General features: G+C 69.5%; 111 protein-coding genes (2 of these 111 running past the window's edge). 34 read left to right on the forward strand and 77 right to left on the reverse strand.

From position 1 onward, the window contains the following. From PYV02_RS04270 to PYV02_RS04290, 5 genes are all read left to right on the forward strand, one after another. Window positions 1–226 carry the final stretch of an FMN-binding protein gene (locus PYV02_RS04270; protein WP_275756521.1) on the forward strand. 227 nt of this gene lie to the left of the window's left edge, so the window shows 226 of its 453 coding nt (coding positions 228–453); the start codon falls outside the window, past its left edge; it ends in the stop codon at window positions 224–226. Continuing rightward, window positions 210–1076 carry an FAD:protein FMN transferase gene (locus PYV02_RS04275; RefSeq protein WP_275756522.1) on the forward strand — a complete coding sequence of 289 codons (867 nt, stop codon included), beginning with the start codon at window positions 210–212 and terminating at the stop codon, window positions 1074–1076. The genes PYV02_RS04270 and PYV02_RS04275 overlap by 17 nt, the downstream gene beginning before the upstream one ends. Next, window positions 1073–2581 (forward strand): FAD-dependent oxidoreductase, encoded by a 1509-nt coding sequence (locus tag PYV02_RS04280; protein WP_275756524.1) that lies wholly within the window; start codon window positions 1073–1075, stop codon window positions 2579–2581. Before PYV02_RS04275 ends, PYV02_RS04280 begins: the two co-directional genes overlap by 4 nt. Before the next feature lie 107 nt (window positions 2582–2688). Beyond that, window positions 2689–3261, forward strand: coding sequence for a YdeI/OmpD-associated family protein (locus PYV02_RS04285; protein ID WP_275756526.1), 573 nt, complete (start codon window positions 2689–2691; stop codon window positions 3259–3261). Between the two features lie 122 nt (window positions 3262–3383). Beyond that, entirely contained in the window at window positions 3384–3803 is a 420-nt protein-coding gene (locus PYV02_RS04290) for an Hsp20/alpha crystallin family protein (RefSeq protein WP_275756529.1), read from the forward strand. 63 nt (window positions 3804–3866) lie between these two features. Here PYV02_RS04290 and PYV02_RS04295 read toward each other — a convergent pair whose 3' ends face one another. Further along, a complete protein-coding gene (locus PYV02_RS04295) occupies window positions 3867–5081 on the reverse strand; it encodes an NADP-dependent isocitrate dehydrogenase (protein ID WP_275756531.1) in 1215 nt (404 codons plus the stop codon). Window positions 5082–5191: 110 nt separating this feature from the next. On the opposite strand from PYV02_RS04295, the gene PYV02_RS04300 reads away from it, so the two are divergent. Then, window positions 5192–5644, forward strand: coding sequence for a GNAT family N-acetyltransferase (locus PYV02_RS04300; RefSeq protein ID WP_275756533.1), 453 nt, complete (start codon window positions 5192–5194; stop codon window positions 5642–5644). Then, window positions 5644–5955 carry an MGMT family protein gene (locus PYV02_RS04305; protein ID WP_275756534.1) on the forward strand — a complete coding sequence of 104 codons (312 nt, stop codon included), beginning with the start codon at window positions 5644–5646 and terminating at the stop codon, window positions 5953–5955. The genes PYV02_RS04300 and PYV02_RS04305 overlap by 1 nt, the downstream gene beginning before the upstream one ends. Before the next feature lie 9 nt (window positions 5956–5964). Here PYV02_RS04305 and PYV02_RS04310 read toward each other — a convergent pair whose 3' ends face one another. Continuing rightward, window positions 5965–6243 carry a glutaredoxin family protein gene (locus tag PYV02_RS04310; RefSeq protein ID WP_275756536.1) on the reverse strand — a complete coding sequence of 93 codons (279 nt, stop codon included), beginning with the start codon at window positions 6241–6243 and terminating at the stop codon, window positions 5965–5967. Window positions 6244–6339: 96 nt separating this feature from the next. On the opposite strand from PYV02_RS04310, the gene PYV02_RS04315 reads away from it, so the two are divergent. Genes PYV02_RS04315 through PYV02_RS04330 form a run of 4 tightly spaced genes read left to right on the forward strand, consistent with a single transcriptional unit; the run spans window position 6340 to window position 9659 of the window. After that, window positions 6340–7053 (forward strand): 3-oxoacid CoA-transferase subunit A, encoded by a 714-nt coding sequence (locus PYV02_RS04315; RefSeq protein ID WP_275756538.1) that lies wholly within the window; start codon window positions 6340–6342, stop codon window positions 7051–7053. After that, window positions 7050–7694, forward strand: a complete 645-nt coding sequence (locus PYV02_RS04320; RefSeq protein ID WP_275756540.1) for a 3-oxoacid CoA-transferase subunit B — start codon at window positions 7050–7052, stop codon at window positions 7692–7694. Before PYV02_RS04315 ends, PYV02_RS04320 begins: the two co-directional genes overlap by 4 nt. After that, complete coding sequence (locus tag PYV02_RS04325) at window positions 7691–8860, forward strand: thiolase family protein (RefSeq protein ID WP_275756542.1); 1170 nt, start codon at window positions 7691–7693, stop codon at window positions 8858–8860. Before PYV02_RS04320 ends, PYV02_RS04325 begins: the two co-directional genes overlap by 4 nt. A gap of 10 nt (window positions 8861–8870) precedes the next feature. Continuing rightward, a complete protein-coding gene (locus PYV02_RS04330; RefSeq protein ID WP_275756544.1) occupies window positions 8871–9659 on the forward strand; it encodes an IclR family transcriptional regulator domain-containing protein in 789 nt (262 codons plus the stop codon). Here PYV02_RS04330 and PYV02_RS04335 read toward each other — a convergent pair. The 5 genes from PYV02_RS04335 to PYV02_RS04355 all read right to left on the reverse strand — a co-directional run bounded on the left by PYV02_RS04335 (window position 9656) and on the right by PYV02_RS04355 (window position 13864). Next, entirely contained in the window at window positions 9656–9970 is a 315-nt protein-coding gene (locus PYV02_RS04335; RefSeq protein WP_275756546.1) for a winged helix-turn-helix transcriptional regulator, read from the reverse strand. The two genes, PYV02_RS04330 and PYV02_RS04335, sit on opposite strands and share 4 nt — an antisense overlap. Next, window positions 9967–10371 (reverse strand): VOC family protein, encoded by a 405-nt coding sequence (locus PYV02_RS04340; RefSeq protein ID WP_275756548.1) that lies wholly within the window; start codon window positions 10369–10371, stop codon window positions 9967–9969. Before PYV02_RS04340 ends, PYV02_RS04335 begins: the two co-directional genes overlap by 4 nt. Window positions 10372–10417: 46 nt before the next feature. Beyond that, a complete protein-coding gene (locus tag PYV02_RS04345) occupies window positions 10418–11188 on the reverse strand; it encodes an SDR family NAD(P)-dependent oxidoreductase (RefSeq protein WP_275756550.1) in 771 nt (256 codons plus the stop codon). A gap of 77 nt (window positions 11189–11265) precedes the next feature. Then, window positions 11266–12867: a flavin-containing monooxygenase gene (locus PYV02_RS04350; protein ID WP_275756551.1), complete on the reverse strand. Its 1602-nt coding sequence runs from the start codon at window positions 12865–12867 to the stop codon at window positions 11266–11268. A 70-nt stretch (window positions 12868–12937) separates the two neighbouring features. Further along, complete coding sequence (locus PYV02_RS04355) at window positions 12938–13864, reverse strand: alpha/beta hydrolase (RefSeq protein ID WP_275756553.1); 927 nt, start codon at window positions 13862–13864, stop codon at window positions 12938–12940. A gap of 412 nt (window positions 13865–14276) precedes the next feature. Here PYV02_RS04355 and PYV02_RS04360 point away from each other — a divergent pair, with 412 nt between their 5' ends. The 4 genes from PYV02_RS04360 (at window position 14277) to PYV02_RS04375 (ending at window position 19850) form a co-directional block, all read left to right on the forward strand. Further along, window positions 14277–15425, forward strand: a complete 1149-nt coding sequence (locus PYV02_RS04360) for a substrate-binding domain-containing protein (protein ID WP_275756555.1) — start codon at window positions 14277–14279, stop codon at window positions 15423–15425. 135 nt (window positions 15426–15560) lie between these two features. Further along, window positions 15561–16280, forward strand: coding sequence for an SDR family NAD(P)-dependent oxidoreductase (locus PYV02_RS04365; protein ID WP_275756557.1), 720 nt, complete (start codon window positions 15561–15563; stop codon window positions 16278–16280). 22 nt (window positions 16281–16302) lie between these two features. Further along, window positions 16303–18846, forward strand: coding sequence for an ATP-binding cassette domain-containing protein (locus PYV02_RS04370; RefSeq protein WP_275756559.1), 2544 nt, complete (start codon window positions 16303–16305; stop codon window positions 18844–18846). Then, window positions 18843–19850, forward strand: coding sequence for an ABC transporter permease (locus tag PYV02_RS04375; RefSeq protein WP_275756561.1), 1008 nt, complete (start codon window positions 18843–18845; stop codon window positions 19848–19850). Before PYV02_RS04370 ends, PYV02_RS04375 begins: the two co-directional genes overlap by 4 nt. Before the next feature lie 22 nt (window positions 19851–19872). On the opposite strand, the gene PYV02_RS04380 is transcribed toward PYV02_RS04375, so the two are convergent. Then, complete coding sequence (locus tag PYV02_RS04380; RefSeq protein ID WP_275756563.1) at window positions 19873–21579, reverse strand: sigma-54-dependent Fis family transcriptional regulator; 1707 nt, start codon at window positions 21577–21579, stop codon at window positions 19873–19875. Between the two features lie 229 nt (window positions 21580–21808). On the opposite strand from PYV02_RS04380, the gene PYV02_RS04385 reads away from it, so the two are divergent. Genes PYV02_RS04385 through PYV02_RS04395 form a run of 3 tightly spaced genes read left to right on the forward strand, consistent with a single transcriptional unit; the run spans window position 21809 to window position 25517 of the window. After that, window positions 21809–23302, forward strand: coding sequence for an NAD-dependent succinate-semialdehyde dehydrogenase (locus PYV02_RS04385; RefSeq protein WP_275756565.1), 1494 nt, complete (start codon window positions 21809–21811; stop codon window positions 23300–23302). 2 nt (window positions 23303–23304) lie between these two features. Continuing rightward, window positions 23305–24549 (forward strand): iron-containing alcohol dehydrogenase, encoded by a 1245-nt coding sequence (locus PYV02_RS04390; protein ID WP_275756567.1) that lies wholly within the window; start codon window positions 23305–23307, stop codon window positions 24547–24549. A gap of 44 nt (window positions 24550–24593) precedes the next feature. Further along, the gene (locus PYV02_RS04395) at window positions 24594–25517 is read left to right on the forward strand and encodes a 3-hydroxyacyl-CoA dehydrogenase (protein ID WP_275756569.1); all 924 of its coding nucleotides are present in this window, start codon (window positions 24594–24596) and stop codon (window positions 25515–25517) included. A 2-nt stretch (window positions 25518–25519) separates the two neighbouring features. On the opposite strand, the gene PYV02_RS04400 is transcribed toward PYV02_RS04395, so the two are convergent. The 11 genes from PYV02_RS04400 to sucC form a co-directional block, all read right to left on the reverse strand. After that, the gene (locus PYV02_RS04400; RefSeq protein WP_275756571.1) at window positions 25520–26224 is read right to left on the reverse strand and encodes a GntR family transcriptional regulator; all 705 of its coding nucleotides are present in this window, start codon (window positions 26222–26224) and stop codon (window positions 25520–25522) included. Between the two features lie 59 nt (window positions 26225–26283). Further along, the gene (locus PYV02_RS04405; protein ID WP_275756573.1) at window positions 26284–28089 is read right to left on the reverse strand and encodes an ABC transporter ATP-binding protein; all 1806 of its coding nucleotides are present in this window, start codon (window positions 28087–28089) and stop codon (window positions 26284–26286) included. Further along, complete coding sequence (locus PYV02_RS04410; RefSeq protein WP_275756574.1) at window positions 28086–29882, reverse strand: ABC transporter ATP-binding protein; 1797 nt, start codon at window positions 29880–29882, stop codon at window positions 28086–28088. The genes PYV02_RS04405 and PYV02_RS04410 overlap by 4 nt, the downstream gene beginning before the upstream one ends. 102 nt (window positions 29883–29984) lie before the next feature. Then, a complete protein-coding gene (gene ddaH / locus PYV02_RS04415) occupies window positions 29985–31199 on the reverse strand; it encodes a dimethylargininase (RefSeq protein ID WP_275756577.1) in 1215 nt (404 codons plus the stop codon). A gap of 37 nt (window positions 31200–31236) precedes the next feature. Then, window positions 31237–32868 carry a bifunctional phosphoribosylaminoimidazolecarboxamide formyltransferase/IMP cyclohydrolase gene (purH, locus tag PYV02_RS04420; protein WP_275756579.1) on the reverse strand — a complete coding sequence of 544 codons (1632 nt, stop codon included), beginning with the start codon at window positions 32866–32868 and terminating at the stop codon, window positions 31237–31239. Next, window positions 32868–33455 carry a phosphoribosylglycinamide formyltransferase gene (gene purN / locus PYV02_RS04425; RefSeq protein WP_275756581.1) on the reverse strand — a complete coding sequence of 196 codons (588 nt, stop codon included), beginning with the start codon at window positions 33453–33455 and terminating at the stop codon, window positions 32868–32870. Before purN ends, purH begins: the two co-directional genes overlap by 1 nt. A gap of 9 nt (window positions 33456–33464) precedes the next feature. Continuing rightward, entirely contained in the window at window positions 33465–34673 is a 1209-nt protein-coding gene (locus PYV02_RS04430; RefSeq protein WP_275756583.1) for a cell division protein PerM, read from the reverse strand. A gap of 8 nt (window positions 34674–34681) precedes the next feature. Next, complete coding sequence (locus PYV02_RS04435; protein ID WP_275756585.1) at window positions 34682–35185, reverse strand: hypothetical protein; 504 nt, start codon at window positions 35183–35185, stop codon at window positions 34682–34684. A 38-nt stretch (window positions 35186–35223) separates the two neighbouring features. Further along, entirely contained in the window at window positions 35224–35928 is a 705-nt protein-coding gene (locus tag PYV02_RS04440) for an alpha/beta fold hydrolase (RefSeq protein WP_275756587.1), read from the reverse strand. A gap of 48 nt (window positions 35929–35976) precedes the next feature. Then, on the reverse strand, window positions 35977–36867 hold the full coding sequence (gene sucD, locus PYV02_RS04445; RefSeq protein WP_275756588.1) for a succinate--CoA ligase subunit alpha: 891 nt from the start codon (window positions 36865–36867) through the stop codon (window positions 35977–35979). Between the two features lie 11 nt (window positions 36868–36878). Further along, on the reverse strand, window positions 36879–38042 hold the full coding sequence (gene sucC, locus PYV02_RS04450) for an ADP-forming succinate--CoA ligase subunit beta (protein WP_275756590.1): 1164 nt from the start codon (window positions 38040–38042) through the stop codon (window positions 36879–36881). Between the two features lie 257 nt (window positions 38043–38299). Here sucC and PYV02_RS04455 point away from each other — a divergent pair, with 257 nt between their 5' ends. Further along, entirely contained in the window at window positions 38300–39064 is a 765-nt protein-coding gene (locus PYV02_RS04455) for an oxygenase MpaB family protein (protein ID WP_275756592.1), read from the forward strand. Here the strand turns inward: PYV02_RS04455 and PYV02_RS04460 are convergent. Beyond that, window positions 39039–39980: a linear amide C-N hydrolase gene (locus tag PYV02_RS04460; protein ID WP_275756594.1), complete on the reverse strand. Its 942-nt coding sequence runs from the start codon at window positions 39978–39980 to the stop codon at window positions 39039–39041. The two genes, PYV02_RS04455 and PYV02_RS04460, sit on opposite strands and share 26 nt — an antisense overlap. Before the next feature lie 97 nt (window positions 39981–40077). On the opposite strand from PYV02_RS04460, the gene PYV02_RS04465 reads away from it, so the two are divergent. Then, window positions 40078–41262 (forward strand): MFS transporter, encoded by a 1185-nt coding sequence (locus PYV02_RS04465; protein ID WP_275756596.1) that lies wholly within the window; start codon window positions 40078–40080, stop codon window positions 41260–41262. 9 nt (window positions 41263–41271) lie between these two features. Here PYV02_RS04465 and PYV02_RS04470 read toward each other — a convergent pair whose 3' ends face one another. From PYV02_RS04470 to PYV02_RS04520, 11 genes are all read right to left on the reverse strand, one after another. Next, window positions 41272–42753 (reverse strand): RNB domain-containing ribonuclease, encoded by a 1482-nt coding sequence (locus PYV02_RS04470; RefSeq protein ID WP_338056605.1) that lies wholly within the window; start codon window positions 42751–42753, stop codon window positions 41272–41274. Beyond that, window positions 42740–45088, reverse strand: a complete 2349-nt coding sequence (locus tag PYV02_RS04475; RefSeq protein ID WP_275756598.1) for an ATP-dependent helicase — start codon at window positions 45086–45088, stop codon at window positions 42740–42742. Before PYV02_RS04475 ends, PYV02_RS04470 begins: the two co-directional genes overlap by 14 nt. 32 nt (window positions 45089–45120) lie before the next feature. Continuing rightward, window positions 45121–45624: a hypothetical protein gene (locus tag PYV02_RS04480; RefSeq protein WP_275756600.1), complete on the reverse strand. Its 504-nt coding sequence runs from the start codon at window positions 45622–45624 to the stop codon at window positions 45121–45123. 13 nt (window positions 45625–45637) lie between these two features. Next, entirely contained in the window at window positions 45638–46108 is a 471-nt protein-coding gene (locus tag PYV02_RS04485) for a hypothetical protein (protein WP_275756603.1), read from the reverse strand. After that, window positions 46105–46827 (reverse strand): hypothetical protein, encoded by a 723-nt coding sequence (locus PYV02_RS04490; protein WP_275756605.1) that lies wholly within the window; start codon window positions 46825–46827, stop codon window positions 46105–46107. The genes PYV02_RS04485 and PYV02_RS04490 overlap by 4 nt, the downstream gene beginning before the upstream one ends. A 32-nt stretch (window positions 46828–46859) precedes the next feature. Then, the gene (locus PYV02_RS04495) at window positions 46860–48410 is read right to left on the reverse strand and encodes a S1C family serine protease (RefSeq protein WP_275756606.1); all 1551 of its coding nucleotides are present in this window, start codon (window positions 48408–48410) and stop codon (window positions 46860–46862) included. A 283-nt stretch (window positions 48411–48693) separates the two neighbouring features. Continuing rightward, window positions 48694–49158 (reverse strand): hypothetical protein, encoded by a 465-nt coding sequence (locus tag PYV02_RS04500; RefSeq protein ID WP_275756608.1) that lies wholly within the window; start codon window positions 49156–49158, stop codon window positions 48694–48696. 131 nt (window positions 49159–49289) lie between these two features. Next, a complete protein-coding gene (locus PYV02_RS04505) occupies window positions 49290–49952 on the reverse strand; it encodes a response regulator (protein WP_275756610.1) in 663 nt (220 codons plus the stop codon). Then, window positions 49949–52012, reverse strand: coding sequence for a sensor histidine kinase (locus PYV02_RS04510; protein ID WP_275756612.1), 2064 nt, complete (start codon window positions 52010–52012; stop codon window positions 49949–49951). The genes PYV02_RS04505 and PYV02_RS04510 overlap by 4 nt, the downstream gene beginning before the upstream one ends. Continuing rightward, window positions 52009–54024 (reverse strand): ATP-binding protein, encoded by a 2016-nt coding sequence (locus tag PYV02_RS04515; protein WP_275756614.1) that lies wholly within the window; start codon window positions 54022–54024, stop codon window positions 52009–52011. The genes PYV02_RS04510 and PYV02_RS04515 overlap by 4 nt, the downstream gene beginning before the upstream one ends. A gap of 84 nt (window positions 54025–54108) precedes the next feature. Beyond that, a complete protein-coding gene (locus tag PYV02_RS04520; RefSeq protein WP_275756615.1) occupies window positions 54109–55113 on the reverse strand; it encodes a glycerophosphodiester phosphodiesterase family protein in 1005 nt (334 codons plus the stop codon). 17 nt (window positions 55114–55130) lie between these two features. Here PYV02_RS04520 and PYV02_RS04525 point away from each other — a divergent pair, with 17 nt between their 5' ends. Next, window positions 55131–55640: a hypothetical protein gene (locus PYV02_RS04525; protein ID WP_275756617.1), complete on the forward strand. Its 510-nt coding sequence runs from the start codon at window positions 55131–55133 to the stop codon at window positions 55638–55640. A gap of 47 nt (window positions 55641–55687) precedes the next feature. Next, a complete protein-coding gene (locus PYV02_RS04530; protein WP_275756619.1) occupies window positions 55688–56491 on the forward strand; it encodes a Bax inhibitor-1/YccA family protein in 804 nt (267 codons plus the stop codon). A 51-nt stretch (window positions 56492–56542) separates the two neighbouring features. On the opposite strand, the gene PYV02_RS04535 is transcribed toward PYV02_RS04530, so the two are convergent. Next, window positions 56543–58153, reverse strand: coding sequence for a bifunctional NAD(P)/FAD-dependent oxidoreductase/class I SAM-dependent methyltransferase (locus PYV02_RS04535; RefSeq protein ID WP_275756621.1), 1611 nt, complete (start codon window positions 58151–58153; stop codon window positions 56543–56545). 68 nt (window positions 58154–58221) lie between these two features. On the opposite strand from PYV02_RS04535, the gene PYV02_RS04540 reads away from it, so the two are divergent. Continuing rightward, window positions 58222–58848, forward strand: coding sequence for a helix-turn-helix domain-containing protein (locus PYV02_RS04540; protein WP_275756622.1), 627 nt, complete (start codon window positions 58222–58224; stop codon window positions 58846–58848). Here PYV02_RS04540 and PYV02_RS04545 read toward each other — a convergent pair. The 10 genes from PYV02_RS04545 to PYV02_RS04590 form a co-directional block, all read right to left on the reverse strand. Beyond that, window positions 58845–60425, reverse strand: coding sequence for a GTPase (locus tag PYV02_RS04545; RefSeq protein ID WP_275756624.1), 1581 nt, complete (start codon window positions 60423–60425; stop codon window positions 58845–58847). The two genes, PYV02_RS04540 and PYV02_RS04545, sit on opposite strands and share 4 nt — an antisense overlap. Continuing rightward, entirely contained in the window at window positions 60422–62173 is a 1752-nt protein-coding gene (locus PYV02_RS04550; protein WP_275756626.1) for a dynamin family protein, read from the reverse strand. The genes PYV02_RS04545 and PYV02_RS04550 overlap by 4 nt, the downstream gene beginning before the upstream one ends. 43 nt (window positions 62174–62216) lie before the next feature. Then, complete coding sequence (locus tag PYV02_RS04555; protein ID WP_275756627.1) at window positions 62217–62690, reverse strand: tetratricopeptide repeat protein; 474 nt, start codon at window positions 62688–62690, stop codon at window positions 62217–62219. A 135-nt stretch (window positions 62691–62825) separates the two neighbouring features. Beyond that, on the reverse strand, window positions 62826–64397 hold the full coding sequence (guaA, locus tag PYV02_RS04560; RefSeq protein ID WP_420833593.1) for a glutamine-hydrolyzing GMP synthase: 1572 nt from the start codon (window positions 64395–64397) through the stop codon (window positions 62826–62828). Beyond that, window positions 64394–64822, reverse strand: coding sequence for a DUF3817 domain-containing protein (locus PYV02_RS04565; protein ID WP_275756629.1), 429 nt, complete (start codon window positions 64820–64822; stop codon window positions 64394–64396). Before PYV02_RS04565 ends, guaA begins: the two co-directional genes overlap by 4 nt. Before the next feature lie 4 nt (window positions 64823–64826). Continuing rightward, window positions 64827–65567, reverse strand: a complete 741-nt coding sequence (locus PYV02_RS04570) for an SURF1 family protein (RefSeq protein WP_275756631.1) — start codon at window positions 65565–65567, stop codon at window positions 64827–64829. Then, a complete protein-coding gene (locus PYV02_RS04575) occupies window positions 65564–66934 on the reverse strand; it encodes a cation:proton antiporter (RefSeq protein ID WP_275756633.1) in 1371 nt (456 codons plus the stop codon). Before PYV02_RS04575 ends, PYV02_RS04570 begins: the two co-directional genes overlap by 4 nt. A gap of 3 nt (window positions 66935–66937) precedes the next feature. Further along, a complete protein-coding gene (locus PYV02_RS04580) occupies window positions 66938–67465 on the reverse strand; it encodes a cation:proton antiporter regulatory subunit (protein WP_275756635.1) in 528 nt (175 codons plus the stop codon). A gap of 61 nt (window positions 67466–67526) precedes the next feature. Continuing rightward, entirely contained in the window at window positions 67527–69242 is a 1716-nt protein-coding gene (locus tag PYV02_RS04585) for a glycerol-3-phosphate dehydrogenase/oxidase (RefSeq protein WP_275756637.1), read from the reverse strand. A 2-nt stretch (window positions 69243–69244) separates the two neighbouring features. After that, a complete protein-coding gene (locus tag PYV02_RS04590) occupies window positions 69245–70366 on the reverse strand; it encodes a GuaB3 family IMP dehydrogenase-related protein (protein WP_275756638.1) in 1122 nt (373 codons plus the stop codon). 62 nt (window positions 70367–70428) lie between these two features. Here PYV02_RS04590 and PYV02_RS04595 point away from each other — a divergent pair, with 62 nt between their 5' ends. The 3 genes from PYV02_RS04595 to PYV02_RS04605 are packed head-to-tail and all read left to right on the forward strand — an operon-like array spanning window position 70429 to window position 72883. After that, window positions 70429–71130 (forward strand): TetR/AcrR family transcriptional regulator, encoded by a 702-nt coding sequence (locus tag PYV02_RS04595; RefSeq protein WP_275756640.1) that lies wholly within the window; start codon window positions 70429–70431, stop codon window positions 71128–71130. Window positions 71131–71168: 38 nt separating this feature from the next. Then, window positions 71169–72086: an ABC transporter ATP-binding protein gene (locus PYV02_RS04600; protein WP_275756642.1), complete on the forward strand. Its 918-nt coding sequence runs from the start codon at window positions 71169–71171 to the stop codon at window positions 72084–72086. Then, on the forward strand, window positions 72083–72883 hold the full coding sequence (locus tag PYV02_RS04605; protein WP_275756644.1) for an ABC transporter permease subunit: 801 nt from the start codon (window positions 72083–72085) through the stop codon (window positions 72881–72883). Before PYV02_RS04600 ends, PYV02_RS04605 begins: the two co-directional genes overlap by 4 nt. 170 nt (window positions 72884–73053) lie before the next feature. Here the strand turns inward: PYV02_RS04605 and PYV02_RS04610 are convergent, their stop codons facing one another. Together PYV02_RS04610 and guaB are read right to left on the reverse strand one after the other, a co-directional pair. Then, window positions 73054–73980 carry a hypothetical protein gene (locus PYV02_RS04610; RefSeq protein WP_275756646.1) on the reverse strand — a complete coding sequence of 309 codons (927 nt, stop codon included), beginning with the start codon at window positions 73978–73980 and terminating at the stop codon, window positions 73054–73056. 314 nt (window positions 73981–74294) lie between these two features. Then, window positions 74295–75797, reverse strand: a complete 1503-nt coding sequence (gene guaB / locus PYV02_RS04615) for an IMP dehydrogenase (RefSeq protein ID WP_275756647.1) — start codon at window positions 75795–75797, stop codon at window positions 74295–74297. Between the two features lie 289 nt (window positions 75798–76086). Between guaB and PYV02_RS04620 the strand changes: the two genes are divergently transcribed. The 4 genes from PYV02_RS04620 to PYV02_RS04635 are packed head-to-tail and all read left to right on the forward strand — an operon-like array spanning window position 76087 to window position 80014. Further along, the gene (locus PYV02_RS04620) at window positions 76087–77331 is read left to right on the forward strand and encodes a branched-chain amino acid ABC transporter permease (RefSeq protein ID WP_275756980.1); all 1245 of its coding nucleotides are present in this window, start codon (window positions 76087–76089) and stop codon (window positions 77329–77331) included. Between the two features lie 4 nt (window positions 77332–77335). After that, on the forward strand, window positions 77336–78316 hold the full coding sequence (locus tag PYV02_RS04625; RefSeq protein ID WP_275756649.1) for a branched-chain amino acid ABC transporter permease: 981 nt from the start codon (window positions 77336–77338) through the stop codon (window positions 78314–78316). Between the two features lie 7 nt (window positions 78317–78323). Beyond that, window positions 78324–79277 carry an ABC transporter ATP-binding protein gene (locus tag PYV02_RS04630; protein WP_275756651.1) on the forward strand — a complete coding sequence of 318 codons (954 nt, stop codon included), beginning with the start codon at window positions 78324–78326 and terminating at the stop codon, window positions 79275–79277. Next, window positions 79274–80014 carry an ABC transporter ATP-binding protein gene (locus PYV02_RS04635; protein ID WP_275756653.1) on the forward strand — a complete coding sequence of 247 codons (741 nt, stop codon included), beginning with the start codon at window positions 79274–79276 and terminating at the stop codon, window positions 80012–80014. Before PYV02_RS04630 ends, PYV02_RS04635 begins: the two co-directional genes overlap by 4 nt. 192 nt (window positions 80015–80206) lie before the next feature. Here the strand turns inward: PYV02_RS04635 and PYV02_RS04640 are convergent, their stop codons facing one another. The 5 genes from PYV02_RS04640 to groES all read right to left on the reverse strand — a co-directional run bounded on the left by PYV02_RS04640 (window position 80207) and on the right by groES (window position 85563). Next, window positions 80207–81478: an ABC transporter substrate-binding protein gene (locus PYV02_RS04640; protein ID WP_275756655.1), complete on the reverse strand. Its 1272-nt coding sequence runs from the start codon at window positions 81476–81478 to the stop codon at window positions 80207–80209. A gap of 155 nt (window positions 81479–81633) precedes the next feature. Beyond that, the gene (locus PYV02_RS04645; protein ID WP_275756657.1) at window positions 81634–82854 is read right to left on the reverse strand and encodes an ABC transporter substrate-binding protein; all 1221 of its coding nucleotides are present in this window, start codon (window positions 82852–82854) and stop codon (window positions 81634–81636) included. Window positions 82855–82921: 67 nt separating this feature from the next. Continuing rightward, complete coding sequence (locus tag PYV02_RS04650) at window positions 82922–84178, reverse strand: ABC transporter substrate-binding protein (protein ID WP_275756659.1); 1257 nt, start codon at window positions 84176–84178, stop codon at window positions 82922–82924. Window positions 84179–84244: 66 nt separating this feature from the next. Further along, the gene (gene rarD, locus PYV02_RS04655) at window positions 84245–85183 is read right to left on the reverse strand and encodes an EamA family transporter RarD (protein WP_275756661.1); all 939 of its coding nucleotides are present in this window, start codon (window positions 85181–85183) and stop codon (window positions 84245–84247) included. Window positions 85184–85266: 83 nt separating this feature from the next. Further along, window positions 85267–85563 carry a co-chaperone GroES gene (groES, locus tag PYV02_RS04660; RefSeq protein ID WP_161885443.1) on the reverse strand — a complete coding sequence of 99 codons (297 nt, stop codon included), beginning with the start codon at window positions 85561–85563 and terminating at the stop codon, window positions 85267–85269. 152 nt (window positions 85564–85715) lie between these two features. Between groES and PYV02_RS04665 the strand changes: the two genes are divergently transcribed. Next, entirely contained in the window at window positions 85716–86897 is a 1182-nt protein-coding gene (locus PYV02_RS04665; protein WP_275756666.1) for a THUMP-like domain-containing protein, read from the forward strand. On the opposite strand, the gene PYV02_RS04670 is transcribed toward PYV02_RS04665, so the two are convergent. The 9 genes from PYV02_RS04670 to glmS form a co-directional block, all read right to left on the reverse strand. Further along, a complete protein-coding gene (locus PYV02_RS04670) occupies window positions 86888–87361 on the reverse strand; it encodes a DUF4190 domain-containing protein (protein WP_275756668.1) in 474 nt (157 codons plus the stop codon). The genes PYV02_RS04665 and PYV02_RS04670 overlap by 10 nt on opposite strands. Before the next feature lie 73 nt (window positions 87362–87434). Further along, window positions 87435–87713: a DUF4190 domain-containing protein gene (locus PYV02_RS04675; protein WP_275756670.1), complete on the reverse strand. Its 279-nt coding sequence runs from the start codon at window positions 87711–87713 to the stop codon at window positions 87435–87437. 75 nt (window positions 87714–87788) lie between these two features. Then, window positions 87789–88835 (reverse strand): tRNA (adenosine(37)-N6)-threonylcarbamoyltransferase complex transferase subunit TsaD, encoded by a 1047-nt coding sequence (gene tsaD, locus PYV02_RS04680; protein WP_275756672.1) that lies wholly within the window; start codon window positions 88833–88835, stop codon window positions 87789–87791. Further along, entirely contained in the window at window positions 88832–89311 is a 480-nt protein-coding gene (rimI, locus tag PYV02_RS04685) for a ribosomal protein S18-alanine N-acetyltransferase (RefSeq protein WP_275756674.1), read from the reverse strand. Before rimI ends, tsaD begins: the two co-directional genes overlap by 4 nt. Then, window positions 89308–89907 carry a tRNA (adenosine(37)-N6)-threonylcarbamoyltransferase complex dimerization subunit type 1 TsaB gene (gene tsaB, locus PYV02_RS04690; protein ID WP_275756675.1) on the reverse strand — a complete coding sequence of 200 codons (600 nt, stop codon included), beginning with the start codon at window positions 89905–89907 and terminating at the stop codon, window positions 89308–89310. Before tsaB ends, rimI begins: the two co-directional genes overlap by 4 nt. Further along, a complete protein-coding gene (tsaE, locus tag PYV02_RS04695; RefSeq protein WP_275756678.1) occupies window positions 89891–90361 on the reverse strand; it encodes a tRNA (adenosine(37)-N6)-threonylcarbamoyltransferase complex ATPase subunit type 1 TsaE in 471 nt (156 codons plus the stop codon). The genes tsaB and tsaE overlap by 17 nt, the downstream gene beginning before the upstream one ends. Beyond that, window positions 90358–91425, reverse strand: coding sequence for an alanine racemase (gene alr, locus PYV02_RS04700; RefSeq protein WP_275756680.1), 1068 nt, complete (start codon window positions 91423–91425; stop codon window positions 90358–90360). The genes tsaE and alr overlap by 4 nt, the downstream gene beginning before the upstream one ends. Beyond that, a complete protein-coding gene (locus PYV02_RS04705; protein ID WP_275756682.1) occupies window positions 91425–91796 on the reverse strand; it encodes a holo-ACP synthase in 372 nt (123 codons plus the stop codon). Before PYV02_RS04705 ends, alr begins: the two co-directional genes overlap by 1 nt. A gap of 4 nt (window positions 91797–91800) precedes the next feature. Then, entirely contained in the window at window positions 91801–93651 is a 1851-nt protein-coding gene (glmS, locus tag PYV02_RS04710) for a glutamine--fructose-6-phosphate transaminase (isomerizing) (RefSeq protein WP_275756683.1), read from the reverse strand. Between the two features lie 34 nt (window positions 93652–93685). Here glmS and coaA point away from each other — a divergent pair, with 34 nt between their 5' ends. Together coaA and PYV02_RS04720 are read left to right on the forward strand one after the other, a co-directional pair. Beyond that, complete coding sequence (gene coaA, locus PYV02_RS04715) at window positions 93686–94633, forward strand: type I pantothenate kinase (protein WP_275756685.1); 948 nt, start codon at window positions 93686–93688, stop codon at window positions 94631–94633. Window positions 94634–94732: 99 nt separating this feature from the next. Next, the gene (locus PYV02_RS04720) at window positions 94733–97363 is read left to right on the forward strand and encodes a LuxR family transcriptional regulator (protein WP_275756687.1); all 2631 of its coding nucleotides are present in this window, start codon (window positions 94733–94735) and stop codon (window positions 97361–97363) included. Window positions 97364–97425: 62 nt separating this feature from the next. On the opposite strand, the gene PYV02_RS04725 is transcribed toward PYV02_RS04720, so the two are convergent. The 9 genes from PYV02_RS04725 to truA all read right to left on the reverse strand — a co-directional run bounded on the left by PYV02_RS04725 (window position 97426) and on the right by truA (window position 103834). Continuing rightward, window positions 97426–98247, reverse strand: coding sequence for an Ig-like domain-containing protein (locus PYV02_RS04725; protein WP_275756689.1), 822 nt, complete (start codon window positions 98245–98247; stop codon window positions 97426–97428). Window positions 98248–98287: 40 nt separating this feature from the next. Then, on the reverse strand, window positions 98288–98710 hold the full coding sequence (locus tag PYV02_RS04730; RefSeq protein WP_275756691.1) for a hypothetical protein: 423 nt from the start codon (window positions 98708–98710) through the stop codon (window positions 98288–98290). 1 nt (window position 98711) lies between these two features. Continuing rightward, window positions 98712–99074: a hypothetical protein gene (locus PYV02_RS04735; RefSeq protein WP_275756692.1), complete on the reverse strand. Its 363-nt coding sequence runs from the start codon at window positions 99072–99074 to the stop codon at window positions 98712–98714. 38 nt (window positions 99075–99112) lie between these two features. Beyond that, window positions 99113–99706: a cadherin-like domain-containing protein gene (locus PYV02_RS04740; RefSeq protein WP_275756694.1), complete on the reverse strand. Its 594-nt coding sequence runs from the start codon at window positions 99704–99706 to the stop codon at window positions 99113–99115. A 202-nt stretch (window positions 99707–99908) separates the two neighbouring features. Beyond that, window positions 99909–100262, reverse strand: a complete 354-nt coding sequence (locus tag PYV02_RS04745) for a group I truncated hemoglobin (protein ID WP_275756696.1) — start codon at window positions 100260–100262, stop codon at window positions 99909–99911. Between the two features lie 175 nt (window positions 100263–100437). After that, window positions 100438–101802 carry a phosphoglucosamine mutase gene (glmM, locus tag PYV02_RS04750; protein WP_275756698.1) on the reverse strand — a complete coding sequence of 455 codons (1365 nt, stop codon included), beginning with the start codon at window positions 101800–101802 and terminating at the stop codon, window positions 100438–100440. A 16-nt stretch (window positions 101803–101818) separates the two neighbouring features. After that, window positions 101819–102307 carry a 30S ribosomal protein S9 gene (rpsI, locus tag PYV02_RS04755; RefSeq protein ID WP_275756700.1) on the reverse strand — a complete coding sequence of 163 codons (489 nt, stop codon included), beginning with the start codon at window positions 102305–102307 and terminating at the stop codon, window positions 101819–101821. A 30-nt stretch (window positions 102308–102337) separates the two neighbouring features. Then, window positions 102338–102784 (reverse strand): 50S ribosomal protein L13, encoded by a 447-nt coding sequence (gene rplM, locus PYV02_RS04760; RefSeq protein ID WP_275756702.1) that lies wholly within the window; start codon window positions 102782–102784, stop codon window positions 102338–102340. A gap of 147 nt (window positions 102785–102931) precedes the next feature. After that, complete coding sequence (gene truA, locus PYV02_RS04765; RefSeq protein WP_275756704.1) at window positions 102932–103834, reverse strand: tRNA pseudouridine(38-40) synthase TruA; 903 nt, start codon at window positions 103832–103834, stop codon at window positions 102932–102934. A 70-nt stretch (window positions 103835–103904) separates the two neighbouring features. On the opposite strand from truA, the gene PYV02_RS04770 reads away from it, so the two are divergent. Next, entirely contained in the window at window positions 103905–105746 is a 1842-nt protein-coding gene (locus PYV02_RS04770; RefSeq protein WP_275756706.1) for an acyltransferase family protein, read from the forward strand. Here the strand turns inward: PYV02_RS04770 and PYV02_RS04775 are convergent. The 10 genes from PYV02_RS04775 to rplO all read right to left on the reverse strand — a co-directional run. After that, window positions 105743–106777 (reverse strand): GNAT family N-acetyltransferase, encoded by a 1035-nt coding sequence (locus tag PYV02_RS04775; protein ID WP_275756708.1) that lies wholly within the window; start codon window positions 106775–106777, stop codon window positions 105743–105745. The genes PYV02_RS04770 and PYV02_RS04775 overlap by 4 nt on opposite strands. A 54-nt stretch (window positions 106778–106831) precedes the next feature. Then, window positions 106832–107449, reverse strand: a complete 618-nt coding sequence (rplQ, locus tag PYV02_RS04780; RefSeq protein ID WP_275756710.1) for a 50S ribosomal protein L17 — start codon at window positions 107447–107449, stop codon at window positions 106832–106834. 29 nt (window positions 107450–107478) lie between these two features. Beyond that, the gene (locus PYV02_RS04785) at window positions 107479–108474 is read right to left on the reverse strand and encodes a DNA-directed RNA polymerase subunit alpha (RefSeq protein WP_275756712.1); all 996 of its coding nucleotides are present in this window, start codon (window positions 108472–108474) and stop codon (window positions 107479–107481) included. A gap of 178 nt (window positions 108475–108652) precedes the next feature. Next, window positions 108653–109051, reverse strand: a complete 399-nt coding sequence (gene rpsK, locus PYV02_RS04790; protein ID WP_275756714.1) for a 30S ribosomal protein S11 — start codon at window positions 109049–109051, stop codon at window positions 108653–108655. A 29-nt stretch (window positions 109052–109080) separates the two neighbouring features. Further along, window positions 109081–109461: a 30S ribosomal protein S13 gene (gene rpsM / locus PYV02_RS04795; protein ID WP_275756716.1), complete on the reverse strand. Its 381-nt coding sequence runs from the start codon at window positions 109459–109461 to the stop codon at window positions 109081–109083. A 187-nt stretch (window positions 109462–109648) separates the two neighbouring features. Next, window positions 109649–109765 carry a 50S ribosomal protein L36 gene (gene rpmJ / locus PYV02_RS04800; protein WP_129072182.1) on the reverse strand — a complete coding sequence of 39 codons (117 nt, stop codon included), beginning with the start codon at window positions 109763–109765 and terminating at the stop codon, window positions 109649–109651. 69 nt (window positions 109766–109834) lie between these two features. Next, window positions 109835–110056 carry a translation initiation factor IF-1 gene (infA, locus tag PYV02_RS04805; RefSeq protein ID WP_275756722.1) on the reverse strand — a complete coding sequence of 74 codons (222 nt, stop codon included), beginning with the start codon at window positions 110054–110056 and terminating at the stop codon, window positions 109835–109837. Window positions 110057–110224: 168 nt separating this feature from the next. Further along, entirely contained in the window at window positions 110225–110824 is a 600-nt protein-coding gene (locus tag PYV02_RS04810; RefSeq protein WP_275756724.1) for an adenylate kinase, read from the reverse strand. Continuing rightward, the gene (gene secY, locus PYV02_RS04815) at window positions 110821–112161 is read right to left on the reverse strand and encodes a preprotein translocase subunit SecY (protein ID WP_275756726.1); all 1341 of its coding nucleotides are present in this window, start codon (window positions 112159–112161) and stop codon (window positions 110821–110823) included. Before secY ends, PYV02_RS04810 begins: the two co-directional genes overlap by 4 nt. Window positions 112162–112240: 79 nt before the next feature. After that, window positions 112241–112873, reverse strand: the 3' portion of a protein-coding gene (rplO, locus tag PYV02_RS04820) for a 50S ribosomal protein L15 (RefSeq protein WP_275756728.1). 27 nt of this gene lie beyond the right edge of the window; only the last 633 of its 660 coding nucleotides appear in the window; its start codon lies off the right edge, out of view — the gene reads right to left on this strand; it ends in the stop codon at window positions 112241–112243.

Below are 112873 nucleotides of genomic sequence, written 5' to 3' on the forward strand. Positions count from 1 at the left end.
CACCATCACCCTGGCGGACGACGTGATCACCGACGTGCAGGTGGTCGGGCACGGCGAGAGCCCGGACTCCAAGCACTACCAGGGCGAGTTCATCGGCGGCATCGACGCGATCGTCGTCGGCAAGGACATCGACTCGATCAGCGTGAGCAAGGTCGCCGGCTCCTCGCTGACCAGCGGCGGGTTCAACAAGGCCGTCGAGGCGATCAAGCTTGACGCTGCCGCATAGCTGGCGGTTCGAGGCGATCGGCACCGGGTGGCAGATCGACGCCCCGCAGCCACTCGGCGGGGTGCTCGAGGCCGCGATCCTCGACCGCATCGCCGGGTTCGACCGCACCTACTCCCGGTTCCGCGATGACTCCCTCGTCGCGCGCATCACGACCACCCCCGGTCGACACGTCTTCCCGGATGACGCCGCCGCCCTCTTCGACGTGTACCGCGCGCTCTACGAGGCCACCGATGGTGCAATGAGCCCGCTGGTCGGTGCCGCCCTCGACCGACTCGGCTACGACCGGGCGTACTCGTTGCGCTCCACCGGACCGGCGATCCCCGCACCGGACTGGGATGCGGCGGTGGCCTGGGACGGCACCGCGCTGACCACGCTGCGACCGGTCTCGGTCGACGTCGGCGCGGCCGGCAAGGGATACCTCGTCGACATCGTCGCCGCGATGCTCGTCGCCTCCGGCGTCGAGGAGTTCATCGTGGACGCCAGCGGCGACATCGCGCATCGCGGCGCCGAGCCCATCCGGGTCGGGCTCGAGCACCCGCTCGACACGACCAAGGCGATCGGGGTGGTGTCGATCGGGAACGGTGCGATCTGCGCCTCGGCATCGAACCGACGGGTCTGGGGCGACGGGCTGCACCACGTGCTTGATGCGACCACGGGGCTGCCGACGCGCGGGATCATCGCCACCTGGGCGATGGCGGAGACCGCCCTCGCCGCCGACGCGCTCGCGACCGCGCTGTTCTTCGCCGACCCGGCACGCCTCGCGAAGCGGTTCGAGTTCTCATACGTGCGGATGCACGCGACGGGCCGGGTAGAGTCTTCGCCACACCTTGACGGGGAGTTGTTCACATGAAGCGATGGCTGGACCGCACCACCGGCGCCGTGCCGATGTACAAGCTCGTCGTGATGTCGCTGGTGCTCATCGAGCTCGCCGCGATCGTCTTCGCCGCGCTCGGTCTCGTGCCGCGCGACCCGCTCGCCATCGCGGTGTCCTCGGTCGTCGCGGTGGCGGCGAGCCTGGCCGGCACCTGGGCGGCCTCGCTCGTCGCGCGCGTGAAGCTGCATCTCGAGTCATCCATCATCACCGGCCTGCTCGTCTTCTTCGTGTTGGAGCCGAAGCTCGAGCTCGTGGCGCTCGCCGGTGTCGCGCTCGCCGCGGCCCTCGCCGGTGTCTCGAAGTTCCTCGTCGCGGTGCGGGGGCGCCACGTGTTCAACCCGGCGGCGCTCGGCGCGTTCGTGGTCGGACTCGTCGGGTTGAGCTACCCCGCGTGGTGGGCCGGCACCCCGGCACTGCTGCCGTTCGTCGCCGTCACCGGGTTCCTGGTGCTCTACCGCACCCAGCGCCTGGGCGTCGGGCTGTTCTTCCTCGCACTCACCAGCGTCGTCTTCGGGCTGCGCATCGCCATCGCCGGCGGCACCGTAGGGGACTGGCTCGGGCTCGCCCTGCTCTCCTCGCCCGCGGTGTTCCTGGCGGTGTTCATGCTGAGCGAGCCGCTCACGCTGCCTCCGCGGCGCTGGCAGCAGCTCGTCGTCGCGACCGTCGTCGCGCTGCTGTTCACCATCCCCTTCAACATCGGGCCGCTCTACTCCAGCCCGCTGCTCGCGCTGCTGGTGGGCAACCTCCTCGCGTTCTTCTTCGGTCAGCGCCGCGCCATCCGCATGACCTACCTCGGCAAGACGCAGCTGTCGCCCACGACCTGGGAGCTGTCGTTCCAGCCGTCGCGGGCCGTGCGCTTCGTGCCCGGGCAGTACATGGAGCTCACCATCCCGCACCGCCGGGCCGACTTCCGCGGCAGCCGACGCTACTTCAGCATCTCCTCGGCCCCGAGCGCGACCGCACCCATCACCTTCGCGATCACGGTGCCGAGCAAGTCGTCGAGCTTCAAGCAGGCGCTGCTCGACCTCGAGCCCGGCGCGATCGTGCACGGCACCGGCGTCGGCGGCGACTTCGCGCTGCCCGTCAAGGTGTCCGAACCGCTGCTGCTCGTGGCGGGCGGCATTGGCATCACGCCGTTCGCCTCGCAGCTCGCGCACGCGACCGAACGCGGTGAGCACCGGAATGTCGTGGTCGTCTACGCGACGAGCGCCGCGGGCGAGCCACCGTACGCGTCCCTGCTCGAGCAGTCCGGGGCGCGGGTCGTGCTCTACTCCCCCGAGCCTCCCGACCCGCTGCCGACCGGCTGGACCTACGGCGGTGCGGGCCGGGTGACGGGCGAGCGGCTCGCGGCGGACGTGCCGGATGCCGCCGGGCGTCGCACCTTCATCTCCGGCCCGCCGGCGCTCGTCTCGGAGCTCCGCCACGCCCTGCGCGGCCAGGGCGCCCGCCGCGTGCACACGGACGCGTTCTCCGGCTACTGACGCCCCCACATCCCGCCGAGGGGTCGCAACACGCCGCAGCGCCGGCGGCGTGGGCGGCATGTTGCGACCCCTCGGCAGGTGACGGTGGGGCGCCGTAGCATGACGGCATGGTGTCGTTCGCGGACAAGGCGCTGCTCGATGTGGCGACCGCGCAGGAGTGGGAGCGCTGGATCATCGAGCACGGCACCGATGACGGCGTGCGGCTCAAGCTGCGCAAGCGCACGTCGAGCGCGCCCGGCCTCACCTACGACGAGGCGCTCGACGTCGCGCTCTGCCACGGCTGGATCGACGGCCAGGTCGCGCGATTCGACGACGACTACGTGCTGCAGGCCTTCACGCCGCGCCGTCGCAACAGTCCGTGGTCGCAGCGCAACGTCGGCCACGTCGAGCGCCTCACCGCCGAGGGCCGCATGCGCCCGGCTGGTCAGGCCGAGATCGACCGGGCGAAGGCCGACGGACGATGGGATGCCGCCTACCGCGTCAAGGACGCGCCGGTGCCCGACGACCTGCGCGCCGCCCTCGACGCGAGCCCCGCTGCCGCGGCCTTCTTCGAGACCATCAGCGCCCAGAACCGCTGGGCGATCATCTTCCGTCTCAGCCAGCTCAAGCGCGCCGATTCCCGCGAGCGCAACATCCTCAAGTACGTGGCCATGCTCGAGCGCGGCGAGACGCTGCACTGACCGTCAGCCTTCGGCGAACATCGCCCCGCACCGATGCGCGCGTGCCTACACTCTGATTGTTGAGTCAACCCGACTCAAGTTTTCAGGAGTGGCCGATCACCCGGCCGAAGGAGTTGAACCTCATGGCAACCGCCACCAGCCCGTTCCGCCAGGTCGGTCGCGTCGCGACCTACCAGCCCCAGTTCCGTTCCGGCCCGCGTCTTGCCGCCGTGGACATCTACCGTGCCGACGACGTGTTCACGCTCGCGGTCGACCTGCCCGGTGTCGACGCGAACTCGATCGACGTCGACGTCGACGGCCGCACCCTCACCATCCGCGCGACCCGCACGGCGCCCGCCGTCGAGGGCGCGACCTGGATCTCGCGCGAGCGCTCCACCGGCGCCATCGTGCGGCGCGTGACCCTCGGCGACGGTATCGACACCGAGCACATCTCGGCCGACTACGTCAACGGTGTGCTCACCGTCAGCATCCCGGTCAGCGAGCAGGCCAAGCCGCGCAAGGTCGCCGTCGTCGGCGCCCCCGAGGTGGCCGCCGCGCAGTAGCAGCAGCAACAACGCGAAAGGCCCGGAAGCGCGATCGCTTCCGGGCCTTTCGTCGTGTCTGCGCTACGCCAGTCGCGCCGCGAGCGCCTTGTCGAGCGTGTCGAGGAACTCCTCGGTGGTCTCCCACTGCTGGTCGGGACCTACGAGCAGGGCGAGGTCCTTGGTCATGTGACCGGCCTCGACAGCCTTGATCACGACATCCTCGAGCGTGTCGGCGAACTCGATGAGCGCCGGGTTGCCGTCCAGCTTGCCGCGGTGCTGCAGACCACGGGTCCAGGCGAAGATCGAGGCGATCGGGTTGGTCGAGGTGGGCTTGCCCGCCTGGTGCTGACGGTAGTGACGCGTGACGGTGCCGTGCGCGGCCTCCGCCTCGACGACCTTGCCGTCCGGAGTGGCGAGCACGCTGGTCATGAGGCCGAGCGAGCCGAAGCCCTGCGCCACGGTGTCGGACTGCACGTCGCCGTCGTAGTTCTTGCACGCCCAGACGTAGCCGCCCTCCCACTTCATGGCGGAGGCCACCATGTCGTCGATGAGGCGGTGCTCGTAGGTGAGACCCTTCTCGTCGAACTTCGCCTTGAACTCGGCGTCGAACACCTCCTGGAAGATGTCCTTGAACCGGCCGTCGTAGGCCTTGAGGATGGTGTTCTTGGTCGAGAGGTACACCGGGTAGTTGCGGTCCAGGCCGTAGTTCAGGCTCGCGCGCGCGAAGTCGCGGATCGAGTCATCCAGGTTGTACTGCACCTGGGCGACACCCGAACCGGGCGACTGGTACACCTCGAACTTCAGCGGCTCGGAGCCGTCTTCCGGGGTGAACTCGACCGTGAGCGTGCCCTTGCCCTGGAAGCGGAAATCGGTGGCGCGGTACTGGTCGCCGAACGCGTGGCGGCCGATGATGATCGGCTTGTTCCAGCCGGGCACCAGGCGCGGGATGTTGGAGATGATGATCGGCTCGCGGAAGATCACGCCGCCGAGGATGTTGCGGATGGTGCCGTTCGGGCTCTTCCACATCTGCTTGAGGCCGAACTCCTCGACGCGAGCCTCGTCGGGCGTGATGGTGGCGCACTTGACGCCGACACCGTGCTTCTGGATGGCGTGCGCCGCGTCGATCGTGACCTGGTCGTCGGTCGCGTCGCGGTTCTCGATGCCGAGGTCGTAGTACTCGAGGTCGATGTCGAGGTACGGGTAGATGAGCGTGTCCTTGATCTTCTGCCAGATGATGCGGGTCATCTCATCGCCGTCGAGTTCGACGACGGTTCCCTCTACCTTGATCTTGGACAAACGGAACTCCTTCTAGTCTTTTGGGCCGTGAATCAGCATACTCGCTTCCCCAACTATCTTGATATCGAGATAGTTACGCGTTCGTCACACTCCCGCGTTAGCCTGGTCGCATGGCTGCGTTGAGGCTCGAGGAACTGTCCGCGAAGACGATCGTCGCGGCCAACTCGCTCACACTGCGGCGCGGCCAGGAGCAATTCGTCACGCCGCCGTCATATGCGATCGCCGACGCGGCCCTCAACCCCACCACCTCGTGGCCGCGCGTGGTGCTCGACGGGGATGAGGTGATCGGCTTCATCCGGGGCAACTTCGACCCGGAGGCGCCCGAGGAGCAGTTCCGCAGTTGCGTCTGGCGGGTCAGTGTCGCCGCCGACGCGCAGGGGCGCGGCGTCGGCCGGTTCGCCGTGCACGCCCTCGCGGAGGAGGCCCGCACCCGCGGCTTCGAGCGCCTCACCGCGATCTGGGAGCCGGGCGACGAGGGACCCGAGGAGTTCTTCCTGCGCGTGGGCTTCGCAATCGTCGGCCAGACCGAGTACGGCGAGAACCTCGGCGTACTGACGCTCTAGTGCGACTGCCTGCCGAGGACTTCGTCGGGCGCGTGCTCGAGGTGGTGGCGTCGATTCCACCGGGCTCGGTCATGACCTATGGCGATGTGGCTGCTGCGGTCGGATCGCGCGCCGCGCGCGCCGTGGGCACGGTGATGGCGCACTACGGCTCGGACATGCCGTGGTGGCGCGTCGTGCGGGCGTCCGGGCATCCACCGATCGACCACGAGTCCCGCGCGCTCGAGCACTACCGCGCCGAGGCCACGCCCCTCGTGTGGTCGCGCGAAGGTGCGTACCGCGTCGACCTGCGCGCCGCACGGCACGCGCCGTAGCGGCAGCGCTCAGATCTCGCAGACCTCGGCCGCCGTGCCGGCACCCGGTGCCGGGAAGCCGAGCTTGACGGCGAGTTCATCGTCGGTGGGCTCGACCTGGAAGCTGCCGTCGGCGAAGACGATAACCGGGCTGCGGCTGCCCCCGCTGATCGCGGCCGCGCGCTCGGCATCCTCGGCACTGGCGACGATGTCGTGCCACTGGAACGGCACCTCGAGCGAGTCGAGCAGCGCCTTCGATCGCAGGAAGTCGGTGCAGTCGGGCTTGCCGTACACGATGAGGGAATCCATATGACGATCATATGCACCACCTCTGGCGCGCGCGACGAACAGCGAGTACAGTTCGTTGAACGAACACTTGTGCGCACAACGAACGAGGACGATGCAGTGATCTCGAAGATCGTGCCGAGCCCGGCCGCGGCCGTCGCTGACATCCCCGACGGGGCGACCGTGATGATCGGCGGATTCGGTCGTGCCGGGCAGCCCGTCGAACTCATCGACGCCCTGCGCGAGCACGGCGCCGGCGGGCTGACCGTGATCAACAACAATGCCGGCAACGGCGACACCGGTCTCGCCGCGCTGCTCGCGGCGGGCCAGGTCGCGAAGATGATCTGCTCGTTCCCGCGACAGGTCGACTCGCACGTCTTCGACGCGCTCTATCGCGCGGGCCGGATCGAGCTCGAGCTGGTGCCGCAGGGCACCCTGGCCGAGCGCATCCGCGCCGCAGGAGCCGGCATCGGAGCGTTCTTCACCCCCACCGGCTACGGCACGGAGCTCGCCGAAGGCAAAGAGGTGCGCACCATCGCCGGGCGACCCCAGGTGCTCGAGCATGCACTCCACGCGGACTACGCACTGGTCAGCGCCTGGCGGGGCGACCGCTGGGGCAATCTGGTCTATCGCAAGACGGCGCGCAACTTCGGGCCGATCATGGCCTCGGCGGCACGCACCACCGTCGCGCAGGTCGATCGGGTGGTCGAGCTCGGCGAGCTCGACCCGGAGGCGGTCGTCACCCCCGGCATCCACGTCGCCCGCCTCGTGCCGGTGCCGGAGCGCGCCTGGCTGCGCGACGGCGTCTTCGTGGGCGAGGGACGCGCGTCATGAGCGCCGGACTGAGCCGCAACGAGCTCGCCGCACGGATCGCCCGGGACATCCCCGAGGGCGCGGTCGTGAACCTCGGCATCGGAGCCCCGACGCTGGTGTCCAACTTCCTGCCGCAGGATCTCGAGATCATCCTCCACACCGAGAACGGCATGCTCGGCATGGGCCCGGAGCCCGCGCCGGAACGGATCGACCCGGACCTCATCAACGCCGGCAAGATCCCCGTCACCGAGTTGCTCGGCGCCTCGTACTTCCATCAGGCCGACTCGTTCGGCATGATGCGCGGCGGCCACGTCGACATCTGCGTGCTGGGCGCGTTCCAGGTCTCGGTCGGCGGCGACCTCGCCAACTGGAGCACCGGCGACGCCGATGCGATCCCCGCCGTGGGAGGCGCCATGGACCTGGCGATCGGCGCGCGTCAGGTCTGGGTGATGACCGACCTCACGACCCGCGACGGCGCCCCGAAGATCGTGGCCGAGTGCAGCTACCCACTCACCGGTGTCGCCTGCGTCAGCCGCATCTACACCGAACGCGCCGTACTCGAAGTGACCCCCGACGGCCTGGTGGTCACGGAGCGCTTCGGCGACACCACCCTCGACGACCTCCGCGCCCTGACCGGCCTCGACCTCAAGGAGCAGCCATGACCGGCAGCTATGTCTACGACGCCGTGCGCACCCCGTTCGGCCGCCACGGCAAGTCCCTCGCCGGGGTGCGACCCGACGACCTCGCGGCGCACTCGATGCGAGCCCTGCTGGAGCGGCATCCCGGCCTCGACCCGGCACTCATCGACGATGTGATCCTCGGGGATGCCAACCAGGCCGGCGAGGACAACCGCAACGTCGCGCGCATGGCTTCGCTCCTCGCAGGGCTGCCGACCTCGGTGCCCGGGAGCACGGTCAACCGCCTGTGCGGCTCGAGTGTGGAATCGGTCATCCAGGCCAGTCGTGCGATCGAGGCGGGGGATGCCACGCTCATCCTGGCCGGCGGCGTGGAATCCATGAGCCGCGCGCCCTGGGTCGTGCAGAAGCCAGAGAAGGGCTACCCGGCCGGATCATCCACGATGCACACCACCACCATCGGCTGGCGGATGGTCAATCCCGCGATGCGGCAGGCCTGGACGATCTCCAACGGCGAGAGCGCCGAACTGCTCGCCGGTCGGTACGGCATCAGCCGCGACGAGCAGGACGCCTTCGCGGTGCGCAGCCATCGGCTCGCCGCAGCGGCGTGGGACGCCGGCCTGTGGGGCGAGGTGATCCCGGTTCCCGGCACGGACCTCACGCGCGACGAGGGCATCCGCGCCGACGCGAGCCCGGAGTCGCTCGGCACCCTGAAGCCCTCGTTCCGCCCGGACGGCACCGTGACGGCCGGCAACTCCTCTCCGCTCAACGACGGCGCCTCCATGCTCTTCATCGGCGGCGAGACCACCGCGCTGGATGCCGAACCGCTCGCGCGCATCACCGGACGGGGCGTCGCCGGCAACGACCCCGACATCTTCGGCATCGCGCCCGTCGAGGCCGCCAACCGGGCTCTCGCGGCGGCCGGTCGCAGCTGGGCGGATGTCGATGTCGTCGAGCTCAACGAGGCCTTCGCCGCGCAGTCCCTCGCCTGCCTGCGCCTGTGGCCCGAGCTCGACCCGGAGCGGGTCAACATCCACGGCGGAGCGCTGGCGATCGGGCATCCTCTCGGCGCCTCGGGTGGCCGCATCATCGGTCACCTGGCGCACGAACTCGCGCGCCGCGGCGGCGGCGTCGGCGTGGCCGCGATCTGCATCGGCGTCGGCCAGGGACTCGCGGTGGTGCTCGAGCGCTAGCGTGATCCACATGGACGATCACGACCCGACCGCGCCGTACGTGCAATCACTCGCGCGCGGTCTCGCGGTGATCCGGGCGTTCGATGCTGAGCATCCGAGGATGACCCTCAGCGAACTCGCGGTGCGCACCGAGCTCACCCGGGCCACCGCTCGCCGCTTTCTCCACACCCTCGTCGACCTGGGATACGTCACGACCGACGGCCGCACCTTCCAGCTCACCCCTCGCGTGCTCGAGCTCGGATACAGCTACCTGGCGAGCCTCAGCCTGCCGGAGCTCATGCAGGGCCCGCTCGAGGAGCTCAGTCGGCAGACCGGGGAGTCGACATCCGGATCGGTGCTCGACGGAAGCGACATCGTCTACATCGCACGCGTGCCCGTGCGGCGCATCATGGCGGTGAGCATCACGATCGGTACGCGATTCCCGGCGAGCGCGACCTCGATGGGCCGCGTGCTGCTCGCCGGCCGATCGGATACCTGGCTCGACGAGCATCTGACCTCGAGTCCGGCATTCACCCCGCGCACCCAGACCGACCTCCCCCGGCTGCGGGAGATCATCGCCGAGGTGCGCAGCCAGGGCTGGGCGCTGGTCGATCAGGAGCTCGAGGGCGGCCTGCGGTCGATCGCCGCGCCCGTGCGCGGCGCCGACGGTGAGGTCGTCGCGGCCGTCAACATCGCGACCACGACCTCGACGGTCGGCACCGATCGCATCCTCGGCGAGTTCCTGCCGCGACTGCTCGTGACCGCCCACGCCATCGGCGAATCGATCGTGAGGTCGGGGTCCCGACCGGAGCGCCTCTAGGGCGTGTCGATGGGATGCCGAGGGGTCGCCTCGGCCTGCTCGGCGCCCCAGCGTCCGAGCGCGAGGACCGTCTCCCGCAGGGCGAGCCCGCGATCGGTCAGCGCGTAGGCCCGAGTGTTGTGCCGCAGGGGCAGACGGAACAGCACGCCGGCCGCTTCGAGCTCCCGCAGGCGTGTGGCGAGGATGTTCGTCGGCACTCCGAGATCGCGCTGCAGATCGCCGTAGCGCTGCGGCCCGTCCAACAACCGCGCCACGATGAGCAGGGCCCACCGCGCGCCGATGACGTCGAGGGCGGCGGCGAGATCGCTCACGCGGCGGGATCGACGTCCGGCTTCATCCAGAACGGGGAGTAGTGGTAGCCGTCGGGGTCGTCAAACTGGCGCTGGTACATGAAGGGGTAGTCGTCGGTGTCACCGATCCTCCCGCCGGCGGCGCCGGCGCGCTCGACGAGCTCATCGACCGCCTCGCGGCCGCCGAGATCGAACGAGACCGTGACCTTCGAGGGCGTGTCGGGGCCACCGATCAGCTCCTCGACGCCGCCGACGCTCGCGTACATTTCGCGACTGCCGAGCATCACGTACTGCTCAGGCGCGATCGCGAAGCACGACACGTTGTGGTCGGACATGTCCGCGTTGAGGGTCCAGCCGAGGGCGGTGTAGAAGGCGGTCGCTCGCTCGACGCTCTCGACCGGGCAGGTGATGAAGAGGCTCATGCGTAAACACTTGCAAAATACAAGTGACGCGTCAAGACCCGACCGCTCAGCGCGCCATGAACCCGCCGTCGATCGGCAGGTTGACCCCGGTCACCCACGTCGACTCGTCCGAAGCGAGGTAGAGCACCGCGTACGCGACGTCGATCGGCAGCCCGAGGCGGCGGATGGACTGCGTCGTCGTGTTGACCTTCTCGTACTCCGCGAGGCCGCCGGGGAACGCGTTGGCGATCCCCTCCACGAGCGGGGTGAGCACCGTGCTCGGGTGCACCGAGTTCACACGGATGTTGTACTGGCCGTAGACGGCGGCATCCTGCTTGGTCTGCATCGTGACGGCGCCCTTGGCGACGTGGTAGGCCGTGAACTCGTCGTTGCCGGTGAGCCCGTAGATCGAGCTGAAGTTCACGATCGAACCCGAGCGCTGCGCGATCATGTATGGCAGCGCGTGCTTGGTGGAGAAGAACACACCCTTGACGTCGACGGCGAACAGGGCATCCCACTCCCCCTCGGAGAGCTCGTGGGTGGGCTTGTCGACGCCGATGATGCCGGCGCAGTTCACCAGCACGTCGATCGTGCCGTGCTCGGCGCCGACCGCGGCGTAGACGCGCGCGACATCCTCCTCGTCGGCGACGTTCATGGCGTGGAACTGCGCGCCCCCGCCCGCGGCACGGATGCCATCGACGACACCCTGCCCCAGTTCGGCGTTGAGGTCGGTCGCGATGACGGTCGCGCCCTCGGCGGCGAACAGTTCGGCGGTCGCCGCGCCCATGCCGGATGCGGCGCCGGTGATGACGGCAATCTTGCCGGTGAGTCGGTTCACGAGTGTCTCCTGAGGTTGGAATCGAGTGGAGCGGGGCGCCCGCCGTGTGCTGAAGCGAGCGCCCCGCGGATGGGTGATCAGGCGCGGAAGCTCGCGTACTCCGCTTCCTCGGCCTCACGGCAGAACTGCTGGTAGACCTGGCCGCCGCCCATGTACACCTGGAACTCGTGCGGCTTGCCCGGCACGTTCTGGCCGAAGAACCACGCGTTCGCCTTCTGGCCCTCCGAGTACATGACCGTCGCCTTGCCCGCACGGTCGACCTCGGCGGCCCACCACTCCTCGGACTCCGGTGTGGCCTCGAGCCGCTCGATGCCGTTCCTCGTCGCGTAGTCGATGGCCCGGGCCATCCACTGCGCGCCGAGCTGGATCGGCACGGGCAGGTTGGAGTACGGGGTCTGCGGGCCGAGCGACAGCAGCAGGTTCGGGAAGCCGTGCATCGAGATGCCGAGGTTCGACCGGATGCCGTTCTTCCACTTGTCGCGCAGCACCTGACCGCCGCGCCCGATGATGTCGATGTTGGTCAGCGTGCCGGTCATCGCGTCGAAGCCGGTCGCGCAGATCAGCACGTCGAGCTCGTACTCGGTGTCGCCGACCTTCACGCCCTTGGCGGTGATCTCGGTGATCGGGCTGCTCTTGACGTCGACGAGCTTCACCTGAGGCAGGTTGAACGCGGCGTAGTAACCGAAACCGGTGGGCACGCGCTTGCCGTTGAAGGAGTATCCGCGAGGCGACAGGAGTTCCGCCGTGGCCGGGTCCTTCACGATCTCGCGAATCTTGCTCCGGATGAACTCCGAGGCGAGCTCGCTCGACTCGTGGTTGGTGGCGAGGTCGTTGAAGCACTCGTTGGCGAAGTGGAAGCCGCCCTCGTTCCACTTGCCCTCGAAGATGCGGCGGCGCTCGTCGGCATCCACCTCGAGGGCGCTGTACTGGGCCGGCACCATGTCCACGCCGAACGGGTGGTTCGCGGCGCGCTCCCAGATCTCGTCGTAGGTGGCGCGCACGTGCGCGAGCTGCTCCGGCGTGACCTTGTCGTTGTTGGTCTCGACGATGAAGTTCGGCTCACGCTGGAACACGACGAGCTCACCGCACTCGGGCGCGATCGTGGGAAGGATCTGGATGCCGGAAGCCCCGAGGCCGATGAGGCCCACCCGCTTGCCCTTGAGGTCCACACCCTCGCGCGGCCAGCGCGCGGCGTGCACGAGCGTGCCCTCGAAGCTCTCGAGTCCCGGGATCGCCGGCCAGATCGGCTGGGAGAGCACGCCCATCCCAGAGATCAGGTACTTGGTCGTGATCGTGCCGCCGCCCTCGATGTGCAGCGTCCAGAAATTGCCGGGCTCGTCGTACACCGCCGACTCGATGTAGGTGTTCAGACGGATGTCCTTGCGCAGGTCGAGGCGGTCGGCCACGAAGTTGAGGTAGGCGAGCACCTCCTTGCCCGAGGGGTAGCGCTCGGTCCAGACCCATTCCTCGCGCACCTCCTTGGAGAACGAGAACGAGTAGTAGCTGAACTCGCTGTCGGTGCGCACACCGGGGTAGTTGTTGATCCACCAGGTGCCGCCGATTCCGTCGGCCCCGTCGACGACGAGGGTGCGCTGCCCCTTCTCACGCAAGTGGTGCAGGATGGCGAGCCCGGAGAATCCGGCCCCGATGACGACGCTGTCGTAGTCGGTTGCGGTCATGCTGTCTTTCCTTTCATGGGGATGTCCCGTGGTCACCGCCGCGCTGGGGCAGCGGTGCGAGCGTGCGTGATCAGTGCTGCTGCGCGGCGCGTCCCGCGCGATACCAGTCGGCGATGCGCGCGATCTCCTCGTCGGCGCGCGGGTGACGGCCCGCGAGGAACGGGAACACGTGCTGCATCCCCTCGCCGATCGAGAAGGTCACATCGACCCCGGCGTCGAGGGCGAGCTGGTTGAGCCGCACGCTGTCGCTGAAGAGCGACTCGATGTCGCCCGCCGCGATGTAGAGCCGCGGAAAGCCGGTGAAGTCCTGATAGAGCGGGTTGGCCATGGGGTCGGTGGGGCTCGTCGCGCCCAGGATGTACCGGTCGATGTTGCCCTGCAGCCCCTCCCTCGTGATGAGGAAGTCGGTCGCGTCGTTGGTCTCGATGGTGACGCCGTCGTTCTCCATGTTGAGCCAGGGCGACATCGTGATGACCTGCAGCGGCAGGGGCAGCCCCTGGTTGCGGGCCTCGAACACCATGCTGATCGCGAGGTTGCCGCCGGCGCTGTCACCGATCGGCGTCAGATCCTCGGGACGGTGCCCCGCGGCGAGCAGCGCGCGGTAGACGGCGATCCCGTCATCGATCTGCGCCGGGAACTTGAAGTCCGGCGCGAGCCGGAAGTCGAGCACGAACGCGCTGACGCCGAGGGCCTTCGCGATGTGGCCGGCGAGCTTGCGGTGGCTCGCGGACGAGCCGAGGGCGAATCCACCGCCGTGCATGAAGATCAGCACCTGGCTGCGATCGCAGCCGATCGGCGTCACCAGGATGCCGGGCACACCACCGATCTCGGTGTGCTGATAGGTGACGTTCTCCGGCTCGGCGGTTGCGCGCTGCCAGTCGTCGAAGATGAGCCGCAGCAGCTCGGTCGAGAGCGGGGCATCGCCCAGCAGGGCCAGCTGGTCGATCCAGTGTGCGTAGATCTCCCCGAGCAGATCGGTGGGGGTCGGCGTCGACATGGTGTAGCTCCTCGTGGCTACTCGGTCCCGACGCAGCACTGCGACGGGACGGTTGAGACGGTGGTGGATGGCTCCACGGCACAAGGTTGCATCGTCGATCGGGGCCGAAGAAGGGCCGTCTCAATATGAGTCACCGGGTTCGCAACGTGACTCAGTCGCCCCGATCGAGGGCTGCGAGTATGAGGCTCTCCCAGGGGTTCCGCCCCGGGTCGGATCCCCTTCCGAGGGGACTCGCATGCTCCATCAACACGATGAATCGCCGGTCTCCGGCCCCGTCAAAGCAGACGAGGCAGGTCGAAGAGGACAGCACGGCAGGGGACCACGAATCCCTCGCCCGATGTGACCGGTGAGCCGTCCGGGCGATCGCGCCCCGCGCGACGCCCACCTCCATTCACTAAGAGAGAGAGTTCACATGTACTCAAAGACCAGGATCTCGCTCGTGGCGCTCGCCGCCGCGGGTGCGCTGGCGCTCGCGGCGTGTTCGACCGGCGCCGGAGACGGCGGTTCGGGCGGATCGACCGCACCCGTCAACGAGGTCGGCATCTCGGGTGTCCAGGGCGACATCCTCGACATCTCGGAGTTCTGCGGCGACCAGCCGATCAAGGTCGCGTTCGCCGACGGCTTCGGAGGCAACTCGTGGCGCAAGACCACCCGCGCCATCTTCGAGGCCGAGGCCGCGAAGTGCGAGAACATCACCGACATCATCTACACCGACGCGCAGGCCGACACCCAGAAGGCCATCTCCGACATCAACTCCCTCGTCGCACAGGGCGTCAACGTCATCGTGTCGTTCACGGATGGCGGTGAGGCGCTGCTGCCGACGATCCGCAAGGCGACCGAGGCCGGCGTGAAGTTCGTTCCGATCATCGCGTGCCCGGGAGGCGAACCCGGCGTGGACTACGTCGACTGCGTCTCGGAGAACGTCGATACCTACGGCTACGGACTCGCGCTCTGGACCATCGACCAGATGGGCGGCAAGGGCAACCTCCTCATGACGGGCGGCCAGGCCGGCAACCCGTACTCGCAGGCGGTCTACGACGGCGTGAAGCGTGCCGTCGCGGAGAACCCGGACATCGTGTTCCTCAACGAGCAGCTCGGCGACACCTTCGTCGACACCGGCTGGGAGCCGGGCAAGACGAAGCAGGTCATGGCCGGTCTCATCACGCAGTTCGGCCAGATCGACGGCATCGTCGCGGACTACGGCGGAGGCTCCGTCGGCGGCATCGAGGCCTTCGTCGACGCCGGCAAGCCACTGCCCGTGTGGTCCGCGAACGACTCCAACCAGTTCGCGTGCCTCTGGTACCAGTACAAGGACAGCCAGCCCACCTTCCAGATCGCCACGATGTCGTCCCGCAACTGGGTCGCCATCCCGGCACTGCACAAGGGTCTGGCCGCGTTCAACGGCCTGCCCAACTCTGAGCCGTCCATCTTCAACCTCGAGATCATCGAGGACTCCACGAACCCCGACATGATGCCGGTGTGCGAGGAGGACCTCCCGAACGACGCGATCAACTCCTCCGGGTTGAGCGTCGAGCAGCTGAAGGCGCTCTTCAACGAGTAGCCGACGGCTCTACCACGTGGTGCCGGGCGGCCTCCCAGCCGCCCGGCACCACCGGACGCCACTTCCCATCTCATCAACACCTTCGACGACGAAGTGACCCGGTCACCCGTCGCGATCACGGAACCGGAGCACCACATGAACCGACTGCAGGACAAGATCGCCATCGTCACCGGCGCCGGCCGCGGCATCGGGCGCTCGATCGCCGAGCTGTTCGCCGCCCAGGGCGCAACCGTCATCGCCACCAGCCAGCACCCGCACAGCGACTTCGCCCCGGGCATCGAGTTCCATCAGCAGGATGTCGCGGACGCCGCGGGCTGGGACACGCTCGTCGCCGGCGTGATCGATCGGCACGGTCGAGTCGACGTGCTCGTGAACAACGCCGGGATCATCGCCTACGAGACGCTCGACGTCTTGACCATGGAGGACTGGAACCGGGTCATCGCGGTCAATCAGACCGGCGTCTGGCTCGGAATGCGCGCGGTCATGCCCTCGATGCTCGCCCACGGCAACGGTTCGATCATCAACGTCTCCTCGATCTGGGGCAACGCCGCCGTCGCCGGCGCGCACGCCTATCACGCCACCAAGGGCGCCGTGCGCAACATGTCCAAGAACGCGGCGATCACCTACGCGACGCAAGGCGTTCGCGTGAACTCCATCCATCCCGGCTTCATCGCCACTCCCCTGACCGATGCGCAGGCCCCCGAGGTCAACGAGTTCGTGGTCGGGATGACCCCGATGGGTCGCGCCGGGCGACCGGAGGAGATCGCCCACGGCGCAGTGTTCCTCGCCAGCGACGAGTCCAGCTTCGTGACCGGAGCGGAACTCGTCATCGACGGCGGATACCTCGCCCAGTAGCCAATCCGACAAAGGATCCCCAGTGAGCAAGAACAGCACCGCGTCGACCGCCGCCGTCGACATCGCACCCGCGCCCTCGCCAGGCCTGGAGCCTGGCACCACGGCTCTCCGACTCGTGGGGATCGAGAAGTCGTTCCCTGGCGTCAGGGCGCTCAGGAACGTCGACCTCGAAGTGCTCGCCGGAGAGGTGCACGCCCTCGTCGGCGAGAACGGGGCCGGGAAGTCGACCCTCATGGCCGTCGCGTCGGGGGCACTCGCTCCCGACGCCGGTCGCATCGAGATCGTCGGGTCGACCCTGACCACCGCGTCGCCCGACGAGGCCCGCGAGCTCGGTCTCGGCATCGTGCGCCAGGATCCCGCCCTGCTTCCGGATCTCACGGTCGCGGAGAACCTCGCGATCGGAACGGGCCAGACCGGCAGGGGCGACCTGCGGCGAGCGCCGAGCTGGGTGCAGGAGCACCTCGATCCGTGGCAGATGGGCATCGATGCTCGCGCCCGGGTCTCCGACCTCTCCGTCGAACAGCGCTTCATCGTGGAGATCGTGAAGGCCCTCGCGCTCAAGCCTCGGGTGCTGATCCTCGATGAACCGACCGAGCACCTGAACGGGGACGAGGTGCAGCGCCTGTTCCGGCGCGTGCGCGAGTTGACCGCACGCGCGACGGCGGTCATCTACATCTCCCACCGCATCCCCGAGGTCAAGGAGATCGCCGACCGCATCACGGTGCTGCGCGATGGCGAGGTGCGCGGCACCTTCGAGGCGTCCGAGGTGAGCGAGTCGAAGATCATCGAGCTCGTCATCGGACGCGCTCTGGACACCGTCTTCCCGCCGAAGGGTGCGTCGGTCGACGGCGTCGCGAGCGCGGACGTGCTCCAGGTCACCGGACTCAGCGGGCGCCACTTCCACGACATCGACCTCACGGTGCGCGCCGGAGAGATTGTCGGACTCGCCGGCGTGCAGGGCAACGGCCAGGCCGAGTTGATCCGCGCGCTCGCCGGTCTCGAACCCGCGAGCGGATCGGTGCGGATCTCGGGTCGCGAGGTGCGCACCTCGAGCAACGCCGCGGCATCCCGGGCCGGCGTCGTCTACGTGCCCTCCGACCGGCACGGCGAGGGCGTGTTCCTGCCGCTCAGTGTCGGCGAGAACATCGTCATGAAGACGCTGCGCAAGGTCTCGCGCTGGGGGCTCATCCGGGAGTCCCGCATCAACGAGACCGCGCGCGAACAGATCGAGAACCTGTCGATCAAGACACCGTCGTCGCGAACGGCGGTGGGCTCGCTCTCGGGCGGCAACCAGCAGAAGGTGGTGCTCGCGCGCACCCTGCTCGCCGAGCCGACGGTGCTGCTCGCCGAGGAGCCGACGCAGGGCGTCGACGCCGGCGCGCGCGTCGACATCTACCGCATCCTGCGCGGCGCGGCCGACGCTGGCGCCGCCGTCGTGATGCTGTCCTCGGACGGCGTCGAGCTCGAGGGGCTGTGCGACCGGGTGCTCATCATGTCGCGCGGCAGCGTGGTCGCCGAGGTCGACGGTGAGGATGTGACGGAGGCCGAGATCGCTCGCGCCGCCCTGACGTCGACCTCCGTGCGCAAACGCGCGGAAACGGCATCCCGCTCCGGCAGGTTCCGCAACTGGTTGCGCGGGGACCACTCGCCGGCCGCCGTGCTGGGCCTCATCGTCGTCGCGCTGAGCCTGATGGTCGGCTCGACGAACACGGCCTACTTCTCGCCCTTCAACCTCAACAACCTGCTGTTCACCGCCTCGCTGATGATCCTCATCGGCTGCGCGCAGCAGGTGGTGGTGCTCGGCTCCGGGTTCGACCTCTCGGTCGGGCCGCTACTGAGCCTGCTGGTCGTGATCGCGTCGTTCTTCGTGATCGACGGCGGCAACATCCTCATCGGGATCGGCCTGATGATCGTCGCCGCGCTGCTCGTCGGGTTCGTCAACGGCTTCCTGGTGACCCGCTTCGGACTCAATCCCGTCGTGGTCACGCTCGCGATCGCACTGGCGCTGCAGGGCACCCTGTTCACCCTGCGCGGGACGCCCGGTGGCATCATCACCCCGGAGGTCACCGACCTCGTCTTCGCGAAGATCGGCTTCATGCCGATCATCACGATCATCGCGGTCGCCATCGCGCTGGGCCTCGAGTGGGCGCTGCGCCGCAGCCGCTGGGGCGTGGAGCTGCGCGCCGTCGGTTCGCGCAAGGATGCGGCGGAGCGACTGGGCATCCGCTCGGGTCGCGTGCAGCTGTTCTCCTACGTCGTCACCTCGCTGCTCGTGATGCCGACGGCCGTCGTGCTCATGTCGCAGATCGGCATCGGGGATGGCCGCCCCGGCCTCTCCTTCACCCTCACCTCGGTGACCGTGGTGGTGCTCGCCGGGGCGAGCATCTTCGGCGGCCGGGGTTCGTTCATCGCCATCATCGCGGCCGGACTCCTCGTGGCTCAGGTGCTCAGTGTGCCCACGTTCCTCGGGCTGTCCGGTGCCTGGGGCTATTGGCTTCCGGGCGTCATCACGGTCGGTGCGGCCGTGCTCTACGCGCAGCTGCGCAGGATCAGGAGGAGCTCATGACCGCCCAGGTCGACATGAAGACCGATGCCCGCTGGAAGCGACTGCTCTCGGGCGGATCCGGCGCCATCTGGTTCGCGACGGTCGCGCTGTTCCTGGTGAGCCCGCTCGTGGCCCCCGGGAGCCTCGGATACTCCTCCGTCGTCGGCATGCTGCCGTTCGCGGCCGTGCTCGCGATCGCCGCGGTCGGTCAGACCCTCGTCGTGCAGCAACGGGGCCTCGACCTCTCCGTGCCCGCCATGATGGCCTTCGGCGCCGCGCTCGCCTCCGGGCTGCCGCAGTGGTACGGCTGGCCCGACTGGCTCGCGATCATCGCGGCGATCGTGCTTCCTGGCCTCGCCGGACTGGTGAACGGTGTCGTGATCACGCGCTTCGGCGTCATGCCGCTCGTGGCGACGCTCGGCATGAACGCGATCCTGCTCGGCACCGTCTTCGCGATCTCGAGCGGCACGCCCGCCGGATCGCCTCAGGCGCTGGCCGACTTCGCGAAGGGCAAGGTCGGCATCGTGCCGACCGCGTTCCTGGTCGCGGTCGGGGTCGTGGTGATCGCCGGCTTCGCCGCCCAGCGCTCGATCGTGGGTCGCAGGCTCACGAGCGTCGGGGTGAGCGAGCGAGCCGCGGCCGCGATCGGCACCCGCGTTCGGCTCTATCAGACGATGGCCTATGCGATCGCCGGTGCGACCTACGGCGTCGCATCGGTGCTCTACACGGGCTATGTCACGACGCCGCCGCTGTTCTTCGGCGACAGCTACCTGCTGCCCACCGTCGCCGCGGTCGTGCTCGGCGGCACCGCGCTGACCGGCGGTCGCTCCGCGCTCATCTCCACCGGGGTCGCGGCACTGTTCCTGACCCAGCTCGGGCAGCTGCTGCGTTCGGTGGGATGGCCGGAGCCCGTGCAGCTCATCGCGCAGGCGGTCGTGCTGCTCGCGGTCATCCTGATCCGTGCCCTCGTGCCGAGCATCGCGGAGTGGCGTCGGCGCAACCGGGCGATCGCCGCCGCGGCTTGATCGAGCGGACGAGAAGGGAGGATCAGGTGACGAGCCGATACGCCTTCATCTTGCGGTACACCGTCGCCCGCGAGATGCCGAGGATGTCGGCGGCGCGCACCCGATTGCCCTGGGCCTCCTGCAGCGCCTTGCGGATCGCCTCGAGCTCGACCTTCTCGATGAGGGAGAGCGTCTTCGAACTCTGCATGGAGGAGGGCAGGTCCGTGGGCGCGACCGCCCCGGACTTTCCGGCCGCACCCAGCTGGCTGACGAGCCGCCGCAGCTCCTTGAGGTTGCCCGGCCAGCCGTACGCGCGCAGGAGCTTGAGCGTCTCGTCCTGCAGCTCGAGCTTCGCGGCGGGCGCGAGTGCCGCGACGACGGCATTCCAGAGCACCGGGAGGTCCTCCACCCGATCGCGCAGGGGCGGGATCCACACCGCCCTCGCGCCGAACTTGAGCTCGAAGCGTTCGGCATCCCGCTCGTCATCGGTCGAGAGCGTCATCACGACCGCGACCTGGCCGGAGTGGGCTTCGATGAGCGAGCGCATGCCGTCGAGCGCGGGCGGATCGAGCGTCTCGATGCCGCGGATGACGACGGTCGCGTTCTCCGTGAAGCACTTGGCGAGCCGGGCGAGCCACTCGCGGGTGCCGAGGATGTGGCGCTCGGCCGCGTCGCTGAGCACCGGAGCCGTGGCGGATTCGCGCTCGCCGAGCGCGAGCGACGTCTTGCCCACGCCCGGCTCACCGGCCAGGATCACGGGTTCGCCGATGGCCCGCACCCGTTCGAACTGGTTCATCGCCGCGAGCCAGGCTGGTGAGCGACCGACGTTCCGCACGACCCGGCGCGGCGACGTCGCCGGGCGCGCGTTCGGGCCGGCGCCGACGACGACGACGTTGTTGTTCGGACCGATCGATGTGTACTCGAGCGTCGTCGGCCCCGATGAGAGTTCGAGCATGTACGTGCCCGTCGGGCGGTTCTCGTCGCCGAGCGTCCTGAGCAGGTGCATGTCATGAGAGGTGAGCGCGCTGGCCTTCGGGCTCTGGATCATCGCCCCCTGCGGACCGAACGCGACCACGGGATGACTCTGGTTGCGGCTCAGCTCCAGGAACACGGTGAACATCTCGCGGGCCGAGGGCTGCTCGACGGACAGCAGGTGCTGCTCGAGTTGCGTCGCCATCGAACGCACGAGCGGCTTGAGCAGGTCGGACCGCGGGGTCAGGTCGCACGACAGGGTCACGACCGCGAAGAGCTTGCGGGTGATCGGATGGAACACCGGCGAACCGGTGCAGACGGCGTCCTGGTAGAAGTCGGCGTAGTGCTCGGTGCCGCGGATCTGCACCGGCTTGCCGAGCGTGACCACGGTGCCGACGCCGTTGGTGCCGACCACGTTCTCGGCGAGAACCGCGCCCCGCACGGTGCCGACGCGGTCGAGGTGCGACTCGGCCTGGCGGTCCTCGAACCAGCGCTGCAGGATCTGGCCGCGCGAATCCGCCAGCAGCAGAGCGAGGCCGGTGCCTTCGATGTCCTCGGCGAAGCGGTTCATGGGCGCCCCGAACATCTCAAGGAGGTGCTCGTCGAGCACGCTCTCCGGAACGTGCGGCACGTCGTGGATGTTGCCGGGATCCCCGATCGCGGCCTGGGATCGCTTCCAGGAGTCCACGAGTTCGAGCTTGCGATCGTCCGTGTGGGACCGCGACAGCGCGGCCTCCTTGGCAGATTGAACCCGATCGAGATCGAACTCGTCGTCCATGCTGCACCTCCTTTGGCGCACCGTGCCGCGGCTTTTGTCGGGAGCTGGGGAGAATCGGGTCTCGCTCCGGAAGCCGTTCGAACCATCGTACGGTCCCGGTCGAGCATCCGATCGTCTCAAATTGAGCCCCACGCTCGTAGTATCGTAATACGCGAATATGCTGATTGGGAAATCACGTCGGGCATCGTCTCGCGTTCCACCGCCTCGCCTCGTCTGAAGGAGCACCACCATGCCCGCACTCATCGACCGTCCCGCGACAACGCTGCGCGGTCACGTCGTTCCCACCGGCCTCCTCATCGACGGCGAATGGCGTGCCACTGACGCCACGATCGCGGTGACGAATCCGGCCGACGGCGAGGTGATCGCGCACGTCTCCGACGGCACACCCGCGCACGCGCTCGAGGCGCTCGATGCGGCGACCCGCGCCAGCGCGCAGTGGCGCGAGTGGTCGCCGCGCGCCCGCGCCGACCTGTTCCACGCCGCGCACCGACTGCTGATGGACCGCGCCGACGCCTTCGCGGACGTCATGGTGCTCGAGAGCGGAAAGCCGCGGTCCGAGGCGGCGAGCGAGTTCGCGCTCTCCGCCGGATTCTTCCTCTGGTACACCGAGCAGATCGCGCACCTGCACGGCACCTACCAGGAGGGGTCGCGCGGCGGGTACCGGGTGATCGAGACGCACCAGCCCGTCGGCCCGAGCTTCCTGGTCACCCCGTGGAACTTCCCGATGCTGATGTCCGCGCGAAAGGCCGGTGCCGCACTCGCCGCCGGTTGCACCGTGATCATGAAGTCCGCACGCGAGACCCCGCTCACGGCCGCGCTCTTCGTCGACACGCTCGTCGAGGCCGGCTTCCCGGCCGGAGTCGTCAATCTCGTGCACACGAGCACCTCGGCCGCGGTCTCCAGCGCGGTCATGGCCGACGAGCGCCTGCGCAAAGTGAGCTTCACCGGCTCCACGGGGGTCGGCACGACGCTGCTCGGCCAGGCCGCGCAGAACATCGTCAACTCGTCGATGGAACTCGGTGGGGATGGTCCGTTCATCGTGCTCGACGACGCCGACGTCGATCTCGCCGTCGACGAGGCCATCGTCTGCAAGTTCCGCAACGCCGGGCAGGCCTGCGTCGCCGCGAACCGCATCATCCTCCACGAGGCGATCGCCGACGAGTTCACGGAGAAGTTCGTGGCGCGCACCCGCGCCCTGAAGGTCGGCGACGGGTTCGACCCGGAGTCGATCGTCGGCCCCGTCATCACCGCGAAGCAGCGCGAGCGAGTGATCGGCCTCGTCGCCTCGTTCCAGCAGGCCGGCGCGACGCTGCACGTCGGGGGGCATCCGATCGATGGACCCGGCTTCTTCTACGAGCCCACGGTGCTCACCTTCCCGAACCACGACCACGAGTTCTGCAACGAGGAGCTGTTCGCCCCGGTCGCCGCCCTCTACCGGGTCGCCTCGGTGGCGGAGGCCATCGCCTTCGGCAACGACACGCACTACGGCCTCTCAGCGTACCTGTTCACCCGGGACCTCTCCCGAGCGGTGGCCGTCGCCGAGCGCCTCGACTTCGGGATGGTCGGCGTCAATCGCGGCGTCATGGCCGATCCCGCGGCGCCGTTCGGCGGTATCAAGGCCTCCGGGCTGGGCCGGGAGGGCGGCCACGACGGCGTCCACGAGTTCCTGGAGCGCAAGTACATCGCGCTCACGATCGACGAGACGGCAGGACTGGAAGGATGACGATGCCCGACATCAGCAACCGGATCGGACTCGGGCTGCTCCGCCAGCCGAAGACCGTGGTGTTCGGCCCCGGCAAGCGGGACCAGATCCCCCTGCTGGTCGCCCCGCTCGGTTCGCGGGTGCTGATCTGCACGGACGCACGCATGGCCACGACCGTCGAGTTCGCGGGCATCCGATCCGCCATCGAGGCGACCGGCGCCACGGTGGCGGTCTTCGATCAGGTCGAACCGGATCTGCCCCGCACCAACGTGGTCGAGCTCGTCGCGGCGTTCGGCGACGCGGGCATCGAGGTGGTCATCGGCATCGGCGGCGGCAGTTGCCTGGACATGGCGAAGGTTGCAGCACTCGTGCTGCACACCGGACGGGACATCAGCGAGTACTACGGCGAGAACCTCGTCGAGGCGCCGGGACTGCCGGTGATCACAGTGCCGACCACGGGCGGCACGGGCGCCGAGGTGACCTGCATCTCCGTGGTCTTCGACGCGGACCGCGGCATGAAGGTGGGTGTGGCGAGCGAGCACCTCGAACCGGTCGCGGCGGTGATCGACCCGGAGCTCACCGTGAGCTGCCCGCCCGGGCTGACGGCGGCGACCGGCGCCGATGCGCTCTCGCACCTGATCGAGTCCTTCACCGACCGGGCCAAGAATCCCGGCGCTGACGACATCGCGCGGCACCTCTATGTGGGCAAGAACGTGCTCACCGACATCTTCTGCCGCACCGGCCTCGAACTGCTCAACACCTCGCTCGAACGCGTCGTCGCCGATCCCTCGAACCTCGCGGCCCGTGCCGACACCATGCTCGCCTCGTTCTGCGCCGGCATGGCCATCAACACGGCCGGCACCGCGGGGGCGCACGCGATCCAGTCGCCGATCGGCAACCTCACGCACACCGCCCACGGAATCGGCGTCGGCGCGCTGCTGCCCTACGTGATGCGCTTCAACCTCCCCGCCAACGTGTCGGCGTTCGCCGACATCGCCGCGGCGTTCGGCATCGCGGACCCGCAGGCCACCGCTCTGGACAATGCCCGAGCGGCGATCGTGCGCGTCGAAGCGCTGCTGGCGGCCCTCGGGGTGCCGACGAACCTGAAGGATCTTGGGCTGGATCCGGCGGACTTCGGATACGTCGCCGACCAGGCGATGCTCGCCACCCGGCTGACCGCGAACAACCCTCGCGAGCTCACCCGCGAGGCGATCGTCGGGATCCTCGAGCGCGGCTACGCCGACGACCACACGTGGTGGGAAAACTAGCCCACCGCGACAATCCCAGCTCCACCCGCTCACAGAGGAACACCATGAACCGCACCGTTGGCATCGCAGGCACCGGATCGATCGGCGTGGCATTCGCGGTGCTCTTCGCCACCGCCGGGTTCACGGTGCGCATGTGGGATGCCCTTCCCGGGGCCTTCGACCGCGCGCGCGCAGACCTCGCCGATCGCCTGCACCTGCTGTCACGGCACGGGCTGCTGAAGGAGCCCATCGACGCCGTCAGCGCCCGGGTGAGCTACCACGAGATCCTGCTCGACTGCCTCGAGGGCGCCGAACTCGTGCAGGAGTGCGTGCCCGAACGGCTCGAGATCAAGCGCGAGGTGTTCCAGCAGCTCGGGGCCTACAGCGAACCGGATGCCGTGCTCGCCAGTTCGAGTTCCGCGATCGTCTCGAGCGAGTTCGCCACGAGCACGCCGGCACGCGATCGCGTGCTCGTCGCACACCCGGGCAACCCGCCGTACCTCATCCCGGTGATCGAACTGGTGCCGTCGGCCTTCACAGCGCAGGACACGGTCGAGCGCGCCAAGGCCATCTACCGCGAGGCGGGCATGACGCCCATCCTCGTGAACGCGGAGATCGAGGGCTTCGTGTTCAATCGATTGCAGGGCGCCCTGCTGCGTGAGGCGTACTGTCTCGTGCGCGATGGGGTCGCGAGCGTCGACGACATCGATGAGGTGGTACGCAGCGGGCTCGGTCGGCGCTGGGCGTTCATCGGCCCGTTCGAGACCGTCGACCTCAACACCCGTGGCGGCATCGAATCGCACGCGGAGAAGATGGGTCCCGCCTATCACCGGATGGGCGCGGTGCGGGGTCAGGACGATCCCTGGACGCCGGAACTGGTGGCCGAGGTCGCCCGGCAACGACGGGACATCCTGCCGCTGGAGCAGTGGGAGGACCGGGTGCGCTGGCGCGACGAGCAGCTCATGGCGTTGCGCCGGCTGCTCGACTGAACTCAGCTCGCGTCGCGCTCGGTGCCGTTGGCGGCGACGTGCTTGCGATACTCGAGGATCGCGAGGCGACCGGCGCCGCGGATGTGCTCCTCGCACGCCTGACGGGCCAGGACCGGATCCCGCAACTCGGTGGCGGCGTGGACGATGCGGCTGAGCTCCTGCATCGACAGGGCGACGCGATCCGCGTCGAGGAAGGCGTAGTGGCGCAGGATGCCGATGCGGGTGTGGATGCCGCTGAGATCCGCCGTCAGCACCGGATTCTGGGCGCCATCGAGCAACAGCCGGTAGAACTCGTCCTTCGCGATGCCGCGCGACTCGAGTGTGCCGCGCAGGTAGCTGTCGCCCATCGACGCGAAGTGCTCGCGCAGGGCAGCGACCTGCGCCTGGCTCGCGCGCTCGGCGAAGAGCTCGCCGACGAGCCCCTCGAGCGCGCGCCGCACCTCGTAAAGCGCTTCGATGTCCTCCACGGTCAGCACCGTGACGATGGGGCCACGATTCGGCAGCATCGTGATCAGCCGCTCGGACTCGAGCTGGCGAAGCGCCTCGCGGATCACCGTGCGCGACACTCCGTAGCGCTCGCACAGAGTGTTCTCCAGCAGACGATCCCCGGGGTGGAGCACGTCGTCCAGGATCTCCTGGCGCATGATCTCGACCACCCGCTGCCGCAGCGGGGCGGCTTCCTGGCGAATGATCGTGCCGCTCGTCATGCCACCCAGCCTACGGGGTTCCCGCACACCGTATTACGACCATATGCGCGCGGCGCGAGCTAGACCAGCGAGTCCCGCCACGCCGCGTGCAACTGCGCGAACCGACCGGTGCCGCCGATCAGTTCGGCAGGGGTGCCGTCTTCGATGATGCGCCCGTGCTCCATGACGAGCACGCGATCGGCGATCGCGACCGTCGACAACCGGTGCGCGATGATCACCGCCGTACGGTCGGCGAGCAGCGTCTGCAGGCCCTCCTGCACGAGCCGCTCCGAGGGGATGTCGAGCGACGCGGTCGCCTCGTCGAGGATGAGCACCACCGGGTCGGCCAGGAACGCCCGCGCGAACGACAGCAGCTGTCGTTGCCCGGCCGAGACGCGACCGCCGCGCTTGTTCACGTCGGTGTCGTAGCCGTTCGGCAGCGACTCGATGAACTCGTGCGCGCCCACCGCCTTCGCGGCGGCGACGATCTGATCGCGGGTGGCATCCGGGTTACCCAGCGCGATGTTGTCGGCCACGGTGCCGGAGAACAAGTACGCCTCTTGGGTGACCATCACGATCGCTCGCCGCAGATCCTTCGGGTGCAGGCGCCGCAGGTCGACCCCGTCGAGCCGCACGGTGCCCTCGGAGGGGTCGTAGAAGCGCGAGATGAGCTTGGCGAGCGTGGACTTGCCCGCTCCCGTCGACCCGACGAGCGCGATCGTCTGCCCCGCCGGGATGTCGAGATCGAAGGCGGGCAGGATGACGCGGTCGGCCTTGTACGCGAACTCCACGTTCTCGAAACTCACGCGTCCGCTCGCCTTGCGCAGGTCGATCGGGCGGGTCGGATCGGGCACGGTGGGTCGCTCCTCCAGCACCCCGGAGATCTTCTCGAGCGCCGCCGCCGCCGACTGGTACGAGTTGTAGAACATCGCCATCTCCTGCGCCGGGGCGAAGAACTGGCGGGTCCACAGCAGCACCGCGAGCAGCACGCCGATGCCGAGCCCGCCGGTCGCCACGCGCAGGCCGCCGACGAGCAGCACGGCCGTGAGGGCGAGGTTGCCGATGAGCACGAGTCCCGGATCGAAGATGCCGAACAGTTTGATGACCCGGCTGTTGGTGTAGCGGTAGTCCTCGACCAACCCACCGAACTCGACCTCGTTGCGCGGCTCCTTGCGGAACGCCTTCACCGCACGAATGCCGGTCATCGTCTCCACGAACTGCACGATCAGCCGGGCGGATGCGGTGCGGGTGTCGCGGAAGTACAGCTGCGACCGCACCTGGAACCAGCGGGTGAGCACCGCCAGCGGCACGAGCGAACCGATCAGCACGAGCCCGCTGACCCAGTCGAAGGAGAACATCGCGATGGCGATGAACCCCATGTAGAGCGCGCCCTGCACGAGCTGGCTCACACCGGAGTCGAGCAGTTCGCGGATCGCATCGAGGTCGCTGGTCTGCCGCGCGATGATGCGCCCCGACGTGTAGCTCTCGTGGAACTCGAGCGACAGCCGCTGGGTGTGCAGGAACACGCGCTTGCGCAGATCGAACAGGATGGCCTGGCTCACGCGTGCCGTGAGCACCGTGTACCAGGCGATGAGCAGGGCACCGATGAGTCCGGTGATCAGGTATGCGGCCACGATGCCGACCAGTGGCAGCCAATCCTGTCGCAGCAGCGCGGGCAGACCAGTGCTGAGCCCGAGCGCGATGAACGCGGGGCCGGCAACCTGCGCGGCCGTCGAGATCACGACGACGGCCATGGTGAGCGCGACCTTCGCCCGCACCGGCCGCAGCAGCGAGCCCAGCAGCCGCAGCGAGCGCTGTCGGATCTGGCGGCTCTCGGCCTTGGAGTAGTCGTTGCGCTCTTCGCCTTCGACGCCGGTGACGCTCATCGGTTCGCCTCCGCTCGTTCGCGTCGTTCTTCGTCTTCCAGGCTCGAGATCACGAACCGGTAGTGCTCGCTCGAGGCGAGCAGCTCGGAGTGGGTACCGACGGCGGTGACGCGACCGTCTTCGAGCAGCGCGACCCGGTCGGCGAGCATGACCGTCGATGGACGGTGCGCCACGATGAGCGCGGTGGTCGCGGCGAGCACGCGCCGCAGTGCCGCCTCGACGAGGGCCTCGGTGTCCACGTCGAGCGCCGAGAGCGGGTCGTCGAGCACGAGGATCGACGGCTTGGCCGCGACCGCGCGCGCGAGCGCCAACCGCTGACGCTGGCCGCCGGAGAGCGAGAGCCCCTCCTCTCCCACCCTGGTGTCGAGACCGTCGGGCAGGTCGTGGACGAAGGCGGCCTGCGCGATCTCGAGGGCCTCGGCGAGGTCGGCCTCGGTGGCATCCGGGCGGCCGAGCAGCACGTTGTCGCGCACGCTCGCGGAGAAGAGCGTGGCATCCTCGAACGCCATCGCGATGAGCGAGCGCAGTTCGACCAGCCTGAGGTCGCGGATGTCGACCCCATCGATCTCGATGGCTCCCCCGGTCACGTCGTACAGCCGGGTGGTGAGCGCCGTGAGGGTGGACTTGCCGGAGCCGGTCAACCCGACGAGCGCCATCGTCTCACCGGGCTCGATCTCGAGCTCGACACCGTCGATGAGGTCGGGCACCTGCGCCGGCGAGTCCGCGTAGCGGAAGTGCACGTCGCGGAACGCGAGCCTGCCCTTGGGGTCGACGACCGTCTTCGGCTCGGCCGGGTCGACGATGTCCTCCGGCTCGTCCATGACCTCGAAGAACCGATCGGCGGCGGTGCGGGTGTCGAAGGTCATGGAGAGCAGGAAGCCGATCGACTCCACCGGCCAGCGCAGCACGGTCGCGGTCGCGAAGAACGCGGCGAGATCGCCGACCGAGATCTGGCCGTTCGCCGCGAGCCACACCCCGCCGAGCAGACTCAACGCGAACGTGACGTCGGGCACGAGCAGCAACCAGAGCCAGATGCCGGCGATCGCGCGCGCCTTCTCGATCTCGGTGCCTCGCAACTGCTCGGCCTGGTCGGCGAAGTTCTTGAGCGCGTGCTTGCCCCGCCCGAAGGCCTTGAGCACACGGATGCCGTGCACCGACTCCTCGACGGTCGTCGCGAGATCGCCGGCCTGGTCCTGGCTGCGACGGGCCACTACCGAGTACTTGTTCTCGAACAGGTAGCCGTAGATCCACAGCGGGATGGAGCAGACGATGAACAGCACCCCGAGGATCCAGGAGATGTTGATCAGGAACACGAACCCGATGACGATCGTCAGCACGTTGACGACCAGCAGCACGAGACCGAAGGAGATCCAGCGCCGGATCAGGTTGAGGTCGCTCACGGCACGCGAGAGCAGCTGTCCGCTGGGCCACCGATCGTGGAACCCCACCGGGAGGTTCTGCAGCTTGCGATACAGGGTGTTGCGCAGGCGGGCCTCGACGTGGGTGCCGGGCGTGAGCACGAACGCCCGCCGGGCGTAGACCATCACCGCCTCGATGATGCCGAGCCCGAGCACGATGAACACCGCCGGCCAGATCTGGGCCGAGTCCCCGGACTGCAGGGGCCCGTCGACGAGCGCGCGCAGCTCCTGCGGTATCAGCAGCGCGACGACCGCCGCGACGAGCGCGGTGACCATCCCGAGGTAGATGCGCGGCATGGCCGGCTTCGCGTAGGGGTAGAGGCGCGCCAGTGAGGCGAAGGTTGACGAGCGCTTTCGCGGCGTCGGTGACGACATGTGAATGGTCCTGTGGTGGTGGTGAGAGCGGTGCGGAAGGCTGCTCCCGAGCCCGAGCAGCCTTTCAGACTAGACCGCGAGGCCGTTCTTGTCGAGCCGAACTCAGCGCACGCGCACGGACAGGCAGGTGACGCAGCCCTCGAGCTTCTCGAACTCGCTGATGTCCACGGTGACGACGCGGTACCCGAGGTCGGCGATGAGCGCTGCGGACTTCGGCGCGGACGAGGACATGAGCACCGCGTCATCCGCGAGCACCACCACGGCGGCACCGGGCTCCGGCAGCGCGAGGAAGCGCGGGAAGACCGCGGGGTTGTCGACGAGCTTGGCCTGACCGACCACGGTGCCGTCGGGCAGGGCGGTGACGGCGCTCTTGAGGTGCAGCACCTTCTTCACCGGCACCGCGACGACGGTGTAGCCGAGTCCGCCGACGATGGCGCGCAACTGGCGGATGCCCTCGGCATTCGTGCGACCGCCGCGCCCCACATAGACGGTGTCGCCGACCTTCAGCACGTCACCGCCGTCGAGGGTGCCGGGCAGCTCGATGCGGGCCACCGCGAGCCCGAGCTCGCCGACGACGCGCTCGACGGCCTCCGTCTCGGCGCGGCGGGACTCGGCGCCTGGGCTGGTGACGACGGCGACGTCGCCGAAGACGACGACAGCATCCTCGACGAAGACCGAGTCGGCGAGGTCATCGGCGGCGGGCACGTCCACGATCTCGAAGCCGTTCGCCGCGAGCGCGTCGACATAGCCCTGCCACTGCTCGTCGGCGAGCTCGAGATCGATCGGGGTGCGCTCGAGGTGGGTGAGTTCTCCGTCGGCGAGGGTCGACGCGGGCTGGCGCACGAGCGCGATCACGCTGCGGCGTCGTGTGCGGGTGCCGAGCGCCCAGAGCCGCCGACCGAGCGTAAGGCTCGCGAGCGCCGCGAGCACGATGAACACGAGGCCGGTGCCGATGATTCCGTCGAAGACGTAGCCGGCGACCTGTGCGCTCCATGCGGTGCCGCCCGCGAACACGGTGAAGCTCAGCCCCGCGACGACCGCGATCGCCCCGGCGAGCGCGCCGGCGAGCAGGGCGGTGAACCAGTAGCGGTTCGCACCGAGCACGGCCGCGATCGCGACGAGCACGAACAGCGCCAGACTCACCGGCAGGAAGTAGGCACTGATCGGCCCGATGTTGGCGCTGGCCGAGCCGTTGGCCAGGAACAGTGCCAGCAGGTTGGCCAGGTGCGTCGCGACGGCGACGCCGACACCCACCAGGAGGGCCGCCAAGACGCGACGGGCGATGGGGATACGGCGGGCGGGCGCGGCGGTAGGCATGCGCACAACCTATCGAGTCGAAGCTATGGATCTGCTGTCAGTGGAAGAAGTGGCGCTCGCCGGTGAAGTACATCGTCACGCCGGCGGCGCGCACCGCAGCGACGACCTCCTCGTCGCGGATGGATCCGCCGGGCTGCACGATCGCCGCCACCCCGGCTTCGATCAGGATCTCCGCCCCGTCCGCGAAGGGGAAGAACGCGTCGCTGGCGGCGACCGAACCGGCCGCGCGCTCGCCGGCGCGGGCGACCGCCAGACGGCAGGAATCGACGCGGTTGACCTGTCCCATGCCGACGCCGACCGCCGCGCCGTCCTTGGCGAGCAGGATGCCGTTGGACTTCACCGCGCGCACCGCACGCCACGCGAACTCCAGGTCGGCCAGGGTGGCGGCATCGACCGGGTCGCCCGCGGCGAGGGTCCAGCCGGACGCCGGCGCGAAGTGGATGTCGGGCTGCTGAGCCAGCAGGCCGCCGGAGATCTGCCGCACCTCCACGCGTCCTCGCGCAGCGCGCTCGGTCTCGTATCCGGAGGGCAGTTCGAGGATGCGCAGGTTCTTCTTGGCCTGCAGCACCTCGAGGGCGCCGGGCTCGAACCCGGGAGCGACGACGACCTCGGTGAAGATCGGGGCGATCGACTCGGCGGCCTCGCGCGTGATCGGCCGGTTGGCCGCTATCACCCCGCCGAACGCCGACACCGGATCGCAGGCGTGCGCAAGCGCGTGCGCCTCGGCGATCGTGGCGGCGGTGGCGATCCCGCAGGGATTGGCGTGCTTGATGATCGCGACGGCCGGCCCCTCGTGGTCGTAGGCGGCGCGCAGGGCCGCGTCGGCATCCACGTAGTTGTTGTAGGACATCTCCTTGCCGCCGAGCTGGGTCGCCTGCGCGATGCCCGCGCCCCCCACGGTGTAGAGGGCGGCCGCCTGGTGCGCGTTCTCGCCGTAGCGCAGGGTCGTCGCGAGCTCGGCGGCGACCACCAGCTGCTGCGAGAACGGACTCGGGGACTCCTCGGCGGGCCGGTCGATGCCGAGCTCGATGGACCAGTCCGGTCCCGTCTCGGCGAACCAGCCGGCGACTTGGGCGTCGTACGCCGCGGTGTGCGCGAAGGCCTCCGCGGCGAGGCGGCGGCGCTGCACGAGGCGAGTGCCGCCGAGCTTCAGCGCCTTGACCACCTGGTCGTAGCTGCCCGGGGAGGTGACCACCGCGACGTTGGCGTGGTTCTTGGCGGAGGCGCGCACGAGGGCGGGGCCGCCGATGTCGATCTGCTCGACGACGTCGTCGGGCGCCGCCCCCGAGGCGACCGTCTCGGCGAACGGGTACAGGTTCGAGACGACCAGCTCGAACGGCGCGATGCCGAGCTCGGCGAGCTCGCGCTCATGGGCGGCGAGCCGCAGGTCCGCGAGGAGTCCGGCGTGGATCGCGGGGTGCAGCGTGCGCACGCGGCCGTCGAGCGACTCGGGGAAGCCGGTGACGGCGGCGACCTCGGTGACCGGCAGTCCGGCATCCGCGATCGTCTTGGCGGTCGAGCCGGTGGAGACGATCTCCACCCCCGCGGCGGCGAGCGCGGTCGCGAGCTCCACGAGCCCGGTCTTGTCGCTCACCGAGACGAGGGCGCGACGCACGGGGATGACGTCGCGTTCGCGGTAGTCGGCGGGGTCGTGGCTCGGGCCGGACATCAGCGCAGCTCCTTGAGGTCGATTCGCGAGTTGGCGATGTCGAGGATCGCCTGGATGAGCAGGCGGCGCTCGACGGGCTTGATGCGCTCGTGCAGGCGGGCCTCGTCATCGCCCTCGTGCACCGGGATGCGTTCCTGCGCGATGATCGGCCCGCTGTCCACGCCGTCGTCGACGACGATCACACTCGCCCCCGTCTCGGCGACGCCCGCGGCGAGCGCGTCGCGCACCGCGTGGGCACCGGGGAACTCCGGCAGATAGGCCGGGTGCGTGTTGATGGCGTTCGGCGCGAGGGCCGAGACGACCCGCGGCGGCAGCAGTTTCATGAAGCCGCTCAAGACCACGAGGTGTGGTTGCCAGAAGCGGATCTGCTCCAGCAGGGCATCGCCCCAGGCATCCCGGTCGTCGAAGCTCGAGAGGGCGACCGAGAAGGTGGGGATGCCGTAGGCCTCCGCATGCTCGAACCCCTCCGCGTCGCGGTCCGCTCCGACCGCGACCACGCGCGCGGGGAACTCGGCGTCTTCGGAGGCCTCGAGCAGGGCCCGCAGGTTCGACCCGCCGCCCGAGATGAGTACGACGAGCTTCAGCACCCGATCAGCCTAGCGCGCGGGCCCGCGACGGTCGGCTGAGCTCCCCCGCCGGCTGGCGAGCAGGCCAAGCGTGCAGGCGATCGCGAGTTCGATGGCCGCGCAGATGCCGACGGCCCACGGATCGGGACCGACGTGCGCGAGCCGCCCCGGGCCGGCCGAGCCCGCCGAGGCCCAGGCGAGCAGGCCGAGCAGTACGCCGCCGACGACGCCGGCGCCGATGCCCGCGAGCAGCAGTGGTCCCCCGTCGAGCCGTGCGCGCAACCGCGGGCCGAGCGCCGCGCCGACCAGAAACCCGACGGCGATCGGTACGACGAGGCCGACGAAGCCGAACGCGAGCTGGCCGCTCGGCAGCGCCCCGAGCATCGGCAGGGCCGGCACGGGGCCGAGCTGTGTGCCGAGGGGACTGACGAGCGAGCCGGTGCCGATCGCGAAGCCCGGGCCGATGAGCCACGAGGCGCTCCAGATCACGGCGTTGGGGATGAGCGCCAGCTGACCGATCGTGATCGCGATGCCGCCGAGCACCTCGCCGTGCAGGCTCTCGTAGAGGGTGATGATCTTGGCGTACGACCCGACGAGCGCCGCGGTCGTGACGAGCGCGGCGGTGGCGACCACGGCGGCGGCGGCGGCCGCTCCGCCGCGCAGCGCCGTGACGATGGTCAGGCGCGGGGTGGCGGGCAGACGTTGGAACCATTCGCGCAGGCGGCCGCCCGCGTCATCCACCTCGAGGCGCACCCCGATCACGAGGCCGATCGCGAACACGACCGTCGGCAGCAGGGTGCCCTGCCAGAGCGAGGGGCGGGCCAGCGGATGCAGCGCCGAGAACGTCACCAGGAACGACAGCCCGGCGAACGTCGCGAGCGAGACGAGTTCGCCGAGGCGTCGGTTGCGCGTCTCGGCGACCCGGCGGCCGGCCCGGATGCCGAGCAGCACGGTCAGCAGGCCGAACCCGAGCAGTGCGATGGTCACGATGATGGGCTCCCCCGCGCCAGGGAACCCGAACGCGGCGGCCGTGACCGGGTCGAGGCTCAGCCGCACATCGACGCCGTGCCCGACGAGCCAGATGTCGACCGCGGCGCGCCAGAACACCGTCCAATCGATCGCCAGACCGTACTGGAACGCCCACATCGCCGTCAGCGGCACGAGAGGGATGGCAATGCCGATCGCTGCCACGAGGAGCGCCTCGAAGGCGGCGAAGAGTGCGGTGAGCCTTCGGTTCATGCGATGCGCTAGTGCACGATCTCGTTGAGGATGATCAGGAGCAAGCCGAAGAAGGCGGTGCCGATGCCGCCGAAGATGCGCACCACCAGGTGCGAGCCGCGCTGGGCGAAGGCGTTGTACCCGAGCACGCCGAGCGTGATCATCGCCGAGAGCAGGGCGAGGCTCACCGCATCATCGGTCTCGATGACCTTGAAGACGCCGAGCAGCATGATGAGCGAGGGCAGGATCGCCGTATAGAGCATGCCCGAGGAGTGCTTGAAGGACTGCCAGGTGGCGGCCCCCAGGGTGATCTCCTTGCCGTCGGTCACGCCGTGTCGGGCGATCGTGCCGGCGAAGACATGGGCGCCCCAGAAGATGATGAGCGAGATCGCCGCGACGATCAGCACCTCGAGGGAGTCCGCCGGTTTGTCGTCGTTATCGGAAAGGCCACCGAGGAGCGCACCGTAGAGGATGAGACCGTAGATGGCGTCGGGCGTCACGAACCGATCGTGCATCCACTGGCGCAAACCCATGCCATTACCGTAGCGGCAGGTCGAGCCTGCGCCCGGGTTCAGCCTGCGGGCGGCGCGCCCGCGGCCTGCAGGATGAAGTCGGCCACGGCATCCGCGTGCGAGACGAGGGAGAGGTGACTCGACGGCAACTCGATCGTCGTGGCCCCCATGCGCCGCGCGAGGAAGCGCTCGAGCCCGGGATCGATGGTGCGATCGAGCGTGGACACCTGGTACCAGGTGGGCTTCGACCGCCATGCCGCCACGGTGGTGCGGCCCGAGAACAGACTCGTCGAGATGCGGCCCTGCACCGCGAACAGCACGCGAGCGTCGGCCGGGTCGAGATCGCCCGCGAAGTCCTCGAGGAACGCCTGCTCGTTCAGCCAGGAGAACCCGTCGGCCGTCTGCAGCCCGGCGCTCGCTGGCGGCTTCGGGTACTGCCCGGCGAGCGCGGCCCAGTCCTCACCCGCGTCCGGGGCCCGGGCGGCGATGTAGACGAGCCCCGCGACGTTGTCGTGCAGGCCCGACTCGCTGATCACCGTGCCGGCCCAGGAGTGCCCGACGAGCAGGCACGGGCCATCCTGCAGGTCGAGGATGCGACGGGTCGCCGCCACGTCGTCGTCCAGCGAGGTCAGCGGGTTCTGCACCGCGGTCGCCGTCATGCCGGCGGCCTGCAGCCTGCGGATCACCGGGGACCAGCTCGACCCGTCGGCGTAGGCGCCGTGCACGAGCACGGCATTGCGAATCGAATTCATCTCGGTCGCCATGCCGCCAGTATGCTCCAGGGCCGCGGCGAAGCCAAAGCCCGGATGCCGTCAGCGCGCGGCGAGCAGCTCCCGCATGAGCGCGGCGGTCTCGCTCGGCGTCTTGCCGACCTTGACGCCCGCGGCCTCGAGGGCCTCCTTCTTGCCCTGCGCGGTGCCCGCACCGGCGGAGACGATCGCACCCGCGTGACCCATGGTCTTGCCCTCGGGAGCGGTGAAGCCGGCGACGTAGCCGACGACCGGCTTCGTCACGTACTCGCGGATGAAGTCGGCGGCACGCTCCTCGGCGTCACCGCCGATCTCGCCGATCATGACGATCGCCTCGGTCTCCGGGTCGTCTTGGAAGGCGCGCAGCGCGTCGATGTGGGTCGTGCCGATGATCGGGTCGCCGCCGATGCCGATCGCGGTCGAGAAGCCGAGGTCGCGCAGCTCGTACATCATCTGGTAGGTCAGCGTGCCCGACTTGGAGACCAGGCCGATCGGGCCCTTACCAGTGATCGTCGCGGGGGTGATGCCCACGAGCGACTCACCGGGCGTGATGATGCCGGGGCAGTTCGGGCCGATGATGCGGGTGGTGTTGCCCTTGTCCTTCGCGTAGGCCCAGGCCTCCGCGGTGTCCTGCACCGGAATGCCCTCGGTGATCACGACGAGCAGCGGGATCTCGGCGTCGATCGCCTCGATCATGGCGTCCTTCGCGAAGGCCGGGGGAACGAAGATGATCGAGACGTCGGCACCCGTGGCATCCATCGCCTCCTTGACCGTGCCGAACACCGGCAGGCTCACGCCGCCCTCGTGCTCGACCGTGGTGCCCGCCTTGCGGGCGTTGACCCCGCCGACGACCTGGGTGCCTGCCTTGAGCATGAGCGCGGTGTGCTTGGTGCCCTCGCCGCCGGTGATGCCCTGGACGATGACCTTGTTGTCCTTGTTGAGGAAGATCGACATGCTCTGTTCCCTTACGCGTTCGCGAGTTCGGCGGCCTTGTCGGCGCCGGAGTCCATGGTGTCCGCCAGGGTGACCAGCGGGTTGTTGGCGGCGCGCAGGATGGCGCGGCCCTCCTCGACCTTGTTGCCGTCGAGTCGCACGACCAGCGGCTTGGTCGCGGTGTCGCCCAGGATCTCCAGGGCCTTCACGATGCCGTTGGCGACCGCGTCGCACGCCGTGATGCCGCCGAAGACGTTGACGAAGACGCTCTTGACCTGCGGGTCACCGAGGATCACGTCGAGGCCGTTGGCCATCACCTCGGCGGATGCTCCACCGCCGATGTCGAGGAAGTTCGCGGGCTTGACGCCGCCGTGCTTCTCGCCGGCGTAGCTGACCACGTCGAGGGTGGACATGACCAGTCCTGCACCGTTGCCGATGATGCCGACCTCGCCGTCGAGCTTGACGTAGTTGAGGTCGTTGGCCTTGGCCTTGGCCTCGAGCGGGTCCGCGGCATCCTTGTCTTCGAGTGCCTCGTGGTTCGGGTGACGGAACGCCGCGTTCTCGTCGAGCGTCACCTTGCCGTCGAGGGCGAGGATCGAGCCGTCTTCGGTGAGCACGAGCGGGTTGACCTCGACGAGCGTCGCGTCCTCACCCTTGTAGACCTCGTAGAGCTTCACGATGACGGGGGCGACCTTGGCGACGAGTTCCTCCGCGAAGTGCCCGGCGCGCGCGATCTCGGTCGCCTTGGCGAGGTCGATGCCCGCGACCGGGTCGACCTCGATCTTGGCGAGGGCGTCGGGGCGCTCGACGGCGAGCTCCTCGATCTCCATGCCGCCCTCGACGCTGCACAGCGAGAGGTAGGAGCGGTTGGCCCGGTCGAGCAGCACCGAGAAGTAGAACTCCTGGGCGATCTTGGCTCCTGCAGCGACCATCACGCGCTTGACGACGTGGCCCTTGATGTCGAGGCCGAGGATGGCCTGCGCCGCGGTGAAGGCGTCGTCCGCGGTCGGGGCGACCTTCACGCCGCCCGCCTTGCCGCGACCGCCGGTCTTGACCTGCGCCTTGACGACGGTCAGACCGCCGATCTTCTCGGCCGCCGCCTTCGCCTCCTCCGGAGTGTCCGCGATGATGCCGGCGAGCACCGGCACCCCATAGGACTCGAAAAGGTCACGTGCCTGGTACTCGAAGAGATCCACGCTGTATACGTCCAATCGCGCGTTGGGGATGATCGGCCCGGCCGCCCGCCGAAACTCTCTCGGCGTCAAGACGCTTTGGCCACGGAGAACTCTACTCGCTCTGGCTGGACACGATGTCGGCGAGCGCCCCGCCAGGCGCGAAGGTTTGCCGATTCTTATCGCGACACCCGCGTCGAGTTCGCCCGTTCTGCCGTTTCCACGGTCGCGGAGGCGGCAGAACGGGCGAACTCGCCGACACGAGCGCGGACAATGGCTTCGTGAGCGCGATCCGGAAGTTCTCCGCCGAGGCGATCCTGCTCGCCGGCGGTGGGGCCGCGCTGCTGCTGCAGCTGGCCAATCCCGCGGTCGGGCGCGGCGTCGCCGAACACAGCGACTTCGCGAACCGTCCCCTCGACCGCCTCCGGGGCACGCTCACCTACCTCACCGTCACCGTCTACGGCACGCCGGAGGAGGCTCGGCTCGTCGCGCGCCGCGTGGGCGAGGCGCACGCCCCGGTGCGATCGGCGGACTACGACGCGCGGGACCCCGAGCTGCAGCTGTGGGTGGCCGCGACCCTCTACGACACCGCGGTGCGCGTGCACGAGCTCGCGTTCGGTGCGCTCGATCCCGAGGCCGCCGAGACTCTGCTCGCCGACTATGCCGTGATCGGTACCGCGCTGGGGGTGCCGCGATCGCTGTGGCCCGCCGACCGCGCGGCCTTCGCCGCCTACTGGGGTGCGGCGGTGGGGCGGCTGCGGGTGGATGAACCGGCCCGCCGCGTCGCGCAGCAGTTGCTGCATCCCGTCTCCGGGCCGTGGTGGCTGCGCTCGCTCATGCCCACCGCGAGAGTCGTCACCGCCGGCCTGCTCGACGAGCCGCTGCGGGAGGCCTACGGACTGCACCACGATCCCCGGCGCTTCGCGCGGTTCGTGCGGTTCGCGCGCGGCGCCTATCCGCATCTGCCGCGCCGCCTGCGCGAGGCGCCCATGCGATGGGTGCTGCGCAGGTTCCGGCGACTCAGTAGGGCAACTCCGCCGGCGTGAGCGCCGCCGTCGCATCCCCCGCGAGCGTCTCGTCCCGGGGGTTGAGCGTCAGCACCTTCGTGCCGTCGGCGATCGCCGCGACATCCACCCAGAACAGGTTCGGGCTGAGGGTCGACGAGAAGTAGTAGGTGCGGTTGGTGAGATCGTCCCCGGAGTGCCACCAGGTCGGGTAGACCCCGCCGTCGTCGTACGGAGCACCGTAGGGAACGCTGACGTTGCGGATGATCTGGAACACCCCGGCGACCGCCTGCGCCACCGTGCTCGGCTCGGGAAGGTAGTGACGGAAGTACGAGGCGCGCACGAAACGGTCGACCGAAGTGATGTCCCCGGGTGGCGGGAGCTCGCCACCGAACGGACGATACCGCGCGAGATTCTGCAGCTGCTTGTCGAGGGACGGGGAGTTGGCCATGACGGTGTACTCGTGTCCGTGATGCACGACGAGTTCGCCCTCCAGCGGCTCGATGATCGCGGAGTCGCCGGAAGCGTCCTCGAGCGCGAGATGGCAGCCCATGTGCTCGCCGCGCATCGGCATCGAGGTGACGCGGATGCGGTCGATGTCGGCGACCGCCTCGGCCACGGTGGCGTAGTTGTCGAGGATGTACTGGGCCCACATCGTGTTGGCGATCGATGCGCGATCGTCCTGCGCCGGATAGACGGCCTCGTCGGCGTCGAGGTAGAGCACGTGGGCCCCGAGACCCTTCTCGTTCATGCCGTCGACCGTGCCCGAACGCCACATGCTGAGCACGACCGAGGAGTAGCGGGAGACCCAATCGATCGAGGTCGCGTCGCCGTGACCCTCTCGGCGAGTGCCCCGCGGAACGAACCACAGGTCCGGCTCGTCGCTGACGGCCCAGTCCATGCATCGGCTCACCGTCGTGGCGATCGGATTGTCATTCCAGAGGACCCTCGTGCGCATGATCAGATGCTAGCGGCGGCCGGTTCCGCACCCGGGCCCTTCGACCCGTGCGCGCGGGGTACCGGCGGACGACACCCGCCAGGACTAGCGTCGTCTGGTGACCTCCGATGCACCCGCCGACTCCCGGCGGGTGCGCGGTCTGCGGCTCGCCGCGCTCTCGCTCGGCCAGGTGGTCAGCTGGGGCGTGCTGTACTACGCCCTCATCGTCGCGGCGCCGGTGATCGCCGAGCAGACGGGATGGCCGCTCGCGCTCGTCACCGCGCTCTTCTCGGCGGGCCTCGTCACCTCAGCGATCGTCGGGATCGCCACGGGGCGCCTGCTCGATCGCTACGGCCCGCGCGTGATCATGACCTCGGGCTCCGCGCTCGCGGTCGCGGGGTTCGTGATGGTCGCCGTCGCGCCGAATCCGATCGCCTTCGGAGTGGGCTGGGTGATCGTCGGTGCCGCGCAATCCGCGGTGCTGTACCAGGCCGCGTTCACCGTGGTCGCGCGACGCTACGGTCAACGCGCACATGGCGCGATGACGATCGTCACCCTCGCCGGCGGGCTGGCCTCCACCGTGTTCGCCCCGCTCGTGGCAGCCCTCGTGGTGGCGCTGGACTGGCGGGCCACGTTCCTCGTGCTCGCCGCCGTGCTGGCGACCGTGACGATCCCGCTGCACGCCTTCTCGCTCGAACGGCGTTGGCCGCCCCATGCCGTCGCCCCGCACGAGCACGACGACCACACCGTCGCCACCGTGATCCGCACCCGCCGGTTCTGGTTCCTCGAACTCAGCATGATCGCGATCACGGGCGCCGGGTTCAGCGTGACCCTGAGCATCATCCCCCTCTTCACCGAGAAGGGGATCGGCTTCGAGCTCGCCGCGCTCGCCCTCGGTCTGCTCGGGGCCGGTCAGGTGATCGGTCGGCTGCTGTTCGTCGCGCTGCCGCGGGGAACGCGACCCTGGGTGCCCATCGCGCTCATCGCGGCGCTCACCGGCATCCTGCTGGCGGCGCTGGGCATCATCCCCGGACCGCTCTGGGCCCTCATCGCGGTCGCCGTGCTCGCGGGGGCGGTGCGGGGCGCGAACACGCTCGCGCAGGGCTCCGCCGTGATCGATCGCTGGGGCACCCGCAACTACGGCGCGATCAACGGCGTGGTCGCGGCTCCGGTCACCATCATGGTCGCGCTCGCGCCGGCGATCGGTCCCGCGGTCGCCGCGGGCGTCGGCGGATACCAGACGATGGCGCTCGTGATGGCCGGCATCGCGGCGGTGGCCGCGCTGCTCGCGCGCTGGAGTTGAGCCGCAGCGTCAGGCGAGCCGAAAGCGGATCGTGCCGGTCGCGATGTCCGCGGACTCGAGCACGATGCCGACACGCTCCCCCGCGCGCACCTCGCCCTCGACCGCGGCCGAGATGAAGGGGTCGCTCAACTGCACCGTGCCGCCGCCGTTCTTGGCCGCGATGACGACGGCCTCGAAGCGCTCGCCGACCCGGTCGTGCAGCACTGCGGCCTCGATGGCGTCGATCGCCGCGCGATCGAGTCGCGAGGCCAGCGAGTCGGAGCGCCCCATGATGGCGGGCAGCTCGGGCAGCGCCTCGCGCACCCAGTCGGGCACCGGCCGCGCGTGGGCCAGCGCCTCGCAGGCCACGAGCACGAAGCGGTCGACCAGGCGACGCAGCGGCGCGGTCGCGTGCGCGTACGGTGCGGCGATCGCGGCCTGGATGCGCTCCTGCGGCGGTTCGCCGTCGAAGGCGGTGTAGCCGGCACCGCGGAACAGTGCGCCGGCCGCGTGCAGCACGGCGAGCCCGCGGGGGTCTGCGCGGTCGAGGGTGCGCAGGTACTCTCCGTAGCGCTGCGACTCGGGCCAGGGGCATCCGATCGCCGCCACCTGGGCGCGGAACCGTTCGATCGTCGCCGCGTCCGGCGCCGGCATGGTACGCAGGATGCCGATGCCGCCGTCGATCATGATCTGCGCGGCCGCCATGCCGGTCATCAGCGAGAGCTGCGCGTTCCACGACTCCACGGGCAGCGGCGAGCGGCGCTCGAGCCGGTAGCGCCCATCGATGAGCACGACCTCCTCCTCCGGCCGATCGAGACTCGCGCCGCCGCGCTCGCGTTCGCGTTCCAACCGCAACCCGCCGACCTCGGGCAGCAGCGTCAGGCTGTCGCCGGCGGCTCCCCCGTCGAGTTCGTCCTGCGCTTCGCGGTAGCTGTAGCGGCGGGCGCTGCGCACGGTCGCGCGGTCGAGGGTCGTCGCGGTGACCTCGCCGCGGGCATCCAGGTCGAAGGTCCAGACGAAGGCGGGGCGCTCGTCGCCCTCGAGCAGGGATGCCGCGCCCTCGCTCAGCACGGTCGGGTGCAACGGGATGCGGCCGTCCGGCGCGTAGAGGGTCTGCCCGCGCTCGCGCGCGGCGGCGTCGATCGCCCCTCCCGGCTCGACGAAGGCCGGCACGTCGGCGATCGCGTACCGCACGCGGAACCCGTCGCCGAGCCGTTCGAGATGCAGGGCCTGGTCGAGGTCGGTCGAGGCGGCGGGGTCGATGGTGATGAACGGGATGCCCGTCAGATCCGGCCCCGTCGGCCGCACCCGTTCGGCGGCCTCCCGCGCCTCGCGCTCCACCTCCGGCGAGAAGGACTCGGGCAGCTCGAGCTCGTCGCGGATCACCCGCAGCGCCGAGGCGAGCTCGTCGCGCGCGTCGCGGAACCGCACCAGGGGCACCGTGGTGCGCACCCGGCTGCGCGCCTCGGCGTCGTTCGCCTGCTCGGCGTTCGACCGCTCAGAGTTTTTCAATGGGCGCGATCTTGATCAGCAGCCGCTTGCGGCCCGCGGTGTCGAACTGCACCTCGGCGACGCTCTTCGGCCCGACGCCGGTGACCGCGGTCACCCGGCCCTCCCCGAAGTCGGTGTGCCGAATGCGATCCCCGGCCGCGAGCGTCAGGTCGCCGTTGTCGCGCACGGCACCGGTGACCGCCGAGGTCCACTCGGTCTTGGGGCGTGGGGCGGCCGGAAGGGAGTTGGCGTAGCTGAACCGCTCGCGCGCCGGGCGCGGATTCAGCGCCCGAGCGCGGTTGCCCATGCCCGGCGACTGCCGCCAGTCGATGAGCTCGGCCGGGATCTCCTGCAAGTAGCGGCTCGGCATCGCGACGTTGATCTCGCCGAAGGTCGCGCGCGAGGCCGAGAGCGAGAGGTAGAGCCGCTGCTTGGCGCGCGTGATGCCGACGTAGAACAGCCGCCGCTCCTCCTGCAGGCCGCCGGGCTCGCCCGCCGACATCTGGTGCGGCAGCAGTCCCTCCTCGAGTCCGGTGAGGAACACCGAGTCGTACTCGAGGCCCTTCGCGGTGTGCAGGGTCATGATCGAGACCGTGCCGTCGGTCTCGTCGATCTCGTCGGCCGCCGCGAACAGCGCGACGTTGGTGAGGAAGTCGATGAGGGTGCCGTCGGGGTTCGCGGTGCGGAACTCCTTGGCCTGCGCGACGAGCTCCTCCAGGTTCTCGGCGCGCGCCTCGTCCTGCGGGTCGCCGGAGTTCTTCAGCGAGGCGAAGTACCCGGTCTTCAGCAGCAGCTCGCTCAGGATGTCGTGCGGAGCGGACGTTGCCACCGATGCGGTCGCCTCCGACAGGATGGTGCCCAGATCGATGATCGCGGCCGTCACCTTGGGCCCGAGGCCGAGTTGACCCGCGTCGAGGAGTGCCTCGCGCAGCGGCATCCCCATGCGGTCGGCGTGGGACTGCAGCGCGGTCTCCGTGGCAGGCCCGATGCCGCGCTTGGGCACGTTCATGATGCGACGCAGTGCCAGGTCGTCGTCGGGGTTGGCGGCCTGGATGAGGTAGGCCATCGCATCCTTGATCTCGGCGCGCTCGTAGAACTTCGTGCCGCCGGGAATGCGGTACGGGATCGCCGAGCGGATGAAGATCTCCTCCAGCGGCCGGGTCTGCGCGTTGGTACGCACGAACACGGCGATCTCGTTGAGGCTCGTGCCCTTGCCGCGCAGCACCTCGATCTCGTCGGCCACGAACTGCGCCTCGTCGTGACCGGTGTACCCCGTGTAGCCGACGATCTTCTCGCCCGCACCGACCGTGGTGAAGAGGTTCTTGGCCTTGCGGTCGAAGTTGTTGGCGATCACACCGTTGGCCGCGTCGAGGATGTTCTGCGTCGAGCGGTAGTTCTGCTCGAGCAGGATGACCTTGGAGTTGGGGAAGTCGCGTTCGAACTCCACGATGTTGCGGATGTCGGCCCCACGGAACGCGTAGATCGACTGGTCGGAGTCGCCGACCACCGTGAGCGAGGCACCCGGGATGCCACCGCCGGCGTCGAGGGCCATGCGCGTGTCCGGCGGCACGTGCTCGGGTGCGACGGGACGCACGAGCTCGCGGATGAGGGCGTACTGCGCGTGGTTGGTGTCCTGGTACTCGTCGACGAGCACGTGCCGGAAGCGGCGCTGGTAGAGGGCCGCGACATCCGGGAAGGCACGGAACAGATAGACGGTCTCGGCGATGATGTCGTCGAAGTCGAGCGCATTCGCCCGGCGCAGCGCGGCCTGGTAGCGACCGAAGATCTCGACGAAACCCGACTCCTTGGGGTCGTCCATGTTGACGCCGCGCGCGTAGGTCTGGATGTCGGTGAGCTCGTTCTTGAGCTTCGAGATGCGGTTCGACACCCCGCCCGGGGTGAAGCCCACGGTGTCGGCGTCGAGTTCCTTGATGATGCGCTTGAGCAGGGCCCGCTGGTCGGCGGTGTCGTAGATGGTGAACCCCGACTTCATGCCGAACACCTCGGCCTGCCGCCGCAGGATGCGCACACACGCCGAGTGGAACGTCGAGATCCACATGCCGTCGGTCGCATCCTCGCCGACGAGGGAACGCACCCGCTCGCGCATCTCCGCCGCGGCCTTGTTGGTGAACGTGATGGCGAGGATCTGGCTCGGCCACGCCTCGCGAGTCGACAGCAGACCGGCGATGCGGCGGGTGAGCACGCTCGTCTTGCCCGAGCCCGCCCCCGCGACGATGAGCAACGATTGGCCGCGGTACTCGACGGCCGCGCGCTGCTGCGGATTGAGGCCCTCGAGGAGGGCATCGTCGATGCGGCCGCGCGAGGGCTGCCCGAGGGCGTCGAGAAGGTCGGTCATGACCGCCCAAGTCTACGTTCGACCCCGGACGCTCAGCCGCTGTAGTCGCCGTCGTCGGCCCAGACGATCAGGTAGCGGTTGTAGCCGTGCGCCTCGATGTAGAACGAGACCGGCGGGTAGACACCCGTGAGCACCTCGCCGTCCGCCGTGGGGGCGCGCCCATGCACGACCGTGCGGTCCGGCGAGTCGAACTGCTGCTCGTAGTAGCTGAAGATCTGGTTCATCGTCATGTACTCGTCGGTCGCGTAGTAGGCCCAGGTCTCGACCGGGGACTCCTCCCGCCACCCGCACAGCACCGCGAATGGCGGCGGAGTCGGCCAGAAGTCGGGGCGCACCGGCAACTCGCCCTCGTAGAGCACGAGCTCGGTGCCGGGGTACTCCTTGAGGCACCGCGGGTCGACCTCGGGCGCCTGCTGTTGCGTCTCGATGTCGGGAGTGGGTGACGCGCTCGGCACGGGCATGGGGCCGCCGGTGGTGCACGCGCCGAGCGAGGTCGCGATTGCCGCGGCGAGGGCGATCCTGAGGAATCTGGTCACGGGGATTCCCCGGCTAGATGCCGAAGGCGACGAAGTAGGTCCCCGTCGCGGCATCCGTCTGGATCGCGAACTCGAGCGCGGGGCTCGTCGCGTTGAGGATCGGGCTGTCCCCGATCCCGTCGCTGCGCACGAGCTCGTAGCCCGCGAGCAGCGGCTCCCACCCGTCGAGCACCTGGTCTGGTGTCAACGAAGTGACGTACTGGAGCACGGCGTTGGTGTCGGAGGTCGGCGTGACCACGCACAGTGTCGAGCCCTCGGGCGCGGCGGGCCAATCGCTCGGCACCACCGCCGCGTCGCCGAGCGATGGCGCCACGGTCAGTGCGGGGAACGCCTCGAGGCACGCTTGCGGGGCGGCGGCATCCTGATTGCCGTCGACGACGGCGGGGTCGTCGAGCCCCGGTTCGTCGCTGTAGCCGGGCGAGCACGCCGCGAGGGCGAGCGCGAGCGCGATGGTCGCGACCGCCGCGGGCAACCGGCCGGTCACGCCGTGAGCTCCCGAGTGATGCGACTGCGTCCCACGGCGAGCCAGATGCACGCGAACGCAAGCCACAGGCCGGATCCTGGACCCGCCAGACCGGGCACGCCCGTGATCCCGTAGGCGACCGCGATGAGCAGGAAGTACAGGCCACTGAGGGTGCCGAGGACGCGGGAGATGAGGCGCTCGCGCCACGCCATCCACGCAACGGCACCGGCGGCGATGAGCACGCCGAGCCACGGGATGTACGGCCCGAAGTCGGTGAGCATGTAGTAGATGAGCAGGCTCTGGTCATCGAACAGGCCGAACTCAGAGCCGCCGTAGCCGTAGTTGGCGAGCGCACCCTTCCAGCCGTAGGCGAGCGCGAGACCCGCCGCCGTCACGACGACACCGCCCGAGACCACCCGTGCGGCGACGGAGTGCAGGTACCGGTTCTCGACCCAGCGCTTCCATCCCGCCTGGAACACGAGGAGGGCGGCGACCGCAGCGAATCCGACGAGAAAGCCGAGGTAGTTCGTCATGCGATCGAGCTCAGCCATGCTGTCGGGGCCGACGAGGTAGGGCTCGCCGTTCTCGGCAGCGGCGAGCTCGCCGGCCGGCCGCGTGTCGAGCAGCACGGTTGCGGCGAAGCCGAGGATGCCGGCGACCACTCCCCAGAGCGGCCAAAGGCGTCCGGGTCGAACCTGTTCGACAGGCGGAGACGTGACGATCTCTGGGGATGCGGTCATGGTGTTGTGCTCTCTTTCGTTGTCGGTGGTGATCAGAGGTCCGCGTAGAAGCTGCCGAGAACGCGGTCGACCGCGGCGAGGTCCGACTCCGCGACGACCTGCACCGTGACGTAGATGAGGTAGTTGCCGGAGTCCGCGACCGCCGCGAGCACGAGGTATCCCGCGCCGTTCGGACCGCAGTTGGTGTAGTACTCGTACGCGCCGGTGTGGTAGCCGTCGGCGTAGTCCACGGGCCCATCGGAGACGCAACCGTCGGCCGTCACCCCGGATGCGCCGGCGATGAGGTCATCGACGCTCGTGTTGGCCAGCGCCCCCGCCGAGGCGAGCACACTCACCCCTGGGGTGTTCCAGCTCGAGGAGAAGCTCGCGATGTCCGGGCTCGCGGTCACACCCATCCAGTTGTTGCCCTGACCGTCGACGAAGGGGGCCCCGTCGATCTGAGACCACGCGGCCGGTACCTGCACGAAGACGCTGCCGGTGTCATCCTGCACATCGACGAACTCGCCGGTCGGTTCCTGCGTGTTCGGCACGACCTGCACGGCCTCGATCTTGTCGCCGTTGATCTGCCCACGGTGGTACAGGCCGTCGGCCGGACGGTAGAGCTCGATGTCGAGGGTCGCCTCCGTGCCGTGGGTGCGCAACACGTCGCAGTACTCGGTCATCGTGCCGTTGACGCCGACGCTCACGCCCTGCAGCCGGGTGAGCAGGTCGCCGGGCTCGACCCCGGCCTTATCCGCCGCGGAACCCGCGGCGACCGAGCTGACCCAGATACCCAGACCCTCGCCCTCGTCGGTGATCAGACCCTGGCCGTTGATGCCGAGGCTCAGCACGTCTTCGCCGGCGATCAGATCGTCGATCACTGCGAGCACCTCGTCGCGGTGGATGGCGAGGTTGCGGTCGTAGTAGTCGTCCCCGGCGTAGTTGACGCCCACCAGCCGACCGTTCTCGTCGACGAGCGGCCCGCCGGAGTTGCCAGGACGGATGCGAGCGTCGTGCTCGATGACGGCGTCGAGCGACGCCCACTGGGTCTCGCCCGGGGTCTTCGCCTTGGAGACGATGCCGCGCGTCATGGTGAAGGTCGGGTCGCCGAGCGGGAAGCCCGCCGACCAGACGTCCATGGCCGTCGTGATGTCGCCCTTGTGCCAGGCGAAGTGCGGATAGGTGCCCTGCTCGAGTTGTACGACGGCGAGGTCGAGGCACTCGGAGGATCCCAGCACGCGGGCGTTGAGCGTCTCCGAGGTGTCTCCGCCGCGCCAGACGTCGATCGTGCCGGCGCCGACCACGACGTGGTTGTTGGTGACCGCGATGCCGTCGGAGCTGATGATGAAGCCCGAGCCGCGGCCGGCGGCCTCGTACCCGCCGTACTGCGGATCGACGAAGGTGCCGCGGGCCTCGAGCTGGATGGTCGCGGACTGCACGCCCTGGAAGTCGACGGCGGTGGTGTCATCCGCGGCGCCGCCGTCGGCGGTGGGCGGGGTGAAGCACGCGCTCAGGCTGAGCACGGTTGCGAACGCGCCGAGCGCGAGGGCGGCCCGCGCCGGCGTGCGCCGCGCGAGCGTGATGGATTCGGACTGGACCGACATGATGGTGAACTCTTTCGATGTGATCGGGTGAGCAGGCGAGCTGCCCGACCGCGGGAGCGGCCGACGTTTCGACTGTGTCCGTCCCGGCGTCCCGGGCGAGAGGGGCCGCCGTCCCCGATCGGCACGAAAAAGCGCCCGGGACGGCGAACACGTCCCGGGCGCGACGGAAGCCGCTCACCCGATTAGCGGCGTCCCGTCCTCCGGCCCGACAGCAGGGAGACCCCGCCGGCCAGGAGGCCTGCGACCAGGGCGATGCCGAGGTACACGGCGATGGTCGCCGCGCTCATCGGTTCGTCCCGGTGATGACGATGGTGAACCGGCCCTCGTCGGGCCGGATCTCGAAAGAGACCGCTCCGATGCTGCCCACGAGCGTCGCGTCGACCGTGCGCTCGAGACGCGCTCGAGCCGGGAGTGCGGACGTGTAGTGGGCGAGCACCCCGCCGGGCGCGAGCTCGGTGACGAAGTCGGCGGTCTCGGTGAGACCGCCGTTCGTGTGCGTCGTAGCGCACAGCACGGAGCCCTCCGGCGGGGCCGGCCAGTCGGCGGGAAGCAGGCCGAGGTCGTCGAGGGTCGCCGGGCCGATGCTGAACGGGAACGAGCCGGCGCATTCCGCCGGCGCTCCCGGCACCACCTCGCCCGACCCGGGCAGATGCACGGCATCGATCGGTGCGCTCGAACACGCGGCCACCGTGCCCGCGAGCATCACGCCGGCGAAGGCCGCACGCAGGGCGGACATGGGTCGTGCCATTGGGGTGGAACCTCCGTGGAGTCGAGCGGCGTCGCCATTCGCCGCCTCCGGACGTGGGTGCGTCCGCCTGAACCACGATGCCGTGCCCGACGTCCCGCACCACAGGGCACGGTGTCCTCAATCAGGCGGGACTACTCCTCGGATACGCCGAACCCGGCCTCACGCGCCTGCACGATCAGACCGCTTCGATCGGGCATGCCGAGCTTGCTGATGATGCCGTAGACGTAGTTGCGCACCGTCTTGTTGGTGAGCACGAGGGTTCGGGCGATGCGCGAGTTGTCGTAGCCGCGCGCGATGAGTTCGAGCACCTCGTTTTCGCGCTCGGTCAACTCGGGAAACGCTCTCCCGCCGGCGCTGCGCGCCCCGCTGAGATAGGACACCGCGCGTTTGGCCACCCCGGCGCCGAGCAGCATGTTGCCGCCGGCGACCGAGTGCACGGCGCGCTCGACCTCCTCGGGTGCTGCCGTCTTCAGCAGATATCCGCGAGCGCCCGCGCGCACCGAGGCGAACAGCGACTCGTCGTCGCCGAGCATCGTGAGCACGAGCACCGCGGTCTCGGGCCGCTCGCGCAGAATGGCGCGGGTCGCATCGATGCCCGAGCCGCCCCCCAGGTCGAGATCCATCAGCACGACGTCGGGTTCGAGCTCGAGCACGACGGTGATCGCCTCGGCCTCGCTCGCGGCGGAGCCCACCACCTCGATGCGCTCGAGCGTGCCGAGCAGGGAGGTGATGCCGATCTGGAACAGCGGGTGGTCGTCGACCACCACGACTCGGATGTCTTGCTCCTGGCTCACCGCGCCTCCCCTGTTCGAGCACCCATCATGGCGTCTGCGCCAACGAATCGCACCTGCACCGTCGTGCCCGAACCGGACGACCGGATCTCGAAGCTCGCGCCGGCCGCGGCGGCCCGCTCACGCATCGACGCCAATCCCACGCCTTCGCCGCCGTTCACGACGAAGCCATCGCCGTCGTCGGCGATCGTCAGCAGCACCACACCCTCGTCGCTGTCGAGTTCGATGTCGATGCGATCGGCCGCGGCGTGACGCACGGCGTTGTGCACGGCTTCGGCCGCGATCAGGTAGGCCGCGGCCGCCTGCTCGGCGCCCAGATCCGTGGCGGCCGGCGCGCCGACCGTGATGAAGGGTCCGGCGCCCGAGAAGTCCGCGGCGAGCTCCTCCAGCTCGGCGGCGAGATCGAAGCTCGCGCTCGCCGGGCGCATGGAGCGTGCGAGTTCGCGCACGTCGGCGAGCCGCTCGCGCACGTCCGCGCCGAGCCGCTCCAGCAGGGCGCGGGCCCCGGCCGGGTTCGCGGCGATCATGTTGTCGACTGCGGCCAGGCCGAAGCCGATGCCCGCCAGCGCCGGTCCGATGCCATCGTGCAGCTCACGGCGCAGTTGTCGCCGCTCCTCCTGGCGGGCGGAGAGCACCTCGTCGCGCAGGCGCTCCAGTCGGCCGCTGGCGACCACGAGCTGCAGGGCGGCGGAGATGACCCCCGCGAACTCCTCGAGGGAGCGCCGGGTGCTTCGCGAGAGCCGGCGCTGTGCGCGGGCGGTGGCATCCATCCACCCGATGACGGCCGCGCCGGCTCGGAGCTCGACCCGCGTCACCGCGCCGTTCGGCGTGCCCGTGCAGGCGGCCGGGCCACCGGGATCGACGCTGACGACCGCGAGCGAACTGAGCCGCAGCGACTCGGCGAGCGCCGTCACGAGCGAACCGAGGCCGGCGACGCCGGAGTCGAGTTCACCGACCCGCGAACCGATCGCGCGCACCAGGTCGGTCGGAGCCGCCCCCTCCTCGTACAACAGCCGGTTGACGCCGCGCTGCAGCCAGATCCGCACGGGCTGGATCGCGACGGCGACGATCGCCGCGGCCGCGATGCCGGTGACCTGCGGACTCCACTCGAGATCGGCGAGCAGTGAGACGATCACCAGATACCCGCCCACCGCGCCCACGGTGAGAATGCTCCAGACCAGCACGCGGTTCACGGCCAGGTCGATGCCCCACAGCCGCTGATCGAGCACCATGACGAGCACCGCAGCGGGATAGAAGATCTGCCCGATCACCGGGGCGATCATGCCGAACTGCCATACGACGGCCGGCATGTCCCCGGCCTCGGGAAGCACCAGGGCGCCATAGGAGAGGGTGAGGAAGGTGTGCCCGATCACCAGCCAGCCGAGCGCGGCGCGCTGCGTGCTGGGCGTGCGAAGCCACCGACGGAAGAGGATGACCGCCGTGACGGTCGAGAGCGTGAGCGCGGCGGTGACGATGATCGCGTACAGGTCTTGCGCCGCGGCCTGGTAGGCCGCGATCGGCAGCGCGAACGGATTCACGGGGCCGCCCGGCGCCTGCACGGTGAAGGCGAGCAGCAGGGCCGCGCCGGCCAGACCGATCCCGACGCCGACCAGCACCCGATGCAGCATCGAGAGCGGCTCGCGCGAGATGAGCAGGGGGATGATCGTGGTCGACACGGTGCCGGGCAGGAACCCCCATCCGGCGGCGTACGCGACGAAGCCCCAGGCCGGGAGGTCGGGAACGACCTCGCCCAGAAGCCCGTACTGCACCCCGAACGCGGCGATACCGGAGCCCACGGCGTGCACCGCGAGCAGGGTCGCGACCGGATGCGGCCGCAGCGCGATGAGGGCTGCGCTCAGCGGCCCGTAGATGAGCGCGACGATGAGTCCGATGTCGTCGAACCTGGACTGCACGATGAGCGGCGACTTCGAGAGGAACACGCCGTCGAGGGGCAACTGAGGCAGCTGGAAGACCCACGCGATGATCAGCGACGCGATCGCCAGCCCCCACGAGGTGGCCCACACCGCGATCGCGATGCCGAGGCGCACCCTGCGCGCGGTCACGACGGCACCTCGACGGTGAGGTGCAGGCCGGGAGCGTGCCGCACGACGAGCGAGCCGCCGAGCTCCTCGGCGCGGTCCCGCACCGAGGCGAGCACCGCTGCGAGCCCGGGGGCGGCGGCGGGCGCGGCGTGGTCGATGCGGATGAGGGTGGCGCGGGCATCCGCGCGGTCGACGACCACCTCGAGCCGCTGCACCCCGGGGGTGCGCCGGGTCAGGAGCACGAGCTCCGCGACGACGTGATACACCGCTGCCTGACGGGTCGGATCGAGTTCGCGATCGCCGACGACGGCGATGGTGATCTCGAGCCGTTCCGACCCGAACCGCGCCGCGAGTTCGGCGAGCGCGCCGTCGAGATCTCCGTTGTCGAGCGCACCCGGCAGCAGGGTGCGTGCGAGGTCGCGCACCTCGTTGGTGAGGGTCGAGAGCGCCGAGCGCACGGTGGCGATGCGGTCGCGAGCCGCCGACGGGTTCTCGTCGAGCTCGACGAGCGCCGTACCGACCCCGGCCGCAGCCGTCGCGAGCGTCGGGGCGAGCCCGTCGTGCAGTTCGCGGCGCACCATGCGGCGTTCCTCGTCGCGAGCGCCGAGCACGTTCTCGCGGGCCTCGAGCGCCTCCCGGTTGGCGTCGGAGAGCTGCAGGGCCACCGCGAGCACGCCCGCGATGCGCTCCAACGCGGCCACGGTGCGGTGGTCGACCCGCTGACCCTCCTCCCCCGTGACGGTCAGCGTGCCGATCTGCTCGTGCGCGTTCAGCAGCGGGATCTGCACCGAGGCCTCGGACTCGGGCGTGCTCCCGGAGTCGGCGACGACCGCATGCTGCTGCACCGAGTGCACCGAGAGCCGACCGATGCGCAGCGTCGGTCGGAGGGCGTCGATCAACGGTTGCAGGCCGCGTCCCTCATCCCCGGAGAGCTTCGAGCCGAGCGAACGCATGAGTGCGGCGGGATCCGCCGCGTCGCCGTAGACGAGCGAATCGACTCGCCGTTGGATCCATCGGCGCAGGGGCTCGATGCCGAGCGCGAGCGCGGCGACCGCGATCACACCGGCGCTCGTCGGCGGCACGGGCAGCAGCCTCGACAACGCGGTCGCGATCACGACGTAGCCGACGATGAGCACCGCGATCAGCAGCACCCACATCACGGCACGGTTGAGCGCCACGTCCACGCCCCACAGCCGCTGCCCGAGCGCGTTGACGAGCACCGCGGCCGGCATGAAGATCTGGGCGAGTGGGGCCGCAAGCGGTGCGGCATCCGCGAGGAAGTAGGCGGGACCCGGAAGCCACGCCAACAGCATCGGCCCGAAGAACAGGATGAGCATCCATTGCCCGAGCAGCAGCCAACCGGCGCCTCGTCGGTCATCGGTGGGGCCGAACCGCCACCGCCAGAACAGCACGACTCCGCTGATCACCGCGACGATCACCACGGTGGTGAGGGTGACGTAGAACGCCTGCACGAGCACGTTCTGCGCGGCTTCGCCCGGAAGTGCGAGCGGGTTGGCGGCCGCGCCCGAGCGCTGCCGCACGGTCGTCAGCAGCAGTGGGAGCACGCTCGCGACACCGCCGATCACGACCAGAGCCTTCATCGGGAAAGCCAGTGGCCGGTTGGTCAGCAGCAGCGGAACGACGCTGAACGCGGCGAGCGTGCCGGGCAGCCAGAGCCGGTCCAGGATGTGCTGCGACACCCCCGCCCCGGGCAGCTGCGGGTCGAGCAACGCGAGGGCGGAGTACTGCGCGGCGAGAGCGGAGACTCCCGAGCCGATCGCGAGCACGGCGAGCACGATCGCGACGGCGTTGGGGCGCCGCGCGATCAGCAACGCGCTCACCGGTGCGTATACGAACGCATTGATCAGGTAGAGGGGCGAGAAGTTCTGCTCGCCGATCAGCGGCAGGTCGAAGACCGCCGCGAACACGATCGCCGCAGCACACAGGGCCCAGGAGACGACCACGATGGCGATCGCCAACGCAAGCAGTCGCCTCGAGCCGACCTGTCGGGCGGTCGGGGTCGCTGTGGCCATGTCTCTCCTGTCGCCACCAGCATGCCGCCTGGGATGTCCCGGATTCCAGAGGCGGATGTCCCGGACCCGCCACCCCTCGGGACGCTACCGGTCGAGCGCGGCCAGCACGAGGTCGGGTTGGTCGGCGAACACGCCATCGACGCCGGAGGAGAGGATCACATCGAACTCCTGCCGCCACTGTCCGAAATCGCGACCGTTGGAGCCGCGACGGAAGTTCTTGGCCAGAAACCGGTTCTCCGCCCGGAGGGTCCAGGTGTAGACGGCGAGGCCGACCGCGTGGGCGCGCGCGACAAGGTCGGTGGGGCCGACGACTCGGCCCGCGGCATCCGTCGCCAGCAGCAGCTTCTTGTCCACGCTGATCGCATCGACCGTGCGGGCCAGGCGACCCAGGCCCGCGTTCGTGAGGTGCGCCGCGTAGGAGAGCGCCTTGCGACCATAGCGGGCGACGAGGTCCGCGGGCGAGCCGGAGGACTCCACGAGGTAGGTGTATCGCGCCGGCACCCCGCGGTCGCGGATCTCGTGCAGCACGGTCTGCTCGAACGCCTCGACGATCAGTCGATCGCGGGATGCCCACCCCGCGATCTCCGCCGCGAACAACTCGTCCAGCGGCAGTCCGATCGACGCGAAGTAGCTCGCGTGCTTGATCTCGGCCACGAGCTGCAGGGCACGTCCGGTGCGCTCGGACGCGGCATCCACGATCGGCAACAGGTCGCGCAGGCGCAGCACCGGCGAGACGCCGTCGAAGGTCGCCGAGTGCTGCCGCACCGCGGGCAGGCGTTCCACCGCGCGCAGGGTCGCGAGCTCCGCCCACGTGAAGTCCTCGGTGAACCAGCCGGTGAGCGTGAGCGAGTCGATGGTCTTCGTGGTTCGGCGATCGGCGAACTCGGGGCGGGTCGCGACATCCGTGGTGCCGGAGATCTCGTTCTCGTGCCGGAGCACGAGCACACCGTCACGGGTGGCCACGATGTCGGGCTCGACCGCATCCGCGCCGAGCGCGAAGGCGAGCTCGTAGGCCTCGCGGGTGTGCTCCGGACGGTACCCGCTCGCACCGCGGTGTCCGATGACGAGAGGGCGGGAGGTGATGGTCACGCCACTAGCATTCCACTATGCCCCCGAGGGTCCCGTCCGACACCGTCCTGCCGCTGACCTGGGGGCGCGCCGACGACCGACGCATCGTCGGCCTGGTGCTCGCGGTCACCGGGGCGGTGCACGTGCAGGGCACGAACACCTACTCGCTGCCCGTGCTGCTCGTCGGGGTCGTCGCGATCGCCGTCGGCTGGGGCATCATGCCCGCTCGCGGCTGGCGCCGCATCATCGCCGCCGTGCTCGGGATCGCCAATGCCGCCGCCCTGCTCGCGGGACCGGTCGCGGTGTGGACCTGCGCGTTCGCCCTGCTGGCGTGGTTGCTCGTGCGGCACCGCCCGCTGCGCAGCTACCTCACGCTACTCTTCCCGGTCGCCAACGGTCTCATCCTGCCGCGGCTGTTCGAGGACTACCGGTGGATGCCGCTGTGCCTGTCGATCTCGTTGGCGGTGGTCGTCGCATCCGCGTGGCTCGCGGGGCTGATCGCTGACAGCAGACGCCGTCCCAGCCCACCCGCAGCCGCCGCTCGGTAGCATTGCTCACGTGAGGCCCGCCGGGCCCCCAAGGAGAGCACCAGACCATGGCAATGTCCAACCCCGCATTCCGCAACGGCGCGTTCAGTTCGCAGGGCGCCGTCGCAGTGGCCCAGGATGTCTCGGCCCAACAGCTCGACGAGATCTACAACCGCCCCTCTGCCCCCGTGCAGGGCGAGACCATGACCGTCGAAGACACGATCGCCAAGACGGTGGGCGCGTTCGTCGTGCTGCTCATCGGCGCGGCCGTCGGCTGGCTCACCGCCGAGACCCTGCCGTTCCTGTGGGTCGGCGCAGCGATCGTCGGCTTCGTGCTCGCGCTCGTCAACATCTTCAAGAAGGAGCCGTCGGCCCCGCTCATCCTCGCCTACGCCGCGGCGGAGGGTGTGTTCGTCGGCGGCATCTCCTCGTTCTTCGAGGCGATGTACGAGGGCATCGTGTTGCAGGCCGTGATTGCGACGCTCGTCGTCGTCGGCGTGACGCTCGCGCTGTTCGCGAGCGGCAAGATCCGCGCCTCCAAGAAGGCCACCAAGGTGTTCCTGATCGCAATGGTCGGCTACCTGGTGTTCTCGGTCGTGAACGTGTTCGTGATGATCTTCGGCGGCGCCGACGCCAACCCGTGGGGCCTGCGCAGCGAGCCGATCTTCGGCATTCCGCTCGGCGTGATCCTCGGCGTCTTCGTCGTGCTGCTCGCGGCCTACTCGCTCGTGCTCGACTTCGACTTCATCCAGAAGGGTGTCAACAACAAGGCGCCCCGCAAGTACGGCTGGACCGGCGCCTTCGGCATCATGGTCACCGTCGTCTGGCTCTACCTCGAGCTGCTGCGCATGTTCGCGATCGCGCGAGACTAGCTGCTGCGATCAGCACGAAGGCCGTCCGGTTCGCCGGACGGCCTTCGTCGTTCACGGGCGCTCCACGGTGTCCCGCCGCACGCGCAGCACGGTGTCGACATGGGTCGCGGCCGAGCCATCCGGCGCGGTGCCGCCGCGCTCGACGAGTGCGTTCGTCTCGACCACCCAACCGTCGGGCAGATCGAGCGAGGCGAGCACCTCATCCGGAGTCGGCAGCGGCGGAGCGTCGTGATCGCCGTGACTCGACCACGCCGGGAACGCCCCGTGTCCTACGACGAGCAGCCGTCCGCCGGGGGCGACTGCGGCGAGCGCGCGCCGCAGGATCTCGTCACGCGGCAGTTCGACGGGAGAATGCAGGAACGCCGCAGTCACCAGATCGAACTCGGCCGACGGATGCCAGCTCGCGAGGTCGGCCCGCACCCAGTCGATGCGATCGGCCAACCCCTCGCCGACCGCCCTCGCCTTCCCGACGTCGAGGGCGGTCGCCGAGATGTCCACGGCGGTCACGTGCCAGCCCCGTGCCGCGAGCCAGAGCGCGTCTCCGCCCTCGCCGCTGCCGAGGTCGAGGGCGGTTCCGGGTTCGAGGCCGGCGGCCTCCCGCTCGACCGCGGCGTTGACCCGGCCGCTCCAGATCTGACCGCGATCCCCGCGGCCGGTGCGGTAGCGCGCCTCCCAGAACTCGGCGGGGTCGGTCGGCGTCTCGGCGGGCGCCCGGGCCGCGACGCGATCGGATGCCGCGGCCACCTCCTCGGCGACGAGTCCCCCGTTGATGGCGAGCGCCGCGGTGGCTCCGGCCCCCATCGCGATCGGGACGAGTGCACCCGGGTTGCCGGCATTGCCGACCGCCCACACGCCTTCGACGCTCGTCGCACCGAAGGCGTCCACCGCGGTCCACGAGCCGAACGGCGTCTCGACGCGCTCCGCGCCGAGTTGCCGCAGCGGTTCGTCCAGCGCGACCGGCGCCGGTTCGGCGAACACCACATCCACCGGTGCGACCGTGCCGTCCGCGAGGGCGAGACCGGTGATCGTGCCGTCGTCGGCGGCGACGACACGGATCACCGCGCGGTCCTCCAGTCGCACACCGCGCTCTTCGAGCGCCTGTCGCTCCGCGGCGGGAATGGGGCCCGCGAGCGCGGTGAACACCGTGACGTCGCCCGAGTACGACCGCAGCATGTGCGCCTTGTGCAGCCCCGCCACGGAACCCGCGAGCACCCCGATCGCACGACCGGTCGCCTCGTACCCGTCGCAGTACGGGCACGCGACGACGCCACGGCCCCACTGCTCGGCGAGGCCCGGGATGTCGGGCAGCTCGTCGCGGACTCCAGTGGCGACGATGAGACGCCGCGCGGTCGCACGCTCGCCGCCATCGGTGACGACCTCGAATCCCTGCTCGATCGCCCGGGTCTCGACGACCCGCGCGTGCTCGATCACACCGTCGGCGGAGCGTACTTCGCGAGAGCCGTCGGCCACGAGATCAAGGGGTGAGTAGCCATCCCGACCCAGCACCCCGTGCATGTGCGGCGCGAACCTGTTGCGCGGCCGCTGTGCGTCGAGCACGAGCACTCGCCGGCGTGCGCGGGCGAGGATGAGCGCTGCGCTCAGCCCCGCGGCGCCGCCGCCGATGATGATGACGTCCCAGTGTTCCTCAGTGATCGAACTCATGCCCACAGCGTGCCCGCGTGCTACCGTTGCAGCAACTATCAGTGCCGAATCGGCAAGATCGGAGTGCTATGCCCGACGATTCCCTCGCCCTCATCGGCCCGCGGCTCAAGAGCTGGCGCGAGAAGCGCAGCATGACGCTCGCCGAGCTCTCGCAGACCACCGGTATCTCGTCGAGCACGCTCTCCCGGCTGGAGGCGGGCAAGCGCGCACCGAACCTCGAACTCGTGGTGCCGATCGCGCGCGCGCTCAGACTCGAGCTCGACGACATCGTGCCGCGCGTGGCGCCCGACCCGCGCGTGACCCGCACGACGAAGCGCGTGAACGGGATGCGCTACGAGACGCTCTCGCCGGAATCCAGCCCGGTGCAGACCTACAAGGTGACGTTTCCCGCCAGTCCGTCGGGGGTCACCGCGACGCCCGAACCGAAGGTGCATGACGGCCATGAATGGCTGTACGTGATCTCCGGTCGCCTGCGGCTCGTGCTCGGCGAGCAGGAGGTGACCCTCGGCCCCGGCGAGGCGGCCGAGTTCGACACCCGCATACCGCACTGGCTGTCGGCCACCAGTGCCGGGCCCGCGGAGGTGCTGTCGATCTTCAGCAAGGAGGGCAAGCGCATCCACTTGCGCGCCAGACCCGCCACCGGGGTCTCGGCGGGCTCGACCGCCGGGTCCCGACAGGCTCGACCAGCGGGCTAGGAGGCCGCGATCGCCCGCGCCGCCGAGAACTCGCGGGCGCGCTCGACGTCGGCCGCGACCGGCGCGACGATCGTCTCCCGCACGACCGCCTCGACCGAGGCGAGCAGCAGCCGTCGGGCCCGCCGTCGTCGCGATGCCCCGGTCAGCGCCCCGAGCGCGGCGCCGAGCAGTCCCAGCAGCACGCCCGCGAGCACCGCACCCGCGATGAGCAGCGTTGGCACGGCCCAGCCCTCGACCGTCGGGATCTCCGGTCGCGGCATGCCGATCGTCGGCAGCAGCGCGGCGGCGAGCAGCCAGCCGACGCCCACCAGGCCGGCGACCAGCACCGCCCACTGCAGCACGGTGAAGACCACCCACCACCACGACCGGCCGGCGGGCAGCGCGGTGCGGGCGATGGCGAGGTCGAGGCGGTCCGGCAGCTGCGCGATGCCCCGGTCAGCGGTGGCGCGGATGCCGCTGCGCCAGCTTTCGGCGAGGCCGTCGGCCGCGGCATCCGCGTACCCCCGCACGGCGAGCGAGACGCGGGCGCGCGCACCGGAACTCAGTTGCGGCAGGCTCGTGCGGTGCAGGTCGGGGTTCTCGCCCCGCCGCTTCGGACCGAGCCCGAGTCGGGTGAGCGGGTCGGCGCGCAGCCGCAGCAGCCAGGAGACGAGCGGCCAGCCGGTCGCCTGCCCCGAGCGCTTGCGATACGAGGATGCCACGGCCCGCGCCACCACGTCCGCTCCCGCCGCGACCCCGATCTCCTCGACGAGGCCGGCTGCGGGCCGCGCGGTCGCACGCGGCGGGGTGCCCGGTTCGGGCATCCGCTCGGCGAGCGTGGCGATGTCCGCGCTCAGCCGGGCCTCGCGCGCGACCCGGGCGGCGGCGAGGTCGCCGATGGCGGCGCGCAGCGCGTCGATGCCGGCGCCGGTCTTGGCGCTGACGGCCAGCACGCGCGCCTTGGTGATGCCGTCGCGCTCGACGATGCCGGTGAGGGAGGCGACGACCGCGTTCGCCTCCGCCGTCGCGAGGCGATCCACCTGGTTGAGCACGATCAGGGTCACGGCGCCGTGCCTGGCGTGCGGGGCGATGAACTGCGCGTGCAGCACGTCGTCGGCGTACTTCTGGGGGTCGACCACCCAGATCAGGGCGTCGACCTGCGCCGCGAGCCGCTCGGCGATGGCCCGGTTGGCGGTCTCGACGGAATCGAAGTCCGGAAGGTCCAGCAGGATAAGCCGGGACGCTCGCGCGTCGATCAGCGCCTCGCGCACCACCCGCTCGCGCACCTGGAGCCAGTCGAGCAGGTCGATGGCGCCCTCCGGCTCCCAGGTGACGGCCAGGGCCTCCGAGGTGGTCGGGCGGCGCACGTGAGTGCGCGCCACCTCGTCGCCGACCAGCGCGTTCACCAGGCTCGACTTGCCCGAGCCGGTGGCGCCGAAGACCCCGACCACGGTGTAGTCCGGTGAGCGCTCGCGCCGCTCGGCGGCCCGGGCGATCAGCGCGTCCGCCTCGGCGAGCAGAACGTCGGGGATGCGATCGGCCCCCGCCGCGCGCAGCCGCCGCAGGGCATCCAGTCGCTCGTCGACGGTGGCCCTCATCGCGCGGCCCGCTCCACGTCGTCGAGCAGCACGCGCGACTCGCGCCGCAGCGCCTCGGGCGACGAGCCGAACCGCGCCGACTCCAGAGCGGCGGCCACGCGCTCCCGCTCCGTATCGAAGAGGGCGCTCACCCGTCGCTGCAGGTCGCGCCGCGCCTCGGCGGCGAGGCGCCGCACGGCGTCCTCGCCGAAGACGGTCTCCAGCAACTTCTGGCCGAGCACGGCCGAGCCGCCGGCGATCACGAGTTCGCCGCCGGTGAGCCCGCCGGTCGAAGCGAAGACGACGATCATGAGCGCGACGGTCACCACGTTCAGGCCGGCCGAGAGCAGGCGGGCGCGGATGCGCTTGGAGCCGGCGTTCTCCTGCACGAGCCTCAGCAGCGCACCCTGCCATTCGCGGATCATCGCCGCGGCCGCGTCGGAGAACCCGGCGCTCTCCGAGCCGAGGGCCGGGTTGCGCTCGGCGATGGAGCGCCCGGCGGCGCTGCGCTGCATCCAGGCCCAGGATGCCGCGGCGGCACGCCCGCCCTGGTCCACGATCACGGCGTGTAGCCCGCTCTCGATCTGGGTCTCCACCTCCACCACCGGCTGCGGGCGACCCATGACCCACGCGGTCGCGGCGTCGCGGGCGCGCGAGAACCAGGACTCCACCCTGCGAAAGAAGTCGGAGGTGCCGACGAAGTCCTGCCAGCGAGCGAGCACTTCTCCGCGCAGCAGGGCGCCGTCCTGCGTGGCCGCCTCGACCGCGTCCAACGCGGACTCGTACTCGGCGGCGGTCGCCGCGTTCGCGGAGGCGACCCAGTCGAGCTGCTCCTGGCGGGCATCCGCGATCCGCGCGACGCGGCGATCGAGGTCGGCGATCGCGCCGCCGAGGGTGCGGGCGGCGATGCGGGCGCGCTCGGCCCGGTCGCCGGCGATGGCCGCGAGCCAGTCGCGCGGGCCTGCGACGGCATCGGCGGGCAGCATCCCGAGGTCGTCGAGCGGCTGCTCCTCGATGACGAACACGGGGGCGTCGTCGAGGCCCCGAGCGGCCAGCATTGCCTTCAGGTCGGGCAGCACGTCGTCCACCGCCTCCGGCGGCACCCGGTTGAGCACCACGCCGACGGTGATGGAGCGCGCCGCGGCGCCCTCGAGCAGCCGCCACGGCACCGCGTCGGCGTATCGGTTCGCGGTCGTCACGAACAGCCAGAGGTCGGCCGCCGCGTGCAGTTGGTTGGCCAGCGCGCGGTTCTCGTCGGCGACCGAGTCGATGTCGGGCGCGTCGATGATCGCCAGCGAGGTCGGCACCTCATCGTGCGCGAGCAGCATGAGCTCGTTGATGCGGGATGCCGTCGGCGCATCCCCCGCGGCCGACGCGGGCGTGCCCGGCCCCGACACCCTCCCCCGCACCCGCGCGAGCCCGGGCAGGATGCGATCGGAGGCGAACCATCCCGCGTCCACCGGCGCGTGCACCAGGATCGGCTGCCGCGTCGTCGGTCGGATCACCCCGGCCCGGGTGGTCGGCGTGCCGATGAGCGCGTTGACGATCGTCGACTTGCCGGACCCCGTCGATCCGCCCACCACCGCGAGCAGCGGCGCATCGAGGTCGGCCAGGCGCGGCCGGATGTAGTCGTCGATCTGGCGGACGGCGGATGCCGCGGCATCCCGCTGCTCGGCCGCCCCCTCGAGCGGCAGCCCGAGCCCGGCATCGGCGAGCGAGGCGCGCAGCCGCTCCAGCGAGGCGATCGCGGGCGGTCGGGCATCGGTCACGGTTACAGCATGCCCGGGGCGGGGCGAGAACGCGAACGCCGGCTTACTCGCCCGGCAGTTCCCGGGCGTAGGCGGCGACGGCGCGACCGTACTCCGGCAGCAGGGGCGCGAGTGCCTGGAGCGCGGCGCGCAGCGCCTCGCGGTCGCGACCCTGGTCGGCGAGCGCGAGGGCGAGGAACGCCGCCGCCTGCGGTGCGGCATCCGCGTCGTCGAGGAGGGCGCGCAGCAGTGCCTCGGCCTGCGCGGCCCGACCGAGGTTGCGCAGCGAGCTCGCGAGCTGGATGGTGGCACGCTCGCGATCGGGACTCTCGAGCCCCGCCGCCAGGGCCCGCTCGTAGAGCGGCACGGCGTCGGCTTCGAGCCCGAGGAAGTCGCGCAGGCTCGCACGCTCGAACAGGACGCGCGGTGCCGAGAGACCGTCGCACGCGGCGAGCAGCTGGTCCTCGGCCGCGACGAGGTCGACGTCGTCGGCGAGCGTCGACCAGAACTGCGCGACGGCGCCTTCGGGATCAGCCACGCCGACCTCGGCCCAGAGGGCCTCGGAGTGAGGCTGAGGAAGGCCAGAAATGGCCCCGCGCTCCACGCCGGCCTCGGCCCAGAGGGCCTCGGAGTGAGGCTGAGGAAGGCCAGAAATGGCCTTCCTCTCGACGCCTCACTCCCATTCGATCGTTCCCGGGGGCTTCGACGTGACGTCGAGCACCACGCGGTTGACGCCGGGCACCTCGTTCGTGATGCGGTTGGAGATGCGGGCGAGCACGTCGTAGGGCAGGCGGGTCCAGTCGGCGGTCATCGCATCCTCGGACGACACCGGTCGCAGCACGATCGGGTGCCCGTAGGTGCGACCGTCGCCCTGCACCCCCACGCTGCGCACATCGGCGAGCAGCACCACGGGGCACTGCCAGATCTCGGCGTCGAGCCCGGCCTCGGTCAGTTCGGCGCGCACGATCGCGTCGGCGCGGCGCAGCAGCTCGAGCCGGTCGCGCGTGACCTCGCCGACGATGCGGATGCCGAGGCCGGGACCCGGGAACGGCTGGCGCGCGACGATCGCCTCGGGAAGGCCCAGTTCGCGACCGATGGCTCGCACCTCGTCCTTGAACAGCGTGCGCAGCGGCTCGACGAGCTGGAACTGCAGGTCTTCCGGCAGCCCGCCGACGTTGTGGTGGCTCTTGATGTTCGCCGTGCCCGTGCCCCCGCCGGACTCGACCACGTCCGGATAGAGCGTGCCCTGCACCAAGAACTCGATCTTCTCGCCCTCGCCGCGGGCCTCGAGCACGAGCGCCTCGGCGGCGTTCTCGAAGCTGCGGATGAACTCCCGGCCGATGATCTTGCGCTTGGTCTCCGGGTCGGTGACGCCGGTGAGTGCGTCGAGGAACTGGTCCACCGCGTCGACGGTGACCAGGCGCACACCCGTGGAGGCGACGAAGTCCTCCTCGACCTGGCGGCGCTCATCCTGCCGCAGCAGACCGTGGTCGACGAAGATGCAGGTGAGCTGGTCGCCCACGGCCTTGTGCACGAGCGCCGCGGCGACCGCCGAGTCCACGCCCCCCGAGAGTCCGCAGATCACCCGGCCCGAACCGACCTGCTCGCGGATGCGCTGCACCTGCTCCGCGATCACGCTGCCCGAGTTCCAGTCGGCCGGGATGCCCGCGCCCACGTGCAAGAAGTTCTCCAGCACCCGCTGCCCGAACTCGGAGTGCTTCACCTCGGGGTGCCACTGCACGCCGTACAGGCGTCGCTCGCGGTTCTCGAACGCCGCCACCGGAGTCGACTGGCTCGAGGCGAGCACCTCGAACCCTGCGGGCGCCTTCGACACGGAGTCGCCGTGGCTCATCCACGCGGTCTGCTCCTCCGGCTGTCCCGCGAGCAGGGTGCCCTCCTCGCTGACGTGCACGGCGGTCGCGCCGTACTCACGAGCGCCGGTCTGGCCGACCTCGCCGCCGAGCTGCTGGGCCATCACCTGAAAGCCGTAGCAGATGCCGAGCACGGGCACCCCGAGGTCGAGGATGCCCGGATCGAGCGACGGTGCCCCCGGTTCGTACACGCTCGACGGCCCGCCGCTCAGCACGATGCCCGCGGGGTTCTTCTGCGCCACCTCCGCCGCGGTGATGGTGTGCGGCACGATCTCGCTGTAGACGCTCGCCTCGCGCACCCGGCGTGCGATCAACTGCGCGTACTGCGCCCCGAAGTCGACGACCAGAACAGGGCGCGCATCAGTGTCGGTCACGCGGATACGACCTCCGGGGTCTCGGTGCGGGCGATGGACTCCTCGGCCCAACGGGGCACGAGTCGTTCGAAGAAGAATGACGAGATCGGCACGATGCCGCCGAGCGCGATGAGCAGGAAGCGCCCGAACGACCAGCGGGCATAGCGCCACAGCACGAAGTCGGCGCCCACATAGAGCACGTAGAACCAGCCGTGCACGATCAGGATGATGGTCGAGAGATTGATCCCGACGATGAGGTCCTTCGGGGTGAGCGCGAGGAACCCGGCGGGACCGGCGAGTTCGATGTCGACGCCGAACCCGTAGCGGAACACCATCATGAGTACGAGCAGCAGCAGGAACGTTCCCGTGATGATCGAGGAGACCTTGAACACCTTGACCGTCGCTCGCACCTTGGGGATGTCGGCGGGACGAGGGCCAAGGATCATGGCTCTAGTCTACGTTTTCCGCACCCTCGGCTTCGGCCTCGACCACGTCCTTGACGAGCCGGTACCAGAGGAACACCGCGAAGCCCGCGAACACCACCCATTCGACCGCGTAGAAGATGTTGAGCAGATTGAGCGACACCTCGCTCGAGGGCACGGGGGCGTCGATCGCTCGCAGTCCGGCGACGGCCTCGCCCGCGATGAGATAGCCGCCGTAGACCCCGTCCGGCGGCTCATGCCACACGTTGATGAGCTCCGGCACGGCGAGCGCGCTGCGCACGCCGGCCTCGAAGTCCGACTCGATGGGCGCCTCACTGGGCAGGTAGCGCCCGGCCAGGCGGGTGGGCGCGTCGCGTTCCAGGGCCGCGATGGCGGATGCCGCGGCATCCTCGGTCGGCGCCCACCCCAGTGCCACCGCGAGGCTCGCGCCGTCCGACACGATGGCGTGACCGACGACCCAGTATCCGGGGCCGTCGACGTCGATCCGATCGGAGAGCACCACGTAGTCACCCGGCACGAACTCCACCTCGACCGAGACGAGCCGGTATCCCTCGGTCAGCACCGGCTGCTGCGGCTCGGCGACGGACTCCAGGGGCACCACCGTCTCGGTCACCTCGGTGTCCGCACCGGTCTCGAAACTGCGCTCCAGTTGCCACTGCCCGAGCGCGGCGAATCCGCCCGCGATGGCGAGCGACAGGATGAGCGCCCCGATCCATCGCGGACGTCGGGCTACTGACCAGAAACTCAATATTCGGGGTCCCGTCGTCGCTCGGTGGCCTCATCGGACTGCTGTGCGGCCTGTTGCTCGCGCCGGTCGAGCTCGTCCCACTCCTCGACCGCCGCCTCGATGTCGGCGACCGGTTCGCCGGGGAGCTCCCCCGCCGTCGCCGCCTCGACCAGCGCGATGCCCTCGGCCCGCATCCGATCTCGTTCGGGGGTCACCGCGGGTCGCTTGCTCGGGAAGATCCAGCGCCCGATCCGCTCGGAGTTCACCGCGAGGATCGGACCCACGATCGCCATCGTGAGCACGTAGAGACCGGCGAAGGGTGTCAGCCGCGGGTCGAGCCCGGCCCCGACCGCGAGCGTCGCGAGGATGAGGGCGAACTCGCCGCGGTTCTGCAGCATGGCCGAGGCGTTGAGTCCCTCGCGGCGGGTGAGGCCGTTCTGCCAGGCGATGATCTGGCCGCCGAGGGTGTTGATGACGAGCGTCACGGCCACGGCGACCATGGCCGGCACCAGCACGCCGCCGAAGGTCGAGACGTCGAGGGCGAGACCGAAGTTGAGGAAGAAGAACGCGCCGAAGATGTCCCGCAGCGGCAGTGCGAGTTGCTCGATACGGGAACGGAATCGTGTCGCACCGAGCACGAGGCCGATGAGGAACGCCCCGATCGCATCCGAGACGCCCAGCAGCTCGCCGATGCCACCGAAGGCGACCGCGAGACCGAAGAACAGGATCGTGAAGAGCTCGTCGTCCTTGGTCTGCACGAGCCGGGAGACCACGCGACCGCCCCAGCGGGCCAGCGCGAACATCGCGATCAGGAAGCCGAACGAGACCGCCAACTGGAGCACGATCGCCAGCACATCGGTCTGCCCCCCGAGCACCACGCCCACGATCGCGAGGTAGAAGGCGATGAAGACGTCTTCGAGCACCATGATGCCGAGGATCGTCGGGGTCTCGCGGTTGGCCAGTCGGCGCAGTTCGATGAGCAGCTTGGTGACGATCGCGCTCGAGGACGTCGCCGTCATGCCCGCGATCACGAGCGCTTCGCGCGTGCCCCAGCCCACCCAGAGGCCGAGGCCGAATCCGACGGCGAAGTTGATCGCGATGCGCGTGCCGCCGGAGACCACGAGCTTGCCCGCGTTGCCGTAGAACTCGTCCTGATCGAACTCGAGACCGAGGTTGAACAGCAGCAGGATGAGGCCGAAGACGGCGATGAGCTCGACGTCGGCCGACTCGAAGCTCAGCGGGAAGAACGTGGAGTACGGGCTCGCGATGAGGCCGACGAGCATGTAGATCGGGATCGCGGGCAAGCCGATGACTTTGCCGAGCCGTCCGAGCACGTAGGCGATGATGAACAGCAGGCCGAGGACGAGAAGCTCATCACCGAGGTGCACGTGTTAGCCCCCCGGTGATGCGGCTGCGGCCTTCGGCGGCATCTCTCCCGTGCGGTAGAAGTTGAACGCCTTGGCGACCTTCTCGGGGGTACCAGCAACCACGAGCGTGTCCCCGGGGAACACGGTGAAGTCGTCGGCGGGCGCCGGGTTCGCGGACTCCCCGCGCACCACGGCGACGACGGTGAGCCCGACCACACCCCGGCTGGCGAGGTTGCCGAGCTTCTGGCCCGCGATGTGGTCTTCGTAGTCGACCGTGAACCAGTCGATCGACAGCCCGGGAATGGCATCGAGCTTGGAGAGGGATTCGGTGATGCGCGTGCCGCCGAGCAGCTCGGCCAAGGTGTGCGCTTCGTCCTCATCGAGTCGCAGCGAGACCTTGCTCGCCGTCGAGCCCTCCTCGGCGTCGGAGAACGAGATCAGGTCGCTGTGACCGGAGCGGTGGGTGATCACGCCGACCTTGCCGCCGTCATCCGTGACGAAGGTGTGCAGCACCCCTACGCCAGGGAGCTTGACACGCCGAACGTCGACCATGCATCAAGTCTACCGGGGCCGACACCGACGGGTCCGGCACCCGGCTACGCCTTCGGCGAAGCTACTCGATCTCCGGGGCCTCGAGTCGCACTCGATCCGCGGAGGCATCGTCGGGCTGCAGCTGGCTGTCGCGCTCGGCACGCACCCGCTCCAGGTAGGTGGCGACCTCGAGCTCGGTGCGTGCGGCATCCCAGCCGAGTGCTCCGGCCATCAGCTCGGCGGCCACCGGCGCGGCCGACACCCCGCGATCCCACGCCTCGATCGAGATACGGGTGCGTCGCGCGAGCACGTCGTCCAGGTGCAGCGCACCCTCATGGGTCGCCGCGTAGACGACCTCAGCGCCGATGTAGTCGTCGGCGCCCGGAAGCGGTTCCTGCAGCTCGGGCCGCTCCCGGATCAGGTCGAGCAGCTCGTCGGTGAGCACGCCGTAGCGGTTCAGCAGGTGCTCGATTCGCACCTTGTGCACCCCGTAGGCCCGCGCGAGCTTCGATCGCTTGTTCCACGCAGCCTGATAGCCCTCCGCGCCCAGGAGCGCGATGTCCTGGGTGATCGAGGCGGGTATCTTGCCGTCGAGCGCGGCGACCGCCTCGTCCACGGCATCCTTGGCCATCACCCGGTAGGTGGTCCACTTGCCGCCGGCGACGACGACGAGCCCGGGCACGGAGTGCGCGACGATGTGCTCGCGGCTGAGCTTGGAAGTCTGCTCGGACTCCCCCGCCAGCAGCGGTCGCAGCCCCGCGAAGACGCCCTCGACGTCGTCGCGAGTGAGCGGCACGGCGAGCACCCGGTTGACGTGGTCGAGCAGGTAGTCGATGTCGGCCGCGGTCGCCGCTGGGTGGGCCTTGTCGAGGTCCCAGTCGGTGTCGGTGGTGCCGATGAGCCAGTGCCTGCCCCACGGGATCACGAACAGCACGCTCTTCTCGGTGCGCAGCAGCAGGCCGAGCTTGGACTGGAAGCGGTCGCGCGGCACCACGAGGTGCACGCCCTTGGAGGCGCGCACCTTGAACTGGCCGCGTTCGCCGACCATGGCCTGCGTGTCGTCCGTCCACACGCCCGTGGCATTGACGACCTGACGCGCCCGTACCTCGAAGTGCTCGTCGGTCTCCAGATCGTGGGCCCGCACCCCGACCACGCGTTCACCGACCTTGATGAAGCCCTCCACCCGCACCCGAGAGGCCACGTGCGCTCCGTAGAACGACGCGGTGCGCGCCAGATTCGCGACGTACCGAGCGTCGTCGACCTGGGCGTCGTAGTAGGTGAGCCCGCCGGTGAACGCATCCGACCTCAGGCTCGGCACCGCCCGCAGCAGCTGGCGCCTCGTCAGGTGCCGGTGGTGCGGCACGCCGGGCGGACGCCCGCCGGTGTAGCTGAAGAGGTCGTACAGCAGCATGCCCGCACCGATGTACATCCGCTCGAAGACGGGCTTGGTCAGCGGATAGAGAAAGCGCACTGGCTTGACGAGGTGCGGGGCGATGCGCTGCAGCAGCAGTCCGCGCTCGATGAGCGCCTCGCGCACCAGCCGGAAGTCGAGCTGCTCGAGATAGCGGATGCCGCCGTGCACGAGTTTGGACGACCGGCTCGACGTGCCGCTGGCCCAGTCGCGCTGCTCGAGCATGCCGACGCGCAGGCCGCGCGTCGCCGCGTCGAGGGCGGATCCCGCGCCCACGATGCCCCCGCCGACCACGAGGATGTCGAGCTCCTTGGCCTTGAGTGTCTCGAGCGCGGCGGCCCGCTCGTCCGGGCCGAGCTTGGATGAGCGGGTGACGGTCTTGGCCACGGTCAGCTCTGCCGGTACGGCGCGACGACTACCTCGACCCGTTGGAACTCCTTGAGGTCGGAATAGCCGGTCGTCGCCATCGAGCGCCGCAACGCACCGATGAGGTTGACGCGACCATCCGCGACCGACGACGGGCCGAGCAGGATCTCCGAGAGCGGCGCGAGCTGGCCGACCGCGACACGGTTGCCGCGGGGCAGCTCGGGGTGATGGGCCTCGGCACCCCAGTGGTACCCGCCGCCCGGTGCATCCGTCGCCCTCGCGAGCGTGGACCCGAGCATCACCGCGTCCGCACCGACCGAGATGGCCTTGACGATGTCGCCGCTCATGCCCAGTCCGCCGTCGGCGATGACGTGCACGTACCGGCCGCCGGACTCGTCGAGATAGTCGCGTCGCGCGCCGGCGACGTCGGCCACTGCGGTCGCCATCGGGGCGTGGATGCCGAGGGTCGCCCTGGTCGTGGACGCCGCGCCGCCGCCGAACCCGACCAGCACCCCCGCCGCGCCGGTGCGCATGAGGTGGAGCGCGGACGTGTACGTCGCCGCTCCACCGACGATCACGGGCACGTCGAGCTCGTAGATGAACTTCTTGAGATTGAGCGGCTCGACCGACTTGGAGACGTGCTCGGCGCTCACCGTGGTGCCGCGGATCACGAACAGGTCCACCCCGGCATCGACGACCGTCTTGTAGAGCTCCTGCGTGCGCTGCGGGCTCAGCGCACCGGCGACCGGCACCCCCGACGCGCGGATCTCCGCGAGCCGGGCGGTGACGAGCTCGGGCTTGATCGGCTCGGCGTAGATCTCCTGCATGCGCTTGGTCGCCGTCTCGGCTGGCAGCGAACGGATCTCGGCCAGCACCGGCTCGGGGTCCTCGTAGCGGGTCCAGACGCCCTCGAGGTCGAGTACGCCGAGGCCGCCGAGCTTGCCGATCGTGATCGCCGTCGTGGGGCTGACCACCGAATCCATGGGCGCGGCGAGCACCGGGATCTCGAACGTGTAGGCGTCGATCGTCCAACTCACGCTGACGTCCTGTGGGTCGCGAGTGCGCCGACTCGGCACGATCGCGATGTCGTCGAAGGCGTACACGCGCCGGGCGCGCTTGGCCCGCCCGATCTCGATGTCAGTCACGCAACGAGCCTACCGGCGACGACGCTTGCGCCCGAGTTGAACGATCGTTTAGCATGCTGAACATGCGTTCAATGCCAGCGGATGACGCGACCACCCGGTCCCGGATCCGTGACACTGCGATCACGCTCTTCGGTCGCGACGGGTTCGCCGCGACCTCGGTGCGAGCCATCGCGGAGTCGGCCGGAGTGAGTGCCGCACTCGTGATCCACCACTTCGGCAGCAAAGAGGGACTCCGCCGTGCGTGCGACGAGCACGTCGTGGCCGCACTCATGGTGCGCAAGGACGACCTGACCCGGGACGCGAACCCGAGCGAGGCGATGCAGCAGATGCTCGCGGACGCCGAGGCCTACCGACCGACCCTCGACTATCTGGCACGGATGATCCTCGACGGTTCGGAGCTGGGCGACGAACTGTTCGACGCGCTCGTGGCGAACTCGCTGACGATGCTCGAAGAAGGCGTCGCGAACGGCGTGATGCGTCCGAGCTCGGATCCCGAGGTGCGCGCGATCGTCGTCACGACGCAGAGCCTGTCGACGCTGCTGTTGGAGCGCCAGATCGGCCGGGCGCTCGGGGCTTCCGGTCTCACCGCGGATGTGGTGCGACGGCTCACCCTGCCGACGCTGGAGCTGTACACCCACGGTCTGTACGTCGACGACACCCTGCTCGCCGCAGCCGCCGAGGCGCTCGCGCGAACGTCCGGACCGCAGTCGCACAAGGGTCCAGGCGATCCGAATCAGGATCCCGACCCGCCACGGAGCGGATGACTCCGACCAACCACTCGACGAACGACTGAGGAAGACACATGACTCTCGCACTGGAAACCCGTGCGCTCACCAAGCGTTACGGTCGCCGAACCGCGCTGCACGGCATCGACCTCGCGGTCGAGAACGGCACCGTCTTCGGCGTGATCGGACCCAACGGTGCCGGCAAGACGACGACCATGCGCCTGCTGCTGGACATCATCCGCCCGACCGCGGGCACCGCCCGCGTGCTCGGGGAGGACCCGCGCTCCGGCGGCGCCGCACTGCGCCGACGCATCGGCTTTCTGCCCGGCGAACTGCGGCTCGAGGGCCGCGTCACCGGCAGGGCCCTGCTCGCCCACTACGCGCGCATCAGCGGCCCGGTGGCACCGGGAGCGATCGACCGACTCGCGCAGCGCCTCGACCTGGACCTCTCCCGGCAGGTGCGCAAGCTCTCCAAGGGCAACAAGCAGAAGCTCGGCATCGTGCAGGCGTTCATGCACGAGCCTGCGCTGCTCGTGCTCGACGAGCCCACGAGCGGTCTCGACCCGCTCGTGCAGCAGGAGTTCCTCGCCATGGTGCGCGAGGCGCGAGACAACGGACAGACCGTGTTCCTGAGCTCCCACGTGCTCAGCGAGATTCAGCAGGCGGCCGACACCGTCGCGATCCTGCGTGCCGGTCGCATCGTGACGATCAGCGACGTCGCAACCCTGCGCGCGACGGCACTGCGGCGAGTGTCGGTGAGCCTCGCGGATGCCACGGCCGCCGCACTGCGCGCCGCCCTCGCGCGCGACCCCCACCTCGCCGAGCTCGAGCTCATCGAGCACGAGAGCGGACTCACCGTCGCGGGCACCGTCGAGGGCGACATCGACCCCTTCGTGAAGGCGATCGCCGGATTCCGGGTGACCGATCTCCGCGTCGAAGAGCCGGATCTCGAGGAATCCGTGATCGGGCTGTACGCGAGGGAGGCCGGCGAATGACCACCGTGCTGCCCCTCTACAGTCGCGCACTCGGTGACTCCTGGCGCTCGCTCATCGGGTGGAGCCTCGGAGTGGTCGCCGCGGTGGGGCTCTACGTTCCACTGTTCCCGTCGATCGGGGGCAACCCCGACGTGCAGGCGCTGCTCGACACGCTGCCGCCGGAACTGGTCAGCGCCATCGGATACGACAGCATCGGCACGGGTGCCGGCTACGTGCACTCGACGTTCTACGGCCTGATCGGCTTCGTGCTGATCGTCATCGCGGCGACCTCGTGGAGCACGGCGGCCATCGCGGGCGACGAGGAGACCGGATCGCTCGAGTTGACACTCGCGCACGGCGTCACCCGCACCCAGGTGGTGCTCGAGCGCACTGCGGCGGTGCTCACGCGCCTGCTGTGGCTCGCCGTGCTGAGCGTGCTCCTGGTGCTCGCGTTCAACGACGGCGCGGGGCTCGACATCGAGTTCGGCAACCTCGTGGCGGAAGCGGCGGCGTTCCTCGGGCTCGGCACGCTCAGTGCCACCCTCGGACTCGCCATCGGCGCGCTCACCGGTCGACGCGTCTACGCTACGACCGCTGCAGCGGGCATCGCGGTGCTCGGTTACGCCCTCAACGCGATCGCCAACCAGAGCGAAGACCTGGACTGGCTGCACTCCTGGACGCCCTACGGGTGGGCCTACCACGACCTGCCGCTGCAGAACGGCGCGGACTGGGCGGGCCTCGGCTTGCTGTACGGGGTCTCCGCCGCGCTCATCGCGATCGCCACCGTCGCCCTCAACCGACGGGACATCGCGGCCTGATCGGGCGGCGGGAGCAATCCACCGGCGGCGGGAGTAATCCCAAGTCCGGCGGGAGCAGGTCACGGGTGGCGGGAGCAACTACTCCCGCCACCCGCCTGCGAGTGGGGCCGGCGTATCGGGCCGGCACGGACGGGACGATAGGGATGCGACGCACGCGCCGACGAGGTCCGTCATCGCGCGTGTGGAAGACCAGCCGCCAGCAGTAGGCGACGGAGCCGCTCGGGGTGACGCACATCATCCGTCACGATTCGAACCACGGTTCGCACCTGTCGTCGCAACCGGTCCTCGCGCTTCTTCTCCCGCCACACGACCTCGCTCGGATCGCCGAGCGTCAGCTCGCCGCGGGTGTACTTCGCCTTGCCGTCGAACTCCCCGGCGATTCCATACCGCTCCCACCAGAAGTCCGGCACCATGCGTCCCTGTTCATCGGAGAACGGATGCTGCAGCACCGGAGCAGGAAAGCCGAGTTGGTGCATGGTGGCCCTCGCCTCCGACTCGCCGAACGAATCGGAGAGGTGCGTCGCGAAAGCGACTGCTCTCCGCAGCACCCGCGACGGCCGACCGTGCTCGAGCTCGGCGGCGAGGTCCTCGATCGACACGCCGTGCTCGTTGCGCCGCCAGAGCGCCCAGTCGAGACGCGCGACGGCCGCGACGAACGGAAGGCCGCGGGCGACATCGATCGCAGTACGTGCAAGGCTGGTGCAAGCAAGCCCCTCGCGGCTCACCGGTGTCGCGGACTCTGCCGCCCGCGAGGTGCGTCGCACCCCGGGCTCGGAGCGCCCACCGCCCTTCCACGGCTCCAGGAGCGTCACGGTGTCGGGGAACTCCAGCAGCGGCATCCCCCACACCGCCGCTGCGGAGTTCCCGGCGACGGTCACCGCACCGCGCGCATCGGCGACGACCGCGCGGAGGCGCAGCATGTGCCGTTCACGAGACGTCGCGCTCGCCCAGCGATCGGCGATGACGTATGCCCCACGCCGCAGACGATGCAGCGATCCGGTCTCGACTGCGCGAGTGAGCACGCGGTGGGACTCAACGAAGGGCAGCACGTCGCGAGCGAGCACAAGACCGTCGCGTTCGAAGGGGGCGACATCCATGGCGAAAGGATGCCGCGCGCACAGATCGTGCAGCAGCACAGCTGACGATCGGTGGAATCCGCGCCCCCTCGGATCTTCCGGAGGGAGACTCGGCCCGTCCGGAGGAAGACTTGGCCCCTCCCGATGGAGACTCAAGCCCTCCGGAGGGAGAGGTGTACCGATGGCGGGATGAACGAATGGCTCCGACAGCAGGCTTCTCCCGCCAGACTCGGCAGAACTCCCGCCAAACGCGAGGAACTCCCGCCAAACGCACCCGCGTTGCTCGGCAGAACTCCCGCCAAGCGCGACCTACTCCCGCCAAGCGCACACAGCGCCTACCGGCGGTAGTTCGGCGCCTCGACCACCATCTGGATGTCGTGCGGGTGCGACTCCTTGAGGCCGGCCGCGGTGATGCGCACGAACTTGCCCTTCATCCGCAGCTCCTCGATCGTGCGCGCACCGGTGTAGAACATCGACTGCCGCAGACCGCCGAGCAGCTGATAGACCACGGATGACACGGGCCCTCGATAGGGCACCTGCCCCTCGATGCCCTCCGCGATGAGCTGCTCGTCCGAGGGCACGTCGGCCTGGAAGTAGCGGTCACGCGAGTACGAGGTCTTCTTACCGCGGGTCTGCAGCGCGCCGAGCGACCCCATGCCGCGGTACGACTTGAACTGCTTGCCGTTCACGAAGATCAGATCGCCGGGGCTCTCGTCGGTACCGGCGAGCAGCGAGCCGAGCATCACGGTCTCCGCACCCGCGACGAGCGCCTTCGCGATATCGCCCGAATACTGCAGCCCGCCGTCGGCGATCACCGGGATGCCGTGCTCGCGCGCCGCGAGGGATGCCTCGTACACGGCGGTCACCTGCGGCACCCCCACGCCCGCGACGACGCGGGTGGTGCAGATGGAGCCCGGTCCGACGCCGACCTTCACGGCATCCGCGCCCGCGTCGATCAGCGCCTGCGCGCCGGAGCGCGTGGCGACGTTGCCGCCGATCACGTCGATCGCCGCGAACGCCGGGTCGCGCTTGAGCCGGGCGATGATCTCGAGCACGCCGGCCGAGTCGCCGTTGGCGGTGTCGACGACGATGACGTCGACCGCGGCATCCCGAAGCGCGCCGGCGCGCTCCCAGGCGTCGCCGAAGAAGCCGATCGCGGCTCCGACCCGCAGGCGGCCCTCGTCGTCCTTGGTGGCGTTGGGGTACTGCTCGGACTTGTCGAAGTCCTTCACGGTGATGAGGCCGCCCAGGCGACCATCGGCGTCCACCAGTGGGAGCTTCTCGATCTTGTGCTGCGCGAGGATCGCGATGGCGCTGTCGGGGTCGATGCCGACCGGCGCGGTGATGAGGGGGGTCTTCGTCATCACGTCGCGCACGAGCGTCGTGGACTTCTCGAACGCGGAGACGAAGCGCATGTCGCGGTTGGTGATGATGCCGACGAGCCGGCCGTCGCCCTCGACCACCGGAAGGCCCGAGACGCGGAACTGGCCGCAAAGGGCATCCACCTCGGCGACCGTCGCGTCGGGGGTGGTCGTCACGGGATTGGTGATCATGCCCGACTCGCTGCGCTTGACCTTGTCGACGTAGCCCGCCTGCTCCTCGATGGAGAGGTTGCGGTGCAGCACCCCGAGGCCGCCGTTGCGCGCCATCGAGATCGCCATGCGCGACTCGGTGACCGTATCCATGGCTGAGGAGATGAGGGGTGCGTTCACCCGGATCCGGCGCGTGAGCCGCGAACTCGTGTCGGCCTCCGAGGGGATCACGTCGGTATGCCCCGGCAGGAGCATGACGTCGTCGTAGGTGAGGCCGATGAAGCCGAAGGGGTCGGGCTGGTCCATGGTGTCCCTTGTGCACGGAGGATACGGGGTGACCGGTCACAGCACTGGGTCCGGTACTCGATCTTAACCGCCCCTTGCGCTGCGGTATTTCCGTGTCATCCTTGTCTGCACGTCCCACAGTGGAAACATGAAAGCAACACGGGGCGCGTAACGTCGATGGGGACGTTACCCGCCGATGCGGGGCGTCCCGAACTTTGGAGGTCCCGTGCCGCGTTCCCGCCAGGCGGTCGCCACACGCCTGCCCCGAGCCGTGATCCTGCTCTTCGCGACGCTCGCGGCCGCCCTCGCCATGATCACGTTCGCGGGGGGCGCCGCGGTGGCCGACGAGGTCGACACCGACAAGTACCCCTACCGCGTCAGCGGCAACGTGCAGTTGGACGGCGAGCCGCTCGAGGGCGTGGAACTGACCGTGAGCGGCAATGGCATCGACTCGGATGTCACCACCGACGCCAACGGTCAGTGGGCCGTGGGCGTGCCGGAACGCAACGCCACCTACACCGTCACGCTCAACGAGCTGACGCTGCCCGAGGGCATCGCGGTGGTGGACGAGACGGACGACACCCCGAACGTGAAGGATGCCGAAGTCGGCCCGGGCGGTCGCGCCACGGTGAACTTCTTCATCGGCGAGGGTGAACGCAACGTCACGAGCTTCGCCGACCAGCTCATCCAGCGCACCATCACGGGCTTGCGATTCGGGCTCATGCTCGCGCTCGCCGCGGTCGGGCTCTCCCTCGTCTACGGCACCACCGGCCTCTCCAACTTCGCGCACGGCGAGATGGTGACCCTCGGCGCCGTGCTCACCTTCGCGCTCTCGCGCCTGGCGGGCTGGCCGATCTACGTCGCGATACCGGTCGCCATCGTGCTGTGCGCGGTCTTCGGCTTCCTGCTCGACGCCGGGATCTGGCGTCCGCTGCGAAGGCGAAGGGTCGGCGTCGTGCAGCTGATGATCGTGAGCATCGGGCTCGCGCTCGCCATCCGCTACATCTTCCAGTTCTTCATCGGCGGCGGCACGTCGCAGCTGCCCGGAGCCGACGCGCAGCCCATCCCGCTGTTCGGCGTGGTGAGCCTGAGCGTGATCGACATGGTGAGCACCGGCATCTCGATCGTCGTCATCGTCGCGTTCGCACTGTGGCTGCTCTTCACCCGGATCGGCAAGGCCACCCGCGCGATCTCGGACAACCCGTCGCTCGCCTCCGCGTCCGGCATCGACGTCGACCACGTCGTGCGCATCGTCTGGATCCTCGCCGGCGGGCTCGCCGGGCTCGCGGGCGTGCTGTACGCCTACTACCGACCGGGACTGAAGTGGGACATGGGCACCGGCTTCCTGCTGCTGCTGTTCGCTGCCGTCACCCTGGGAGGCCTGGGAACGGCGTTCGGCGCACTGGCGGGCTCGATCGTGATCGGACTCATCGTGGAGGTGTCCACGCTCTGGATCCCGTCGGACCTGAAGTTCGCGGCACCGCTCGTCGTGCTCATCATCATCCTGTTGTTCCGCCCGCAGGGCATCCTCGGACGGCGAGAGAGGATCGGATAGGACCATGGACTGGATCTCAATCCTCAACAACACCGCATCGTCGATCATCAGCCCGGCGACCCTCGCCTACGCGCTCGCCGCACTCGGACTCGCGGTGCACTTCGGCTACGCCGGCCTGCTCAACATGGGCATCGCGGGTTTCATGGCGCTCGGCGCCTACGGCTACGCCATCTCGATCCTCACCTTCGGGTTCCCGTGGTGGGGCGGTGCGCTCGTCGGCATGGGCGCTGCCGCGCTGTTCGCCCTCATCCTCGGTGTGCCCACCCTGCGACTGCGCGGCGACTACCTCGCGATCGTGACGATCGCGGCGGCCGAGGTGCTGCGACTGCTCTTCCTGACCACGGCCTTCGATGACGTCACCGGTTCCGCAGACGGACTCAGCGGCTACCACGGCAGCTTCCGGGCCTCCAACCCGATCCCGCCGGGCACCTACGGATTCGGTCCGTGGCAGTACAACGAGATCGGCTGGTGGGTGCGCATCCTCGGCATCGTCGCGCTCATCCTGGCGGCGATCATGGTGTGGCGCCTGATGTCGAGCCCGTGGGGTCGCGTGCTCAAGGGCATCCGTGAAGACGAGGATGCCGTGCGCGCCCTCGGCAAGAACGTGTTCGGCTACAAGCTCACCGCCCTCGTGGTCGGCGGCGTGATCGCGGCAGTGGGCGGCATCGTCTACGCCCTGCCCTCAGCGGTGAACCCCGGCGTCTACGTGACCTCGCTCACCTTCTTCATCTACACCGCGCTGTTGCTGGGCGGTGCGGCGACCGTCTTCGGCCCGCTCATCGGCTCGCTGATCTTCTGGGTGCTCCAGACCTTCCTGGGCAGTGTGCTCCCCGCCATGGTCAATGCCGGCCTGCTGCCGTTCATGAGCTCGATCCAGGCGCAGACCCTGCGGTTCATCCTCGTCGGCATCGGGCTCATGCTGATCGTGATCTTCAGACCTCAGGGCATCCTGGGCAACAAGAAGGAGCTGACCTTTGTCAAGTAGCGCTCCCGTGGCTCGGGACAAGAGCACGGGCCTCCACGTGGGCGAGGCCGTTCCCGGCGTCGCCAAGGTCGATCCGATCATCGTCGTCGACGGCGTGCGACGCACGTTCGGCGGCCTCACCGCCGTCGATGTCGAGCACCTGGAGATCCCGCGCGGCGCCATCACGGCGCTCATCGGGCCCAACGGCGCCGGCAAGACCACCCTGTTCAACCTGCTGACCGGCTTCGACAAGCCCGATGCCGGCGAGTGGACCTTCGAGGGCCAGTCCATCTCCGGTCTTCCCGCGTTCAAGGTGGCCCGGCTCGGCCAGGTGCGCACCTTCCAGCTCACCAAGGCGCTCGGACTGCTCACGGTGCTCGAGAACATGAAGCTCGGCGCGAAGAACCAGGTGGGCGAGCGGTTCTGGCAGAGCCTCATCCCCGGCATCTGGCGACGTCAGGATGCCGAGATCGAGACCCGCGCCATCGAGTTGTTGAAGAAGTTCAAGCTCGATGCCAAGAAGGACGACTTCGCCGCCTCGCTCTCCGGCGGCCAGCGCAAGCTGCTCGAGATGGCTCGCGCACTCATGAGCAGCCCGACCCTCGTGATGCTCGACGAGCCCATGGCCGGCGTCAACCCGGCGCTGACGCAGTCGCTGCTCGACCACATCCTCGACCTGAAGGACGAGGGGATGACCGTGCTGTTCGTCGAGCACGACATGCACATGGTGCGCCACATCGCCGACTGGGTCGTCGTGATGGCGGAGGGGCGCGTGGTCGCCGAGGGCGACCCGAGCACCGTGATGGCCAACCCCGCCGTGATCGACGCCTACCTCGGGGCGCATCAGGATCTCGATCTCGGGGTCGTCACCGGGCGGTACACGGCCGAGGAGGCCGACGCGACGACGGATGCCGCGGCATCCTCCACGGTGCAGGCAGCCGACATCGAGGCCGAGGGCATGAGCGAAGAGGAGTCCAAGTGACCACCACCACCGCCACCGCCGAGGTCGTCGTGAGCGTCGACGATGTCGTGGCGGGCTATCTGCCGGGCGTCAACATCCTCAACGGCTGCTCGCTGCAGGCACGGCGCGGCGAGCTCATCGGCATCATCGGCCCGAACGGGGCCGGCAAGTCCACGCTGCTGAAGGCGATCTTCGGGCAGGTGAACGTGCGCGGTGGTTCGATCTCGCTCGAGGGCGGCGACATCACCGGCCTGAAGGCGAACCAGTTGGTCGCGCGCGGCGTCGGCATGGTGCCGCAGACCAACAACGTCTTCCCCAGCCTGACGATCGAGGAGAACCTCCAGATGGGGCTGTACCAGCGCCCCGCCGCCTATGCGGAGCGTCTCGAGTTCGTCACCGGCATCTTCGCCGAGCTCGGCAAGCGCCTCAAGCAGCGTGCCGGGTCGCTTTCCGGCGGTGAACGCCAGATGGTGGCGATGTCGCGGGCGCTCATGATGGACCCCAAGGTGCTGCTGCTCGACGAGCCGTCCGCCGGTCTGTCGCCGGTGCGACAGGACGAGGCCTTCATCCGGGTCTCGGAGATCAACAAGGCCGGCGTCACCTGCATCATGGTGGAGCAGAACGCCCGCCGGTGTCTGCAGATCTGCGACCGCGGATACGTGCTCGATCAGGGCCGCGACGCCTACACCGGCACCGGTCGCGAGTTGCTCAACGATCCCAAGGTCACCGAGCTCTACCTGGGCACCCTGGGCCAGTAGCCCGCGGGCGCCCTCCTTCTGGCACCTCCACCCCTCCACCCTCCCGCCGAGGGGGCGCAACACGCTGTGCGCGCCATCGGCGGCGCGGCGTGTTGCGACCCCTCGGCGGGAAGAGGGGCCGTGGGAACGGAAAGGGGCCCCGGTCCGAAGACCGGGGCCCCTCGTGCAGCTAGCGACTAGCTACGGCGCGAATCAGTACGCGACGTAGTTGTTGTCCTCGCCGTACTGGTAGATACCGATGGACGCCTCGGTCGGGTCGCCGACCTCGTCGAACGTGATCGGGCCGGAGACGCCGTCGTAGTCCGCGACGCCGCCACCGAGGATGATGGCCGCGCAGTCGGCGAACGTCGTGCACTTCTCACCATCGCCGGTGCCGCCGGAGACTTCCTGCAGCTTCGCCGCGATGTCGGCGCCAACCGTCGATCCGCCCGCGGCCAGCGAGGCCAGCGCGAGGAGGATCGTGGCGTCGTAGGACTCGGCGGCGTAGCTGTAGTCCTCGAGGGCGGGGTCGCCCTCGGACTCCAGGAACGCGTCGAGCTCGCCGGTGAAGTCGCTGATCGAGTCGATGGTCAGACCCGGCAGCGTGCCCTTGGCACCCGTGAGCGAACCGGCGGCGAACTCGTCGCCGAAGTTCTTCAGGTTGCCGTCGACGAAGTAGAGCTTGTCGGCCGGGAACTGCCCGAAGAGACCGGGGAGGATGGTCGACACCTCGTCGAACGTGATCAGCGCGATCGCGTCCGGAGCAGCGGCGAGCACCTCGCTGATCTGCGAGTCGAAGCTCGTGTCACCCGTGTTGTACGTGGGTGCCGCGACGACCTCGCCACCGGCGGCCTCGAAGGCCTCGGTGACGTACTTCGCGAGACCGGTGCCGTACGAGTCGTTGAGCACGATCAGACCCAGGGTCTGGTTGCCGTCCTCCGCGATCAGGTTGCCGAGCACCTCACCCTGCAGGGTGTCCGACGGCGCGGTGCGGAAGTACAGCCCGTTGTCGTCGTAGGTGGTGAACGCGTCCGAGGTGTTCGCGGGCGAGAACTGGATCACGCCGGCGCCGACCACCTGGTCGATGAACTGCAGCGAGGTGCCGGAGGATGCCGCACCGATGATCGCCGAGACATCCTCGCCCAGCAGGCGCGGAATCTCGGTCTCGTACGCCTTGTTGTCGGTGTCACCGGAGTCGCCGTACTTCACGTCGATCGTGAGACCGGTGTCCGCGGTGGCGGCGTTGATCTGCGAGACGGCGTACGCGACACCGGCCTCTTCGGGCGGGCCGAGGAACGCCAGGTTGCCGGTCTGGGGCAGCGCCGTGCCGATGGTGAGGGTGTAGTCCTCGACCGGACCCGCCGACTCCTCGGGGGTGGTCGCGGCACAGCCGCTCAGCACCAGTGCGCTTGCACCGATCAGCGTGATTCCGCTGAGAACGGCTTTCCGCGAGCGCGAGGTGGTGGCCTTCGCGAATACGCTCATGTTGCTCCTTGCGTTTCGAATGTGTTCAGGACAGTTGGCTAGGCGTATGCAGAGCCATTGTGCCAAGCTATTCGCCCGATGGATCGCGCACAATACGCAGGTGTTACAGGCGTGTAACGCAGCCCGATTGTTACATTCGCTGCGGATTCCGCAGTTCAGTCGATTCGCTGGAACACGTTGTCGCGGTCGGCGCGGAACACGCCGATGACCGCACCCGAAGGATCGCCGTGATCGTCGAAGGCGATGCTGCCCGACACCCCCTCGTAGTCGGGCGTACCGCCCGCGAGAACGATCTCGACGCAGTCCTTGAAGCTCGTGCACGGTTCGCCCTTGCCCGTGCCTCCCGAGACCTCCCGGAGTGCACCCGCGATCGCCGGCCCCTCCACGGAGTTCGCCTCGACGGCCGCGAGCGCGAGCAGGATGACCGCGTCATAGGTCTCCGGGGTGTAGCTGAAGTCGACGAGCCCATCGTCGAGGTCACGCAGCCGATCCGTGAAGTCGCTCAGGCTCGGCAGATCGGGGCCGGGAAGCGTAGCGACGGCGTCCTTCAGCACGCCCGCGGCGAAGTCCGCCGTGTAGTTGCCCGGCGGCAGCCCGAGGAAGAACATCTGGTCGCCGAGGAATCCCGCGGCGTTCAGCGGCGCGATGGTCGCCTTCGCCTGCGAGCTGACGACCACGACGGCGTCCGGCTTCGCCTCGGCGAAGGCCGCGACGGCGGCATCGATCGTGCCCCCCGCGTCGAGGGATGCCGAGGCGGCGACCTCGACTCCGCGCCGCTCGAGGCCGAGTGTCACCGCATCCGTGAGTGCCTGCCCGCAGCTCTCGGTCTGGGTGAGCACACCGGCGCTGGTCGCACCGCTGTCCGCGACCTGCTGCGCCAGCACATCCCCCTCGAGCGTGCACGGGGGCGCGGTGCGCCAGTAGAAGTCGTCGTCCGCGAAGGTCGTGAAGTCGGTCGCGTTGTTGGCCGGCGAGATCATCGGGATCTCGGCGTCCACGACCGCCTGGATGATCTTCTTGCCGACCCCGTTGCCCAGAGGGCCGACGAGACCGTTGATCTTGAGCTCGAGCAACGATGCGAACGAGGTCAGGCCGGTGTCGGTGCTGTTGTCTCCCGAGTCGGCATACTGCGCCTCGAGCGTCAGCGGACCGCCGGAGGAGTTCACGTCGTCGACCGCGAGTTGCACGGCGGCGCGCATTCCTGGCGCGAACCCGGCGAGCACGCCGGTGTCGGGAACGAGCGCGCCGATCGTCATGCTGAGGTCGTCGCGGGGTGTCGGCGTCGGTTCGGGAGCGACCGTGGTGCATCCCGCGAGCACGGTGAGCGTGAGACCGACAGCGGCAGCACGGAGCGTGACCGCGGTGATCGCCTTCATGGAGAACTCCTTTGCGCAGCGCTCGGGCACGAGCCGCCCGACTACACTACCGGGCGCAGACTGGGTGTCAGCCGACCACGATGCCGCGCTGCAGCACGAACTTGTTGTCGCCGTCGTAGGCGTACACGCCGTAGTACCCCGACTCGACGTCGCCTTCCACCGTGAGATTCACCGAACCGGACACTCCGTCGTAGTCGATGTCCGACTGCGTCTTCAGCACGTCGAGGCACTCGACGAAGCTCGTGCACTTGATACCACCGCGAGAGACGTCGCGCAGCGCCTGCGCGATCGAACGGCCCCCGTCGTCGTCCGCGACGATCGCCGCGAGTGCGGCGAGCACGGTCGCGTCGTAGGCCTCGGCCGAGTATCGGAACGTCCCCAGGTTCGGATCGGTCTGCTTGAGCCGGGCCTTGAAGGCGTCGTCCGGCTCGACGCCGTCGATGATGCCGTTCACGCCGGCAAGGGTGCCCGGCGAGAACGCCTGGTTGTAGTCGCCGGTGTTCTGCGTGGTCAGCCACAGCTTTCCCGCCCCGTATCCGGCGGCAAGGCTCTGCGTGATGAGGCCCTTCGTGAGATCGAATGCGTTGTAGTCGCTCGCGATGACGAGCACGTCCGGTGCGGCATCCTTGACGGCGGCGATCGCCGGCGCCAGATCGGTGGTGGATGCCGCGACCCCCTGCGCCACGACGAGCTCGCCGCCCTCGGACTCGAGCCCCGCCTCGAGGTTCTCGAGCAGCGACCGACCGAGCGGGTCGTCGACGTAGAGCAGGCCGACCTTCTTGCCCGCGAGCTCCTGCGCGAGTGCGAGCCCCTGCAGTCCGTACGCGGGGATCGTGCGCGAGAGGTAGCCGGCGTCCTGCACGTCGGTCAGCTGCGGCAGGGTCGCCGCCGGTGAGACGATCGGCACCTTGGCCTGCCGGGCCAGCGGGGCGAGCCGCTGCGCGATGACCGAGGACGTGGGTCCGATGATCACGTCCACCCCCTGTGCGACCAGATCGGCGAACGAGGCCTCGGCGACCTGCCCCGATGCGTCGCCCGAGTCCCGCGCGACGAGCTCGACGGGCACGCCCGCGACACCGCCCGCCTCGTTGATCTCCCGCACCGCGGTGGCCACGCCGGCGGCCTGCGCCGGTGCGAGAAAGGCGAAGGTCCCCGAGGTCGGGAAGATCGTGCCGATCCGCAGCACCCCGTCGCCCGTCGGGTCGACGGTCTCCACGGGCGTCGGCGTCGGTAGCGGCACCGGTGCCGGCGCACTGCAGGCGACGAGACCGATCACGAGACCCGCGGCGACCGCGAGGCCGAGCGAGTTGCGAGCGCGCGACATGGCGGCTCCCTTCGGGTGGGCGATCCGGACGTTGGGCAACATTACCCGCGAGCAGCGACCGGTGGGCTACGGCGCGCCCGGTGGCTCCTGGAGCTCCCGTCGCCGGCCCGCGGGCAGGAACATGTCGATCGTCAGCAGCACCAGCGCGACCCACACGATGCCGAAGCCGATCCACCGTTCGAACGACATGGGCTCGTGCAGCACGACGACCCCGATGATCAGTTGCAGCACCGGCGCGAGGTACTGGGTCAGACCCATGGTCGCCAGCGGCAGTCGCCGCGCGCCCGCGGCGAAGAGCAGCAGCGGTGTCGCCGTCGCGACTCCGAGCGAGAGCATCAACAGCAGGTGCACCCCACCTCCGGAGGAGATGGACAGCGATGACGTCGCCGCGATCACGACGAGCGCGATGATCGCCGCCGACGCCAGCAGCGCGGTCTCTACGGCGAGGCCGCTCACGGCATCCGCCCGTGGCCCGACGCGGTTCTTGGCGTAGCCGTAGAGCCCGAAGCTCAGTGCGAGCGCCAACGCGATCCACGGGAACGAACCGTACCCGACGGCGATGACGACCACGGCGATCGCGCCAACGCCCACGGATGCCCACTGCAGAGGCCGCAGGCGCTCGCGCAGCAGGACCACCCCCAAGAGCACCGTCACGATGGGGTTCGTGAAGTAGCCGAGCGAGGCCTCGACGACGTGCCCGCTGATACTCGCGTAGACGTACACGGTCCAGTTGACGAGGATCAGGGCACTCGCGAACACGAGCATCGTCAGCGCCGAGCGGTCGCGCAGCAGCCCCAGCAGTCGCGGCCAGCCGCGCACGACCGTGATGATCACCACGCAGAAGACGAGGGAGAGCACGATGCGCCAGGCGATGATCTCCACCGCTCCGGCCTCGCGCAGCGAATAGAAAAGGATCGGCAGCACACCCCAGAGCAGGTACGAACTGACCGCGAAGGCGAGTCCGCTGCCGGAGACGCGAGTCGAAGACGTCGTCGGTGCTGGCACCGTGCCAGCGTATCCCCGCGCGGCGACGCGAAAAGGCCCGGCGGCAATGCCACCGGGCCTTTCGTGGTTCGTCTGGGTATGCGCTAGCGCACGACCACCGCGAGCACGTCGCGGGCCGAGAGCACGAGCAGGTCGTCGCCGCCGTACTTCACCTCGGTGCCACCGTACTTGGAGTAGATGACCTTGTCGCCGACCGCGATGTCGAGCGGCACGCGGTTGCCGTTGTCGTCGATGCGACCGGGGCCGACGGCGACGACCTCGCCCTCCTGGGGCTTCTCCTTCGCCGTGTCCGGGATGACGAGACCGGACGCAGTGGTCTGCTCCGCCTCGACCTGCTTGATGACGATGCGATCCTCGAGCGGCTTGATGGACACCGACACGGTTGACCTCTTCCTTGTTTCCACAGCTTGTATGTGCACAGTCTTGGGTTGGCAACCTCACTCCGAGAGTGCCAGAAACAATCATAGGGCCTCGTTGGCACTCGATCAATGTGAGTGCCAACCAGCGTCCCCCGCTCGACCATACTGGAGCAATGGATCCCGCCGAGTTGCGCGAGCTGCTGTCGACCGAAGGGTTGCGGCTGCTCGACGAGCTGCCGCAGCAGGCCTCCACCGGTGACATCGTGCGCACCGTCTCCGACCTGCGAAAGGCCGGGCACTCCCCCGGTCTGGTCGCCGCCGTGCTGGCGCAGGCCAAGCTGCGCTCGAGGGCCGTCGCGAAGTTCGGGCCCTTCGCCGAACGGATGCTGTTCACCCCCGCCGGCCTCGAGCAGGCCACCCGACTGCCCGTCGCGGCCCAGCACGCCGGTCGATTCCTCAGGGCGGACATCGGCTGGGTCGCCGACCTGGGCTGCGGCATCGGGGCGGATGCCCTGGCCATCGCCGCGCTCGACATCGAGGTCACGGCGGTGGAACGCGACGAGGTGACGGCGGCGATCGCCGCCTACAACCTCGCCCCGTGGTCGAACGCCCGGGTGGAGCACGCGGATGCCGAGACGGTGGACCTCAGCGGGGTCGGCGGCGTGTTCCTCGACCCGGCGCGACGCGACGGCGCGACGCGACTGAAGCATCCCGGCGACTGGTCGCCATCCCTCGACTTCGCGTTCGGGGTCGCCGAGCGGCTGCCCACCGGGATCAAGCTCGGTCCCGGGATCGATCGCGATCTCATCCCGGAGAGGGCCGAGGCGCAGTGGATCTCGGCCGATCACGAGGTCGTCGAGCTCGGGCTCTGGTTCGGTCCACTGGCCCGCGAGGGTGTGCGCCGCGCCGCGCTCGTGCTCGGCGATCACGGGGCGGCCGAGATGGTGGCCGCCGCCGACAGCGCCGACGCCGACGCCGGCGCCCTCGGCGAGTTCCTGTACGAGCCCGATGGCGCGGTCATCCGGGCCCGCCTCATCGGCGATCTGGCGCGCGAACTCGGCGGGCGCATGCTGGACCCCACGATCGCCTACATCACCGCCGACACTGCGACCACGACCCCCTTCGCCGCCGGCTTCCGGGTGCTCGAGGACTTTCCACTCGACAAACGCACCCTCAAGCGCGCGCTCGCCGCGCGCGGCATCGGCGCGCTCGAGATCAAGAAGCGCGGCGTCGACATCGATCCGCAGGTGTTCCGCACGGAGCTGAACCTCGCCGGCGAGGCCAGCGCGACGCTCGTGCTCACCAGGATCGGCGGCAAACGGCGCGCGCTGCTGGCCGAGCGGCTTCAGCCGTAATAGCTGGTGGAGAACACCGCGACGATCGACAGCAGCACCAGGAGGCCGAAGATCAGCCCGATGCCGATGCCGATGTATCCCGTGATCAGACCGGTGATCCAGAAGCCGCGGGCGTAGGGCTGTCGCCGTTGCGCCAGATGCCCGGTGATGACGGCCGCGATCGAGGCGAAGAAGCCGAACCCGATGAACACGAGCAGCAGGCCTCCGATGCCGCACGCGAGCGAGGCGATCGCCAGTCCCTGCGCGGGCGCCGCCGGCTGCGCGGCGTATCCGGCCGCGCCGTAAGGCGCCGGGGGCGGAGGGGCGTACGGCGAACCGGCCGCAGGGGCGTATGGCGAACCGGCTGCCGGTGGCGGCGGAGCGGCGGGTGGCTGCGCGGGGGCCGCGGGCGGGGGCTCCACTGGAGGAACGGCGCCGACGGGCGGCGGAACGGGAATCGGTGGGATCGCGTCATCCTGAGCCATGATCACGACCCTACCAACGACGAAGGCGGCGAGCACGGCCTATTCGCACATGCTCGCCGCCTTCGGCCGCGAATCAGTAGCTGTAGCCGTAGCTGCCGAGCAGCAGGAAGGGCAGGGCGATCGACAGGATGATGCCGAGGATGCCGAGCACCGTGAACACGATGCCCAGGATGATGCCCGCCTTCGCCAGGCCAGCACCGCCCTCGCCCGTGGTCTTGATCTGGTTCTGAGCGATGAAGCCCAGGATGATGCCGAGCGGGGCGAGCACGAACGCTGCGATGAGCGAGATGATCGCGAGAACGTTGGTGGTGCCGGCGGGAGCCGGGGCCGCGGGCGTAGTGGGCGTGGTCATGGTTCCTCCTGATTGGTCACTGAGCGGTGCCATAGTGGCAGTGCCCCGGTGAGGTGTCAACGGGGACACGGCCTGTTACGCCTGGACGACGGTGACCGGCAGGGTGGAATCGGCGCCGAATCCGAGCTCGGACGGCGCGCGCCCCGCCATGACCAGTTGCGCGCCGAGCGCGGCGATCATCGCCCCGTTGTCGGTGCACAGGCTCAGCGGGGGGATGCGGAGCGCGATCCCGGCCTCGGCGCAGCGTTCGCTCGCGAGCTGACGCACCCGCGCATTCGCGACGACGCCGCCGCCGAGCAGCAGTCGAGGGATGCCGAAGTCCGTGCACGCAGCGATCGCCTTCGTGAGCAGCACGTCGGCGACCGCCTCGCGGAAGCTCGCGGCGACGTCGGCGATCGGCACCGCGTTGCCGGCATCCTGTTCGCGCTCGACCCAGCGGGCGACCGCCGTCTTCAACCCGGAGAAGGAGAAGTCGTAGCGATGCGCCTGAAGATCCTTGGGCAGGCTGAGCCCGCGCGGGAAGCGGATCGCCGCGGGGTCGCCGCCCTCGGCCGCACGATCGATCTCCGGTCCGCCCGGGTAGGGAAGTCCGAGCAGCCGCGCCACCTTGTCGAAGGCCTCGCCGGCCGCGTCGTCGATGGTCTCGCCGAGCAGTTCCACGTCGTCGACGAGGTCCCGCACGTTTAGCAGCGAGGTGTGCCCTCCCGAGACCAGCAGCGCGATCGTCGGGTACTCGAGCGGATCGCCGGAGAGCAGATCCACCCCCACGTGTCCGACCAGGTGATTGACCGCGTAGAGCGGCTTGCCGAGCGCGAGGGCCAGCGCCTTGGCGGCACCGACACCGACCATGAGCGCACCAGCGAGTCCCGGGCCGCTCGTGACCGCGATCGCGTCCAGATCCTGGAGTGCGACGCCGGCACGCTCCAGGGCCTCGCGAAGGGTCGGAACGAGCGCCTCGAGATGCGCGCGCGCCGCGACCTCGGGCACCACCCCGCCATAGCGCGCGTGCTCCTCCATCGACGAGGCGATGACGTTCGCCAGCAACTCGGTGCCGCGGACGATGCCGACGCCGGTCTCGTCGCAGCTCGTCTCGATGCCGAGCACCAGAGGTCCACCGCTCATGCCGGGCTCACCTCCGGATCGGGAACGGTCAGTCGCATGACGACGGCATCGATCCCGCCGAGGTAGTAGCGCGGGCGCACGGCGATCGGCTCGAATCCGAGCGATTCGTAGAGCGACTGCGCTGCGGGATTGTCGGCGCGCACCTCGAGGAAGATCTCCCGCGCGCCGCGCTCACGCGCCTGCGCGATCAGCTGCAGCATGAGCACGCGCCCGAGTCCCGCGCGACGCGCCTCCGGCACGACGGCGATGGTCTGGATATCGGCCTGTTCCGCGCCGCGAGGCGAGCGGAGGCCGGCGTAGGCCTGCACTCGCGTGGGGTCCGCCGGCGGGAAGGCCACCAGGTAGTAGCCGTTGCCATCCGCGAGTTCGGCGGCCATCGTGGACCGGGACCAGTCATCGGGGGCGAAGACGGCGGACTCGATCGCCATGATCGCGTCGAGGTCGTCGGGCGTCGCCCGGCGCAGTTGCCACGTCATCCCGTCACCCGCTTGGGGCCTGCGGAGAGCGTGACATCCGGCGAGCGCAGGTAGAGCGGTCGATCGGCCGCGAACCGGCGTCCGTTGGCGTACATGGTCTCCGCGAGCAGGCCGAGCCGCGCGGCGGACACCGTGCGCGCCGCGACCAGACGGTGCCCGTCGAGCCCGGGCCAGTCGGCGGGGGCGAGGGCCGGCTCGTGCGTGCGGATCGGGATGCCCGCGGCATCCAGCCCACTGTAGGCGGACCAGAAGACCTCGCGGCGCCTGGCGTCGGTGGTCACGACGATCGGATCCTCCACACCCCAGGCCAGGGCGTCGTGACTGACGACGGGCACGACGGGGCGCCCGATGCCCAGCGCGAAGGCCCGCGCGGCGGCGATGCCCACACGCAGACCGGTGAAGGGGCCCGGCCCCATGCCGGCCACGACACCGGACAGGGTGGTTACGTCGATTCCCTCGATGCACACGGCGATGAGCTCGCCGACGAGCTCGGCATGGCCGCGGGTGTCATCGGATGCCGCCTCCGCGAGGATGCCCCCCTCGAGGTCGACGAGGGCGACGCTGGTGCCGGCCGAGGTGTCAATCGCGAGCAGCATCGACCCACCGCTCCCATCGCGTGCCGTGCCCGGTCAGCGTCACCTCGCGCGGCTCCGCCTCCGACTCCGCCTCGCCCCCGTGCGGACGCACGATGTCGATCTCGAGCCAGTCGTCGGTGATGCCGTCGAGCATGCCGGCGCCCCACTCGACGACGACGATGGATGCCGCGAAGTCCAGATCGAGATCGTCGAGCTCCGCAGCGCTGCCCAGTCGGTACGCGTCGACGTGCACGAGGGGAGCCGCACCCGGAGCCTGCCTCGGATGCGTGCGGGCCAGCACGAACGTGGGGCTGGTGACCGCGCCCCGCACGCCGAGCGCCTCGCCGATGCCGCGGGTGAGCGTGGTCTTGCCGGCACCGAGCTCGCCGTTGAGCAGCACGAGATCGCCGGCGCGCAGCTCCGCCGCGATTCGCGCACCGAGCTCGGCCATCGCCTCCGGCGTCTCGACGATCACGGCAGGTACTCCCGCTTCACCCGCGGCCCGATGCGGGTGACGATCTCGTAGTTGATCGTGCCGGCCGCGGTCGCCCACTCGTCGGCCGAGGGCACGCCGAGTGCCGGGTCGCCGAACAGCACCGCGCGGTCGCCGACGCGAACCGGATCGTCCCCGACGTCGACGACGACCTGGTCCATCGCGACCCGTCCGGCGATGCGATAGCCGATGCCGTTGATGCTGATCGGTCCGCGTCCGGAGGCCTGGCGCGGGATGCCGTCCGCATACCCGAGCGGGATCAGGGCGAGCGTCGTCTCGGCCGCGGTCACGTAGTCGTGGGAGTACGAGACGCCCGTGCCCGCCGGCACGCGCTTCGCGGAGACCACGGTGGCCTCGAGTGTCATGGCCGGTCGCAGGATCGGGCCGTTCTCCACGGCGCGCAGACCGTAGGTGCTGATGCCGAACCGCACGAGGTCGTAGCGCAGCGCGGGGTCGGCGATCCCCGCGGCCGAGGCCGCGAGATGCACCAGCTCGGGCGTGAGCCCAGCAGCGGCGGCGGCATCGCGAGCGCGATCGAACGCGGTGGCCTGGGCCGCGTCATCCGCGCCCGCCAGGTGGCTCCACAGCCCGCGCACGGTGAGGCGTCCTGCGCGCTCGTGGGCGGCGGCGGCCTCGAAGAGGCGAGACCAGTCGGCCTCGGGGGCGCCGCTGCGACCGAGGCCGCTGTCGACCTTCAGCTGCACCGCGGCTCCGCCGACGCCCGCGATGGTGTCGAGCTGCTCGATGGAACTCACACCGAGGTCGACGCCGGCGGAGATCGCCGCTCGGAAGTCGGCATCCGGGGCGTGCAGCCAACAGAGCACCGGCGCCTCGACGCCGCCCGCGCGCAGCGCCAACGCCTCGTCGATGTCCACCACGCCGAGCCAGTCCGCGCCGGCCTCGAGCGCGGCGCGCGCGACCGGAACGGCACCGTGTCCGTAGGCGTTCGCCTTGACCACCGCCATCGTGGCGGCATCGCCCGCGCAGGCGCGAAGCGCTGCGACGTTCTCGCGGATCGCCGACAGGTCGATGACTGCGCGGCGCATCAGGACTCGGTCACCACGTACGCGATGGCCAAACCGGAATCGTGGCTCATCGAGAGATGGATCGCACGGATGCCCTGGCGCTCGGCGATCTGCCGCGTCGTGCCCTCGAGCTCGAATCCCGGGTTGCCGAACTCGTCGGCGACCACGCGCAGGTCGCTCCAGCTCCACGGGATGCCGCCGGAATCCCCGAGCGCCTTGACGAGCGCCTCCTTCGCGGCGAACCGGCCGGCGAGGGACCGCAGCGGCATGGGCTTGCCATCCTTGATCTGTTCGCTCTCGGCGAACAGTCTCGCCGTGAGTCGAGGCGTCGTCGTGAGGCGGCGTTCGAACCGCGCGACATCGACGATGTCCACGCCGACTCCGACGATCATGACGTCACTCGACCGTGACCGACTTGGCGAGGTTGCGCGGCTGGTCCACGTCGAGTCCCTTGGCCGACGCGAGTTCCATCGCGAAGATGTGCAGCGGCACCACCGCGAGCATCGGCTCGAAGAGGGGGCCGGCGAGCGGGATCGGCACGACCTCGTCCGCGAAGGGGAGCACCGCGGCATCCCCCTGCTCGGCGATGGCGATGACGCGAGCCCCGCGAGCCCGGATCTCCTGGATGTTGGAGACCACCTTCGCGTGCATCTCCCGCGACTGCCGGGGGCTCGGCACGATCACGATCACGGCCTGGCCCGGCTCGATCAGGGCGATCGGGCCGTGCTTGAGCTCGCCGGCCGCGAATCCCTCGGCGTGGATGTAGGCGAGTTCCTTGAGCTTGAGCGCACCCTCGAGCGCGATCGGATAGCCCACGTGGCGACCGAGGAAGATGACGGACTTGACCTCGGTCATCCAGTGGGCGAGCTGACCGATCTCGGCGGCGGTCGGCAGCACCTCGGCGATCTTGGCGGGGATCGACTGCAGTTCCGCGGTCGCGGCGGCCGCGTCATCGGCCGACAGGGTGCCGCGCACCCGGCCGAGGTGAAGGCCGAGCAGGTAGAGCGCCGTGACCTGGGCGAGGAACGCCTTGGTCGAGGCGACCGCGACCTCGGGACCGGCGTGCGTGTAGATCACGGCCTCGGAGGCGCGCGGGATCGAGGCGCCGTGCGTGTTGCAGATCGACAGCAGTCGCGCGCCGGACTCGCGCGCGTGGTTGACCGCCATGAGCGTATCCATGGTCTCGCCGGACTGGCTGATCGACACGACGAGCGTGCGCTCGGTGAGGATCGGGTTGCGGTAGCGGAACTCGTGCGAGAGCTCGACCTCGACGGGAACGCGAGCCCACTGCTCGATCGCGTACTTGCCGAGCATGCCCGCGTAGGCGGCCGTGCCGCACGCGATCACGATGATGCGATCGAGGTCGGCCAGCAGTGCGTCGCCGAGCGGCTCGAGCTCGTCCAGGCGCACCTGGCCGTCGTGCACGCGACCGAGGATCGTGTTGGCGACCGCATCCGGCTCTTCGCTGATCTCCTTCTTCATGAAGCTCGACCAGCCGCCCTTCTCGCTCGCCGAGGCATCCCAGGCGATCTCGAACTCGTCGGTCTCGACGCTCTGGCCCGCGAAGTCGGTGACGAGCACCGAATCGGGCCGGATGGTGACGATCTGGTCCTGCCCGATCGCGACCGCACGGCGGGTGAACTCCACGAAGGCGGCGACATCGGAGCCGAGGAAGTTCTCGCCATCGCCGAGCCCGATCACCAGCGGGGAATTTCGACGGGCGCCGACCACGACGCCGGGCTGATCCTCGTGCATCGCGAGCAGCGTGAATGCACCCTCCAGCCGGGCGACCACCAGCCGCATGGCCTCGGTGAGATCGCCCGTCTCCTGATAGGCGTGCCCCACCAGCAGCGCCGCGACCTCGGTGTCCGTCTCGCTGGTGAACTCGTCGCCCGCCGCAGCCAGCTCGGCCTTCAACTCCGCGAAGTTCTCGATGATGCCGTTGTGGATGAGGGCGAGCTTGCCCCCGTCGCCGAGGTGCGGATGGGCGTTGCGGTCGGTCGGACCGCCGTGGGTGGCCCAGCGGGTGTGCCCGATGCCCGTGGCGCCGTTCGGAATCGGATGCTCGTTCAGCTCGTCGACCAGAACCTGCAGTTTGCCCGCACGCTTACTGGTGTGCATGACACCGTCGGCACCGAGCACGGCAACGCCCGCGGAGTCGTATCCGCGGTACTCGAGGCGCTTGAGTCCGCCCAGCAGCACCTCGATGCTCTTGTCGTCCCCGACGTAACCCACGATTCCGCACATGGGGACCGATTCTAGTTGCCCTAGGCTGAATGCGATGTCTGAGACGGGAGTGCCCAACGGCCACGTCTCGCCGTTCCTCGAGCTCGATCGAGCCGATTGGACGGCCCTCGCGCCCACCATGACGGCTCCGTTGACCGCCACCGAGGTCGTCGAGCTGCGCGGTCTCGGTGACGAGCTCGATCTCGTCGAGGTGCAGGAGGTGTATCTGCCCCTCAGCCGGCTGCTCAACCTCTATGTCGAGGGCGCCCAACGGCTGCACGCCGCCACCTCGGAGTTCCTCGGCTCGCGCGGCGCCGGTACGCCGTTCGTGATCGGCATCGCAGGCTCCGTCGCGGTCGGCAAGTCCACGATCGCGCGACTGCTGCGGGAGTTGCTGCGGCGCTGGGAGGGGACCCCTCGAGTGGAGCTCGTCACCACCGACGGCTTCCTCCTGCCGAACGCCGAGCTTCAGCGGCGCGGCCTCATGGAACGCAAGGGCTTTCCCGAGTCCTACGACCGACGTGCGCTGCTGCGCTTCGTCAGTCAGGTCAAGAGCGGCGCGGCCCAGGTGCGTGCGCCGTTCTACTCGCACCTCGCCTACGACATCGTCCCGCGCGCCGAGATCGTGGTGAATGCGCCGGACGTGCTCATCGTCGAGGGCCTCAACGTGCTGCAGCCGGCCGCGCCCGGCCACAGCCTCGCCGTGAGCGATCTCTTCGACTTCACGATCTATGTGGATGCCAGAACCAGTGACATCGCCCGCTGGTACGAGGAGCGCTTCCTGCGCCTGCAGCGCGGCGCGTTCGCCAACCCTCAGTCGTTCTTCCACCGCTTCGCCGACCTCAGCGAGGACGAGGCACGAGCCAGAGCGCGCGGAATCTGGGCCGGCATCAACGAGCCCAACCTGGTGCAGAACATCCTGCCGACGCGCCCGCGAGCGTCGCTGGTGCTGCGCAAGGGCGCCGATCACGCCGTGTCGAGCGTGCTCATCCGCAAGACCTGACCGCCGCCTCTCGCGGCGACCGCACCAAAAGACGTTCCAGTGGCACAATAGTGTCGATTGCGGGCAGCACGGGGCCGCTGACGTCAGGAGAGGATGCGGGTGGAGGCCGGTCGCACGCTTCGGGGAGAGTGGCCGCTCGTTGGTCGCGATGAACTCATCGGCACCATCACGGCGAGCCTGCGGTCCCCGACCGCTTCGGTCGTCGTGCTCTGCGGCGCATCGGGGGTGGGCAAGTCCCGACTGGCGACCGAAGCTGCCGCGGCGCTCGGCGAGACCGAGTGGCTGACCATCCCGGTGAGCGCGAGCGATGCGATCGCCGCGATTCCCCTCGGCGCGCTCGCCCCCGCGCTCGCACAGTTGGGTGATGCCAGCCTCCCCGAGACCTCGACGGCGCTGTTCGACTCGGCACGGGCAGCGGTCGGCGCCGCCGCGCAGGGTCGTCGCGCGGTGATCCTCGTCGATGACATCTCCCGGCTCGACCCACTCTCGCTCGCCCTCGTGATCCAGCTCGTGAGCGCGGGCAGCGTCAAGCTCATCGCGACCCTGCCGGAGGGCGATCCACTCCCAGACGGCATCACCGCGATGTGGGCGGGCAACTCCGCCGTGCGCATCGACGTTCCCGCAATCACCCTCGAGCGGGTCAAGGAACTCCTCACTCACGTCTTGGACGGCCCCGTGGCCAACCGCACCGCCGTCGACCTCCGGCGCCTCTCCGGCGGCAACACCCTTTACCTCCGCGAACTGGTGATCGGCACCGTCGAGTCCGGCCGACTCTCGGTACGCGCCGGCGTCTGGCAGTTGCTTGCAGATCCCGTGGCCACGAGCGCGTTGCGTGAGCTCATTCGAGCGCGATTCGAGCGGCTCACGCCGGAGGCACGAGCCGTTGCAGAGCGGCTCGCGCTGTGCCAGCCGCTCGCCCTCGCTGACTTTCCCGATCGGGATGCGCGCACCCACGTGATCGAGATGGAAGGCGCCGGCCTTGCCCGAATCGCCGAATCCGACGGAGGGCTGGAGATCAGCCTCGCCCACCCGCAGTACGCCATCATCGTCCGCGAGGCGATGTCGCGGCTGCGAGTCATCGATGTGCTGCTCGAGACCGCCGAGCACGTGGCCGAGCGCGGTCGGGGCGACACCGACGACCTGCGGGTGGCGACCTGGCGACTCGATGCCGATGCACCATCGGATCCCGCGCTGCTCGCCCGCGCAGCCCGCCTCGCCGCGCTCGCGCAAGACCACCGGGGAGTCGTGCGCCTGACGTCGGCGGCGATCGACGCGGGCGCGGCCACCGCCCCCATGCTGCTCCTCAAGGGCGAGGCGCTGTGGACCCTGGGGCGCGATGCCGAAGCCGTGCCGGTGCTCGATCAGGCGGCCTCCGCCAACGACGACCCCGGCACCGACCCGACGCTCGGCGCGGATATCGCGCGCATGCGTGCCGCGGCGTACTGGGGCAGCGGCATGGGCGAACTGCCGGGTCTTGCGCTGCTGGATGCCGCCAGCCATCGCATGCCCGAGGCCGAGCCCGCGCTCGCCACGGCCCGCTCGGTGCTCTTGCTCTACCTCGAGGAGGCGACGCGCGCCCTCGCCGGCCTCCAAGACCCCGAAGAATCGCGTGACACGGCACTCCGACGTGCCGTGCGATCCGGATACCGCAGCCAGGCTCTTGCCGCCCGGGGTCGCGCGCAGGACTCGATTGCGGCGGCGCGGTACGCGGTCGAGTACGCGACCGCGTACGAGAGCGCCGCTCTGCCTCGACGGTGGTCCGAGATGCTGCTCGCGAGCGCACTGCTCCAGGCGGGCGATCCGGCGGCGGCCCGGGAGATCGCAACGGCCGCGCTCCACTCCGGCATGCAACACGACGACGAGGTCGTCGTGAGCTACAACGAGTTCACCCTGGGGCGCTGTCAGCTCGCGGTCGGGCGGCTCGATGCCGCCGCCAGGTGGTTTCGGGATGTCGCATCCGGCTCGCTCGACCGCGGGCCGCTCCCCTACGGCGACCAGGCCACAGCGGCCCTCGCGCTCACGCTGGCCTGGCAGGGGCGCCTCGCTGAGGCCGCGGATGCGCAACAGAGACTCGATCCGCACTATGCCGCGAATGACTCGCACGGCGTACTGGCGACGCTGTGGATCGCGGCCGTCACGGGTGATCGGTCCGACGCGACCGACGCGCTGATCGAGCGTGCCGAAGTCATCACGCAACGCGGCCACCACGTCAACGCCGGGATGCTCCTGCACGCGGCCACCCGGCTCGGTGCGGCCAAGCGGGCCGCCCCTGCGCTCGCGGCCCTCGCCGCCGAGAGCAGCTCGCCGGCGATCGAGATGCAGGCGGCCCATGCCGCGGCCGAGGCTGCGGACGACGCCGACGCCTTGCGGTCGGTCGGCGAGACCTGGGAACGCAGCAACCACCTGCTCTTCGCCGCCGAGGCCTACTCGTCCGCGTCGGCATCGGCCGCCCGCGGGGATCGCAAGCGCGAGGCCTCCTCGTTGCGCGGCCAGGCGCAGCGCCTCGCCGCGTTGTGCGAGGGCGCGGCGACCCCCTTGCTGCAGTTCGGCAGCGAGTGGGAACCGCTCACGCCGCGCGAACGCGAGATCGCGGGCCTCGCGGCCCAGGGGCTGAGCACGGCCGACATCGCCGCGCGGCTGTTCCTCTCGCCGCGCACGGTCGACAACCACCTCCAGGCAACGTACGCCAAGCTCGGCATCCGCGGTCGCGGCGAGCTCTCGGCGGGCTAGCCACCACGCCGAAACGGCCCCCGCCGGTTTCCCGGTGCGGAGGCCGTTCGATCGGTCGGGGATCAGCGTGCGGTACGCGTGCGGCGGATGCCCCACACCAGACCCGCGCTGCCCAGCGCCAGCAGCGCGAGCCCCGGAGCCAGCAGCCCCTCGGAGACCGTGCCGGTGTAGGCGAGCGTGGACTGCTCGACGACCGTGTCGTCGCCGGTGGGGACAGCGGGCGGGGTGACCTCGATGGTCACGAGAATCGGGTCGCTGACGAATCCATCATGATCGAGCCAATAGCTGAAGGTCTTGGTGCCGACGAATCCCGGTGCTGGCGTGTAGGTGAACTCACCGTAGACGTTCATGTCGATCTCACCCGTGGCATCGTCGTTGCCGCCGACGTGGGTCGAGTCCGGGTCGTTGTTGATCGTGCGATCCGCGGAGACCACGAGTTGGGTGTCCATGGGGGTCGTGTAGAAGTCGGGCGCTCCGATGAGTTGACCGTGCTCGACCTCGATCCAGACGTCGGCGGAGTTGCTCGCGTAGCCATCGCCCGCGAGGTCGTTGTAGATGAAGTGAGCCGTGCCCCAGAAGCCCGGGTCGGGGGTGAAAACGAAGCTGCCGTCGGCGGCGAAATCGAGCGTTCCGCCGTCGGAGAGCGTGACGGCGTCGACGCGAAGGTTGCCGTTGCCGCCGTCGGTGTCGTTGGCGAGCAGCCCGGCGGCGGCATCGATGGAGATCGGAACGTTGCGCGTGGTCCCATAGCCGTCGGTGTTGGCGACGGGCGGGAAGGTGGCATCCGCGGCGAGCGCCGCCGAGGAGAACAGGAGCGGTGCCGCGAGCGCCGTGCCGAGGGCGGCGAACGCGGTTGCGCTGCGCACGATGATGGTGCGGGACATGGGTTGAAGCCTTTCTGTCTGGTGTGACGTGGTGGGAGATCTAGAGCGGTCGAGCGAGCTCGAGGGTGAGGGTGGTATTCGGGGCGGCGGGGTCGAGGCTGACCGGGACCTTCGCGCCGGACTGCATCCGCCCGAGGTCGACCGCCGAGAGCACGGCCGTGTGGGCCGCAGCGAGCGGGATGCCCGAGGGCAGCACCACGAGCAGCTCGAGCTCGACGACCGACGCCTGGTTGATCTGCGCACCGGTGAGGCGGCAGGAGGTGACGGTCGCGATGGCCTCGACACGACGCGCCTGGCTCGCGGGATCCGAGGCCGCCGCGGCCTGCGCGTTCTGCGCGGCCATGGTGGCGTTGAGTCCATCGAGCCTGGACTGCATCGAGGCGAGGCTCGCGCCGACGTCGCTGCGCTTCTCGGAGGCCTTGGCCATGTCGGTCAGCCGAAAGTAGCTGTCGAGGAGGCCCATCTCAGGCCGCCGTGAAACGCTGGTTGAACGCGGCACCGACGGCGGGGTCGGACTGGATGCGCGCGGCCCAGCCGTCTTGGGCGATGGCCCAGTTCTCGGCGCTGACGCCGTAGGCCGCGGCCACGAGCGGAAGTTTCGCGGCGTCGTAGCCGTACGCCGCGATGCCCTTCGAGACCTTGACGTAGACGTCGAGGTCGACGCCGGCGATGGGCTCGAGCGCGGCCGCCGAGGGCACCGCCGGCGCGACGGCCGCTTGGGCCTGCTGCGCCTGCGCGTTGGCGGCGAGCTGGTTGGCGGACTCGATCAGATCTGGGGCGGCGTTCATCATCGCGCCCAGGTCTTTGACTGACTTGAAGAGGTTCATCTCGGTTTCCTTCGTGGTGTGGAGTTGGTGATCGGATTTCAGACGGCCAGGGCGCGGCGGCGGGAGTGCCACAGCGCGAGGCCGCCGAGCGAGAGCAAGGCCAGGGCGGGCGCAGCCATCCAGCCCGAGACCACGCCGGTGTAGGCGAGGGTGTCGAGGGGAGCGCTGTCGGTGTCCGTGGAGTCGGCGGGAGTGGCAGGCGCCACCGGTGCCGGATCGACCGGCGCCACCGGCGCCGCCTCCACCGTGATGCTCACGGTGCGCGAGTAGCTCCAGTGCTGGTGACCATCGTCGGCGTTGTAGTTGAACGTCGCGACGCCGATGAAGCCTGCGGCCGGCGTGAACGAGAACGAGCCGTCGGCGTTCATGGTGAGCTCGGCGGCGTCGTAGTTGTACACGTACCCGACGGTGAGCAGGTCGCCATCCGGGTCCGTGTCGTTGGCGAGGATGCCGTTGGCGGCATCGACGGTGAGGGTCGAGCCCTGCACCATGCCGTAGCTGTCGTCCCAGGCATCCGGAACGGTGTTGGGCGCGTCGTCGGCGTGGGCTGCGGTGGCACCGGCAAGACCGAGTGCCGCGACGCCGAGAACGGTGAGAGCACTGCACGTGGCAGTGGCGAGTGCGGTACGCATGGGGATTCCTTCTGAGTCACGTTGTCGCGCAGATTGCCGCGCAACATCAGACTCTCGGAGGTGCCCGTCGACGGCATGAGGGGCGATTGCTCAACTCCCCCGACCGCGACTACCTAGGTTCGTCGCGGCGCTACCCAGGTGATCGCCGGACCCGTCGACCGGCGCGCGGGCGCGCCAAGGCGCCTCCCCGCCGCGAGAAGTGCTAGGCCTGTACGACGAGCGGTCGCAGGCTCTCGAGCCTGCTCTCGACCTGGTCGACGACGCCGGGCGCAACGCCGAGGTCGGCGAGGGTCACGAGCAGATGCGTCGTCACGCTCGTGAACGCGGCATCCGTGATCGCCATGTCGTGATGGGCGGCACCGAGGTCGAGCCCGGTGAATACCTGAGGACCGTCGAGCGCTGCGGTGAGAAAGGCGCGCTGGTGGGCCTTGAGCCGGGTCATGTCGACGCCGTCGAACCATGCGGCGAGGGTCGGATCATCGGTCACGCGCCCGTACAAGACCGAAACGGCCGTCCTGAGGACGTCATTGCCGCCGATGTGCTCGTAGATGCTCATAGTGCCCTCAATCCAATGCAGAACGCCCCAGGCACTGCGCCGAGACAGACGCCGAGGGTGGCCGGTGGCAGCAGTCGCAAGGGCACGGCGCCAGACTAACGGTGCGCACGACGAGATGGGCGGGATGCCACTACTCAATCCCCGGGGCCGACTACTCAGTCGACGACGCCTGCCCTCAGCGGTGGGCGAGCCTCTGCTGCACGACCGCGGCGAGTTCGCCTGCGACCTCCTCAGCCACGTGCTGATGCTCGGCTTCGACCATCACGCGCACCATGGGTTCCGTGCCGGAGGGGCGCAGCAGCACGCGACCGGTATCACCGAGCCGCGCGGTCGCCGCCGCCACGGCATCCGCGATCACCGAGTCGGAGCCCAGCCTGTGATGATCCACGTCGCGAACGTTCACGAGCACCTGCGGATACACCGTCATCACGCTCGCGAGGTCGGCGAGCGTACGACCGGTGCGGGCCATCTCTGCGACCAGATGCAACCCGGTCAAGACGCCATCGCCCGTCGTCGCGAACCGGGTCATGATGACGTGTCCGGATTGCTCACCGCCGAGGGACAGTCCCCGTTCGGCGAGCGCCTCGAGCACGTACCGGTCACCGACCGCGGTCTCGACCACCGTGATGCCGTGCTCGCTCATCGCCCGGTGGAGTCCGAGGTTGCTCATCACGGTGGCGACGAGGGTGTTCTCCGCGAGCACGCCGCGCTCGGCCATCGAGACGGCGAGGATCGCCATGATCTGATCGCCGTCGACGACGTTGCCCTGTGCGTCCACGGCGAGGCAACGGTCGGCGTCGCCGTCGTGCGCGATCCCGAGGTCCGCCCCGGCAGCGACGACTGCGGCGGCGAGGTGCTCGAGGTGGGTCGATCCGACGCCGTCGTTGATGTTGATGCCGTCGGGGTCGGCCGCGATCACGGTGACGCGGGCGCCGGCATCCGTGAACACCTGCGGGGAGACACCCGACGCGGCACCGTGCGCGCAGTCCAGCACGACGTGAATGCCGTCGAGCCGATGCGGCAACGTGCCGAGCAGGTGCACGATGTAGCGATCTTCCGCGTCCGCGAAGCGTCGGATACGACCGACGTCGCCGCCCTTGGGCGCGATCTTCGGTTCGCCGATGGCGGCTTCGATGCGATCTTCGACTTCATCGGGCAGCTTCGTGCCGCCCGTGGCGAAGAACTTGATGCCGTTGTCGGGGGCCGGGTTGTGCGAGGCCGAGATCATCACGCCGAGATCGGCCTTGGCATCCGCGACGAGGAATGCCAGTGCGGGCGTGGGAATCACTCCGGCGTCGTAGACATCCACACCCGAACTCGCGAGCCCGGCCGCGACCGCCGAGGCGATGAACTCGCCCGAGATCCTCGGATCCCTGGCGATGACCGCGGACGGCCGACGACCGGAGGCGCGTCGGCCGTCGGCGACGCGCCCCTTGCCGAGCACGACGGCGGCCGCCTGGGCGAGCCCGAGCGACAGCTCGACGGTCAGCTCGCCGTTGGCAAGGCCGCGTACGCCATCCGTTCCGAAGAGACGAGGCATCGTCTGCCCGGTCGGATCAGCGCTTCGAGAACTGCGACGCCTTGCGCGCCTTCTTGAGACCGGCCTTCTTGCGCTCGATGACGCGGGCGTCACGAGTGAGGAAGCCCGCCTTCTTGAGCGCGGGACGGTTGTTCTCGCGGTCGATCTCGTTGAGGGCGCGCGCGATCGCGAGGCGAAGGGCACCGGCCTGGCCGGAGGGGCCACCCCCGGTGATCTTGGCCGTCACGTCGTAGGAGCCGAGGAGGTCGAGCACCTTGAACGGGTCGTTGATGAGCTGCTGGTGCAGCTTGTTGGGGAAGTACTCGGCGAGTTCACGCCCGTTGACGACCGCGGTGCCGGAGCCGGGCACGATCCGCACGCGGGCGATCGCCTCCTTGCGGCGGCCGACGGCGGAGCCGGGCACGTTGAGCACGGCACGGGGCGCCTTGGGCGCCGCGTCCGCGGGGGTCTCGGTCGAGTAGGTCTCGAGCACACCCGCGTCGATGGAGTCTTCGATCTTGGCCACTTGGTTCAGTCCTTGGTATTCAGCGGGCCGCTACTGGGCGACCTGGGAGAGGGTGTACGGCTTGGGCTGCTGGGCAGCGTGCGGGTGCTCGGCACCCGCGTAGACCTTGAGCTTGGCGAGCTGCTGGCGGCCGATCGAGTTCTTCGGCAGCATGCCCCGCACCGCCTTCTCGACCGCGCGGGTCGGGTGCTTCTCGAGCATCTCGGCGTAGGTGGTGGCCGTCAGGCCGCCCGGGTATCCCGAGTGACGGTACGCCTTCTTCTGCGCGAGCTTGGCGCCGGTGAGCGCCACCTTCTCGGCGTTGATGATGATGACGAAGTCGCCCATGTCCATGTGGGGGGCGAAGGTGGGCTTGTGCTTGCCACGGAGCAGGGTCGCGGCGTGGCTCGCGAGCCGGCCGAGGACGATGTCCGTAGCGTCGATGACGACCCAGTCGCGCTGAACGTCAGCGGGCTTGGGTGAGAACGTGCGAGTCACAGGAATGCTGCTTTCGGTTGATCGGATGAGTGGTTCGTGAATCCCGCTCCGGTGGGCCGTTCGCCGACGATGTCGGAGAACCACCCGTGTGCTTCGCAGCACTGGAGGGCTCATGATCGGGCGCCCATAAGGCACCAAGGGTCTACTCTAGCTCAGGTTCAGGCGTGCGGACAAGCCGACCTCTGCGTCGCGACGGGCGCGCGTCTGCTCCGCGCGTGCGGCCAGGTCGTGATCCGGCGGATAGCCGACCTCGAGCAGCGTCAGCCCTGCCGCCGGCATCACCTTGAACTCGTTCGTGCGCACCGCTTCGTCCCGCACCGAGACCGCCCGATCGGCCTCCAGCTTTCCCTCTCCGACCGCGACCGTCGCCCCGACCAGGGCACGCACCATGCTGTGGCAGAACGCATCGGCCTGCAGGCGCGCCACGAGCACGCCGTCGGCCTCACGCGTCCACGAGAAGTGCTGCAACTCGCGGATCGTGGTCGCGCCCTCCCGGGGACGGCAGTACGCCGCCCAGTCGTGCAGTCCGGCGAGTTCGCGGGCCGCGGCATCCATCGCGGCATGGTCGAGTTCGGCGGGGTACCAGACCGTGTGACGACGCAGGAGCGGGTTCCTGGTGGCGGCGGGATCCGCGATGCGGTACTCGTATCGGCGCCAGAGCGCGGAGAACCGCGCATCGAAGGCGGCGGGAGCGAACGCTGCCGCGCCGACCACCACGTCGGCCTTCAGCCCGGCGATGCCGTTGAGCCGAGCGCGCAGCGCGCCGGGCGCCAGCTCGCGCGAGCGCGGTGGGCGCTGACGCATCAGGGCCGCGATCTGCGCCTCCAGCAGGTCGAGGTGCGCCACCTGCCCCGTGGCGTGGACGCCGGCATCCGTGCGTCCCGCCACGACCAGCCGCGGCGCGGGTCCGTAGCGTCCCAACACGGTCTCGAGCGCCGCTTCGAGCTCGCCCTGCACGGTGCGCTGGCCGGGTTGCCGCGCCCAACCGTTGAAGTCCGTTCCGTCGTAGGCGAGGTCCAGTCGCACACGCGTGGCGGGTTCCTCGGTCACGATGCCATGGTAGGCGCCCCGGTGGGCCGGGACCCCCCGCGAGTAGTCTTGTGCTCGGAACCCCGACACCATGACCTCCGCAACGACGCCCTCCGCCCCCGCACGTCTGGGCGGACTCGACGGGCTCCGGGCGATCGCGGTGCTCGCCGTGATGGCCTACCACTTCCTGCCGTCCACGCTCGTCGGCGGCTACGTCGGCGTCGACGTCTTCTTCGTGATCAGCGGGTTCCTGATCACGGGACTTCTCGTGCGCGAGCACGCCGCGCACGGTCGCATCGGTCTTCGCGCGTTCTGGGCTCGTCGTGCCCGGCGCCTGCTCCCCGCGCTCGCCCTCGTGGTGATCGTGTGCTCGTCCGTGGCGGCCTACGTCGGCGGCGACGTGCTCGTCGGTCTCGGTCGCCAGGTGCTCGGCGCTGCGACCTTCAGCATCAACTGGATCTTCATCGCCGAGGGTGCGAGCTATTTCGACAGTTCGACACCCGAGCTGTTCCGCAACCTCTGGTCCCTGGCGGTCGAGGAGCAGTTCTACCTCGTCTGGCCGCTGGCGATGCTCCTCCTGCTGCTGGTGCGCAGGCGCGCGGTCCGCGCGTCGATCGCGGGCGCGCTCGCCGTGGCCTCCGCCGTGGCGATGGGCCTCCTGGCCGGCGACGACGGCACCCGCGTGTACTACGGCACGGACACGCACAGCTTCGGGCTCGCGCTCGGTGCCGCGCTCGCGTTCCTGCTCGAGGCGCGCTTCACGCCGGCTGGGGATGCCCCGCCCCGCACCCAGCGGATCGTGCTGCCCCTCGTGGGCGCCGCCGCCCTCGCCGGCGTTCTGGCCATCGCCGCGCTGCTGCCCGAGGACGCCGCGTTCACCACTCGCGGCGGACTCGCGCTCGCCAGTGCGCTCACCGCGATCGCGATCCTCGGCGCGACCGTCCCGGACTCGTGGCTGGGGCGCGCCCTCGACGTCCAGCCCCTGCGCTGGATCGGCGAGCGCTCCTACGGCCTGTACCTCTGGCACTGGCCCGTGCTCGTGCTCTTGGCGGCATCGGTGCCCGCGGTCGCGGGATGGTGGGTGGTCCCTGTTGCGGCTCTCGTCGTCACGGTCGCCGCGGCGGCAGCCTCCTACCGCTTCGTGGAGACTCCGGTGCGCCGACTGGGCTTCACCGGCAGTCTGCGTCTCATTCGCGCGCGACTGCGCTCCGGCGGTCGCCGGGTGCTGGCCTGGAGCGCCGTGACCCTCACCGCCATCGCCCTTCTGGCCGGTGTCGGCCTCACCGGCGCTGCCATCGCACTCGATCCCGGCACGGGTGAAGCGCAGTCGGAGATCGACGAGGGCGCGGCACGCCTTGCGCTTCCGGGCTACGCCGTCGCCCCACGACGTCCGCAGCCGCTGCCCACCGGCGACCAGATCTACGCGCTCGGCGACTCGGTGATGCTCTCCGCGGTGCCCGAACTGCAGGAGGCGTTCCCCGGCATCGCGATCGACGCCTCGGTGTCACGGCAGCTCAGCGATGCCGAGCCGCTCGTCGCCGCGCTGGCGGCCTCCGGCGCTCTGCGCCCGATCCTGGTGATCGGGCTCGGCACGAACGGCTGGATCGACGCCGCGGCGCTGCCCCGGATCCTCGAACTGGTGGGCCGTGATACCCAGCTGATCGTGGTCAATGTGCAGGCGCCGCGGGACTGGACTCCCGAGGTCAACGCGATCCTGGCGGAGTTCGCCCGCTCGAAGCGCGATGTCGAGCTGTCGAACTGGCACGACGCGATCCAGCCGCACCTGGATGTGCTCGCCTACGACGACATCCATATGGGCCCCGCCGGCGCCCGCATCTACACGGCCGCCCTCGCCGATGCCTTGCAGCGCTTGGCCGAGCTCCCGCCGCTCGTGCACGACAACGAGCGCGGCGACGCAGCCCGCCCGGTCTAGAACACCTTCGTGTAGCTGGCGCTGCTGGCCGATTCCGCGAAGCCGAGGCCGGTGTAGAGGCCGAGCGCTCCGGTCGGGCTCTCGGAGTCGACGTCGAGCACCAGCTTCTGGATGCCGTCCGCGGCCACTGCGCGAATCGTGCGCGAGAGCAGGGCCGATGCGAGGCCGCGTCCGCGCCAGTCCCGCCTCGTTCCCACCAGGTCGACGTAGCCGGAGGTGAAACCCTGCAGCGGCCAGTCCTGCTCGTTGGCTTGGGCGAGCACGAAGCCGACGACCTGCCAGCCGCCCGCGGCATCCTCGCCGAGTGCGACGAACGACCACTCGGGCCGTGAGACCCGGCGCCGCGCGAAGGCGAGCCAGGCCTCCTCGCTCACCGGCAGGCTGCCCCAGTGGTCGCGGAACGCGTCGTTGCGAGCGAGCCTGGTCGACTCCCAGAGATCCTCCGTGAACGGCTCGATGCGCACGCCCTCCGGCGCGGGCCGATCCCGCACCGGGTCGGCGAGGTCGCGGGTGACCTCGAGAAAGTACCGCGCGGGCGCGAATCCGGTTCGCTCGAGCAGCCGCCGGGTCTCGACGGCTCCGGAATCGGCGTAGCTCACGAGCCAGCCCGGCAGCTCCGCATCGGATGTCGCGAGCTGCTGACGTCCGCGACCCTCCTGCCAAGCGAGCAGCTGCCGCCCGAGCCCGAGCCCGCGGGCGCTCGGCCGCACTCCGCCGGCGAGGATCGAGCGCACCAAGGTCTCGCGGTCCGGCGTCGCGATCACCACGCCCCAGGCGAGCACGCGACCGTCGGGCGCGACCGCGACGATCGTGTCCCGCCCGAGGTCGACGTAGCTCAGCCGGAAGTCGTCCTCGATCTCCTCGCGGCTGATGACGTATCGCGGGTGGTCGACCGCGGCGATCGCCATCTCGCAATCGAGGATCGCATCGACATCCGCTTCGGTCGCGGCCCTCCAGGTCGCCTCAGGCGTCGCCGCTGGGCGTTCGAGCGAGCGCGGCGCGCGCACCCTGCTGCTGAGCGATTCGACCATGGTTCAACAGTAAAGGCCCCGCACGATGACGGGGCCCTCACTGTCGACGCGGTACTACTTGGCTTCGCCCTCGGCGCTCGCCTCGGCATCGGCGTCGGCGACCTCAGCGGCGACCGTGACGTCCTCGATGTCGGAGGTGGACTCCGCTGCGGCCTCCTCGACGGACTCCGTGGCGGTCTCCTCGGCGACGGGCGCCTCCTCGACGGCTGCGTCCTCGGCGGGCGTCTCCTCGGCGGCGGGCGCGGCCTTCGCCGGCGCGGCCTTCGCGGAGTCCGCTGCAGCGGCCTTCTTCGCCGACTTCGGCTTCGGGTTCACCGGCTCGAGCACCAGCTCGATCTGCACCATCGGAGCGTTGTCGCCCTTGCGGAAACCGAGCTTGGTGATGCGGGTGTATCCGCCCTCACGGTGCTCGACGAGCGGTGCGATCTCGGTGAAGAGCTCGTGCACGACCGACTTGTCGCCGATGACGGCGAGCACGCGGCGACGCGCGTGCAGGTCACCGCGCTTGGCGAAGGTGATGAGGCGCTCTGCGACCGGACGCAGGCGCTTGGCCTTCGTCTCCGTCGTCTTGATGCTCTTGTGCGTGAACAGGGCCGCGGCGAGGTTCGCGAGCAGCAGGCGCTCGTGGGCCGGGCCGCCGCCGAGGCGGGGTCCCTTAGTGGGTGTAGGCATGGTTCTCGTTCTCCAGGTTCAAACGCGGGCTACGCGTTGGTCTCGTCATCGTCGTAGCCGCCGTAGAAGTGCGCCCCGTCGAAACCGGGAACACTGTCCTTGAGCGAGAGGCCCATCTCGACGAGCTTGTCCTTCACCTCGTCGACCGACTTCTGGCCGAAGTTGCGAATGTTCATGAGCTGCGTCTCGCTCAGCGCCACGAGCTCGCTGACCGTGTTGATGCCCTCACGCTTGAGGCAGTTGTAGCTGCGCACGCTCAGGTCGAGGTCCTCGATCGGCATGCTGAGCTCGCTCGAGAGCACGGCGTCCACCGGAGCGGGGCCGATCTCGATGCCCTCGGCTGCGGTGTTAAGCTCGCGGGCGAGACCGAACAGCTCCGTCAGCGTGCGCCCGGCGGACGCGACCGCGTCACGCGGGGTGATCGCGGACTTGGTCTCGACATCCACGACCAGGCGGTCGAAGTCGGTGCGCTCACCGGCACGAGTGGCCTCGACGCGGTAGGTGACCTTCAGCACGGGCGAGTAGATCGAGTCGACCGGAATCTGGCCGGCCTCGCTGAACTCGCTGCGGTTCTGGGTGGCCGAGACGTATCCGCGACCGCGCTCGATGGTGAGCTCGAGCTCGAACTTCGCCTTGTCGTTGAGCGTGGCGATGACGAGCTCGGGGTTGTGGATCTCGACACCCGCGGGAGCGGAGATGTCCGCCGCGGTGACCTCGCCCGCACCCTGCTTGCGCAGGTAGGCCGTGATGGGCTCGTCGTGCTCGCTGGAGACGACCAGGTTCTTGATGTTGAGGATGATCTCGGTGACATCCTCCTTGACCCCCGGCACGGTGCTGAACTCGTGCAGCACACCGTCGATGCGGATGCTGGTGACGGCGGCCCCCGGGATGGAGGAGAGCAGCGTGCGACGCAGGGAGTTGCCGAGCGTGTAGCCGAAGCCGGGCTCGAGCGGCTCGATCACGAACCGCGAGCGGAACTCGGAGATATTCTCCTCGGCGAGTGTGGGGCGCTGTGCGATGAGCACTGGTGTTTCCTTTCGGCGAGGTGTCCGCTATTTGACACCTGAATACGACGAGTGGCTGGCCCGTCGGTCTATTGAGTTGTTACGTGTGGTCGTGCTGGTGTCGGCCTATGAACCGAGGCCGAGACGGCCTCGGCGTTTAGCCGAGCGGAGGCCAGAAATGGCCTCCGCTCCTATCGAGCTAAACGCGGCGGCGCTTGGGCGGACGGCACCCGTTGTGCGCCTGGGGCGTCACGTCGTTGATCGACCCGACCTCGAGGCCCGCGGCCTGGAGGGAGCGGATCGCGGTCTCACGGCCGGAACCCGGCCCCTTGACGAAGACGTCGACCTTCTTCATGCCGTGCTCCTGCGCCTGGCGCGCGGCGGACTCCGCAGCGAGCTGGGCGGCGAACGGCGTCGACTTGCGCGATCCCTTGAAACCGACAGCGCCGGACGATGCCCAGCTGATGACGGCCCCGCTGGGGTCGGTGATCGAGACGATCGTGTTGTTGAACGTCGACTTGATGTGGGCCTGGCCCAGCGCGATGTTCTTCTTTTCCTTCTTGCGCGGCTTGCGCGCAGCGGCCTTCGGTGCAGCCATGTTCGTTCTCTCCTAAACCTGGCGGCCCGCTACTTGCGGCCGGCCTTCTTCTTGCCGGCAACGGTGCGCTTCGGACCCTTGCGGGTACGGGCGTTGGTCTTGGTGCGCTGCCCGTGCACGGGCAGGCCGCGACGGTGGCGGATGCCCTGGTACGAGCCGATCTCGACCTTGCGACGGATGTCGGCCGCGACCTCACGACGGAGGTCACCCTCCACCTTGAAGTTCAGCTCGATGTAGTCGCGCAGTGCGATGAGCTGGTCATCCGTGAGGTCCTTGACCCGGATGTCCTTGTCGATGCCGGTGTCGGCGAGGGTCTTGAGCGACCGCGTGCGGCCGACCCCGTAGATGTACGTCAGTGCGACCTCAACGCGCTTGTCGCGCGGGATGTCGACGCCTGCCAGACGTGCCATGGTGGCTTCTCCCTTATGGAGTCATGTGGAGGTGATGGACAGTTCCGGTGCCTGGGCCTCCAACCCTGGGTGTCCCCGGTGATCGATCGAAGTCGAGATCCGGATCTTGGAACTGCTCTGTGTATTCAGTTGTTGCTGTGGTGATCGAGCCCGTCGAGACCTCGACGTCGCTCGATCACCGACCCTGCTAGCCCTGGCGCTGCTTGTGCCGCGGGTTGCTCTTGCAGATGACCATCACGCGACCGTTGCGGCGGATGACGCGGCAGTGGTCACAGATCGGCTTGACGCTGGGGTTGACCTTCATGATTGTTTCCTTGCACTCGCTGTCTTCGTACTCGCGGTGTGCCGCGAGCCGTTACTTTCCAGCGGGCCCTTACTTGTAGCGGTACGTGATGCGGCCGCGGGTCAGGTCGTACGGGCTCAGCTCCACAACCACGCGGTCCTCCGGGAGGATCCTGATGTAGTTCTGGCGCATCTTCCCCGAGATGTGCGCGAGCACCCTGTGTCCGTTGCTCAACTCAACGCGGAACATCGCGTTGGGGAGAGCTTCGATCACTGCGCCCTCGATCTCGATGACACCGTCTTTCTTGGCCATAGCCTCTTCGTCGCTAGAAGGTTGGGTCCGCCGGTCTGCGGTAGGTTCGGTGCTGCGTCTCGCGAGGAGACAGAAGGCACGACAAAGTCGGCCGGAAGCACCAAGGGTCGAGCCTACGCGATTTCGGCGTGTTGCGCCAGTCGTTCGCGGAAAGCGAAGGAAGGGATGCTACGCGCTCGCCGCGTCGGGCTGCGCGATTCCGCGACCCGCCAACGCTGCAGCGATGCGCTCGGTGACCTCGTCGATCGGACCGAGGGCATCCACCTTCACGAGCACGCCACGCGCGGCGTAGATGTCGATGAGCGGCTCGGTCTGCTCGCGGTACACCTCGAGACGGTGGCGCACCACTGCCTCGTCGTCGTCCGTGCGTCCCTGCTCGTGCGCGCGCTTGCGCAGGCGCTCCACGACCACGTCGGGGTCCGCGACGAGCTCGACCACAGCATCCAGGCCCGTGCCGTGCTCGGCGAGGAACTCGTCGAGCTCGCGCACCTGGTCGGTCGTGCGGGGGTAGCCGTCGAGCAGGAAACCGTTCGCCGCGTCCGCCTCGGCGAGACGGTCCCGGATGAGCGCGTTCGTGAGCTCGTCCGGCACGTTGTCGCCGGCATCCATGTAGGCCTTCGCCTTCTTGCCGAGCTCGGTCTCGTTCTTGACGTTGCTGCGGAAGATGTCCCCAGTGGAGATCGCGGGCACCAGGTAGGCCTCGGACAGCCGCACCGCCTGGGTGCCCTTGCCGGCACCGGGCGGGCCGATGAGCAGGAGCCGGGTCAACGCAGGAGCCCCTCGTAGTGACGCTGCTGCAGTTGCGAGTCGATCTGCTTCACCGTCTCCAGACCGACGCCGACGATGATCAGGATGCTGGCACCGCCGAACGGGAAGTTCTGGTTCGCACCCACCGTCGCCAGGGCGATGAGCGGGATCAGGGCGATGAGGCCCAGGTACAGCGAGCCGGGAAGCGTCACCCGCGTCAACACGTAGTCGAGGTACTCGGCGGTGGGACGGCCGGCGCGGATGCCCGGGATGAACCCGCCGTACTTCTTCATGTTGTCCGCGACCTCTTCGGGGTTGAAGGTGATCGCGACGTAGAAGTAGGTGAACCCGACGATCAGCAGGAAGTACAGCGCCATGTAGAGCGGGTTGTCGCCCGACGTCAGGTTGTTCTGGATCCAGACCACCCAGGGCGCGGGACCGACCCCGTCGGCGACATCCTGAGAACTGGGCTGGTTGAACTGGGCGATGAGCGCCGGCAGATACAGCAACGACGAGGCGAAGATGACGGGCACGACGCCGGCCATGTTCACCTTGATCGGGATGTAGGTATTGTTGCCGCCGTAGGTGCGCCGACCGACCATCCGCTTCGCATACTGCACGGGGATGCGCCGCTGGGACTGCTCGACGAACACGACCGCGCCCATGATGACGATGCCCACCACGATCACCAGCAGGAAGATCTCCGTGCCGTTCGAGGTCTGGATCGACCACAGCGCGCTCGGGAAGGTCGCGGCGATCGAGGTGAAGATCAGCAGCGACATGCCGTTGCCGATGCCGCGCTCGGTGATGAGCTCGCCCATCCACATGATGAGGCCGGTGCCGGCGGTCATCGTGATGACCATGAGCAGGATCGCGTACCAGGCATCGTTGGTGATGAGCTGGCTGCACTCCGCGACGCCCGAGTTCGACGGGAAGAGCGCTCCGCTGCGAGCCACCGTGATGAGCGTGGTGGACTGCAGCACGCCGAGCGCGATGGTGAGGTAACGGGTGTACTGCGTCAGCTTCGACTGGCCGGCCTGGCCCTCCTTGTAGAGGGTCTCGAAGTGCGGGATGACCACGCGCAGAAGCTGCACGATGATCGAGGCCGTGATGTAGGGCATGATGCCCAGCGCGAAGATGGACAGCTGCAGCAGTGCTCCACCGCTGAACAGGTTGACCAGGTCGTAGAGCCCCGCGGTGTTGGCGTTGCTCGCGAGACAGATCTGCACGTTGCCGAAGTCGACGAACGGTGCTGGGATGAACGACCCGAGGCGGAAGAGCGCGACGATGCCGAGCGTGAACCCGATCTTCCTACGAAGGTCGGGCGTGCGGAATATCCGCGCGACAGCTCTGAACACAACGCCTCCGTTACTGAAGTAAAGCAATCGGGTGGGGGCTCCGCCAGGAAGCCCCCACCCGGTAGACCCGATGGGTCGGCTACTTGACCGATCCGCCAGCCGCGACGATCTTCTGCTCGGCAGAGCTCGAGACCTTGTCGACGGCAACGTTCAGCTTAACCGCAATATCGCCCGACCCGAGAACCTTGACCTTCTCGTTCTTGCGCACCGCACCCTTCGCGACGAGGTCGCCGATGGTGACGTCGCCGCCCTTCGGGTACAGCTCGGCGAGCTTCTCGAGGTTCACGACCTGGTACTCGACGCGGAACGGGTTCTTGAACCCACGCAGCTTCGGGGAGCGCATGACCTGGTTCAGGTTGCCGCCCTCGAGCCCGACGCGCACCTGATAGCGGGCCTTGGTGCCCTTGGTGCCACGACCGGCCGTCTTGCCCTTCGAGCCCTCACCGCGTCCGACGCGGATGCGGTCCTTCTTGGCGCCGGCAGCGGGACGCAGGTGGTGCGCCTTGAGCACCTGGGGGCGCGACGCGACGTCGGCCGCAGGGGCCTTCTTCGCGGGCGCGCTCTTGGCGGCCGGCGCCTTTGCGGCAGCGGCCGTCTCGGCCTTGGGCGCAGCGGCCTTGGCCGGCGCCTTCTCGGCGGCGGCCTTCGGGGCGGCGGCCTTGGGCGCAGCGGCCTTCGCCGGCGCCTTCTCGGCAGCAGCCTTCGGGGCAGC

Origin of the sequence: Antiquaquibacter metalliresistens (assembly GCF_029211225.1) — a bacterium.
Classification (GTDB): domain Bacteria; phylum Actinomycetota; class Actinomycetes; order Actinomycetales; family Microbacteriaceae; genus Rhodoglobus; species Rhodoglobus metalliresistens.

Bases quoted from the DNA above. Each gene is read 5' to 3' on its own strand.
- PYV02_RS04280 (WP_275756524.1), top strand. From the start codon at position 1,073: ATGAAGCGATGGCTGGACCGCACCACCGGCGCCGTGCCGATGTACAAG.
- PYV02_RS04285 (WP_275756526.1), top strand. From the start codon at position 2,689: ATGGTGTCGTTCGCGGACAAGGCGCTGCTCGATGTGGCGACCGCGCAG.
- PYV02_RS04290 (WP_275756529.1), top strand. From the start codon at position 3,384: ATGGCAACCGCCACCAGCCCGTTCCGCCAGGTCGGTCGCGTCGCGACC.
- PYV02_RS04300 (WP_275756533.1), top strand. From the start codon at position 5,192: ATGGCTGCGTTGAGGCTCGAGGAACTGTCCGCGAAGACGATCGTCGCG.
- PYV02_RS04310 (WP_275756536.1), bottom strand. From the start codon at position 6,243: ATGGATTCCCTCATCGTGTACGGCAAGCCCGACTGCACCGACTTCCTG.
- PYV02_RS04320 (WP_275756540.1), top strand. From the start codon at position 7,050: ATGAGCGCCGGACTGAGCCGCAACGAGCTCGCCGCACGGATCGCCCGG.
- PYV02_RS04325 (WP_275756542.1), top strand. From the start codon at position 7,691: ATGACCGGCAGCTATGTCTACGACGCCGTGCGCACCCCGTTCGGCCGC.
- PYV02_RS04330 (WP_275756544.1), top strand. From the start codon at position 8,871: ATGGACGATCACGACCCGACCGCGCCGTACGTGCAATCACTCGCGCGC.
- PYV02_RS04340 (WP_275756548.1), bottom strand. From the start codon at position 10,371: ATGAGCCTCTTCATCACCTGCCCGGTCGAGAGCGTCGAGCGAGCGACC.
- PYV02_RS04350 (WP_275756551.1), bottom strand. From the start codon at position 12,867: ATGACCGCAACCGACTACGACAGCGTCGTCATCGGGGCCGGATTCTCC.
- PYV02_RS04355 (WP_275756553.1), bottom strand. From the start codon at position 13,864: ATGTCGACGCCGACCCCCACCGATCTGCTCGGGGAGATCTACGCACAC.
- PYV02_RS04360 (WP_275756555.1), top strand. From the start codon at position 14,277: ATGTACTCAAAGACCAGGATCTCGCTCGTGGCGCTCGCCGCCGCGGGT.
- PYV02_RS04365 (WP_275756557.1), top strand. From the start codon at position 15,561: ATGAACCGACTGCAGGACAAGATCGCCATCGTCACCGGCGCCGGCCGC.
- PYV02_RS04375 (WP_275756561.1), top strand. From the start codon at position 18,843: ATGACCGCCCAGGTCGACATGAAGACCGATGCCCGCTGGAAGCGACTG.
- PYV02_RS04380 (WP_275756563.1), bottom strand. From the start codon at position 21,579: ATGGACGACGAGTTCGATCTCGATCGGGTTCAATCTGCCAAGGAGGCC.
- PYV02_RS04385 (WP_275756565.1), top strand. From the start codon at position 21,809: ATGCCCGCACTCATCGACCGTCCCGCGACAACGCTGCGCGGTCACGTC.
- PYV02_RS04390 (WP_275756567.1), top strand. From the start codon at position 23,305: ATGCCCGACATCAGCAACCGGATCGGACTCGGGCTGCTCCGCCAGCCG.
- PYV02_RS04395 (WP_275756569.1), top strand. From the start codon at position 24,594: ATGAACCGCACCGTTGGCATCGCAGGCACCGGATCGATCGGCGTGGCA.
- PYV02_RS04400 (WP_275756571.1), bottom strand. From the start codon at position 26,224: ATGACGAGCGGCACGATCATTCGCCAGGAAGCCGCCCCGCTGCGGCAG.
- PYV02_RS04405 (WP_275756573.1), bottom strand. From the start codon at position 28,089: ATGAGCGTCACCGGCGTCGAAGGCGAAGAGCGCAACGACTACTCCAAG.
- PYV02_RS04410 (WP_275756574.1), bottom strand. From the start codon at position 29,882: ATGTCGTCACCGACGCCGCGAAAGCGCTCGTCAACCTTCGCCTCACTG.
- ddaH (WP_275756577.1), bottom strand. From the start codon at position 31,199: ATGCCTACCGCCGCGCCCGCCCGCCGTATCCCCATCGCCCGTCGCGTC.
- purH (WP_275756579.1), bottom strand. From the start codon at position 32,868: ATGTCCGGCCCGAGCCACGACCCCGCCGACTACCGCGAACGCGACGTC.
- PYV02_RS04430 (WP_275756583.1), bottom strand. From the start codon at position 34,673: ATGAACCGAAGGCTCACCGCACTCTTCGCCGCCTTCGAGGCGCTCCTC.
- PYV02_RS04435 (WP_275756585.1), bottom strand. From the start codon at position 35,185: ATGGGTTTGCGCCAGTGGATGCACGATCGGTTCGTGACGCCCGACGCC.
- PYV02_RS04440 (WP_275756587.1), bottom strand. From the start codon at position 35,928: ATGGCGACCGAGATGAATTCGATTCGCAATGCCGTGCTCGTGCACGGC.
- sucD (WP_275756588.1), bottom strand. From the start codon at position 36,867: ATGTCGATCTTCCTCAACAAGGACAACAAGGTCATCGTCCAGGGCATC.
- PYV02_RS04460 (WP_275756594.1), bottom strand. From the start codon at position 39,980: ATGCGCACGAGGGTCCTCTGGAATGACAATCCGATCGCCACGACGGTG.
- PYV02_RS04475 (WP_275756598.1), bottom strand. From the start codon at position 45,088: ATGACCGACCTTCTCGACGCCCTCGGGCAGCCCTCGCGCGGCCGCATC.
- PYV02_RS04490 (WP_275756605.1), bottom strand. From the start codon at position 46,827: ATGACCGCATCCCCAGAGATCGTCACGTCTCCGCCTGTCGAACAGGTT.
- PYV02_RS04495 (WP_275756606.1), bottom strand. From the start codon at position 48,410: ATGTCGGTCCAGTCCGAATCCATCACGCTCGCGCGGCGCACGCCGGCG.
- PYV02_RS04500 (WP_275756608.1), bottom strand. From the start codon at position 49,158: ATGGCACGACCCATGTCCGCCCTGCGTGCGGCCTTCGCCGGCGTGATG.
- PYV02_RS04515 (WP_275756614.1), bottom strand. From the start codon at position 54,024: ATGGCCACAGCGACCCCGACCGCCCGACAGGTCGGCTCGAGGCGACTG.
- PYV02_RS04525 (WP_275756617.1), top strand. From the start codon at position 55,131: ATGCCCCCGAGGGTCCCGTCCGACACCGTCCTGCCGCTGACCTGGGGG.
- PYV02_RS04530 (WP_275756619.1), top strand. From the start codon at position 55,688: ATGGCAATGTCCAACCCCGCATTCCGCAACGGCGCGTTCAGTTCGCAG.
- PYV02_RS04535 (WP_275756621.1), bottom strand. From the start codon at position 58,153: ATGAGTTCGATCACTGAGGAACACTGGGACGTCATCATCATCGGCGGC.
- PYV02_RS04540 (WP_275756622.1), top strand. From the start codon at position 58,222: ATGCCCGACGATTCCCTCGCCCTCATCGGCCCGCGGCTCAAGAGCTGG.
- PYV02_RS04545 (WP_275756624.1), bottom strand. From the start codon at position 60,425: ATGAGGGCCACCGTCGACGAGCGACTGGATGCCCTGCGGCGGCTGCGC.
- PYV02_RS04565 (WP_275756629.1), bottom strand. From the start codon at position 64,822: ATGATCCTTGGCCCTCGTCCCGCCGACATCCCCAAGGTGCGAGCGACG.
- PYV02_RS04580 (WP_275756635.1), bottom strand. From the start codon at position 67,465: ATGGTCGACGTTCGGCGTGTCAAGCTCCCTGGCGTAGGGGTGCTGCAC.
- PYV02_RS04595 (WP_275756640.1), top strand. From the start codon at position 70,429: ATGCGTTCAATGCCAGCGGATGACGCGACCACCCGGTCCCGGATCCGT.
- PYV02_RS04600 (WP_275756642.1), top strand. From the start codon at position 71,169: ATGACTCTCGCACTGGAAACCCGTGCGCTCACCAAGCGTTACGGTCGC.
- PYV02_RS04605 (WP_275756644.1), top strand. From the start codon at position 72,083: ATGACCACCGTGCTGCCCCTCTACAGTCGCGCACTCGGTGACTCCTGG.
- PYV02_RS04610 (WP_275756646.1), bottom strand. From the start codon at position 73,980: ATGGATGTCGCCCCCTTCGAACGCGACGGTCTTGTGCTCGCTCGCGAC.
- guaB (WP_275756647.1), bottom strand. From the start codon at position 75,797: ATGGACCAGCCCGACCCCTTCGGCTTCATCGGCCTCACCTACGACGAC.
- PYV02_RS04620 (WP_275756980.1), top strand. From the start codon at position 76,087: ATGATCACGTTCGCGGGGGGCGCCGCGGTGGCCGACGAGGTCGACACC.
- PYV02_RS04625 (WP_275756649.1), top strand. From the start codon at position 77,336: ATGGACTGGATCTCAATCCTCAACAACACCGCATCGTCGATCATCAGC.
- PYV02_RS04640 (WP_275756655.1), bottom strand. From the start codon at position 81,478: ATGAGCGTATTCGCGAAGGCCACCACCTCGCGCTCGCGGAAAGCCGTT.
- PYV02_RS04645 (WP_275756657.1), bottom strand. From the start codon at position 82,854: ATGAAGGCGATCACCGCGGTCACGCTCCGTGCTGCCGCTGTCGGTCTC.
- PYV02_RS04650 (WP_275756659.1), bottom strand. From the start codon at position 84,178: ATGTCGCGCGCTCGCAACTCGCTCGGCCTCGCGGTCGCCGCGGGTCTC.
- PYV02_RS04665 (WP_275756666.1), top strand. From the start codon at position 85,716: ATGGATCCCGCCGAGTTGCGCGAGCTGCTGTCGACCGAAGGGTTGCGG.
- PYV02_RS04670 (WP_275756668.1), bottom strand. From the start codon at position 87,361: ATGGCTCAGGATGACGCGATCCCACCGATTCCCGTTCCGCCGCCCGTC.
- PYV02_RS04675 (WP_275756670.1), bottom strand. From the start codon at position 87,713: ATGACCACGCCCACTACGCCCGCGGCCCCGGCTCCCGCCGGCACCACC.
- tsaD (WP_275756672.1), bottom strand. From the start codon at position 88,835: ATGAGCGGTGGACCTCTGGTGCTCGGCATCGAGACGAGCTGCGACGAG.
- rimI (WP_275756674.1), bottom strand. From the start codon at position 89,311: ATGACGTGGCAACTGCGCCGGGCGACGCCCGACGACCTCGACGCGATC.
- tsaB (WP_275756675.1), bottom strand. From the start codon at position 89,907: ATGCTGCTCGCGATTGACACCTCGGCCGGCACCAGCGTCGCCCTCGTC.
- alr (WP_275756680.1), bottom strand. From the start codon at position 91,425: ATGCGCCGCGCAGTCATCGACCTGTCGGCGATCCGCGAGAACGTCGCA.
- PYV02_RS04705 (WP_275756682.1), bottom strand. From the start codon at position 91,796: ATGATCGTCGGAGTCGGCGTGGACATCGTCGATGTCGCGCGGTTCGAA.
- glmS (WP_275756683.1), bottom strand. From the start codon at position 93,651: ATGTGCGGAATCGTGGGTTACGTCGGGGACGACAAGAGCATCGAGGTG.
- coaA (WP_275756685.1), top strand. From the start codon at position 93,686: ATGTCTGAGACGGGAGTGCCCAACGGCCACGTCTCGCCGTTCCTCGAG.
- PYV02_RS04725 (WP_275756689.1), bottom strand. From the start codon at position 98,247: ATGTCCCGCACCATCATCGTGCGCAGCGCAACCGCGTTCGCCGCCCTC.
- PYV02_RS04730 (WP_275756691.1), bottom strand. From the start codon at position 98,710: ATGGGCCTCCTCGACAGCTACTTTCGGCTGACCGACATGGCCAAGGCC.
- PYV02_RS04735 (WP_275756692.1), bottom strand. From the start codon at position 99,074: ATGAACCTCTTCAAGTCAGTCAAAGACCTGGGCGCGATGATGAACGCC.
- PYV02_RS04740 (WP_275756694.1), bottom strand. From the start codon at position 99,706: ATGCGTACCGCACTCGCCACTGCCACGTGCAGTGCTCTCACCGTTCTC.
- PYV02_RS04745 (WP_275756696.1), bottom strand. From the start codon at position 100,262: ATGAGCATCTACGAGCACATCGGCGGCAATGACGTCCTCAGGACGGCC.
- glmM (WP_275756698.1), bottom strand. From the start codon at position 101,802: ATGCCTCGTCTCTTCGGAACGGATGGCGTACGCGGCCTTGCCAACGGC.
- PYV02_RS04770 (WP_275756706.1), top strand. From the start codon at position 103,905: ATGACCTCCGCAACGACGCCCTCCGCCCCCGCACGTCTGGGCGGACTC.
- PYV02_RS04775 (WP_275756708.1), bottom strand. From the start codon at position 106,777: ATGGTCGAATCGCTCAGCAGCAGGGTGCGCGCGCCGCGCTCGCTCGAA.
- rplQ (WP_275756710.1), bottom strand. From the start codon at position 107,449: ATGCCTACACCCACTAAGGGACCCCGCCTCGGCGGCGGCCCGGCCCAC.
- rpsK (WP_275756714.1), bottom strand. From the start codon at position 109,051: ATGGCTGCACCGAAGGCCGCTGCGCGCAAGCCGCGCAAGAAGGAAAAG.
- rpsM (WP_275756716.1), bottom strand. From the start codon at position 109,461: ATGGCACGTCTGGCAGGCGTCGACATCCCGCGCGACAAGCGCGTTGAG.
- rpmJ (WP_129072182.1), bottom strand. From the start codon at position 109,765: ATGAAGGTCAACCCCAGCGTCAAGCCGATCTGTGACCACTGCCGCGTC.
- infA (WP_275756722.1), bottom strand. From the start codon at position 110,056: ATGGCCAAGAAAGACGGTGTCATCGAGATCGAGGGCGCAGTGATCGAA.